Origin of the sequence: Nocardia sp. alder85J (assembly GCF_020176955.2) — a bacterium.
GTDB lineage: Bacteria > Actinomycetota > Actinomycetes > Mycobacteriales > Mycobacteriaceae > Nocardia.
Map to the genome: position 1 here is coordinate 227,102 of NZ_JAIUCZ020000009.1, position 111,969 is coordinate 339,070.

The following is a 111,969-nucleotide window of genomic DNA, read 5'->3' on the forward strand; positions in this document are numbered from 1 at the left end:
GACGGCGGTGATGGTGGGACAGGTGGGCCGGGTGCCGTAGGCGTCGGGCCGGGCGGCGGCCAGATCGACGCCGGGGGTGATCCCGCGCTGCCCGCCGAACAGGTCGGCGACCCGGTCGAAGGTGACGACCACGAAACCGGCCGCGGCGATCTCGCAGGCGTAGCGCCGGTAGGCGTCCTGGCCGACGTTGACCCCGGACAGGAAGATCACCACCGGATACGGGGCCCCGGCCGGGTCGGGTGCGAAGACGCCGGTGAGGCGCTCGGCGTCGGTGCCGGACACCACGGCGGGGTAGTAGACCTTCAGATGGGCGGTGTCGAACGGGGCTTCGCCGTCGGTGCGCGCCGACCACCACAGGGAGCGAACGAGTTCCATGATCAGCCCACCGGCCTCGGGGAGACGCGGTCGCCGCCCCACAGCGCGCGCACCAGGCGCGCGGTGAGCTCGGCTCCGAACATGCGCTCGCCCATGACATTCGCCGGATCGCGTTCGGCGATGTTGCGGCGGATGCGCAGATCCCGCTCCGCCAGCGCGGCCTGTTCCTCCGCGGGAACCGGTTCGGCGGCGTCGACCCAGCCCAGCCAGCGGTCCACGGTCGTGCTCAGCACCTCGCGCACGGTGTCCAGATTGGGCCGGGTGGTGGGGAAGGAGTAGCAGTAGGCGGTGGGGGAGAGGCTGGCCCGGATGAAGCCCGTGCGGCTGGTGAACCAGGTGAAGTCCGGGTGGTCCTGCTTGAAAGTCAGCCAGGGCTCGTCGGTTTCGGCGTAGTAGCGGTCGAAGTAGTCGCCGTCGCCGACCAGGTCGCCGCGCGGCACGCCGTCGACGTAGAACCAGCCCTGCGGCCACAGCAGCAGCGCCGAGCCCAGGTGCGGCACCCGGACCTGCGGGCCCAGCCACGCGGTGAGGTGCATGTTCACGAAACCCGTCCGTGGATCGCCGATCCAGGAGTGCACCAGCCAGTCGATCTCGGGCCCGCTGTAGGCGGCGAGGCTGCCCGACGGGCCGGTGGCCGGATCACCGTAGGTGTCCAGATCGGCGGTGGAGGCGTCGCGGGTGAGTTCGAAGCGGGCGTCGATCCGGCTCTTGAACTCGGCCAGCATCTCCTGCCATTCGCCGAAGATCTCGCTGACATCGGTTCTGGGGTTCTCGTCGACCATCTGCTCGACGTGTTGCAGGGTTTCGCTCATGGCAGCTCCGATTCGGTGGTGGCGGTGGCGGGTTCCCGCGTGAGGGCGGTGAGTGCGGCAGGCGGAATCCCGGCGACCAGATCGGTGCCGCGGGAGACCGTGCGGTTGACCGCTTGGGCCGGGCGGACCGTGCTGAGCAGCCGCGAGGCGCCCGGCGGCGCGGTGACGAGGTCGGGATGACTGATACGGCCGGTGAACGGCCCTTGCCAGGTGGTCCAGAGGGTGAAGTCGGGGCTGAGCGCGCAGACGGTGGCGGTGAGCCCGCCCGCCGCGTCGAGTCCGGCGGCGACGATGTTGAGCCGGTTCTCGGCGGCCCGCTCGGGCAGGCCGAGCCGGATCTCCCAGGGTTCGGCCGGGGTGTGCGGGACGGCGATCACATCGGCGTCCTGGGTCACGGCCAGCCGGAACGACTCCGGGAACAGCGCATCGTCGCCGACCACGAGTGCCAGTCGGCCCCAAGGTAATTCGAACAATTCCAGGCCGGTGCCCGGGGCGGGGTACCGGCCGGTGCGGTGCAGGCGGGGCTGGCGGCCGACGATGCCGTCCGCGCCGATCAGCAGCCCGGTGCCCGTTGCGTCGGTGGTCACCACGTGAGCCGGTGAATCGCCGAGTGCGGCAATGATATCCGGCACTTCGAGAGCCGTTTCCGGCTCCGCCGTCACGATCAGCAGCGCACCCTCGGCGGCCGCGGCCGCGATCTGCGCCGGATCGGGCAGCACCGCCGCGACGGTCAGCGTGTCCGCGCCGGCCGGGGCCGCGCGCACGCCCGACGCGCGCAGCAGCGGGGTGTACAGCCGCGGGCGGCGGGCGGCCAGCACGTCGGTGCCGTCGGGCCGGCGCTTGTCGTCGGCGAGTTCGACGTCGATGTCCGCGACCGCGAGCGCCTCGCCGGTCGCGGGGGCGCGGGCCACCGTGGTGCCGTCGGGGGCGACGATCTGGCTCTCCCCGGCGCCGTACAGCCGGTCGGCCGGGACGCCGAGCCGGACCGAGAGTTCGGGCAGCAGGTCCACCGGCAGCAGCGGGCCGATCTTGTTGGCGGCCACCACCCACACCTTGTTCTCCGCGGCGCGGACCGGGATGTGCAGACCGGCCTCGTCGGTGGCGAAGGAGTTGAGGCTGTTCAACAGGATCTGCGCGCCGCGCACCGCGAGCGAACGGGCCACCTCGGGGATCACCCCCTCCATACACGCGTACAGGCCGAGGCGGCCCAGCGGTGTGTCGATGATCTCCGAATCGGAATCCCCGCGCAGGAGATGATTGTTCTCCGCACCCATCAGGATCTGCTTGTGCGACTGCCCGAGCAGCTCGCCGTCCGGTCCGAACAGCAGGCTCGCGCCGGTCGTGGCGCCGTCGTCGTGGGCCAGCGTCACGCCGATCTTCACATACATGTGGTGCCGGGTGGCCCGTTCGGCCACCGCGGTGAGGAACGGATCACCGAACCGGCACGCCATTCGGTGCGCGTGGGACCGATCCGTGTACCACGATAGGTGGTTACAGAACTCGGGTAGCACCACCAACTCGGCTCCGGCGGTCGCCGCGGCATCGATCTGGCGCAGGCAGGCGTCGAGGTTGGCCGCGACGTCGGTGCCTGCGGCGAGTTGGGCGGCGGCGACTCGCGTCATGAACGCGCACCTCCTGGGTGAGAGCGTTTCGGAGGTCGAAACGCTGTTTCCAATAAGTGCGATTCTGTACCGATGTCGCGGATCTGTCCAGCGGGCGGGTAAATCTCCGACCCGGCGTCCGTCCGGGGTGAAAAATGCCTGTTTCCAGGCTGTTACGTGCGCATTCGCGCTTGACACTCATCCGTGGTCCGGGTTCAATATGGCAACTGCGAAACCGTGTTTCGGTCTGAGAAACACGGGGCTGGAGGTGAGAGATGACGACACCGAGCGCATCCGCCGGAACAGGAGCCACCCCGTCCACCCCGCCGCCGTTCACCGCCGAATCCCCTGGTAGCCGTGGTGGCGCCTGGTTGCCGCTGCTCGCCGCCGCGGCGGCCGGCCCCGCGGCGGGCGTCGGGATCGTGCTGCTGAGCAAGGCCCTCGCGGGCCGGGCGGGACTCCCCGGTGCGGTGGTGGGCTACATCGCCGCGACCGCGGTGGTGCTCGGCGGTGTGGCGATCGTGGTGGCCCGGCGCTGGTTACCGCCGCGCACCGGCCGTGGTATCGGCGTACTAGCGCTGCTCGCAGGCGTGGGAATCGTGGCCGCCGGCGCGATCGCGGTGGTCCCGGCGCTGCTCACCGGGGTACTGCTCGCGGGCGCCCTCGGCGGCCCGCTGATCCAGGCCGCGCGAGTGGTGAACAGGCCCAGAGCTTTCCGGATCGCCATGACGGTCGGTGTGCTGGTGGGGACCGCTCTGGCCGCGGCCGGCACCCGCTACCCGGGGGTGGCGCTGCTGGCCACCGGTACGGTGGCACTGCTCGCGGGACTGGGCCTGGCACTACGCGATCCGGCCCCGAGTGCGCCACCGGATTCCGTGTCCACTCCCGGCTCCGGCGCGACCGCCGAGCCCGGTGTGCTGTCGCCTTCCTCGGGCGATTCGGTGCCTGTCGACGCTGTGGCGCCACCGGATTCCGGTGTTGCCGAACCGGCGGCTGCCACCCCGGCGGCATCCGTCGCGGTGGGGGCAGCGGTCCCGGAGGCGGAACCTGGATGGGCCCGGATCGTCCGGGCCGCGGCCGGATTCGCGGTCGGTGCGACGGTGTTGCCGGCACTGCATCTGCTGCTGTTCCGGTGGACCGTGCTGGATGCCGATCAGCCGCGCTACCTGGCTGTCGCCTTGATTCCCGCGGTGCTGGTCGCGTCGGCGGCCGGTGGCACGCGCCGAGTGGCCGCGGCGCCGCTGCTGGTGCTGGCCGCCGGGGGACCGGTACTGGTCGCCACCGCGCCGGGCGCGTGGCAGGCCACCGTCGGCATTGCGCTGACCGTGACCGCCGCCGTGCGAGCCTGGGCGGTCACCTCGGCGGACCGACTCGATGAACGATCGAACCATCTTCTCCCGCTGTTGATTCCGGCCATCAGTGCCGGAGTCGGTCTTGCCGCTGTGGCCGGGCTGCGGCAGGTGTGGGGTGACGGGGCGGCGCTGACGCTGGCCGCGATGCCCGTGCTGGCCGCCGCCGCGTTCGTCACCCGGCCGGGCGCGGTCTCCCGGGCGGAAACCGCTGCGCCGGTCACCCACACCGGTGACGCGACCCGGCCGGGGACCGTCCCCACCGAACTCTCCCTCGAAGGAGGCGCGTGATGATTCGCGTAATCCGCCGCGGCGCTGTCGCATTCGCCGCCGTCGCACTTGCCGCTGCCACTGCGATCGCCGCCGCACCCGCGGGAGCGGAGCCGCCCGCACCGGCGGTGCTGCACGTCAGCGCCACCACCGGGCTCGCGGACGGGCAGCGGGTCACGGTGAGCGGCAGCGGTTTCCAGCCCGGTCTGGCGGCGGTGGCCGTCGGGCTGTGCCGGCAGGGCTACACCAACGGGCTCAACGACTGTGATCTCAACGGGGGCGCGGGATTCGTGAACATCGCCGCCGACGGTACCTTCAAAACCCTCACGCTGACGCTGCATCCGCAGTTCAAGGCGATCGACTGCCTGAAACAGCAGTGCGAGGTCGCCGCCGCGCCGCTGCCGGGGACCGAACCTGCCGCGGTGATCACCGCCAACACCGCCATCACGCTGATGGCCTTCACCGGCGCCACTTTCGCGCCGCCCACCACTTCGGCCGCCACCGCCGCCGGCACCACCGCGTCCGCCGCCCCCGAGACCCGGGGTCCATCGGTGGCGCTGTGGTCGGTGACAGCGGGCCTGCTCGCCGTCGTCGCCGGAGCCGCCTTCGCCGATCGGCGTCGGCTGTAGTTCCCATCGCAACGTCGCATGTAGTGAAATCCCAAGGAGGAAAACATGTCTCGAATCGGAACTCGGATCGGCCCGCTGCTGGCGGCCGCCGCGGCGTTCGCTCTGCTGGGCAGCGCCACCGCGCAGGCGGCCTCGGTGCAGGCGAGCCAGACCGGCGGGGTCTCCGTCGGGCAGAGCGTCAGTGTCGCGGTCAGCGGCCTGGCGCCCAACCTGTCCCAGGTGGCCGTCGGGCAGTGCACCGCCTCGATCTCCGGCCCGAACGACTGCAACCTGGGCGGTTCGCTGCTCGGTAACGCCGACGGCTCGGGTTATCTGCGGGCCGGCAGCATCACCCTGGTCGGCTCGGTCGGCGGCGTGGACTGCACCGCGTCCGCCGGCGCCTGCACCATCGCCGTCACCAGCCTGACCGATCCCTACAACATCCTGGCCGCGGTTCCGCTCAGCTTCGGCTGATCCGTAGTCGCGGATCTCGTGACGCGGCCACCGACTCGTGCGGTGGCCGCCCCGACTTCGGCCGTATCACCGCGGCCGAAGCGATACGGCCGAGGTGATCACGGCCGGATCAGTCCGCGACCCGCAGCAGCGGTACCAGGAAGCGGCGGGCCAGATCCGCCAGACTCGCGTCGTCGTCGAGATCGATCACCTCGCTGGGGATGGTCAGGAACGACGCGCACAGCCGGACCATGAGCTCGGCGACCACCTGGGTGTCCACGCCGGCGTCGATCTGCCCCGCGCGTTGCTCGCGGCGCAGCCGCCCGGCCACGAACTGCCGCACCGCGGCCACGGTCCGGCCCTGATCGCCGATCAGGGAGATGACCAGCCGGTCCGGTTCGGCCGCGAGCAGTCCGCCGATGAGCGGATTGCCCCGGATCGCTCGCAGCGAGCTGACGAAACCCACGACCACCCGGTCGGACACGGTGTGGGCATCGCGGATGTCCACCAGGAACTGATCGAAATAGCGCCGGAATTCGCGCAGGATAACCTGTTCCACCAGGGCGTCCTTGGTGGTGAAACGCCGATAGACGGTAATCCGGGACAGATTCGCCCGGCGCGCGACGTCCTCCATCGTGGATCGTTGGACACCCATCCGGCAGAACTGTTCGTAGGCCGCGTCCAGCAGCCTGGACCGGATGCCGTCGGTCTCGTCGACCTGCCCCACCGCGTCACTGTAGGCGCGCGCCAGCAACGACCCCGCATCCGAATCCGTCACCGCGTCCGCCATGCTCTCCTCCTGCCGTCGAATTCCTGCTTCCACCAAGGTGACACGGCAACACTTGTGACGACCACCAGGACCCGGCCCGGATGCCGCCGATCCACCGGCCGTTTGCCGGCCGTGGAGCCGATGCGGCGCCGGGAGATCCGCGGCCGCCGCGCGGGTGATCCGGCGCCGGCCGCGGGTTCGATACCCGAACCTACGCGGAAATCCCCGCGGCCGACGATATCGGCGCCGCGGCCGCGGCGGACCCCAGGTCCAACTGGTTGAGCAGATTCTGGACGAGGTTCCAGACGTTCATCGGTCGCTCCTTACTCGTACTTTTCCGGCCATCCGTGCCGGCCGGTCCGGGGCGGCATTTGCCGGGCCGACGCTGCCGCCGTGCCCGCTCGCGCCGCCGACCGGCCCGGTTCCGGGAATCCCGCCGACATCTTGTGATGGCAACCACAGTGTGGTGTCATCATGATACTCAGAAGCAGAGAATGTATCTCTGTATCTGTGACTCGAAGAAGAGGGACAGTGGCATGGACGCATACCGACTCAGCAGACGTGACGCATTCCGGGCCGGCGGCGGCCTCCTGGGAGCTGTCGGTGCACTCGCGGTGATGGCGAAAACCGCACGGGCCGAACCCTGGTCGTGGTCACCGCAGGGTTCGGTGGTCGGCAGCGGCAACGGGGCCGATCCGCTGACCTTGTTCGATCCCGAGGCGGACGCGGTGATCGCCGATGTGATGGACCACGCCGACGTGCCCGCCGTCAATCGGCTGCTGGGGACCTGGACCCGCAACGGGCAGCCGATTCCGGACGGTTTGCCGAACAATCTGCGGGACTTCATGGAATCGGCCCGGCAACTGCCGTCGTGGGCCGATCAGGGCAAATTGGCCGCGTCATTCGATTTCACCCAGAAGCGCGGCACCTATCTCGGCGTGCTGTACGCGTTCGCCAGCGGCATGATGTCCACGGTGATCCCGCACGAGGCGCTCGCGGTGTACTACTCGCGCGGCGGATCGCATCTGAAGGACCGCATCGCCAAGACCGCGAAGCTCGGCTACGACATCGGCACCGTCAATGCCTATGCGCCCGACGGTGAAATGATCGTCACCTGCGTCAAGACCAGGATGATCCACGCGGCGGTGCGGCATCTGCTGCCGCAGTCGCCGCATTGGCCCGCCGACACCACACCGATCAGCCAGAACGATCTGATGGTCACCTGGCACAGCCTGGCCACCACCATCATGCGGACCTTCGACGCGTGGCACGTGGTGATTCCGCCGGCCGAATCCGATGGTTATCTGCACAGCTGGCAATTGGCGGGCCACCTGATCGGCATCCGGGACGAGTACATTCCCGCGTCGTGGGACCAGGCGAATTCCCAGGCGACGCAGGTGCTGGATCCGATCCTGGCGCCGACCGCGGAGGGGGTCGACCTCGCGCACAAACTGCTGGATCTGGGATTCGATCTCGATCTGTCGCTGCTCAGCGCACCCATTCTGGGCGCGTTCACCCGGTTCATCCTCGGGGATCGGGTCGCCGACTGGCTCCAGATTCCGCGGGAGCCGGTCTGGAGCCCGCTGTTGCAGGTCGCCTGGGGACCGTTCGTGGCGGTGAAGGAGGGCGTCCAGGGGGCGATTCCGCCGAGTGCGGACGCCGCCTGGATGTTCGACGAATTCCTGCGGCAATTCGTGTTGTGGTACGTGTCCGAACTGCACATGCCGATCAGTATCGAGATCCCGCTGACCAATCGGTGAGCGCGGATGGGTGAGATGGGTGGCAGCGCCGCCGCCCACCTCACCCGCACCGGAACGGATACGGCGGCTGTCCCGGACCCCGCGCGGTCCGGGACAGCCGCCGCCGGCCGGTGGCTCACCGCCGCCGCGACTCCGGTGGCTCAGCGCCGTGATGCCGATGGCTCGCCGGAATTCGGCAGGCTCGCCGCTGCGCAACCGGGGTAGCGCTACGAGGACTGCGCGGCGGGGTAGGCGCGGGCGGGCAGTCCGGCGCCGCCGGGCCGGAACACTCCCGGCGCATGGGTCACCGTGGTCTGCACGTATTCCCGCAGCCCCTCCTCGGCGTATTCGCGGCCGAAACCGCTGCGCTTGATGCCCCCGAACGGCGCCCGCAGCGACATGCCGGTGCGGTTGTGGGTGTTGACGAAGGTGAATCCGGCCTCCAGCCGGGCGGCGAACCGGAAGGCCCGGTCCTCGTCCGCCGACCACACCGAGGCGCCCAGCCCGAGCACGGAATCGTTGGCCCGGAACACCACTTCGTCCTCGGTGCGATAGGTGAGCAGCGGCACGGAGGGCCCGAACTGCTCGGTGCTCACCAGGGGCGTGTCGTCCGGCGGGGTGCGGACCAGGACCGCGTCCGCGAAGTATCCGTCCCCGCCGGGGCCGCGGGCCAGCGTGACGACCTCGCCGCCGCGCGCGGCCGCGTCCCGCACCAACGCCGAGATGCGTTCCACAGCAACCCGGTTCACCACCGGGCCCATGGTCACGTCGTCCTCGCACGGGTCGCCGATGCGCAGGATCCGCTGGGCCGCGGCCACATACGCGTCGAGGAACTCCTCGGCCCGGTGCTGCGGGACGTACAACCGCTTGGCGGCCATGCAGACCTGGCCGGAGGTGGCGAACGACGCCAGCACCAGCCGCTCGTAATCGTCTGCCGTGAGCGCGAAATCGTCGAGGAACACCGCCGGGTCGTTGCCGCCGAGTTCGAGCACCACCGGGGTCAGCGCCTGCCCGGCCGCCGCGGCGATGCTGCGCCCGGCGGCGTCACCACCGGTGAAGGCGACCTTGCCGACCAGTGGATGGGCGACCAGCGCCTGCACCAGTTCGGCGCCGCCGTGCAGCACCGTGGTCTCCGGCAGCAGCTCCGCGACCGCCGTGACCGTCAGCGGCGCCAGCGGGGAAGGCTTGAGCAGCACGGTGTTTCCCGCCGCCAGCGCCGGGCCGAGCTTCAGCACCGACAGGATCACCGGGGCGTTCCACGGCGTCACGGCCGCGATCACCCCGTAGGGGCGCGGGGTCAGGGTGAGCCGGCCCTCGGCGTCGTCGATCTCGGTGGGGCCGTACACCGCCGCCGCGTGCGCGCACACCCACTCCAGATAGCGTGCGGCGAAACCGATCTCGCCGCGGCAGTCGGCGATCGGTTTGCCGCTCTCGCGGGCCAGCAGCGCCGCCAGTTCGTCGGCGTCCGAGGCCAGTTCGGCGGCCGCGGAACGCAATCGGTTCAGCCGCTGCGGCAACGGCAGCGCGGACCAGCCGCGGGCACGGCCGTGGGCGGCGCGCGCCAGTTCGTCCACGGCCGTCACCGGGGTGACCGGGACCGACCCCACGATCTCGCGCGGGCGGGCCGGATTCTCCCGCTGGATCCTCATGCCGTGGTCTCCAGCGAATCCATCAGGCAGGCCCGGCGCAGATGTGCCCGGGTGGCCACGGGATCGGCTGCCAGCGTGCGCAATTGCTGCCGATAGCGCTCGTCGTGGCCGTGCAGATGCGACCAGTTGGCGCGGCTGGTGCGCTGCACGTGTTCCACCGCGACGGTGTGGCGCTGCCGGGCGGCGTCGTCGAGCACCCGTTCCGGTGCGCCCGCCAGCACGTCGGCCAGCGCGGTGGTGAGGCGGACCGCGTCGTGGATGCCGCTGTTCATGCCGAGCCCGCCGAGCGGATTGTTGACGTGCGCGGCATCGCCCATGAGCAGCACCCGGCCGAGCCGGAAATCCGGGGTGACCCGCTCGTGCACGCGATACAGGGTGGCGTGCGCGATGCGCCAGCGCCGCCCGAGGTCGGCGACCCGCGTCAAACGCTCGGGCAGCCGCCGCAATTCGACATCGTCGGGGGTGTCGCCCGCGGTGGGCAGCAGTACCCGCCAGTGGTCGGGGGTGCGCAGCAGCACCAGCCATTCGTCCGGATCGAAGACGTAGTTGATGGGGGCGATACCGGGCAGCACACCGGTCAGCTCCTCGTCGACCGAGGCGACGAGGAAACGGCCCGGATAGGTGCTGCCGTCGAATCCGGCGCCGATGCCGTGCCGCACCGCCGAATGCGCGCCGTCGGCGCCGATCAGCCAATCACCGCGCACGACACCGTGATTCGTGGACACCGCGACACCGTCCGGCCCCGTCTCGACACCGGTCACCGCGTGATCGAAACGCACCTGCGCGGTCGCGGGCAGCGCGTCGAGCAGGATGGGGGTGAGCTTGCTCTGCTCGCACTGCACCCGGTACGGGAACGCCGTGTCACCGGCGAGCACACCCATGTCCAGGGTGGCGATGGCGTCGCCGCCGCGCTCGCGGTACTGGAAGGTCTCGGCCACCAGGCCCGCCCGCAGCAGCGTGTCCACCACACCGAGTTCGCGCAACATCTCCAGCGTCGGCGGATGGAAGGTGGAGGCGCGCGATTCGGTCGCCAGCCGCGGACCCTGTTCCAGCACGGTGACATCGACGCCGCGCCGGGCCAGCGCCAGGGCCGCGGTGAGTCCCACCGGTCCGGCCCCGGCGATCACGACGGTGCTCATGACGTGTGCAGGGCGAAACGCCCCTCGATGCCGACCACCCGGGCGCCGGTGAAGAACCGCAATGTTTCCGCGGTGCCCTCCTCGCCCAGCCCGGACACGCCCCACGCCGGGCGCGGGGTCATCAGGTGCAGGCTCATGATCGACGACCCGTTCACCTTCACCTCGCCCGCGCGGATGCCCCGGGCCACGGCCAGCGCGAATTCGGTGTCGGCGCCGCACACATAACCCTCCAGGCCGTAGGGGACGGCATCGGCCAGTTGCACGATGTCCTCCGGCCGTTCGTAGGTGACCACTCCGGCGACCGGGCCGAAGATCTCGTCGGCGAGATCGCCCTCGAGCAGGGTGGGAGTGACGTAGTTGCCGGTCTCGGGCACCGTGCCGAAATCGCGGTGCGGTCGCTGCGCCACCGCGGCCCGGATCGCCGCGGCGTGCCGGGAGCGCACCAGCGGCCCGAATTCGGTGTGCTCGTCCAGAGGCGGCCCGACCCGCAGCGCTTCCAGGCGCTTGCCGATCGCCTCGAGCAGTTCGGGTGCGCGGGCCGCGGGCAGGATCAGCCGCCCGAGCGCGCGGCACCACTGACCGTTGAGTGTGGTGAGCAGTTCGGCGGCCACCCGGGCCGCGGTGTCGGTGTCGGCGTCGGGCAGCACCACCAGCGGATTGTTGCCCCCCAATTCCAGCTGGCAGGGCCGGAACAACGGCGCGGAGGCGGTGGCCACCGCCCGGCCACCGGCCACTCCGCCGGTGAAGGACACGGCCTTGATCCGGGGGTCGTCCACCAGCCGCACGCCGGTGGCGACGCCACCGTGCACCAGCTGGAACATGCCCGCGGGCACATGTTCCGCGATCACCCCGGCCAGCAGCGTCGCGCTGTACGGGGTCAACTCGCTGACCTTGAGGATCACCGGGCATCCGGCGGCCAGCGCGTTGGCGACCTTGTGGGCGGCCATCGGCGCGGGCGCGTTCCAGGGCACCAGCGCCAGCGCCGGGCCCAGCGGCAGCCGGTGCACCTCGACCCCGTCGCGGTCCTCGCGCAGCGCCCCCGCGCGCAGCTGGGCGGCCGCCAGCCGGAACGATCCGGCGACGATCACCCCCAGCGGCCGGGTCTGGGTCACCGGCACGCCGGTGGCGAAGGAATCCAGGTCCGCCAGGCGGGCCACCTGGGTGTCGAGGGCGTCGGCGATGGTCTCGAGCAGATCCGCGTCGATGCGCCCGCCGGCGGCGTCCGCGACGGCCAGCGCGCGGTCCACTCGTTCCGGTGCGGTCGCGACGGCCCGGGCCACCGGGGCTCCGGTGGCCGGATCCTCCAGGGCCACACCGAGATCCACGCTCGGCGTCGCCCATTCGCCGTCGACGAGATCGCGGATCTCGGGCAGTTCGACGGTCATCGGGCCGCCTCCTCGGGGGCGGTGGCGAACAGTTCGTTGGCGCGCGACTCGGTGACGATGCGCGCCACCTCGAGCATGCCGCGCTCGGCCGGGAAGGTCATGACCAGGCCCATCGCGAGATCGCGCAAGGATCGCCCGACCACCCCGGACATCGACGCCGCCGAGGTGCCGCCGGCCTTCAGCGCGCCCAGCGCCACCTGGAAACACGCCTCGGTGACCGCGCCCTTGCCCAGGCGCCACTGCGCGAACACCTCGGACTTCGACTTGAACGGCACCTCGGCGGTCTCCACCGCCAGCTGGTACCGCAGCCACAGGTAGGCCGATTGCAGGCTGCGGGTCATCTCACCGAACAGCAGCTGGTGCACGGGGGAGGAGGCGATCGGCTCGCCGGTGTCGGCGAAGGTGCGGGTGGTGGTCGCGGTGAGGATCTCGTCGTAGACCCGTTGTGCGCAACCGGTGTACACCGCCGCGATGGCCAGCTGATTGCCCACGAAGCTGCCGCGGCTCTGGGTGAGCATCTTGGTGAAGGCCCCCGGCACGGCCAGCGCCTCGTCGTCGGCGATGAACACGTCGTCGAGCCGGATGCCGTTGTTGGCGGTGGCCCGCATGCCCAGCCCGTCCCAGGGCGCGCGTACCCCGACCCCGGGCGCGTCCCGCGGCACGAAGAAGGTGGCCAGGCCCTCGGCGGTGTCGTAGCCCTCCAGTTTGGCGGAGGTGAGGTAGTAGTCGGCGACGCCGGTGGCGCAGCCGAAGGACTTCTCCCCGTTGAGGATCCAGCCGCCGTCCACCTTGTGCGCGGTGGTCGCGATGGTGATGTTGGCGCCGGCGGTCTTCACCGATTCGGAGGCGAAGTTGGCCAGCCAGATCCCGTCGGCCATCCGGGTCAGCACCTTCTCGGCGAAGGCGCGGACCGCCGGGATCTCGTTGTCGGCGAACAGCCCCGCGTCGATGGCCTCGAGCGGCAGCAGTCCGCGCGAGGCGCTGGTGCTGTGGAAGAAGAAGGCCAGCGCGGTGGACGGGCACGCGGTGCCCATGGCGAAGGTGGCCGCGGCCAGATCGCGCAGCGTGCCGCCGAGCCCGCCGAACTTCTCCGGCACCACCAGTCCCAGCAGCCCCGCTTCGCGCAGCAGTGCGACGTGCGAGGCGGGGAAGGTGCCGGTGCGGTCGGCCTCCTCGGCACACTCGCGCAGGGTCGGCAACACGGACTCGACGCGTTCGGCGCGTTCGCGCTCCGGCGTGGTCATGTCTTCGACGAGTCGTTCTCCGATCATCGGGCAATCCCCTCGTGGTAGGTGCGATCGTGGTAGATGAGCGGGGCGGCCGGGCGCGGCGTGGCCGCGTCCTGGACCAGCCCGAGCACGATGGTGTGATCGCCGGCGGGGTAGCACGCGGCCACCACGCAGTCGATCCAGGCGACCGCGTCGGTGAGGACGGCGGTGCCGGTGGTCGCGACGTCCCAGTCGCCGAGCGCGAAGCGGTCGTCGGCGGCGGGGCCGGCGAAGCGGCGCCCGATCTCCTCGTGGTCGCTGCCGAGCACGTTGACGGCGAAGACGCCGCTGCTGCGGATCAACCGGCAGGTCGTGCTCTGCGACATCACGCATACCGAGACGAGCGGCGGATCGAGCGCCACACTGGTGAATGAACTGGCGGTCATACCGTGGTGGCCGCCCTCCTCGGTGCACGTGGTGACCACGACGACACCGGAGGCCCATTGCGCCAGCACCGTACGGAGATACCGGGAGTCCATAGCTGCTCCGTTTCGGTAGTGGAAACGCTGTAACGCACAAGGTAACGGTGCCGGGCAGATCGCGCAAGCGGAGCAGCTGATCGCGGGAGCGGACCAGCGGGATGGTGTTTCCCATCGGGAAATCTCCTCCCCTACACTGACCAAGTGCCCGATACCGAAACCGACGGCCAGAGTCGCTCCATCGCGGCCGTCGAACGCGCGATGGACGTGCTGCTGCTCTTCGGTCGCAGCGGCCGTTCCGATCTCGGCGTCACCGAGATCGCCAATGAGCTCGGCCTCACGAAAGCCGCTGTGCACCGCATACTTACGGCGCTGCGCAGCCGCGATCTGATCAGCCTGGAACCCAGCACTCGCCGCTACGCGCTCGGGCACGCGGCGATGGCGCTGGGCCGGGCGTATCTGGCCCGCACCGACCTGCGGGTGATGGCGGGCCCGGAACTGCGCCGGCTGGCCTCGCTGACCGGGGAGACGGCCACCCTGTCCATCCGCCGCGGCGATACCCGCATGTACGTGGACCAGGTGGTGCCCGATCAGGAACTGAAGATGGAACTGGTACTGGGACAACCGTATCCGCTGCACGCCGGCAGTTCCTCGAAGGTGATCCTCGCCTATCTGCGCAAGGATCAGATCGACGAATATCTGGAGCGCAACGAGCTGATCGGGTTCACCGACGCCACCATCACCTCGCAGCGCAAACTGCGCGTCGAGCTGACCGCCGTGCGCAAGCGCGGCTACGCCTGTTCGATGGGGGAGCGCCAGATCGGCGCGGCCTCCATCGCCGCGCCGATCCTCGACCACGACGGTGGCGTGGTGGCCTCGATCAGTGTCTGCGGGCCGCTGCCGCGGTTCGAGCCGCACATGGACGAATACGCGCCGGTGCTGCTCGATGCCGCGAACACGCTGTCCACCCAGCTCGGTTACACCGCTTAGAGATTCGCGCCGGGCTTGAACACCCCGAGCGCGGCCGCGGCGAGCACGCTGCCCCAGATGGCCCACACGTAGGGCAGGCAGCCGTTCACGCTGCGACGCAGCACGGCCTCCAGGTCCGGGCCGGATTCGCCGCCCATCAGGCGGCCGAAGGCGGGACCGAAGGGACGCAGGGTCAGCCGGATGCCCAGTCCGGCGGCGACGGCGGTGCACCAGAGCAGGATCTTGCCGCCGAGCCAGCGTGGATTGGTGGTGACGCCGAACGGGTCGTGCGCGATCAGGGTGTAGAACCCGGCGGCCGCCATCCCCGCGATCGCCGCGATCCGCAGGGCTAGGTCGACGCGGACCACGATCGGGAAACGGCCGTGGGTGCGGTGGGTGACCACCGCCGCCGCCAGCCAGGCCAGCGCGAACACCCAGACCAGCGCCACCAGCCACCAGGGGAACAGCGCGATCCCGAACAGTGTGGCGCCGTGCGGGTCGCAGGCCATCAGCGTCACGCCGCTGGGCAGGAACAGGATCAGGCAGATGCGCGGGGCCAGGTCCAGCCCGCTCATGATGGCCAGCGCGGTGGCGCGGGCCGGCGGCGTGAGCCGCGGATCGATGACGAAGCGGCTCGAGTAGAAGACGCCGAGGTCGCCACCGAGCCAGAAGACGAACAGCACCAGGTGCAGCAGGATCCACCAGCCGTAATGATGCGGGCCCATGATTGTCCTAAGGAGTGCGGCGGAAGGCACTGCGGCACATCGTTGTTCGCAGCCGGTCCGGTAACGGGGAGGGTCAGCGCAGCAGGGTCAGCGCGGTGTCGAGGTCGATCACGTCGGCGTACTTGGCGTCGAGATCGAGCAGGTTCGCCTCGTGCAGCCGCGGGTCGCGGTCGCCGCAGGCGTCGGCCACCACCAGCGGGCGGAAGCCGTGCTGGAGCGCGTCGGTCGCGGTGGCGCGTACACAGCCGCTGGTGGTGAGGCCGGTGATCAGCGTGGTGTCGACGCGCTGCGCGGTCAGGGTGGCGGCCAGCGCGGTGCCGTGGAAACCACTGGCGTAGTGCTTGGACACCACCGTCTCGCCGGCCCGCGGCGCCGGATCGGCCGGGAACTCGGCCAGCGGGTTGCCCTCCTCGAAAGCGTTCAGCGCCGGGACCTTCCTGCGGAACAGGCCGCCGTCGGCGGTGCCCGGCCGGTAGCTGACCCGGGTGAACACCACCGGCACACCGGTTTCCCGGGCGCGGGCCACCAGCCGGGCGGTGGCCGCCACCGCGTCCTCCACCGGCGCGCGCAGCGGCGAGCCGTCGGTGAGGTAGGCGGCGCAGACGTCGATCACCAGCACGGCGAGCCGCTCGCCCGCGCCGAGGCGCGCGGCGAAACCGTGGGTGCGGTAGTCGGCGACCAGGTCGGTTGCGTCTGCCGGGGTCGGGAGGTGCTGTGGCGCTGCGATGTTCGTGGCGGCCGAGTTGCCGGCCGCCGGGTCGTACGGCGTCGGTGGGCGGTTCTCGGTCGGGTTGTCCTCGGGCACGGTGGTTCTCCTCAGACGATGCCGGTGGCGGCGAGGTCGGCGAGCTCGTCCGGGCTCAGGCCCAGGAGTTCGGTGTAGATCTGCGCGGTGTGCTCGCCGAGTTCGGGACCGGTGTGCCGGACGCTGCCCGGGGTTTCGCTGAGTTTGGGGAAGACGTTCTGCATCGGGAAGTCGCCGAGGTCCGGATGTGCCAGGCGGACGATCGCTTCCCGCGCGGCGAAGTGCGGATCGGCGAACATGTCGCGGGCGGTGTAGATGCGCCCGGCGGGAACGCCGTTGCGGTGCAGCAGGTCCAGCAGTTCGTCGGCGGGCAGCGTGGCGGTCCACGCGCCGACCAGGTAGTCCAGTTCGGTCATGTGCTCGCCGCGCGCGGTGTGGGTGGCGAAACGTTCGGTGGTGGCCAGCTCCGGGCGGCCCATCGCCGCGGCCAGCCGGGTGAACACCGTGTCCTGGTTGGCGGCGATGAGGACCAGTTCCCCACCGGCGGTGGGGTAGACGTTGCTCGGGGCGACGTTGGGCAGCACCGCGCCGGTGCGCTCGCGCTGATAGCCGGTGATATCCCATTCCGGCAGCAGTGATTCCATCATCGCCAGTACGGCCTCGTAGATCGCCGAGTCCACGATCTGGCCGCGGCCGGTGCGCTCGCGCCGGTGCACCGCGGCGAGCGTGCCGATGGTGGCGAACACCGCGGCCAGCGAATCGCCCAGGGAGATACCGGCTCTGGCGGGCTGGTGGTCGGGGTCGCCGGTGGTGTACCGGATTCCGCCCATCGCCTCGCCGATGGATCCGAAACCGGCGCGCGCGGCGTACGGGCCGGTCTGGCCGTAGCCGGTGACCCGGGTCAGGATCAGCCCCGGATTCTCCGCGCGCAGCGTCTCGAAGTCCAGGCCCCAGCGCTCGAGAGTGCCGGGTCGGAAGTTCTCGACCACGATGTCGGCGCGCGCGATCAGCCGCCGCGCCAATGCCTGGCCCTCGGCGGTGCGCAGATTGCAGGTCACCGACTTCTTGTTGCGCGCCACCACCGGCCACCACAGCGACCGGCCCTTCGGCTTCTCGCGGCCCCATTCGCGCATCGGATCGCCCTGGCCGGGGGACTCCAGTTTGATCACCTCGGCCCCGAAATCACCGAGCAGCTGGCCGCAGAACGGCCCGGCCAGCAACTGGCCCATCTCGATCACCCGCAGATCGTGTAGCGGGCCCGGCGTGGGCGTGATGGGATCTGCCATGTGGCCGACTCCGTTCTGTCACGAACCGTGGCACAGTTCGTGGCATCGTTGCTGTCACGGTTCCGGCGGCCGGAGCGAGCCACGGCCGCGGCCGGAATGGATACAAGGTATCCCACAGCGAAACGGTCGGCAAGATCGGGGAAACAGGGCTCGGACGCGCGGCCACGCGGGCGAGCGCGCTGCTGGACGGATAAGCGTGCCGCTACGCGGACGAGCGCGGGAAGCGCAGGGTGAGCAGTTGGAAGGGACGCAGGCGGACCCGGATGCCGGTGGGTTCGGAGGTCGCCGCCGGGTCGGGGGCCGGGCGTTCCAGCAGATCGCAGGTGTGACCGCCGGAGGTGTCGAACCGCGGGGTGATCAGGGCGGTGGCGCGGCCGCCACGGGATTCGTACACCCGCAGCACCACATCGCCGGAGCCGTCGTCGGCGAGTTTCACCGCGCTGGTCACCACGGCATCGTCGTCGATCTCGAACAGGGGGCGAACCGGTTGCGCGACACCGGTTTCCGGTGCGGTCAGATTGATCCGGTAGCCCTCACGCACCGCGTCGCCGATCTCGGTGCCCGGGAAGATCGCGTGCCGGAAGCGGTGCACACCCTGGTCGGTGCGGGGATCGGGGAACCGGGGTGCGCGCAGCAGCGAGAACCGCAGCGTCGTGGTGGCGCCCCCGTCGGGGCGGACCGTGCGGGTCACGTCGTGGCCGTAGGTGGAGCCGCTCACCAGCGCGACACCCCAGCCCGGCTCGGCGACGTGGACGAAGCGGTGGTTGCAGGCCTCGAATTTCGCCTGTTCCCAGCTGGTATTGGTGTGCGTGGGCCGGAACAGGTGCCCGAACTGGGTCTCGGCGGCGTACCGTTCGGCGTGGATGTCCAGGGGGAAGGCCAGCTTCAGGAACTTCTCGGTCTCCCGCCAGTCCACCTCGGTGTCGACGGCGAGCCCGGCGTCACCGGCGCGCAGCGTGAGAGTCTGTGTGACGGTGGATGATCCGAAGCGCCGCAGCGCGCGCACGGCGACCGCCCGATCCGAATTCGCCACGATCGCCAGGGAATCCAGGTCGGTCAGGTCGGTGCTGGTATTGCGATAGAAGGCGTCGACGTCCCAGGCGTCCCACGCGTTCGGATAATCGGGGTGCAGTTGCAACAGGTTCGCCACCGCACCCGGGGGCAGGGTTTCGCGCTGATTCGCGAGATCGACCAGCGATGCCACCAGGCCGTGGTGATCGATCTCCACCCGCACCAGCTCGTTGGTGAGAACGTAACCGCCGTCGGCGCATTCGGTCACGGTGCAGGCCGCGGCGCCGGTATCCGCGGGGCCCGCGCCACCGGCCGGAATCGACGACCAGGCGTGCGGGGCCGGGTTGAACAGGTGCGGGCCGGGCGCCTCGCCGCCGAGGGTCCACTGCGCCCGCCGGATCAGTTCCGTCAGCTCCGCGGTGACATCGGCGTAGGTGGCGGCCGCCTCCCGGTGCACCCAGGCGATCGACGAACCGGGCAGGATGTCGTGGAACTGCAACAGCAGCACCGTTTTCCAGATCCGATCCAGCGCCTGGTACGGATAGTCGGCCCCGGCCCGCACCGCCGCCGTGGCCGCCCACAGTTCGGCCTCCCGCAGCAGATGCTCGCCGCGCCGATTGCCCTGCTTCGTCGCGGCCTGGCTGGTGAGCGTGGCCCGATGCAGTTCCAGATACAGCTCGCCGACCCACACCGGCGGATCCTGATACTCGGCCTGCGCCGCGGCGAAGAATTCGGCGGGGGACTGCCACTGCACCGTGGGCGACCCCTCCAGATCGCGTACCCGCGCGGCCTTCGCGATCATCTCGCGGGTCGTCCCGCCGCCCCCGTCACCGAATCCGACCGGCGCCAGCGACCGGGTCGCCCGTCCCTTGTCCTTGAAATTCCGTGCGGCATGCGCCAATTCGCGCCCGGTCAGGGCGGAGTTGTAGGTGTCGACGGGCGGGAAATGGGTGAAGATCCGGGTCCCGTCGATCCCCTCCCACAGGAAGCTGTGGTGCGGGAAGGTATTGGTCCGGCTCCACGAGATCTTCTGGGTCAGCAGCCAATCCGACCCGGCGGCCTTGATGATCTGCGGCAGCCCGGCCGCGAAGCCGAAGGTGTCGGGCAGCCACACCTCCCGGCTGTCGATACCGAACTCCTCCAGGAAGAACCGCTTCCCGAGGACGAACTGCCGCGCCATCGCCTCCGAACCGGGCATATTGGTGTCGGCCTCCACCCACATGCCGCCGGTGGGCACGAACCGGCCCTCGGAGATCGCCTTGCGCACTTCCTCGTAGATCTCCGGCCGCTGCTGCTTCAGCATGTCGTACTGCGCGGCCTGCGACATCGTGAAGACGAATTCGGGTGCGGCGGTGAGCAATGCGGTCATATTGGCCGCGGTCCGGGCCACCTTGCGGACCGTCTCCCGCAGCGGCCACAGCCACGCGGTGTCGATGTGCGCGTGCCCGATCGCCGAGACGCGATGCGCCGACGCCGTGGCGGGCCGCGCCAGCACCTCGGCCAGCCGCGCCCGCGCCGCCGTCGCGGTGCCGTTGACATCGGCCAGGTCGATCGCGTCCAGCGCGCGTCCGACGGCCAGCACGATCTCGTAACGCCGGGCGTCCTCCGGCAATTCGTGCATCAGCTCGCACAACACCTCGAAATCGAGGACCAGCTGCCAGACCTCCTCGTCGAAGATCGCCAGATCCAGCCGGCCCAGCCGATAGTGCGGCCGATCACCGGCGGTGAGCTTGTCGCCCAACTCGTTCGGCTGGAACGGGATCCCCGGATTGGACGCGGCCTCCACATGCAGCAGCACCTGCTCACCACCCACCGCCGGCGCGGCCACCCGCACCCACTGATTGCGCGGATGCAGCCCCTTCACCGGCGACCCGTCCGGCCGGTAGACCAGCCCCTCACACTGGAAACCCGGTGAGCCCCCTTCGAATCCGAGATCGATCAGCGCCTCCACGGTGCGCCCGGCCCACTCCTGCGGTACCGTGCCCTCGACGGTCAGCCAGCTCGTTCCCCAGGGCGCCCCCCACTCGTCGCCCGACGCGATCGGCGTCCGCGGCGCGGCGAGCCCCTCCGCGACCGGGACCGGCTCGTCCGGCGCCACCCAGACCGATGCCCGCAACGGGACCGACTCCGGATAGATCGCGGGAACGATCCGCTCGTGCAGGACACGCGCGAGGCGGTCCTCGATCAACCGGCGATCATCGTGCATGGCGGGCTCCCAACCGTGGCCACAGCGTCGGACGGTGATGCTCCTGCATCCTAGCGCCGGGCAAACGGCCACGGTGGTGCACTGGACCCGGCCACGATGCCGTGGCCGGACGTCTGGAGTGAAAGAAGGTCGTTGACGATGGCCGTAACAGGCAAGTCGGCAGTTCCCGGAAAGATCCTGGCGGGTCTGGCACTCGCCGGCGGTATCGGTGTGCTCGGGGCCCTGACCCCCGCGGTCGCCGCCGCGCAACCGGCCGGCCCCGGCCTGCTGAGCACCTCGTGCAACGCGAACCAGGTGGAAGCGGCGCTGCACGCTCACGCCCCCGACCTCGCCGCCCGCCTCGACGCGCACCCCCTGCTGAAGGCTCACCTCGAGCACCTGCTGAACATGCCCCCGGACCAGCGGGAACAGCGCCTCGGCGAACTGCGCGAGCGGCACCCGGAACTGGGCCAGTGGCGGCGTTCGCACCATCCGGACGTGGATCCGGAGGCGGTGCGCGCCGAGTTGCAGCAGGTCCTCGACACCTGCTCGACCTACTGAGGCGGAAGCCGCTGCGGCGGTGCCGCTTCGGGTTACTGCGGCGGTGCCGCTTCGGGTTACTGCGGCGGTGCCGCTTCGGGTTACTGCGGCGGTGCCGCCGCGGACCGGTCGTCGCGACCCGTTGCGGCGCAGCTCGTTCCGGGATGACGGACGCCCCGGCCCGATCGCCGTCGTCCGTCGCCGCGGCGCGCTCCTCGATCCGCTCGCACCCCGGCCGTCGCCGGGAACGCAGGTATCCTGCTCGAATGTCACTGCCCGCGCCGGCTCATCTGCACACCTTCCTCGTGGTGGCCGAGGAGCTGAACATCACCCGTGCGGCCACCCGGCTGCACCTGGCGCAGCAAGCGGTGTCGGCGCAGATCCGGACGCTGGAACGGACCATCGGAGTCACGCTGCTGGTCCGCACCTCCCGCGGCGTCGAATTGACCAGCGCGGGAACGGAGCTGGCGAAAAGTGGCGCAGAACTGCTCACCGAGTTCACCCGGGTGGTGGAGCGGGTCAGGGCGGCGGCGCACGGACTGTCCGGGCGGCTCCGGCTGGTGTGCAAGCCGCATGCGACCCACGAATTCGCCTTGGCTGTCACCGAGGCGATGGAAACCGAACTGCCGGAGCTCGAGATCGAACTGGTGACCGTATCGACCCTGTCCGAGGAACTGGGCCTGCTGACCTCCGGTGGCGCGGACGCCTGCTTCCTGTGGCTGCCGGTCGGCGCGGACGCTCTGCACAGTGAGCCGGTGCGGCGCGACCGCCGGATGGTGGCGCTGCCGCAGCGCCATCCACTGGCGGATCGCACCGCTGTCACACTGGCCGAGCTGGCCGATGACCCGGTGGTGACCGGGCAGGCGGCGGTGCCCGAGGAGGTCCGCCGGCACTGGCTCGCCGAACCGCGTCCCCACGGCCGCCCGGCCGTCCGCGGGCCCGCGGTGGACCGTATCGAGGATCGAATCCTGTTGGTGGCCAGAGGAAAGGGCGTTTTCTTCGCGCCCGAACCACTGGCCGGATACTTCCCGCCGCAGGGAGTGCGCTGGGTACCGGTCACCGACGCCGAGCCCTCCGTCCTGGCCCTGGTCTGGACCCGCCGCATACCGGCGGAGCTGGTGACTCGCCTGCTGACCGTGGTCCGTTCGATCACCGGGTGGGATCAGAACATGGCCCCGTTGGCCCGCACCGTCTGACCCGAAACCCAGGACGCGTCCGCGCCGACCAGCCAGCCGACCACCGGCGCGATGTCAGCGGGCCGCCCCAGTCGTGCCCGTGGACTGTGCTGTGCGGCGGCCGCCATCGACTCCGGCGTCTCGGCACCCTGATAGAACGAGTCGTCGACGGGGCCCGGTGCCACCGCGTTCACTGTGATCCCGCGCGCGCCGAGCTCCTTGGCCGCTGCCAGCACCATTCGCTCGACGGCCGCCTTCGACCCTGAATAAACTCCGTACGGGCCGGTCATGACCGCGGTCAGTGTGGTCGACAACACCACGTACCGGCCGTCGTCGGCCAGCCGCCGCGCCGCCGCCCGCAAGGTATAGAAGGCGCTGCGGGTGTTGCGATCGACCAGATGCTCGAAATCCTCGTCGGTGATCTCCGCGATCGGTTTCTTGATCACCGCCCCCGGCACATGCACCACCACATCCAGCCGGCCGTGCCGGGCCACGACACCGTCGAACAGCGCCGTCACCTCCGCCGACCGGGTCGCGTCCGACCGGACCGCCTCGGCGGCCACCCGATGGGTCTCCAACTGCCGCAACGTCTTCGCCGCCATGGCGTCGTCGCTGGAATAGCTGATCACCACGGTCGCCCCACGCTTCGCCACCTCCTCGGCGATCGCCGCGCCCATGTTCCGGCTGCCGCCGACGACCAGCGCCACCCTGCCTTCGAGATCCCGTGTTGTCATGTTCCGATCGTCGCCCGGAACCGAACATCGTGGAAACAGCGGTTACCGGTGCCTGCCACCGGATCCGGTTGTGCCACCAAGAAGTCCGGCGCAGCGGACAACTGTCCGCTGCGCCGGACCTACAGGTTTCTACATCGGGATCTCCAATGTCGGTGGATACCGGAGCCGGTCGTGATCCGGCAACAGTGCTATCGGTGAATTCCGGCGTGGACTTTCACATCCGGCCGACCCTCAGAGGGGATAACCGATCTTCTCCACCATCTTTTTCGGGTCGACTCCGAGCTTCTGGAGCATTTCGCCGTGGTGTTCGTGATCGACATGATCGGGCAGCATTTGTGCCGCCTTCGTGGCCACGTCGGGTCCGTTCTCGGATCGGATGTGGTCCACCACTTCCTGACGATTGAACTGCATCACTCACCTCCAGAGATCGCGGTACGTGCTCCGAATGGTGCGTTTGATACGCCACAATGCTACTTCGGGCATTTTGTCCGAATAGCCGCTCTCGGGGGGCTGTTCCGACGCGCTGAAGCCCCGGTCGGACCGATGATCGTGCCCGTCGAAGCGCCTGCCGGGAGCTCGTCGGGGCGATGCGAAGGTGTTGTAAACCGATCGGTCGACAGCGGTTGTGCCGCACCGCGACAGCGCACGATCGCCCTCCTCGCCCCGGCGGTGCACACCTTCGGTTGATTCATGGTGCCGGGCAAGCGATCTCGGCCGCCGGTGGCCGAACTCCCGCGTGCCGTCCCGAGAACCGAATCAGGTCCGATCGGACATTGAGCAATATCGACATGGTGACATATGCATCTAACTATTAGTGCCGGTCAGGTCGCGGTGCCGGGCGAGGTGTTCCGGCACGGTATGTATCTCACCGATGGCAGGGAGCGGGCCGCGCCCCAGCGGGGCGGCTGTGGCCGCGATCCAGCGAAACAGCCTGCGCCATCCAACTCCTGGCGCGGCATCACCGCGGTACGTGGTAGATTCGGTGGCGGCTCGCCTGCCCGCTTCTTCTCGGGCTGACCATCTCGGCGGCCGAATCCAGGATCACCGATCGCGGAATGCCGCGATCACCCGGCACCCGTTCCTTCGGGCGAGCCGATTCCGAACCACCACCGGCAGATCGGTCTGTCCGGCGTGTGCCGGACCGGCCGCGGAAGGACTTTCCATGACCCCGATCACCCGCACCACCGGTACCGAGCGAGAACTGCTCGAATCCGCACTCGATCAGGCACGCGCCGACCTCGTCGGGACCGTGCGCGGACTGTCCGAAACCGATGCCCGGCGCCGGCTGGTGCCCTCGCTGACAACGCCGATCGCCTTGATCAAACATGCCACGTTCGCCGAGCGAATGTGGTTCCAGCGCACGCTCGGACGGCTCGCCGACGCCGACTGCGACGGGCCGCTGTGGCCGCACGGCGGGTTCCGGGTGGGTGAGGAGGAGACCGTCGCCGGGGTGATCGCGGAATTCGAACGCGCCGGTGCCCGAGCCAGATCCGTCGCGGCGGGGTTCGGTCTGGAGGAGACCCGCGAGCATCCCCGCAGGGGAGTCGTCAGCCTGCGCTGGATGTACCTGTTCATGACCGCGGAATTCGCCCGGCACGCCGGGCACGGGGACATCCTGCGCGAGCAGATCGAGGCCGGTCGCGACAGCTCCGCGACCTGATCGTACGGGCCCGTAAGGCGATGATCGGGATATGCACTGCGGGAAAGCGAGTCGTGGTGACGGCACGGAGAGGTGTGGTGGCGCGACGCTTTCTCAGCGGAGGGCGGGCAGGGTGACGGTGACCGACAGGCCGCCGTCGGGGCGGGCGGTGGCTGTCACCGTGCCGCCGTGCGCCCCGGCCACCGAGCGGACGATCGACAGGCCCAATCCGGCTCCGCGGCGGCCGGTTCCGTGCTCGGGGCGGTCGCCGTTGAGGCGGCGGAAGGGTTCGAAGAGGCTGTCGACGTCGAAGGCGGGGACGGTGGGGCCGGTGTTCTCGACGGTCAGGTGGACCGTGTTGCCGGTGGTCGTGGTGGTGACCGTGACCCAGCCCGCCTCGGGGCGGTTGTAGCGGACGGCGTTGTCGATGAGGTTGTGCGCCAGGCGTTCCAGCAGGATCGGGTCGCCGGCGACGGGGGTGGGGGACAGGTCGGCGCGCACATCCACCGGGCCCGCGGGGACGGCGGCGACGGCTCGCGCGGCCAGTTCCGCCAGATCGGTGTGGCGGACCTCGGTGAGGTGTTGCTCGCTGCCCGCCAGGACCAGCAGGCCGTCGATGAGGCGTTCGTGGCGTTGGTTGACCTCCAGCAGAGTGTTGCCGAGCTGGCGCAACTCCGGTGGGGCCTGGGGGTCGTCGAGGGCCACCTCGAGGAGGGTTCGGTTGATCGCCAGGGGGGTGCGCAACTCGTGGGAGGCGTTGGCGACGAAGCGACGCTGGCTGTCGAAGGCGCGGTCCAGGCGTTCCAGCATGGCGTCGAAGGTGTCGGCGAGGTCCTTGATCTCGTCGGGGGGACCGGCCAGGGCGATGCGTTCGTGCAGGTTGCGGTCGGCGACGCGGCGGGCGGTGGCGGTGATGTGCTGCAACGGGTGCAGGACCCGGCCGGCCAGCATCCAGCCGAAGCCGGCCGCGGCCACGCCGACGGCGGCGAGGGCGGCCAGGGACCAGCCGAGCATGTTGTGCAGGGTGTCCCGGCGTTGGCGTTCGGCCTGGTCGAGCAGAGCGGCGTAGATGTTCTCCGAGGCCAGGGGGTGGCCGTGGGCCGGTTCGACGAGGTTCTCCATCAGGATCCGGCGCAGGGCGGGGCCGGGGCGGCGTTCCAGCCATTGGTCCAGGGAGAAGTACATCAGGACCACCAGGATCGCGCCGGCCAGCAGGAAGGCCCCGGCGTACAGCAGGGTCAGGCGCATGCGGAGGGTCGAGCGTCTCATCGGATGCGGTATCCCACACCGGGTTCGGTCTCGATCAGCGCCGGATCGCCGAGTTTCCGGCGCAGCATCATGATCGTGTAGCGGACGACGCCGGTGAACGGGTCGATGTGCTCGTCCCAGGCCTTCTCCAGCAGGTGTTCCGCCGATACCGGACCGCCCGCGGCGCGCAGCAGTTCGGCCAGGACCGCGAACTCCTTGCGCGACAACGTGACCGGCTCGCCATCGCGGGTCACGGCGCGTTGCTGGGGGTCCAGGCGCAGGCCGGCGCGTTCCAGGATCGGCGGGGTCGCGGGGCCGCAGCGGCGGCCCAGGGCGTGGATGCGGGCGGTCAGCTCGGCGAAGGCGAAGGGTTTGGTGAGGTAATCGTCGGCGCCGAGGCCCAGGCCCGCGACCCGCTCGGCGACCGCGCCGGCGGCGGTCAGCATGAGGATGCGCGACGGCGAGCCGGATTCCAGCAGGGTGCGGCAGACGTCGTCACCGGAGGTCACCGGCAGTTGGCGATCGAGGACGACCACGTCGTACCCGTTCACCGTCGCGCGCTCGAGGGCCGCGCCGCCGTCGTAGACCACGTCGACCGCCATCGCCTGCCGCCGCAGGCCGGTCGCGATCGCGTCGGCGAGCAGACGCTCGTCCTCGACCACCAGAACTCGCATGCGCGACATCATGCCCATCGAAGCCGTGCGCGAGCTGAGCGGGCCGGGTCTCGCGGGAACACCGCGTCCGGACGCGGCCGTGGCGGACACGCGATCACCCCGCCACTCGACGATGCCGGGTGGCGGGGTGATCGATCGGTGCGCAGTAGTGCGAGAGAGCGGGTCCGCAGCGTTGCGAGAGAGTCCGTCTCCGCAGTCGAGCTGGGCCCCGCGAGTCCTACGGGCCGGAGCCGAGGATCAGCCGACCGTTGCCGTGCTGCGTAGCCCCAGCAGATCGGCGGTGTTGTCGCGCAACACCTTCCGGGCCACCGCCGGGTCGCAGCCCTCGAGGCGGACCAGGTAGTCGCGGGGTTCGCGCAGGCCCTCCGGGTGCGGCCAATCGGAGCCGAACAGCACGTGCTCGGTGCCGAGGGCGTCCATCAGGTCGTGCACGTCGTCCTCGGGGAAGGGGCAGACCCAGAGGTGTTCGGCCAGCGCCTCGCTGGGCTTCGCGGGCAGCTTGCCGCCGATCATCGGGCCGCGGCGGCCCAGGGCGGCGGCCTTGTCGACCATCTTGAACAGCGGTCGCAGCCAGGACGAGCCGTTCTCGATGGAGACGATCTTCACCTTGGGGTGGCGGCCGAACAGGTTGTGCAGGGTCAGCGCGATCAGCGTGTCGACCAGCGGGCGTTCGGTATTGCACAGCGCCCACTGGAGCGGGGACTGCTGATGCGACGGGTTGTCCGGATTCTCCGACCACTGGGTGCCGTAGAAGTGCTGGTATCCGCTGTTGGAGACGTGGAAGACCACGGGGATACCGGCTTCGGCGACCGTCGACCAGAAGGGGTCGAAGATCGGGTCGGCGGGGGAGCGGCCGGCGATCGGGCCGGGGCACAGGTGCACCATGCGGGCGCCCGCGGCGATGACCCGGTTCAGTTCGACCACCGCCTTGTCGATGTCGAGCAGCGACAGCATCGGGACCGCGAAGACGCGGCCGTCGTCGCCGTATCCCCAGTCGTCCTCCAGCCAGCGGTTGTAGGCCGCGAGGCTGGCGTAGGTGAGATCGACGTCGTCGCGCATGTCGTATTCGACGGATACGCCGAGGGTCGGCAGCATGATCGTCGCTTCGACGCCCTGCTGATCGAGCAGCTTCACCCGTGCGGTCTTCTCGATGAACTCGGGGTACTCCTTGGCGGTGACCACCTCGCGGTGGGTCATGCCCTCGGCCACCCCGCCCACGAACAGACCCTGCAACGCGCCGGGCGCCGAGGCGTAGTCGCCCGGCATCACGCTCATGAAAGTGCGCTTGCCACGCAGGAATACGCGGCCGAGACCGTCACCGCGGGCACGGTCGACGCGGATGGTGTCGTCGGCGAATCGCGACTCGATGTGGCGGGTGAAGCAGTCGTCTGTCTCGTAATAGTGCCCATCGGCATCGACCAACCGATAATCCATCACCGGATACCTCCGCTACGGTCCATCGACCGGGAACACGACCATGCTCAGTAAGTGAGCGCCTAGTTACTAACTCTGCCCGGCGGCCCGATTGCTGTCAAGGCGGCCCGGTATCGGTCGCCGATTGCTGACGTGAGGCCCGGGATATGCCTAATATAAGTGAGTCCTCGCTCGCTAAGGCGGAGGTCTGCGAGCGGCCGTACACCCGTCCTTCGATACGTCGGACCTGGTCACCAGGGGTTTGCAGTGAGAACAGTCGTAGCCTACGAGGTCGGCCGGCCACTCGTGGTCGAAGAGCTTCCGGTACCGGCGGTGGGGCCGCGCGACGTGCTGGTGCGGGTGACGGCCAGCGGCATCTGCCACACCGATCTCACGGTGATCAACGGACTCTCACCGCTGCCGCTGCCGATCGTGCCCGGCCACGAGGGCTGCGGCATCGTCGAGGAGGTCGGTTCGGAGGTGCGGCGGGTGCGCGTCGGCGACCGGGTGCTGGCCTCGGTCTCCCCGGCCTGCGGGCACTGCTGGTGGTGTGTCAACGGCATGTCCAACCACTGCGAACTCAATCCGGGTGTGAAGGCGAAGAAGCGGTTCACCGTCGCCGACGGGCGTGAGGCCGCGGCCGTGTGCGGCTGCGGGACCTTCGCCGAGGCGATGGTGGTGGACGAGGCCTCGGTGGTCGCGGTGCAGACCGACCTGCCCGACGAGCAACTGGCGCTGCTCGGCTGCGGCGTCACCACCGGGCTCGGCGCGGTATTGAACACGGCCGAGGTCGTTCCCGGATCGAGCGTCGCGGTCATCGGCTGCGGCGGAGTCGGGCAGTCGGTGATCCAGGGGGCCCGGATCGCCGGCGCCGCAACGATCATCGCGGTCGACACGATGGCGAACCGGCGCGAGGCCGCGGTGAGCGCGGGCGCGACCCACACCGTGAATCCCGCCGACGGTGACTCGGTGCAGCAGGTGCGGGCGCTGACCTCCGGCCGCGGCGCCGACTACACCTTCGAGGTGGTCGGGCGGCCCGAATTGATCACGCAGGCCATCGATATGGCCCGGACCTCCGGCGCCGTCACCCTGGTCGGTATGCCCGCCGCCGGTGACGTGCTCACGCTTCCCGCCATCTCGACCATCTTCTCCGGCAAGCGGATCCGCGGTTCGGTGGTCGGTGGTTCGCAGATCCTGCGGGACTTCCCCCGATACATCCGGCTGGCCGAGGCGGGCCGGCTGGACCTGGGTTCGATGATCACGCACCGGATCAAGCTCGACGAGATCAACCAGGGCTTCGACCTGCTCACCCGCGGTGAGGGCGTCCGCACCGTGGTGCTGTAGTCACCACCACGCGAATTCGAGGACTGCACGCATGACTTCCGATCAGTTGCCGGTGGCGCTGCGCCGGTTCGATCTGACCGGACGGGTGGCGCTCGTGACCGGCGCCTCCTCCGGGCTGGGCGAAACCCTCGCCGAGACACTGGCCGCCGCGGGCGCGCGGGTCGCGCTGGTGGCCCGTCGCTACGACCGGCTGGTGAAACTGGCCGACCGGATCGACGGGCTCGCGATCGAGGCCGATCTGCTGGATCCGGCGGCCGTGGACGCGGTGGCGCCGCAGGTCGCCGATCGGCTCGGGCCGCCGGAGATCCTGATCAACGCCGCGGGCACCCTGTTCGGCCACGAACGGGCCGAGGACGAGCCGCTCGAGATGATCCGTCGCACCATGGATCTCAACCTGATCGCCCCGTTCCGGCTGGCGCAGGCCGTCTTTGCGCACATGGTGGCCGTGGGCCGGGGTTCGGTGATCAACGTGTCCTCGATCAGCGGGCACGTCGGGGTGCCGGGCATCCCGCAGGCCTCCTATGCCGCAACGAAACTCGGCCTGTCCGGGCTGACCGCGGAGCTGGCCGTGCAGTGGGCGCGGCATCACATCCGCGTGAACACGGTGGCGCCGGGCTTCTTCCGCAGCGAGATCACCGACAGCCTCTTCGACGAGGAGCGCTCCGCGGCGTGGCTGCGGCGCAACACCCCGCTGCCGATCGAGGCCGGGCCGGAGGACATCGCCGGTGCGGTGCTGTGGTTGTGCGGTGACGCCGCGCGCTACGTGACCGGCCAGACCATCGTCGTCGACGGCGGGTGGACGGCCCGCTAGCCGGGCGAGAACGGAGTATGACAGTGGACTTCCGAATGGGTTCGGCCGCCGCCGGACTGCGGGACGAGTTGCGGCAGTTGGTCGCCGACGAGGTGCCGCCCGACTTCCTCGGCGCCTTCACCGACGATCCCGCGGATCTCGAGATCGCGCAACGGTTCTGCCGCACCCTCGCCGATCGGGGCCTGCTGTGCCTGGCCTGGCCGGAGGAGTTCGGCGGCGCCGGCGCCTCGGTCTGGGAGCAGACCGTGGTGCGCGAGGAGATGTGGGCGCATCACGAGCCGCGCGGCGCCCAGTACATGGGTGTGAACTGGGTCGGCCCGACGATCATGCGGCACGGCACCGAGGAGCAGCGGCGCAAGCACCTGCCGCCGATCGCGGCCGGCGAGGTGATCTGGTGCCAGGGTTTCAGCGAGCCCGACGCGGGTTCGGATCTGGCGTCGCTGCGGACCAGCGCGCGACGCGACGGCGACGGCCGGCTGGTGTCTGGCCAGAAGATCTGGACCTCGTACGCGACCATGGCGCAGTGGTGTTTCCTGCTGGCGCGCACCGCGCGCGGCGAGAAGAAGCAGCAGGGGCTGACGATCTTCCTGGTGCCGATGTCGGCGCCCGGGATCGAAGTCCGGCCCATCCGTAGCATTCTCGGCCCGCATCACCTCAACGAGGTGTTCTTCGACGAGGTCCGGGTCACCGAGGCCGACGTGCTCGGCACCGTCGGCGACGGCTGGCGGGTGGTGCAGGAGGTGCTGGCCTTCGAGCGCGTCGGCATCGCCCGGTACGCCCGCTGCGAGAAGCTGCTGAAGGCCGCCCCCGAGGTGCTCGGCGATCAGTGGGAGCGACTGCCCGCGCAGCTGCGCGCGGGCTGGGCCCGAATGCTGGTGCACGCCAGGCGCGCCCGGCTGCTGGCCTATCGGGTGCTGGCGGTGCAGAGCACCGGTGTGGTGCGGCCCGGTGACGCCGCCGCCTACCGGATCGCGGTCACCAAACTCGATCAGGACAGCGCCGCGGTGCTGACCGAGATCGCCTCCTGCGCGGTGGCCGACGACGACCGGACCCGGCGCTTCCGCCGGGCCGTGGAAGACCACTGGCGGTACACCAACGCCTCCACCGTTGCCTCGGGAAGTATTGAAATGCAACGTATCCTGCTGGCCCGCTCCCTGGTGGCGGCCTCGTGAACATCGAACTGGCCGACGAGGCACTGGAATACGGAACCCAGGTCCGCCGCGCTCTGGAGGCGGCCGGCGGCGACGAACTGGTCCGCAAGGCCGAAGCGCAACCGGCCGAACGCGAGACGATCGCCCGGGTGCTCGGCGAACTCGGCGCCTGGGAGCTGTCGCCCCGGCAGGACGCGGTCGAACTGGAGGCCGCGGCCGCCCTGTGCCGCAGCGCCGGATACTGGGCGGCGCCCTATCCGGTGGCCGAACGACTGGCCCGCCCGGCCGATCTCGATGTCGACGGTCTCGTGGTGGTCGCCGACGCCACTCCGATGGCGGCGGTGGCCGGGATCGAGCTGCGCTGGGCCGCGGTCGATTTCGACGGCCGCCGCAGTCTCGTCACGGCCGCGCAGCCGGATGTGCCGCCGCGCAACTCGGCCTTCGTGACCCCGCTGCGATGCACTCCGGTCGACACCGGCGGCGCGGGAGACATCGCGCTCGCGCTGGTGCTGCCGTGCTGGACCCTGCTCGGAATGCTGGACCGGGCCATCGATCTCGCCCGGGACCACGTCGTGGTGCGGCAGCAGTTCGGGCAGGCGCTGGCCCGGTTCCAGTCGGTGCAGTTCCAGCTCACCGATGCCGAGGTCGAGCGCGCGGGCGTGGAAATGCTTGCCCGCTATGCCCTCTGGAGCATCCAGGCGGGCAACGAGCAGGCCCTCGACGACGCGCTGGCGCTGCGGCTGGCCGCGATCGAGGCCGCCGATGTGGTGCTGCGGGTGTCGCATCAGCTGCACGGCGCACTCGGCTTCTGCGACGAGGCGACGCTGTCCTGGCTTTCGCGCTACAGCTGGCCGGTCCGCCGCTTGCCGCTCGGCCGCTCGGCCACCGAGGATCTGCTGACCCGCCGGATCGCGCGGCACGGCTTGCCGGGCCTGTTCTCCGAACCCCGGGGAGTGTGACGGTGCTGGAGTATGACCTGCCGAAGGTGGGCGGGCCGTGGTGGCGGTGGATGCCGTGACGGGAGACAGAACGCGGCACGGTGGCGTCCACGTGCCGGCGTCGGCGGGTGCTCCGGTGGCGCGGCGGGGAGTCTGTCCCGATACCGGATGGCGGGAAGGAGCGCGGCTATGAGCAGCCCGGTGCTCGAGGATTTCCGTGTGGGGGTGCGGGATTGGTGTCGTGTGCATGTTCCGGTGGGGTGGCGGGTGGGGCAGACGGGTGTGTCGGATGCGGAGTTCGTGGGGTTTCAGCGGGAGTGGTTTCAGACGTTGCGGTCGGGTGGGTTCGCGGTGCCGCATTGGCCGAGGGAGTTCGGTGGGGGGCTGACTGTTGCGGAGCAGGTGGTGTTGTATCAGGAGTTGGCGGCGGCGGATGCGCCGCGTCTGGTGCTGGCGTTCGTGGCGGTGCATCATGCGGCGTCGACGTTGCTGGCGGCGGGGAGCGAGGCGCAGCGGGTGCGGCATCTTCCGGCGATTCTGGAGGGTGAGGTGTGGTGTCAGGGGTTTTCGGAGCCGGGGGCGGGGTCGGATCTGGCGTCGTTGCGGACGGTGGCGCGGCGTGAGGGCGATGATTTCGTGGTGTCGGGGCAGAAGGTGTGGGCCAGTGGTGCGCAGTATGCGGATTGGTGCCTGTTGCTGGCGCGTACCGATCCGGTTGCGCCGAAGCGGAAGGGGATTTCGTATTTGTTGATGGATATGCGGTCGCGGGGGATTGATGTGCGGCCGATCCGGCAGGCGACGGGGGAGTCGCATTTTTGTGAGTTGTTTCTGGATGAGGTGCGGATTCCGGTGTCGCAGTTGGTGGGTGCGGAGAACGCGGGCTGGCAGGTGGCGCAGTCCACGTTGGGGGCCGAGCGTGGTTTGACGATGCTGGAGTTGGCGGAGCGGTTGGGTAATGCGGGGTTGCGGTGGCTGGTGGAGGAGTGTGCGCGGCCGGGTCCGGATGGGAGTCGTCCGGTCGATGATGCGGTGATCGCGGATCGGCTGGCGCAGTTCGAGACGGAGATCGAGGGTTTGCGGGTGTTGTGCCGGGATGTGGTGCAGCGGTATGAGGCGGGGAGGGTGGGTGCGGCGGATGCGTCGGTGGTGAAGTTGTTCTACAGCGAGTTGTTGCAGCGGTTGACCGGTTTCGGTGCGGAGGTGGGTGGTTTGTCGGCGCAGTCGGTGTTGCGGAAGCCTTCTTCGGGTGGGTGGGAGTCGGGGGCGTGGGTGCTGGATTTCGTGGGGTCGTGGGAGTGGACGATTCCGGGGGGTAGTAGTGAGATCCAGCGGACGATCATCGGGGAACGCGGGCTGGGGCTCCCCCGGGAACCCCAGTGATCTCCAAGGGTTTCGGATCGCGGGGGATCACGATGGTGCTGCCACCGCAGATCCCGGTATCGGGTACGCCCCCGAGACGGGGTGACCGGATCATGGCCCGGCCCTACGTCTTACGGCGAGCAGAGTGCACCGCCGCTGGGCCGACGAGGAAGTGCACGGAGACCCGATCGCCCGACCGGCCGGTCGAACATGTCCGGCGGGGATGCGCGGCAGGCATCGAACACAGTGAGGATCGGGTTCGGCGGCAGCCGGCCGGTCGGTGGAGGCAGAGTTCATGAGCAGCGAAACAGCGGCGGCGGCAGAGGATCTCGAGGAGATCCGGGAGGAGCTACGCGCGGTCGCTCGCGCGGTGCTGGCGAAAGCCGGTGCCGCTGGGCCGGATCGGCGGGCGCTGTCCGCGCACGGCTGGTCCGGGCTGGAGGTTGCGGAGGATCTCGGTGGTGCGGGTGTGACCTTCGCCGAGACCGCGGTGGTGCTGGAGGAGTTGGGCCGGGCCGCGGCCGCGAGTGGATACCTCGGGACCGTGCTGGGTGTCGCCGCGTTGACGGCCTCGACCGGCCCGCGCCGGGACGAACTGCTGGCGGCGGTGGCCGCGGGTGAGTCCTCGGTGGCTGTAGCGCTGTGCGGTGCGGACGCCGAGTACACCACCAGGTTCCGGCTGCGCCCCAGCGGTGCGGGCTGGATCCTGTCCGGTCGTGCGGAATTCGTGCCCGACGCGGCCACCGCGGATCGGCTGCTGGTGATCGCGGCGGACCCGTCGGACACCCCGGTGGTCGTGTGCGTCGCGCCTGCGACCGGGCTCGCGGCGGTCCCGGCCCCGGTGGTCGCGCCCTCGACCGGGGTCGCGGTGACCGCGGCCTCGGCGGTCGAGCCCACGGCCGGGCTGGTCGTGACCGCGACCCCGGTCGTCGACGAGTCACGCACGCTGGGCACGGTCGTCGCCGGCGATCTCAGCGTCACCGGCGACGACCTGCTGTGGTTCTCCGGTGACCCGCTCGCCGCCGCCCGGGGTCTGCACGATCGTGCCGCGCTGGCGGTTGCGTGTGACAGTCTCGGTGTCGCGGAGGCGATGCTCACCGCGACGGTGGAGTACGCGAAGGTGCGGGAGCAGTTCGGTCGGCCGATCGGTTCGTTCCAGGCGGTCAAGCACGCGTGTGCGGACATGTTCGTGCAGGCCACCGTCGCCCGCAAGCTGGTCGGTGTGGCGCTCGACGGTGACGGGACCGCGGTGGCGATGGCGAAGTCCTATACCGGTACGGCGGCGGTCGAGGTGGCCGGTGCGGCCATGCAGTTGCACGGCGGTATCGGTTACACGTGGGAGAGCGGTATCCACCGCTACCTCAAGCGCGCGACGTTGAACCGCGTCCTGTTCGGCACCCCCACCGCCCACCGCCGCAGACTGTCCCAGCGCTACCGGTGAGGTGAGCACCGGGAGCCGGTCTGCGGTAGGCACGAATACGGTCGGGAGCTTCTCGGGACCGGCGCCCGCTCGGCGATCCGACCGCGACAGCGATTCGAACAGTTCGGGTGAATGCCGGAAGACCATGGCAAACGAACCGGTTCGTTAGAGTCGCGGACGTGGCATACGACTCGGCGGCGACCAGGGAACGCATACTCACCGCGGCGGCAGCGGAATTCGCCGGACACGGTGTCGCCGGGGCCCGGGTGGATCGCATCGCGGCCGCCGCCGAGGCGAACAAGCGGGCCATCTACGACTACTTCGGCGACAAACAGTCGCTGTTCGCCGCCGTGCTGGAGCGGTTGATGACCGATCTGGCCGAAGCGGTCCCACCCGGCGACGACCCGGACCTCGGCGTCTACGCCGGAGACCTGTTCGACTACCACCGCGCCCACCCCGCGGCGCTGCGGCTGCTGCTGTGGGAAGCGCTGGAGCTGGGTGAGGAACCGGTGCCGGACGAGCCGGCCCGCACCCGGCACTACCTCGGCAAGGTCGAGGCCACTCGCGCGGCGGCGACCGGCGGCCGGGATCCGCGCGCGCTGCTGTTCTTCACCCTCGGCCTGGTCGGCTGGAGCTTCGCCGTGCCGCAGGTCCGCCGCATGATCCTCGGCCCCGGCCAGACGCCGGAACAGCTGCGCGCGGCCGTGATCACCGCAGCCCGAGCGCTCGCCGCCGCGCCGTCGGAATGAGACCGGTCCCGGCGATCAGCCGACCGGCCCAGCGCGGCGACCCCTTCTTCACCGTTCCTGCGGTCAGCGGCCGGTCGAGTGCGGCCGCCGCTTCCCCATCGGCCCGGTCAGCGGCCGGTCCAGTTCGGCTGCCGCTTCTCGGCGAAAGCGCGTGGCCCCTCCTGCGCGTCGGCACTGGTGTAGCAGTACTCGGCGGCGTGCCGAGCGGCCTGCAATGCCGCGGACCGGCCCATTTCCGTTGCGAGCATGACGGTTTCGCGAGCCGCGCGTACCGACAGCGGCGCCCCGGCGAGGACGTCGGTGGCCAGTTCCAATGCGGCGGGCAGCAATTCGTCGGGTTCGGTGACCCGGTTGACCAGGCCGATCTCGTACGCGCGGCGGGCCGTGACCGGCTTGCCGGTCAGCAGGATCTCCATCATGATGCGCTGCGGGATCATGTGGATCAGCGGGGAAGCCCACGGCGAACTGCGGCCCACCTTCACCTCGGTGATCGCGAAACGCGCTGTGCTGCTGGCGACACAGAGATCGCACGCCTGCGCGATCATCCAGCCGCCGGCGAAGGCGACGCCGTTCACCGCGGCGATGGTGGGCTTGGACAGTTCGAGGGTGTCGTAGGGGAGCGGGAACATGTCGCGCGGCGGTACCCGCATCCCCGTCTCCACCATCTCCTTCAGGTCGCCGCCGGCGCAGAACGCCTTGTCCCCGGCGCCGGTGAGGATCGCCACCCGCAACTCCGGGTCGCGTTCGAACCGGTCCCACGCCTCGAACAGGCCCTCGCGCACATCCTTCGACAGGCAGTTGCGGGTTTCGGGGCGGTTCAGGGTGATCACGGCGATGCCGTCGGGGCGCGCGTCGAAGACAACGGCGTCGCTCATCAGAAACCTCTCTGCCGGATCAGGTGGGCGGCACGGTCCAGATCTTCCCGGAAGTCCGGGTGCGCGATGGCGATCAGGCGGCGGGTGCGCTCGGCCAGGGACCGGCCGCGCAATTCGGCGGCGCCGAATTCGGTGACGACGATGTCGACATCGCTGCGGGCCGTGGTCACCGGGCCCGACAGCGTGGCGGTGATGCGGCTGATCGTGCCGCCCTTCGCCGTCGCGGGCAGCGCGATGATGGCATGGCCACCAACGGAATTGGCGCCGGCACGGACGAAGTCGACCTGACCGCCGGTGCCGCCGAGGTAGGACGAACCGCTCTGCTCGGCGTTCACCTGCCCGGTGAGGTCGACCTCCATCGCGGAGTTGAGGGTCACCAGATTGTCCAACTGGGCCAGCACCGCCGGATTGTGCGTGTAATCAGTGGTGCACATGCGGATCTCGGGATTGAGATGGGCGAAGTCGTACAGGCGGCGGGTGCCGATCAGGGCCCCGGTGATCGAGACGCCGGGGTCGATGCGCTTGCGCGCGTTGGTCACCACCCCGGCCTCGGCCAGTTCGACCAGGCCGTCGCCGATCATGCCGGAATGCACACCCAGGTCCCGGCGGTCGCGCAACTGCCGCAGCAGCGCGTCCGGCACCGCGCCGACGCCGGTCTGCACCACCGCGCCGTCCTCGATGTAGGCGGCGGCGTATTTCGCGATGGCCGTGTCGGTCTCGCCGATCCGCGCGGCCGGCACCTCCACCGGCGGCCGTGAAACCCGCACCGCGTAGTCGATCTTCGCGGCGGGCAGCCGCTCGCCCAGGGTGTAGGGCACCTGGTCGTTGATCTCCGCGACCACCACCCGGGCCGAATCGACGGCCGCGAGGACGTGATCGCTGATCAGGCCCAGGCTGTGGTTGCCCTCCGCGTCGGCGGGGCTCACCTGCACGAAAGCCACGTCGCAGCCGAGGATTCCGGCCTCGATCATAGGACCGACCCGGCTCACGTGGCAGGGCACCACCGCGAGCCGGTGCTCCTTCGCCACCGCGCGCAGGGTGCCGATCGCCCCCATGCTCGACAGTGCGAAACTGTCGGTGGCGGCGGGGGTGAACACCCCGGAGAAGCTGGTCGCCACGAAGACCGACAGGTCACCGATATCGCGGCCCTGCGCGATCAGCGCCTCCAGCAGTGTGGTCGGCTCACCGCACGCCTGGCCGACCACGATGCGATCGCCGGGACGGATGAAATCCGCCAGCTCCCAGCCGGTTTCGGGTAACAGGGTCGGTGCGCTCATCGCGGCTCCCAGCCGTCGGCGATCTCCGCGGTGTGCTCGCCGAGCCGTGGCGCGGGCCCGGCGACCCGGCCCGGAGTGCGGGAGAACCAGGTCGGCGGGCCCGGGAACCGGACCGGTCCCTGTGGGCTGTCGACGGTCTGGAAGAAGCCCACGGCGTTCAGGTGCGGATCCTCGAACAGATCGTCCAGGCTGCGCACCGGCGCGGCCGGAATGTCCAGTGAGCGCAGCAGGTCCAGCCACTGCTGGGTGGTGCGCTCGGCGAACGTCTCGCCCAGCAGCGCGTAGACGGTGTCGATCTGCCGGGCCCGCTGTTCCAGGGTCGCGAACTGCGGTCCGGCCCAGGCGGGTTTCACCGCCTCGACGAACGCGGTCCACTGCTTGTCGTTGTAGACCAGCGCCGAGATGTGACCGTCCTTGGTGGCGTACGGTTTCCGGTTCGGCGCCAGCGCGCGCGGATAGCCGGCGGGCGCCAGCGGCGGGCTGAACATGGCCCCGTTGGCGTGCTCGACCAGCATGAACGAGGCCATGGTCTCGAACATGGCGATCTCGACCTCCTGGCCTTCGCCGGTGCGTTCGCGGTGGAACAACGCCATCGTGGTGGCGTACAGGGCGGTCAGCCCGGCCACCTTGTCGGCCATGATGGTGCCGACATAGCTGGTCTGCCCGGTCAATTGGCCCTGCACGTACGGCAGGCCGCTCTCGGCCTGGATGGTGTCGTCGTAGGCGGTGCGGTTCGCGTCCGGGCCGCGCCGGCCGTAGCCGTAGCAATTGGTGTAGACGACAGCGGGATTGATCGCCGACACCGCCGGATAGTCGAAGCCCAGATCGGCGATCGCCTTGGCGCGCATGGAGTGGATGAAGACATCCGCGCCGGCGATCAGCGCGCGCAACGCCTGCTTGCCCGCCTCGGACCGCAGATCGAGCACCGCGCTGCGCTTGCCCCGGTTCACGTTGACGAAGACGCCGCCGAGCCCGGGTTCCGGCCCGACGGAGATGTAGCGGGTGTTGTCGCCGGCCGGCGGCTCGATCTTGATCACGTCCGCACCCATGTCGGCCATGATCTGTGTGCAGTACGGGCCCATCACCATGGCGGTGAGATCGACCACCCGTACCCCGGACAGTGGCCCCTGTGTCATTCGCGCCAGCCCCTCGTCACACCGACCTCCTATCCAATGAATCTTTGCAAGGATAGATCAAAAGAGTGAATCTTTGTAAGGATAGTGATATCAAGGTTGCCGTGGAGAGCTTCACCGATCCGGGCGACCCCGGCCAGGCCATCACCCTCCCCCCATCGATCGCCGCCGTCCTGGACACCGCGCTCGCGCGACGCCCCGACGCCCCGGCGATCGAGGCGGCCTCCGGGATCTGGACCTACGCCCAGCTGGACGAACAGGCCGGCCGCGCGGCGGGCGTGCTGTGGGCGCTGGGTGTCCGGCCCGGCGACCGGGTGGCGGCCTGCCTGCCCAACGATCTGGACATCGTCGCCGCGTTCCACGGCACGCAGCGCATCGGCGCGGTGTGGGCCGGGATCGGCGAGGCGCTGTCGGTGGCCGAACAGCAGCAGTTGCACGACACCATCGAGCCGGCCGTGGTCCTGGGCGGCCCGCGCTGCCTGCTGACCGGGCCCGCGGTGGTCGGGCTCGACCGCTGGACCGCCCTGCTGGAGGCCGCGCCGCCCGCGCCCGCGGTGGTCACCGATCTCGACGCGCCTGCCGGAATCGCCTTCACCAGTGGCACGTCCGGCGCCCCGAAGGCCGTCGTGCACAGCCAGCGCAACATGCTGCTGCCGGGCGCGGTGCTGGTGGCGACCCGGGGCTGGGGCCCGGAACTGCGCAAGGGCGACAGCTTCCCGCTCACCATCCTCAACCTGATCGTGCTGTCCACCCTGCTGACCGCGCAGGCGTGCGGCTGTGCGGTGATCATGAACCGCCGGGACGTGGACGGTGTCGCCGAATGGCTCACCGGCCGCCGGGTCACGGTGTGGAACGGCGCCCCAGCCCAGGTCTACGACCTCGCGCAACGACCACAGCTGGACCTGGGCACCCTGCGCGAGGTGTGGAGCGGCGGCGCGGACACCTCCGACGCGCTGCGCCGGGCCTTCGCCGACGCGCACGGGCTGGTGCCACGATCGACCTACGGGCTGACCGAGGCGCCGACGGTCGTCGCGATCGATCCGCCGGGGGAGATCTGGCATCCGGGCACCAGCGGACAGGTGCTGCCGCAGTTCGACGTCGCCGCCCACGACGACGAGGGTAATCGGCTCGCGCCGGGTGAACTCGGCGAATTGTGGATCACCGCAGCGACTTCCGGGCCCTACGCGAACCTGTGGCGGCCGCTGCTCGGCTACTGGGCCGACGGTGGCGTGCGGCCCGCCGAGCCCGGCCCGACCAAGACCGGCGACATCGGCACGGTCGACGCCGACGGCTGGCTGTCGGTGCTGGACCGCAAGAAGCTGGTCATCATCCGCGGCGGCGCGAACGTGTATCCGCTGGAGGTGGAACGGATCATCGCCGGCCATCCGGACGTGAGCAAGGTGGCCGTGTACGGGACCCCGGACGACCGGCTCGGTCAGCGTGTCGCGGCGGTCGTCGAAAGTACCTCGCCCACTGTCGATTTCGAGGCACTCGCCGACCTGTGCCGCCGCGAACTGGCCGGATACAAGGTGCCGGACCACTGGTCGCGGGTCGACGCGCTGCCGGTGAACGCGATGGGGAAGGTGGTGCGTCCCGGCCTGCCCGAATTCGTGGCCGCCCACGGCATCACCGAAACCACTGGAGGACACCGATGACCGACACCGCCGCGCGCCTGTTCGGCCTCCAGAGCCGGGTGGCGATCGTGACCGGCGCTTCCTCGGGCCTGGGCGCCGCGACCGCCGCGACACTCGCGGGTCTCGGCGCTCGGGTCGCGGTCGTGGCCCGGCGCAAGGAACGCCTGATGGAACTGGCTGCTCGGATCGACGGCCTCGCCGTCGCGTGCGATCTGTCGAACCTCGACAGCGTGGCCACGGTCGTGGCGGAAGTCGCCGAAACCCTCGGCCCTCCGGAGATTCTCGTCAACGCCGCCGGAAACCGCTTCTCCGACGAGCGCGCCGAATCCGAGCGCCTCGAGGACATCCAGGCCACCATCGACCTGAACCTGCTGGCCCCGTTCCGCCTGGCGCAGGCGGCCTTTCCGCACATGCGCGACCTCGGCCGCGGCAGCATCGTGAACGTATCGTCGATCAGCGGCCACGTCGGCGTCCCCGGTATCCCGCAAGCCTCTTATGCCGCAAGCAAATTGGGCCTGTCCGGCCTGACCGCGGAGCTGGCCGTGCAATGGGCCCGGCACGGCGTCCGGGTGAACACCGTCGCCCCGGGCTTCTTCCGCAGCGAGATCACCGGCGACTTCTACGACAGCGAACGCGGCGGCGACTGGCTACGCCGCAACACCCCGCTGCCGATCGAGGGGACCGCCGACGACATCACCGGCGCGATCGCCTGGCTGGCCGGTGACGCCGCCCGCTATGTGACGGGGCAGACCATCGTGGTGGACGGCGGGTGGACCGCCCGCTGAGCCGGCTCGAGCTTCGGACTGTGCGCGTCGCGCCGGTCTGTCGGCCGCCCAGGGAGGTTCGACCTCCGGCTCGATCGGGGATTCGGCAGACTGGTCGGCGATGAAACTGCCCGAACTTCCCGACCTCCCGGTGCGTCCGGTCCTCGGCGATGTCGCCGCGGCGCTGACCGCCGCGGGCACGGCGGTGCTGGTCGCGCCACCTGGAACCGGCAAGACGACGCTGGTGCCGCTGGCGCTGGCCGCGCAGACCGGCGGCAAGGTCGTGGTGGCGGAGCCCCGGCGACTGGCCGCCCGTGCGGCCGCCGCGCGGATGGCCGCGTTGCTGGGGGAGCAGGTGGGGGAGACGGTCGGCTACTCGGTGCGCGGTGATCGCCGGGCCGGGCCGCGGACCCGCATCGAGGTGGTCACCTCGGGCCTGCTGGTCCGGCGGTTGCAGGGTGATCCGGAACTGGCCGGGGTGGACGTGGTGATGCTCGACGAATGCCACGAGCGGCACCTGGACGCGGACCTGTTGCTGGCGCTGTTGCTCGACGCCCGCGACGGGCTGCGGCCGGACCTGCGCGTGCTGGCGACCTCCGCGACCGTCGCGGCGGACCGGCTCGCGACCCTGCTCGGCGACCCGGCCCCGGTGATCGAGGCCCACGGCCGCACCTACCCGGTGCAGATCGCCTACACCCCGGCCCTGCCCCGCGAGCGATTCGAGGCCCAGGTCGCGCGGGCCACCCGGGCCGCCCTCGCGGAATCGGCGGGCGACGTGCTGGTGTTCCTGCCGGGTGCGGCCGAGATCCGCAGAGTCACAGCACAATTGGCCGGAATCGGCGAGGTGGACATATTCCCCCTGCACGGCCGGCTGTCCACCGCCGCCCAGGACACCGCTCTGCGCGCCGGATCACGCCGGCGAGTGGTGCTGTCGACCGCCGTCGCCGAATCCAGCCTCACCGTGCCCGGAGTACGGGCCGTCGTGGACGGCGGCCTCGCCCGCGTCCCCCGGATCGACCACCGCCGCGGCCTCGGCGGCCTCGCCACCGTCCGCGTCTCGGCCGCCGTCGCCGAACAACGCGCCGGCCGCGCCGGACGCGAAGGACCGGGCCGGGCCTGGCGCTGCTGGCCGGAGAACGAACACGCCACCCTCCCCGCCTATCCCGAACCGGAGATCCGCACCGCCGACCTCACCCGCCTGGCCCTGGAACTGGCCTGCTGGGGCACCCCCGACGGCAGCGCCCTGTCCTGGTGGGACCCGCCACCACCCGGCGCCCTCGCCGCCGGCCGCGCGGTCCTCACCGCCCTCGGTGCCCTGCACGACGGCGAGGTCACCACCCGAGGCCGCCGCATGGCCACCCTCGGCCTGCACCCCCGCCACGCCCGCGCCCTCCTCGACGGCGCCGCCGAGATCGGCCCGCGCGCCGCCGCCGAAGTGGTCGCCGTCCTGGACGACGACACCCTCCTCCCCGGCATCGACCTGATCACCGGCCTGCGCACCCTCCGCACCGACCGCCCCGACCGCTGGCGCCGTGAGGTCCAGCGCCTCACCCGCCTGCTCGACGACCGCCCCGCCCGCGGCCGTCGCGGCGATGCACAGGCCGGAGTGCCGGATTCATCGGTCGAGCAGTCGTCGGGAGCGGCGAATTCGGCGAGCACGCCGAGCAATTCGCTCGGCACGCGGACCGGTGGCATGGCGCGCTCGAATCCCGAAGCAGTGCAACCCGGCCCATCCGGCGGACGACCGGCGTCCGATGGTCCTGGTGGCGGAGATCCCGCGCTGATCGTGGCGCTGGCCCACCCCGAGCGGCTGGCCCGCAGGCGTACACCCGGCTCGGCGAGTTATCTCATGGCCGGAGGTACCGCTGTCACCCTGCCGCCGGGATCCGGCCTCGGCGACGCGGAGTGGCTCGCGGTGGCGGTGGCCGACCGGGATCCGGGCATGGCGGAGGGGCGAATCCGGCTTGCCGCCGTCGCCGACGAGCAGCTGGCCCGCCGTGCCGCGGCGGCGCTGCTCGTCACCGGCGACGAGATCGAGTGGGCCGACGGTGACGTGATGGCCCGGCGCATCACGCGACTTGGTGCGATCACGTTGTCCGACAAGCTATTACGGGCGCCAGATATCGGCGCGGTGGCGGCGGCCGTGCGCCGCGGACTGCGCGCCGAAGGACTCGGTGTGCTGCGCTGGAGCGAGGACGCGACCACACTGCGTCACCGCCTGGACTTCCTGCACCGCACCCTGGGCGACCCCTGGCCCGCGGTGGACGACGAGTCGCTGCTCACCGACGAGACCTGGCTCGCACCGGAACTCGCGACCGCCCGCCGCCGCGCCGACCTGCGACGCATCGACGCCGGCCAGGCACTACGCCGCCTACTGCCCTGGCCGGCGGCGGCCCGCCTGGACGAACTCGCGCCCGAACGCCTGGAAGTGCCCTCCGGCAGCCGAATCCGCCTCGACTACACCACCGACCCGCCGGTCCTCGCGGTCAAGGTCCAGGAGATCTTCGGCTGGACCGAAACACCCCGCCTCGCCGAAGGCCGCATCACCCCGGTCCTGCACCTGCTCTCCCCGGCCCGACGCCCGGTCGCGGTCACCGCCGACCTCCCGTCCTTCTGGCGCACCGGCTGGCCCCAGGTCCGCGCCGACCTCCGCGGCCGCTACCCGAAACACGCCTGGCCGGAGGACCCCACCACCGTCCCCGCCCATCGAGGCACTGCTCGCAACGCCCGGTGACGAACGCCGAGTGGTCGGTGAGTGCAGCCGGAATCAGCCCGGTCAGCCCATGACCTCCGCCCCGGTCGGGATGCGGACGCCGTGATGTCGTACTCGATCACGTACGGGACAGTGCTATCCTGGTCGAAGTTCGACTGGGAGGTCATCACCATGCGCGCAATGCACGCCAGCGAGGCCCGTGCCAACTTTGCTGCTGTTCTGGATGCGGCCACCGAGGACAGTGATGAGGTGATCATCACTCGCAGTGGTGGCAAGGAAGCGGCAGTGGTCGTCAGCCTGCGTGAGTGGGAGGCGATGAAGGAGACCGCCTACCTGCTGTCTCATCCCGCAAACGCGGCTTGGCTGGCCAGAGGGATTGCCGAGGCCGAGGCGGGGCGGGTACAGCCCCGCGAACTCGTCGATGTCGATGACGAGGGCACCGAAGAGTGACACGCAAACTCACGTTCACCGATACCGGCTGGACGGACTATGCGGGGTGGCAGCAGGACCGTCAGATGCTGAAGAAGCTGAACCGTTTGATCGACGACATCCGGCGTCATGGCAATGCGGAGGGCATTGGAAAGCCGGAGCCATTGCGTCAGAACTTGACCGGGTGGTGGTCGAGACGTCTCGATAGTGAACATCGCATCGTCTATCGTGCCGATGACGAGAGTGTCGTCATCATCGCTTGCCGGGGACACTACGAAAATTGAGTCCACTACCCCTGCGCAGTCGAGTTCCAGCGCAGGGGTAGCGAGGCTCTGCCGGTAGCCTGGGGCGCCGGTCAGCCCATGACCTCCGCCCCGGTCGGTGGTGGGGTCAGCTCGCCGAGTTCGGCGTCGGTGAGCAGGCGGGAGCGGATCAGGAAGCGGACGCCCTCGGGGGCTTCCAGGGAGAATCCGCTGCCGCGGCCGGGGACCACGTCGACGGTGAGGTGGGTGTGTTTCCAGTATTCGAACTGGTCGGCACTCATCCAGAACGGGGTGTCCGAACTCACCGTGCCCAGCAGGACGTCCGCTGCTCCTACCCGGAATTCGTTGCGCGGGTAGCACATCGGAGCGCTGCCGTCGCAGCAGCCGCCGGACTGGTGGAACATGACCGGGCCGTGTTGCCCGATCAGGGTGCGCACCAGGGCATCCGCGGCCTCGGTGAGCTCGACCCGGGTGGGCATCAGAAGAACCCGAGCTTTCGCGGCGAATAGCTCACCAGCAGGTTCTTGGTCTGCTGGTAGTGGTCGAGCATCATCTTGTGGTTCTCGCGGCCGATGCCGGACTTCTTGTAGCCGCCGAAGGCGGCGTGGGCCGGATAGGCGTGGTAGCAGTTGGTCCACACCCGGCCCGCCTTGATGCCGCGGCCGAGGCGGTAGGCGGTGTTGGCGTCGCGGGTCCACACGCCGGCGCCGAGGCCGTAGAGGGTCTCGTTGGCGATCTTCAGGGCCTCGTCCACCGAGTCGAAGGTGGCCACCGACACCACCGGGCCGAAGATCTCCTCCTGGAAGACCCGCATGTCGTTGCTGCCCTTGAAGATCGTGGGCTCGATGTAGAAGCCGTTGGGGTAGCGGTCCACCTTGCGGGTGCCGCCGCCGGCGAGCACCTCGGCGCCCTCCTTCCGGCCGATGTCGAGGTAGGACAGGATCTTCTCGTACTGGTCGTTGCTGGCCTGCGCGCCGATCATGGTGGCCTCGTCCAGCGGGTCACCGCCGACGATCGCCTTGGTGCGGGCGATGCAGCGTTCGATGAACTCGTCGTAGATCGAGGAGTGGATCAGCGCGCGCGACGGGCAGGTGCACACCTCGCCCTGGTTCAGCGCGAACATCACGAAGCCCTCGACGGCCTTGTCCAGGAAGTCGTCGTCGGCCGCGGTCACGTCGGGCAGGAAGATGTTGGGGCTCTTGCCACCCAGCTCCAGCGACACCGGGATGATGTTCTCGCTGGCGTACTGCATGATCAGCCGACCGGTGGTGGTCTCACCGGTGAACGCGACCTTCGCCACCTTCGGGCTGGACGCCAGCGGCTTCCCGGCCTCGACGCCGAAACCGTTGACCACGTTGAGAACTCCCGGCGGCAGCAGATCCGCGATCAGCTCCACCACCTGCAGGATGGAGGCCGGGGTCTGCTCGGCGGGCTTGAGCACCACCGCATTTCCGGCGGCCAGCGCCGGCGCCAGCTTCCAGGCGGCCATCAGGATCGGGAAGTTCCACGGAATGATCTGTCCCACCACGCCGAGCGGCTCGTGGAAGTGGTAAGCGATGGTGTCCGTGTCGATTTCGGCGATGCTGCCCTCCTGGGCGCGGATGGCACCGGCGAAGTAGCGGAAATGGTCCACCGTCAGCGGCAGATCCGCCGCCTTGGTCTCCCGGACCGGTTTGCCGTTCTCCCAGGTCTCCGCGACGGCCAGCGCCTCGAGATTCGCCTCGATCCGATCGGCGATCTTGTTCAGGATGTTGGCGCGGTCGGTGGTGGAGGTCGCGCCCCAGCTGTCGGCGGCGCGATGCGCGGCGTCCAGGGCCAGCTCGACATCGGCGGCCGACGACCGCGCCACCTCGCAGATCGTCTCCCCGTCGACCGGGGACGGATTGTCGAAGTAGCGGCCCTCGACCGGTGCGGTCCACTCGCCCCCGATGAAATTCTCGTATCGGGCCGGGTAATCGACGATGCTGCCGTCCGCGCCGGGCTTGGCGTAGATCATGGCTGTGCTCCTCGCTGAGTCGAGACGGTCAGTGATGTGGATCACTATGCTCAGCTCGGGTTGGCGGAAGGTTGACGACACGGCGATGCGGTGGCGGCATTTCGCTGCGCGGCGCCGGCGGCCGCTCAGCGGCGCAGCGCGGTGTGCAGCCGGGCCACCGCGACCGCCCGCCGGGCATCGTCGGCGGGCAGCAGCCGCAGCGCGTGCTCGTGCACGGCGATGTCGTCGGGTACCCGGTCGCCGTAGTGCAGCGCGTGCGCCGGGTCGGGATCGGCGAGTACCGCGGCGCGCACCCCGACCGCGAGATGATCCCGCCACTCCACGATGCCGGGCGTGTCGGAGCCCGGCAGCAGTGGTCCGCGATACAGCCGGACCGCGGTGTCGGTGTCCCCGGCCGACAGCGCGCCCACCAGGTCGGCCGCATCGCAGGACAGCGGTGTGGTCAGCTGGTACACCCGGGTGGCGATCTCGCCGCCGGTGGCCCGCCGCAGGTGTGAGACATCGGCCTTCAGCGTGCTGGAACCGGCCGGGCGGTCGCCGTAGATGGCGTGGTGCAACCGTTCTCGGGTGAATCCGCCGGGCTCCAGCGCGAGCAGCGCGAGGATCTCCAACTGCCGCGGCCGCACCCGGACCGGCCGGCCGTCGCGGGTGAGCCCGGCCGCGCCGAGGCAGCTGAGCCGGATACCGGTGTCGGTGCCCGGCGCCGCGGCGGTGTCGGCGCGCAACTGGGTTTCGATGGCGCTGACCAGGGTTCGCACGGTCGACATGGCGAGCGGATTGGAGCGATCCCAGGAGGCCGACAGATCCAGGACGCCGAGGCGCCGCCCGTCGGCGGCGTGGATCGGCGCGCAGTAACACACCCAGCCGTGCAGCGCGGCCACCAGGTGTTCGGCGGAGAACACCGTGCTCGGTGCGCCGGTGCGCAGCGCCAGCGACAGCGCGTTGGTGCCCATGTGCGCCTCGTCCCAGCGACCGCCCGGCGCGAAGTTCACCTGTTCGGCACGGCGGCGCATGGCCGTTCCGCCATAGGACCACAGGATGGTGCCGTCGGCGTCGGTGACCGCCGCGATGTATCCGGCGTCGTGCGCGATGCTGTGCAACTGCCCGGTGAGCGCGGTGACCGGCCCGCGCAGCGGCGAGGCCGCCCAGCGCGATCCGATGTCGGCGGAATCGTCCGGGGCGCAGGTGGTTTCGGGATCGACGGTGCGCATCGAGCGCAGCCAGGACTGGGCGACCTCACGGCGCACCCCGGACTCGGCGGCGCGATCGGGGGCCGGTGGGGCCGGCGCGGCGGAGGCGGGAACCCAACGGGTCCATTCCCGTTCCAGCGCGGCCCGCCGCCGCGACAGGCTGCTGCGCTGCGTCATCGGCAGTCCTTCGCACGACATTCTCGCGAACCATCATGCCTCACCCGTGCACCAGGTGACGGCGACTTCGGTCGTCAGTCCGCGGCGCCCGCGTGGAATTCGTCGACGAACCGTTCGTAGCCGTCCAGCAGCCTTGCCAGGCAGAACTCGAAATCGGCGTCCTCCCAGTCGACATCGTCGTCCTCGAAGGCGCGCGAGGTCAGCGCCCGAACCAGCGCCGGGAACCGCGCGGGGTCGAGTACCCGGGCGAGGACCTGCGCGTAGGCGCTGTCGTCCGTACCGGCCGCGGTATCGCGCTGGAACCTGGCCCGCCCCATCACGTAGAGCGAAAGGTTCAGCACCATTTGCAGTTTCAACGGCTCGGGGATGCCCGAGCCGTTGAATGCGGCGAGCCCGGCGTTCAGCCACGCCATGTTGTTGGGGCCCATCGGCGGTGTGGAGACCGGGATGTCGAGCCACCACGAATGCGCGCTCATCGCCTCGAACTCCGCCCGCGCCCAGTCGTGCAGCGCGGTGCGCCAGGGGGTTCCGGGCGGGAGGTGTGGCGGGCTGCCGATCACCCGGTCGGAGACCAGCTCGATCAGGGTGTCCTTGCTGTCGACGTAGCGGTACAGCGAACCCGACGCGGTACGCCGCCTGATCGGTGTCACCGGTCAGTACGCCGCGGTCGACGAGGTGCTCACCGCCACCGAGAATCTGCGCCTGGTCGGCGATCTGCTGCACCTGCGCGGCGCCGAGGCCGCCCGCCGCGCCGACGCCCTGCTGAAGCGTTTCGACCTGCTCGCCGCGGCGGGCAAACGGGCCGGAACGCTGTCCGGCGGCACCCGCCGCCGGCTGGATCTGGCCATGAGCCTGATGGGCGATCCGCGCATCGTCTTCCTGGACGAGCCCACCACCGGGCTCGATCCGCGCAGCCGCCGGGAGCTGTGGGCGGTGATCCGGGATCTGGTCGCCACCGGGGTGACGATCTTCCTCACCACGCAATACCTGGACGAGGCCGATCAGCTGGCCGACCGGATCGCGGTGCTCGACGGTGGCGCGATCGTCGCCGAGGGCACCCCGGCGGAATTGAAGCGGCTCGTGCCCGGCGGCCACATCCGGCTGACCTTCACCGATGCCGACGGCCTCGCCGCGGCCGCCCGCGCGGTTCCCGCCGCCGAGGTGGACCCCGCGCAACTGGCGCTGCGGGTGCCCTCGGACGGCAGCGCGGGCCGATTGAAGGCGCTGCTGGACCATTTCGACGATCACGCCGTGACGATCGGCGAACTCGCCATCCACACACCGGATCTCGACGACGTGTTCTTCGCACTCACCGGGTCGGCGGCCGGAAAGGACCCGCGATGAGCAACGACACCACCATGATCCGGCCGCCGCTGGCGATCCGGGCGGTCCGCGAGGTGCGGACGATGACCGGGCGCAACCTGCGCCACACGCTGCGCAGCCCCGACACCGTGATCATGACGGTGGCCGTGCCGATCATGATCCTGCTGCTGTTCGTGTACGTGTTCGGCGGGGCGATGCGCGTCGACGGCCACTACGTCGACTACGTGGTCCCCGGAATCATCCTGCTGTGCGCGGGTTTCGGCTCCGGGACGACCGCGGTCGGGGTGTGCACCGACATGCGCAACGGCATCGTGGACCGGATCCGGGCGCTGGCGGTGTCGCGCTCGTCGATGCTGACCGGGCACGTGGTCGACAGCGTGGTGCGCAACCTGATCACCACCACGCTGGTGGTCCTGGTGGCCGTCGCGATCGGCTTCCGGCCCACCACCGATCCGCTGCGCTGGCTCGGGGTGGTGGGCCTGGTGGCGCTGTTCGTGCTGGCATTGTCCTGGCTCGCCGCCGCATTGGGCCTGCTGGCGGCGAATCCGGAGGCCGCCAACGGATTCACCTTCGCCTACATGTTCCTGCCCTATGTCAGTAGCGCTTTCGTGCCGCCGGACACCATGCCGGGGTGGCTGCGCTGGTTCGCCGAGAACCAGCCGATCACGCCGATCATCGAGACCGTCCGCGGTCTGCTGATCGGCACGCCGACCTGGCATCACGCCGGTCTCGCGATCGGCTGGTGCGTCGCGATCGCGCTCGCCGGGTACCTGCTCGCCGGTATTCTCATGCGCCGCCGCACCCGGGATTGACCCCGGGCTTGCTCGCCGAATGGCCTTCGGGTACAGACAGGTTCCATGAGAATGCGAATGTCGGTGGCCGGTATCGGGGCGTTGTGCCTTCTGCTCACCTCCTGCCGTCTGCACGGACATCCGGTGCCGGTGGCCGACGCCCCGCCCGCGGCGGCCCCCACGAGCACGGCGGCGGCCGCGTCGCCGGGCACCTCGCTGCCGGAGCTGACGGCCTGGGTGCAGGCCGGTCAGTCGGCCGACCGCGGTGGTTTCCACACCGTCACCCGCGACGGCGCGAGTACGGACCTCGGCGACGACGTGGCATTCACCAGTCCGTCGCAGAAGATCAAGTGCATGACCACCGGGAAGTCGTCCCCGTACGGCGAGGGCCTCAGCTGCCTGGTGCAACTGGTGGACGCGCCCGCCCGCCCGTCGTCGGTCCCCGGCGATTCCAACTGGGTCGGCGGCTGGCTGGACTATCCGGGCGACGCGCTGAACGTCGGTGCGCAGCACGGTGATCCGGCCCAGTTCGTGAACGGCTACGGCGCGGTGCTGAACTACGGCAGCCGGCTCACCTTCGGCGACTACGACTGCCGGATGGACACCAGCGGGCTCACCTGTGTCGACCGCAGCGCCGGATCCGGGGTGCGGATCAACGATTCCGGCGTGCAGCCCGCCGGCTGCCTGGAGAAGACCGATCCCGGTGTGCACGCACTGGCCTACTCCTGCAACGCCTCCGACTCGTCGTCGCCGGACACCGGCACCACCACCACCGCACCCACGCCGTCCGCCTCGGCGACCCCGACCCGGTAGCCCGGGGCGGGGCCGCCGTCAGACCGGCCCGTCCCCGGGCCGGTCGTCGGCGAAACCGAAGGCGCAGAAGGTCCAAACCTCCTCGGCGTTGATCGGGCGGCCGGGGAAATCGTCGTTGCTGCCGATGGATTGGGCCAGGAACAGCACCATCTGCGTCATCAGGATGGCGGTCCGCTCGGCGTCCACCTCGGTGCGCAGACGATGTGCGGCGCCGACCTTCTCGATCAGCTCGGTGAACAGCGCCACCAGCGGGGTGTGCGCGAGCTGGACCTCGGTGGGATGGGTCACCAGCAGTTGCGTGGCGAACTCGGTGAGCAGCGGGCGGATCGGGGCCGCATCGGGCCGGGACAGCTCGAACAGCTCGTGACAGGCCGCCCGCAGCCGTTGCACCGGATCGGTGTGCGCGCCGGCCGCGTCGTGGATCTGATCGGCCAACTGCGCGAGCGCGTCCTCGTAGAGGGCGAGCAGCAATTCGTGTTTACCGCTGAATTGCAGGTAGAACGTGCGCAGCGACTGCCCGGAGCGATCCACCACCTCCTGCACGGTGAAATCGGTGTTGCCCTTCTCCACGATCAGGGCGCGGGCGGCCTCCAGGCATTCCTGAACTCGTTGCTCCGCACGGAGTTTCGCGGTCCGGATGGATCGCTCCACCGCGCGTTGCTTCCATACCGGCTCTTTCCTGAAGGTGCCCACCGTGTGATCGGCCTTTCGCCAGCGTAGGAGAGCAAGCTTACACTCCGACTATCTACCAATTCTCGAATAGGAGAATAGCATTCTCGCATAGCATGTATGCGGAAGTTGACAGTCATTCGCCGGTCGAATTCGGTGAGCGCCGGGTTCGGGCTACCAGCTGCTGCCGGATCCACTGCCCGTCGGCGGGCGGTAGTAGCCCGGTCCCTGCCACACCGGCGGTTCGTCGTTCCAGATCCGCGGCTGGTGGAACCGCCAGTCGCCGTGGTGGCCCCGGTGGTGGCCCCAGATCTCGTCACCCTGCTGGACGGCCGGCGGGTTGGCCAGTGCCGCCGCGGCGGTGAGCCCCACCGGCGCCACGGCCACGGCCGCGATCACCACGATGCGGGCCGCTGTTCTTGTCAGTGCTGTGTTGTGGAACATCGGATCTCCTGAGTTCGGACGGCCGGTGTATCCGGACCAGCCGTTCACAATGATGCCGATATCCAATGTACCGTTATATATCGGTGAGATCCACTTTCGCGGAGACTTTTCTGATATCGCAGCTAGATGTGTGGATCTCGACCCGGATGGAGGTCCGGTCGAGTGGTCGACAGATGACGTGCCGTCACTTGGCGGCATATTCAAGATCCAGGCGGCCGCGGCCGGTGTGGTCGATCTATCGGTTGATTAGATCACATGATAGAGATTCGGCGCGGTCCGCGGCCCCCGCGTGACTAGAATGCGCCTGGTGACCAGTGCGAACGGGAGTGAATTGCGGGTGAGCGAAGCCGAACTCGCGATGCCCACCGAACGCCGGCTGGTGCTGGCGGCGGAACGGCTGTTCGCCGAACGCGGCATCGACGGCGTCTCGCTGCGCGCGGTGATGGCCGCCGCGGGCACCAACGTGGCCTCCGTGCACTACCACTTCGGTTCCAAGGACGCGCTGGTCGAGGTGCTGATCCGGCAGCGCAGCGACGAGGTCGCGGGCCGGCGCGGCACGCTGCTGGACGAGATGGAACAGCGCGGCCCGGTGACCGTCCGGCAACTGGCCGAGGCATTCGCGCTGCCGGTCTGGGAGATGGCCACCGGCGACGGCGCCGCCTGGGTCAAATTCATCGCCGGGATCATCGGCAGCGGACATCCGGCGCTGGCGCTGGTCGCGGAGGGCTTCACCGAGCAGGCCGTGCGGTTCATGGCGCTGCTCACCGCCGCCCTCCCCGAATTGCCCGGTCCCACCGCGCGATTCCGCCTCGCGCAGGCGATGACGCTGACCTTTCAGGTGCTCGGCGACGTGCACCGCACCCAGGACCTGATGGCCATCTCGGGCCTGCGGCTGAGCCCGGACCAGGTCTACGCCGAACTGGTCGACGTGGTGACCGCGATGCTGTCCGGGCCCCCGCCCCACTCAGTGTCCTAGAGTTCGCTCCGCTGAGTGTCCGAGAGTTCGCTCCGCTCAGTGCCCGAGAGTTCGCTCCGCTGAGTGCCCGAGAGTTCGCTCCGCTCAGTGCCCGAGTAGCTCCTGCGCCAGCACCCGGATCGCCTTCTTGTCCGGCTTGCCCAGCACGGTCAGCGGCAGCGCCTCCACCGGCAGCACGTGCTTCGGCGACTGCACCGGGCCCTTGCGCTGTTTCACCGCCGCCTGGATCTCCGCGGTGACGGTCGCGACGCTGCCCTGGTCGCGCGCTTCGGGTTTCAGCACCACCACCGCGGTGACCGCCTCACCCCACTGCGGATCGGCGACACCCACCACGGCGACCTCGAGCACCTGCGGATGTTCGGAGACGACATCCTCCACCTCGCGCGGGAACACGTTGAAACCGCCGGTGACCACCATGTCCTTGCTGCGGCCGACGATGTGCAGGAAACCCTCGCCGTCCTCGCGGGCCAGATCGCCGGTGCGCAGCCAGCCGTTGCGGAACGTCTCCGCGGTCACCTCCGGCAGATTCCGGTAGCCGTTGGCCAGCAGCGGTCCGGAGACACAGATCTCGCCGACCTCGCCCGCGCCGACGGCGTGGTCCTCGTTGTCCAGCAGGGCGACCCGCAGCGCGGCGGCCGGGCGGCCGCAGGAGGTCAGCCGCTGCTTGTCGTGCTCGTCCTTGGCCAGATAGCTGATCACCATCGGCGCCTCGGACTGGCCGTAGTACTGCGCGAAGATCGGGCCGAACCGGTCCATGGCCTCGATCAGGCGGTTCGGGTCGATCGCGGAGGCGCCGTAGTACACCGTCTCCAGCGACGACAGGTCACGGGTGCGGCTGTCCGGATGATCGAGCAGCGCGTAGATCATCGACGGCACCAGCATGGTCGCGGTGATCCGGTATTCCTCGATGGCGCGCAACACTTCTCCCGCGTCGAAGCGCGGCAGCACGAAGCACTGCCCGCCGAGCAGCACGGTCGGCAGGAAGAACGCCGCCCCGGCGTGGGACAGCGGGGTGCACAACAGGAAGCGTGGCCGCCGCGGCCATTCCCATTCCTGCAACTGGATCGCCGTCATCGTCGCCATCCCGCCAGCGGTGCCGACCACACCCTTCGGCTTGCCGGTGGTGCCGCCGGTGTAGGTGATCGAGATGACGTGGTCCGGTGCGAGTTCGGTGGCCGCGATGCCCGGCTCCGGTTCGTACTTCGCCACCTCCTCGAGCAGGTTCACCCCGACCTCGGCCAGCGCGTCCGGAACCGGGCCCAGCACCAGCACTTTCGTCAGTTCGGGCACCCGGTCCACCAGATCGCGAGCGCGTTGCACGAACGGCGGCAACGGATCCAGGATCAGCGTGGTGATGCCCGCGTCGGCCAGCACGTAGGCGTGGTCGTCCAGGCCGCCCATGGGATGCAGTGCGGTGCGGCGATGTCCGCGCACCTGGCCCGCGCCGAGGATGAACAGCACCTCGGTGCGGTTGAGCGCCAGCAGCGCCGACGGGGTGCCGGTGTCGACGCCGTGCGCCGCGAAAGCCTGGATGTACCGGCTGATCTCGGCGATCACGTCGGCGCCGGTGAGCACGGTGTCACCGAGGGTCATCACCGGCGAGGTGCGGTGCCGCCGCAGCCCGGCCAGCAGCGAATGGCCGTTGTGCACCGGAAGTCGCAGCCGCGTATCGGGATCGATGGTCGTCATGGAGTCAGCTCCGATCGGTTGCCGTCAGTTCGGTGCCGCGCCGGCGGGCGCGGCGTAGGCGGTGACCATGCAGGCACCGCCGAGGCCGAGGTTGTGCGCCAGGCCGATTCGCGCGCCCGGCACCTGGCGGTCCCCGGCCAGCCCGCGCAACTGCCAGCACAGCTCCGCGGCCTGTGCCAGTCCGGTGGCCCCCAGCGGGTGGCCCTTGGAGATCAGCCCGCCGGACGGATTCACCACCCAGCGGCCGCCGTAGCCGGTGGCCCCGGATTCCACCAGCGCGCCGGATTCGCCGGGCGCGCACAGGCCCAGCGCCTCATAGGTGATCAGCTCGTTGATCGAGAAGCAGTCGTGCAACTCGACGACGTCGATATCGTCGACGCCGATTCCCGCGCTGTCGAACACCTTTCGCGCCGCGGCGCGGGTCATCGGCGCGCCGACGGCGTCGATCATCGAACCGCCGGCGAACGCCGAGGCGTCGTCGGTGACCAGTTCCTGGGCCAGGATCTCCACCGCGTGGCTCTCGAGGCCGTGGGCGGCCACGAAACCCTCGCTCGCGATCACCGCGGCGGCGGCGCCGTCGGACATGGGGGAGCACTGCGAGCGGGTCAGCGGCCCGTGCACCGGCCGGTCGCCGAGCACCTGCTCCAGGGTGTACGGATCACGGAACTGCGCCAGCGGATTCCGGGTCGAATGCTCGTGGTTCTTCACCGCCACCGCGGCGAGCTGTTCGACGGTGGTGCCGTAGCGGCGCATGTGCTCGATCGCGGCGTTGCCGAAGAACTGGGTCGTCATCGGCGCGCTGCCGAATTCGAACTGCCCGGCCATCACGCGCAGCTGCGCATCGATGGTGGTGACCTTCGGGGCCGCGCCCGACCCGGCCATCGCCTCCTTGGTCATCTGCTCGAAGCCGACGGCCAGCGTCACGTCGGCCAGCCCGCCGCCGACCCATTCCCGGGCCAGCATCAGCGCGGTCGAGCCGGTGGCGCAGTTGTTGTTGACGTTCACGATCGGGATGCCGGTCAGGCCGACGTCGTAGAGGGTGCGCTGGCCCGCCGCCGACGGCTGGAACACGTACCCCACCGCGGCCCGCTGGATCCGGTCGTAGCCGATGCCCGCGTCGTCCAGCGCGGCCCGCACCGCCTCGCCCACCATCTCCGGATAGGTCCACTCCCGGGATCCGATCTTGACGAACGGTGTCATGCCGACACCGACGACGAACACCCGTCGCATCCTGACCCTCCTCACTGCTCCCCGAGCATGTACCGCCCGCGTCCTACTGTCCGGTGAATCTCGGTTCCCGCTGCTCCAGAAAGGCTTTCCGGCCCTCGCGCGCGTCGGCGGAGGTGATCACCTCACGCACGAAGCGGGCCTCGATCGCGCGCGCGTCCGCGTCGGGCAGCCAGCCGCTGGCGAGCATCGCGGCCTTGGCGTGCCGGACCGCCAGCGGCGAATTGCGGGCCACCCGGTCGGCGAGTTCGTGCGCGCGCTCGAGTGCCGTGCCCGCCGGGACCACATGCCCGATCAGGCCGAACTCGTACGCCTCCCCGGCGGTGAGCGGATCGCCGGTGAGGATCATCTCCATCGCCTTGGTGTACGGGATCTGCCGCTTCAATCGCACCGTCGACCCGGCGCCCGGGATCAGCCCGCGCCGCACCTCCGGCAGCCCGAACACCGCGTTCTCGGCGGCGACGCGAATATCGGTCTGCTGCAACATCTCCAGGCCGCCACCGAGGCAGGCGCCGTTGACCGCCGCGATCAGCGGCTTGCCCAGCGGCCGGGTCAGCAGCAGGCCGCGGCCGAGCACGCCGGGATCGAGCTCTGCGCGCCGCCGCCCGTCGGTCATCCAGCCGTCTCCGAGATCGCCACCGACGCAATAGCTCTCGCCCGCGCCGGTGAGGATCGCCACCCGGATCGCGGGGTCGGCGTCGATCTCCGCCCAGGTGTCCGCGAGCAACTCGATCATCGGCAGGTTCAGCGCATTGCGGCGCTCCGGCCGGTTCATGGTGACCACCACGACCGCCCCGGTGCGCTCGACGAGCACGGGTTCGGCCGTCATGCGTCCGGCCGTTCGCTGCCGACCACCCAGAGCGCGTGGAACTGGGAGGCGCCGCCCATCGCATGGCCGATCGCCCGCCGGGCATCGGGCACCTGGCGGTCGCCCGCGAGGCCGCGCACCTGGAGGGCCGCCTCCAGGAAGCGCACCAGACCGGTTGCGCCGGTGGGGTTTCCGGACAGCACGCCACCGGACGGGTTGATCGGCAGCCGGCCCTCGAACCGGGTGACGCCCGCGTCCACCAGCCGCCAGCCCTCGTGCAGCGGGGCCAGGCCGATGTTCTCCAGCCACATCGGCTCGTGCCAGCTGTAGGGGATGTAGAGCTCGGCGACGTCGATCTCGCTGGCGGGGTCGGTGATTCCGGCCTGCCGGTAGGCGTCGGCGGCGCATTCGGTTCCGGCGCGCGGGTTCACCTCGTCCCGGCCCGCGAAATGGCCGGTCTCGGTGCGCCACGACATGCCGTGGATCCAGGCCGGTGGCCGCTGCGGGCTGCCGACGTCGGCGGCCCCGGTGAGCACGATCGCGGCGGCGCCGTCGGAGGAGGGGCACGATTCCAGGTAGCGGATCGGATCCCACAGCACCGGTGAGTCCCGGACCTTCTCGACGGTGATGTCCGGCATGTGGATGTGCGCGTACGGATTACGCAGCGCGTTGCGCCGATGGTCCACTGCCACCTGCCAGCCGATGTGCTCGGGGGCGTTCGCGCGGCGGATGTACTCCCGGATCACCGGCGCGAAATGCCCGCCGGCCCCGGCGCCGAGCGCGGCACTGAACGGCAGTGGCCGCGACAGCGCCCAGGTGAAATTGCCTTCGGACTCCTTGGAATACGCGGCCACCAGCACCCGCCGGGCCAGGCCCGCCTGGATCAGGTGCGCGCCGTAGATCGCCGCGTGCCCGCCCACGCTGCCGCCGGTGAACACCCGGGTCACCGGTAATCCGCGCGCGCCCAGCGCATCCGCGAGATACAGCTCCGGATTCATCACACCGTCGAACAGATCGGGGGTCTTCGACAGCACCACCGCGTCGACCTCGCCGAGCTCCAGGCCGGCGTCGGCGAGCGCGGCGGCGACGGCCTCACGCACCAGCATGCCGATCGTCACCTCCCGGCGCTTGGCCTGTTTGCCCTGGCCCACCCCGATCACGGCGATCGGTTCATTCATGGCTGCCGCCCCTTCACGATCCGTCACCGGCCAGCAGGCAGACCAGATTCTGTTGCAGCGCTTGACCGTTGGTCGCGTGCGCCAGTGCCCGTCCGGCGCGGCCGGTCCGGATCGCCGCGGCGGCCTCGGCGATGCGCAGCAGCCCGGTGGCCGTGGTGGGCCGCCCGGCCAGCGGCCCGCCGGAAGGATTGAGCACCGTCGACGCGGTGAGGCCGAATTCGCGGACCAGCAGCGGCTCCTGGGCCGAGTACTCGGTGTGCAGTTCGGCGACGTCGACCGCGGCGGCCTCGAATCCGGCGCTCGCCGCGGCCTGGCCGGCGGCCAGCCGCGCCGACGGGGCCCGGGTCAGATCGCGGGCGCCCGGATAGTGGCCGTCCATGCGGTGGTCGATCCCGCGCACCCAGGCGGGCCGGTCGCACAGTTCGCGCGCGGTGTCGCCGGCGGCGAGCACCACCACCGCGGCCGCGTCGCCGACCGGCGAGATGTCGTGCGCGCGCAGGGGACTGGCCACGTACGGGGCCGCGAGCAACGTTTCGACCGCCACCTCGCCGGATACCTGGGCGTACGGATTGTCCTGCGCGGCAGCGAGATTGCGGGCGACGATCCGGGCCATCTCCGGCTCGGTGGTGACCCCGGCCTGGAGTAGCGCGTGGGCCTGGATCCCGGCGATCGCGTCGCGATGCGGTCGCAGCGGGGTCAGATAGTAGGGGTCCAGCTGGGTGGGCACGATCTGATCGAGATCGGCGGGCAGTGAGCCGCGCCCGATCCCGTACACCAGCGCGACGTCGCCGTGCCCGAGTTGCAGCCAGGTCCACGCCTCGTGGAAGGCCCAGGCCGCGTCCATCTCCACGTGCGATTCGGAGATCGGCGGCCAGGCGCCCACCGCGTCGAGCGATTCGATGTAGGCGAAGGTACGGCCCTCGTGGAAATCGTGACTGCCGGAACACACGAAATCGACGCGCTCCCGGTCCAATCCGAGGCCGCCCAGCGCGGCCCGCAGCACCGGCAGCAGGATGCCCGCCATGTCGTCGCGCCGGTTCGCGGCCAGGCACGGCGATTGCGCGCTGCCGACGACGGCCACCTCACGCATCGCCGTCACCTGCCCGGTCGCCGCCGGAGTCCGGCGAAACCCGCTGCGGCACCGGCCGATAGTGCCGGATGCTGGTCCACGACGCGGCCGGTTCGCCGCCGGCCCACACCGGCTCCACCTCCATGCCGATCCGCACGTCGGCGATCTCGATCTCGCGGATCAGGTGCATCAGCCGGGTGTCGGCGCCGTGCGGGCGGATGTGCGCCACCACGTAGGGCGGTTCGATCTGCTGGCCGGGGAACGGGAAACTCACGACGCAGAAGGTGGAAACCGTACCGCGCCCGTCGAGTTCGGTGGTCGCGCCGAGTTCGACCAGGCAGCGCGCGCAGAACTCCGGCGCCGGCAGGTACACCCGGCGGCAGGACGGGCAGGCGCGCGCGAGCAGCCGCCGATGCGCCAGCCCGCGCAGGAAACTCGATCGCCCGGCGCCCGCCACGAAGGTGTAGTCCATCCGCAGCGGGGTGGGCATCACCCGGACCGGTTCCGGCAGTGGCCGATTCACGGCCGCTCCAGCGGCTCGAAGCACACCAGGTCGCGCAGCTCCCCGCGCGGCTGTTCGGCCCAGCGTGCCCGCACCCGCAAGCCGCGCCGCAGCCGGTCCGGATCGCCGCCGGTGTCGACCGCGTGGAAGAAGCTGCCCTCGGTACCGTCCACGGCGACCAGCGCCCAGGCGAAGGGATGCGGCACCGGATCGCCGGCGCGCGGCGGCACCCAGGTCCACGCTCGCACGCTGCCCTCCGGTTCCAGATCCACCAACTCGCTCAGCGGCTCCCCGGTCACCGGGTCGAATTCCGCCGGCGGGCACAGCACGGTGCCCCGGCCGGTGCGCACGCCGAGCAGTCGCCGTTCCCGCAGGCCGCCGAGGAAGGTGCCGACCATCGTGCCGGTCGTGCGTTCGAACGGGAACGCGATCTCGTATCCCGCGCACAGGCTCTCGCCCCCGGCCCCGTCCTCGTCGACCATCGCGCGCTCCTTCCTCCGAGCCCGGAGTCTGCCTCAATCAAGTGATTAAATCAAGTGCTTGAACGCCGTGAGCGGCAGCGGGTGACGCCGGGGTGGCGGTAATTCGACGCGCGAATCACGATTCGCTTGGAATCAGATGTGAGTTCGCTGGGGATCTGCGGTATTTCATTGAAAGTGCCGCGAGAATGGCGTGAAGTGTTAGCGGTCCCCATGACCGGCAGCAAACCGGAAGAGGTAATGGTTGTGAAATCGAAACTATTGGCGCCACTGTTCATCGCGCTGGCCGCGGGTGTGATGACGGTGCCCGCGATCGGGGCGGCGAGCGCGAGCCCGGTCGATCTGCCCGGACTGGTGCACCAGCAGCCGCCGGGGCCCTGGGATCGCGATCACGACGGCGATCACGACGGCTGGGGCGGCTTCGAGCGGCCCGGCTTCTTCGATCCGCGCGATCCGTTCCACAACGACTGGCACTGCGACCGGCGCGGCCGGTGGCACGACGACGAGCACGACCGCTGGGGTCACGATGATTTCGGGCGCTGCCACGTCTGGTGACCACAGTTCTCGGCACGGCCGCGGCACCGCCTGACGGGCGGGTCGCGGCCGTATTCGTCGAACGGCGCCGAGCTGTGTGCGAGTGCTGAGTATGCTTACGGTTAGCTGATTTCTCTGGAGCTTTCACCCGGCATGCACTGTACTGATTTCGGTCCCCGCGATTCCCAGGAAAAAGAAAGGGATTTCGACGTGAAGCGAAAACTGATCGGTACTTTGTTCGTGGCCGCCGCATCCGGTGCGCTGCTGGCCGGCCCCGTGGCCGGCTCGGCACTGGCGGACCCGCCCGGGGGGTGGGTGCACCAGCAGCCGCCGGGCCCGGGCGATCAAGGCCCGGACTGGGGTGGTTTCAACCGGCCCGGCTGGGCGGACCCCGCCGATCCGTTCCACAACGACTGGCACTGCGACCGGCACGGCCGCTGGCACGATGACGAGCACGACCGCTGGGGTCACGACGACGGGCGTTGCCACGTCTGGTGATGCTCCCGGCTGACACCTGACTTCGACGCGCGCGACGGTCCGATCCGGACCGTCGCGCGTACCGTGTCCGGGGAACGATCACCCGAGCCCGAGGAGCGCGCATGGCCGTCGAAGCCGTCCGGATCGAGGCGGTGCAGCCGTATGCGGACCCGCGGTACGAGATGGTCCGGGGCACCGCCGGATTCGCCGTCGATCCCGCGCATCCGGCGAATGCGCGGATCATCGATCTGGCGCTGGCGCCGCGCGGCGGCGACGGGCTGGTCCGGTTCGACTCCGACTTGCGGATCCTGCGGCCCACCGGAACCGGCAGCCGCAACCTGCTGCTCCTGGTGCCCAACCGGGGGATGATCGGCGGTCTGCCGTTCAGCACCGGCCTCACTCCCGACTACACCGATTTCGAGAAGGTCTCACCCGGCGACGGATTCCTGCTGGACCGGGGCTGGACGGTGGTGTGGTGCGGCTGGCAGTGGGACATCCTGCGCGGCCCCGGTCAGCTCGGGCTGACCGCGCCGGAGGCGGCGGTCGAGCCCGGCGCGATGCGGCTGGAATGGCGTGGTGACATCGCCGAGAAGGAACATCCGCTGGCCGATTCCATGCCCGGCCTGGGCGGGCTGTTCCGCTTCGCCGAGTACCCGACCGCGGATGTCGCGGATCCGGCGGCGGTGCTGACGGTGCGCACCGCACCCGATGCCGAGCCGGTCGAAATCCCGCGCAGCGCCTGGCGATTCACCGATCCCACCCACATCGCGCTGGACGGCGGCTTCGAGCCGTTCCGCTGGTATCGCCTGGTGTACCGCACCTCCCGGGCTCCGGTGGCCGGGTGCGGGCTGCTGGCGATCCGGGATCTGGTCGCCCATCTGCGGGCCGGCGGATTCGAGCACACCTTCGCCTACGGCATCTCGCAGTCCGGCCGCTTCCTGCGGCAATTCCTCTGGGAGGGAATGAATCTCGACGAGTCCGGGCGGCAGGTGTTCGACGGCGTGTTCGCCGACCGGGCCGGGGCGCACCGGGGCGAATTCAACCACCGCTACGCTCAGCCGTCGGTGACCCAGGTCGACGGCTTCGGCACGCTGCCGCCGTTCGACAGCGCGAGCCTGCTGGCCCGGCAGCGCGCCCTCGGCGGGATGCCGAAGATCGTGCAGGTCAACACCGCGGCCGAATACTGGCGTGGCGACACCGCGCTGGCGCACATCGACGCCGATACCGGCGCGGACCTCCCGGAGGACCCGGACGTGCGGATGTACGCGGTCGCCGGGACCGACCATCTGCCGCCGATGGGCGCGATGAAGGGCATCTTCCCCGCCGCGAATCCACCGCACGATCTGGATATGACGCCGGTGCTGCGCGCGCTGCTGGTGGCGCTGGAGCAGTGGGTGCGCGGCCGGTCCGGTCCACCGGACAGCCGGGTACCCCGCGTCGGTGACGGGACGGCGGTCCCACGCGCCACGGCGCTGGGCCGTTTCGCCCACGCGCACCGGCCCGATCCGGGGGCGCTGGCCGTGCCGCGCCACCTCGACCTCGGCCCCGAGGCCGACCGCGGCATCGGCCGCTGGCCCGCCCGGCTCGGCGCACCGTATCCCGCACTGGTGTCGTCGGTCGACGAGGACGGCAACGAGATCGCCGGGATCCACCTGCCCGCCGTGGCGGCCCCGCTGGCGGTCTACACCGGCTGGAACCCGCGCCGCCCGACCCCCGGACTACCCGACGTGGTGTACGAAAGGCTCGGCAGCAGGGTCGATTTCCCGCCCGGCCGGCCCTCGGCCGCCGAACGCTGGCCGACCGTGGCGGCCTACCGCACGGCCGTCGCGGCCGCCGCCGACCGGCTGGTGGCCGCCCGGCTGCTGCTGCCTCAGGATCGCACGGCGGTGGTGGCGGCCGCGGTGGCCGAATTCCGTTCCGCCGTCGGGTGATCGAGCGTGCGTAGCCGGGTCGCGTCCACGCTGCCGGGCTCCGCGTAGTAGACGACGAGTTTCTGCTCGGGCGCCTCGTCGGCGTGGAGAACCGTGTGCGTCAACGTCATCCGGCCCGCGCGCGGGTGATCGATCAGTTTGACGCCGCTGGTCCGGCCGCGCACGTCGTGGCGGGGCCACCACGCGTGGAACTCCGGCGACCGCCGGCGCAGGGTTTCGATCAGGTCGACGAAGCGCGGATCCTCGAGGTGCCGGGCCGACGCGGTACGGAACCGCGCCAGCAGCGCCTGGGCCTCCTTCTCCCATTCGACCAGTCGCCGCCGCGCCTCGGCCTCGGTGAACACCCACAGCAGCAGGTTGCGCTGTTCCGGCGGCCGGGCGAACCAGTCGGTGAACAGCGCGCGAGCGGGCAGGTTGGCGGCCAGCACATCCCAGCGCCGGCCGGTCACATAGGCCGGATTGGGGGTGAGCAGCGGCAGCATCGCGGCGACGGCCGGATCGACGGTCTCGACCGGCGGGGTACGCAACGGCGGCTGCTCGCCACGCGCCAGCAGGAACAGGTGGGTCCGCTCGCTGGGATCCAATCGCAATGCGGTACACAGGGATTCGAGCACCTGCGGCGAAGCCTGGACGTCGCGGCCCTGTTCCAGGAAGGTGTACCAGGCCGGTGAGACACGATAGGCGCCGGCCGGATGGTCGAGGCGATCGGCGGGCGCTGGGTGCGGACCGGTCACGAGGTCACCATCGGCGCCCGCGATCCGGAGCGGGCCCGCGAGGTCGCGGCACGGATCGGCGCGCGGGGCGGGGCGGGGCTGCGGGAGGCGGTGGCGACCGCGGACGTGGTGCTGTTCGGGGTGTCGCGGGCCGGGATCGTGACGGCGCTGGAGCAGGCGGGCGGGCCCGCCGGCGCGCTGGCCGGCAAGGTGGTGATCGACTGCGGTAACGCCGTCGACACCAGCGACTTCTCGCTGGTCACCTGGGAGGGTGCGTCACTGGCCGAACAGGCCGAGCACATCGCCGTCGGCAGCCGCGTGGTGAAGGCGTTCAACCTGGCGGCCCACACCGTGTGGCAGCTGGATCCGCCGAGTTACGACGGGCGGCCGCTGGCCGTCCCGTACTGCGGCGAGGACGATGCGAAGAAGGTGGTCGAACCGCTGATCACCGATCTCGGCGCGACCGCACTGGACATCGGCGACCTGCGCCAGGCCCGGCATCTGGAGGCCATGGGTGTGGTGATCGTGAAGCTGCTGTTCTCCGGCCACGGCCTCGACAGCGTGTTCCAGTTCATCGAGGCGGCGCCGCAGGATCCGCCCGTCCCGCACTGACGGGTCAGCCGCTCGCGCCGCCACGCAACGCGTGGTCGGCGAGGGCGGTCCAGTCGGTCAGCACCTGCTTGCGGCGGGCCCGGTCCCGGCCGACCATGTCGTCGAGGGTGGCGCCGCGCACCACGTTGATGGTGACCCAGAAGGCGGACTCCAGGCGTTCCCGGGGGATCGCCGGATCCAGCAGTCTCGCACAGACATCGAGCAGTTCCACCGTGAGATCGTGCTGTACGGCCAGCATTTCGCGGCGCAGCGGCTTCTCATTGGCGATGCCGACGTACAGCTCCACCGCCGCCCGGCCCAGCTTCCCGGCGAAGGTCGCGGTCACCAGCTCCACCAGGACGCCGCCGGCGGTGGCGCGCTCGCCGAGGGCGCGCGCCCGGCGCAGCATGGCCTCGCGCTGGCGCTGGGTCAGATGGCCGATGGTCTGGGCGAACAGTTCGGCGCGGGTGTGGAAGTGATGCAACTGCGCGCCGCGGGTGACGCCCGCGCGAGCGGTGATGTCGGCGATGGACGCGCTGCCGTACCCGACCTCCGCCAGCGAGTCGATCGCCGCGTCCAGCAGCAGCGCCCGGGTCCGCAGGCTCTTCTCCTGATGTTTGTTGGGTGGCAGGGACGAGGTCATCGGCCCAGTGTAACCGGGGGAAATTGCGTGCTGTGTTGCATGTAATCAGGTGCTGTACGTACTGTGATGGCAACGACGTCGAGCGCGGTGAGGAGAGGGACGACATGCCGGTGGACCGCCTGCTGCCCACCCCGGAGGCCCGGGACCTGCTGGAACTGACCCGGGAGATCGCCGAGAAGGTGCTCGAACCCGAGGTCGTCCCGGCCGAGAAGGACGAGCGCTATCCGGCGGAGGCGTTCCGCGCGCTCGGCGCCGCCGGGTTGCTGAGCCTGCCGTATCCGGAGGAGTTCGGCGGCGGCGGGCAGCCGTACGAGGTGTACCTCCAGGTGCTCGAGGAGATCGGGTACCGCTGGGCGGCGGTCGCGGTCGCGGTGAGCGTACACAGCCTGTCCTGCCATCCGCTGTTCGCCTACGGCACCGCCGAGCAGAAGCAGCAGTGGTTGCCGGAGATGTTGTCGGGCAACCTGATCGGCGCCTACAGCCTGTCCGAACCGCAGGCCGGATCCGATGCGGCGGCGCTGCGCTGCCGGGCCGCCGAGGTGTCCGGCGGCTACCGCCTCACCGGCTCGAAGGCGTGGATCACCAACGGCGGCAAGGCCGATTACTACACGCTGTTCGCCCGCACCGGTGAGGGCTCGCGCGGCATCTCCTGCTTCCTGGTGCCCGCGGGCACCGAGGGCCTGTCCTTCGGCAAGCCGGAGGAGAAGATGGGCCTGCGCGCGGTGCCCACCACCACCGCGGCCTACGACGACGCGTTCGTCCCTGCCGAACGCCTGATCGGCCAACCGGGCCAAGGGCTTTCCATCGCCTTCAGCGCCCTCGATTCCGGCCGCCTCGGCATCGCCGCCGTCGCCACCGGCCTCGCGCAGCGCGCCCTGGACGACGCGGTCGCCTACGCGAAGCAGCGAGAGGCGTTCGGCCGCAGGATCATCGACCATCAGGGCTTGGGCTTCGTGCTGGCCGACATGGCCGCCGCCGTCGACACCGCGCGCGCCGCCTATCTGGACGCCGCCCGCCGCCGCGACGCGGGCGTGCCGTACTCCCGCCAGGCCAGCGTCGCGAAACTGGCCGCCACCGACGCCGCCATGAAGGTCACCACCGACGCGGTCCAGGTCTTCGGCGGCTATGGCTACACCCAGGACTTCCCGGTCGAACGCTACATGCGCGAGGCGAAGGTGATGCAGATCTTCGAGGGCACCAACCAGATCCAGCGCCTGGTCATCGCCCGGCACCTGGCCGGATAGCGCCGCGTCCGCGCCGCCGGATCAGGCGCGACGGCATACCAGCGGTAGATACACGCCGTCGACGATCTCGACGAGCACGTCCTCGGGTGCGGTGGGTACGTCGCGCACGACGAACTCGTTGCGCAGCAACACCATTGCCACGGCCGCGACCGGTATCGGAGGCCGGACGTCCGTGCGCGGCTGCCGGTGGCGAGTGCGAGCCGGTTCGGCCGGCGCCGGTTCCAGGGCGGCGCCCGCCGCCCGCCTTCGCCACCCTCTCCGAGATCCACGCGCGTGGCCCGAGGCCGCGAATCGGCCGATTCGGCTAGGTTGGTTGGCCGGTACACGATCAGCGAACGAGGAGGGCACGATGGATTTGTTCAAGGTGCTGGCACCCGCGGTGCACGGCATGAACGCGGGCGTCGTCGCCCTGACCAAGGCGCCCTGGATCGGGCCGAAGGTGAGCCGCACCATCACCGAGATCACCTATGTGGGAAGGAAATCCGGCCGGACCATCACCCTGCCGGTCGGCTACTCCCGCTCCGGCGACGAGGTCACCATCGGGGTGAGCATGGCCGACAAGAAGTCCTGGTGGCGCAACTTCCTCGGCGAGGGCGGGCCGATCGCCATCCGGCTCGACGGGGTCGAGCGGACCGGGCACGCGGTCACCCGGCGCGACGACCGCGGCGGCGTGGCCGTGCACATCCGGCTCGATCCGGTGTCGGCTCAGCGCTGACCGGATCCGCTCGGCGAGTCCGGCCCGACCGCGCCGATCAGGTCTGCCGATCGGTGTCGGCGCGGGCCGATCAGGTCTGGCGCGGCAGCAGTTCCGCGGCGAACCGATCGGCGAACTCGTCGAACGGCTGCTTACCGGTCGGCGTGACGACGAATTTGGTCAGCCCGGCCTCGAGATAGCCGTCGAGCAGGCGATGCAGTGCGGGCCAGTCGGCGGCGATGAGGTCACGCGGGTCGACCTCGGGCCGGCGGCGGCGGATCGCCGCCGCCAGGTCCGCCGGTAGTTCACCGTCGGCCAGCGTCAGATTGATCCCGAAATGATCCGGCTCGATCTCCCGGCCCGCCGCCGCGGCCGCCTCGTGGATGGCCCGCACCCCGGCCGCGGCCTCGGCCGGCGTCACGAAACTGCCCAGCCAGCCGTCGCCGTAGCGGCCGATCCGCCGGAACGCCCCCGGTGCGGTGCCGCCGAGCCAGATGTCCAGCGGCCGAGCGGAACTCGGACGCAACGCCACCTCTGGCACGTCGAAGAACTCGCCGACGAACGGGCCCGGACCACCGTCGAGCGCCGCGCGCAGCAACCGCAGCGACTCGTCGAACACCGCACCGCGCTTACCCTCCGGCACCGGGAACAGCGCCCGCTCCCCGGGCCGGGCCGGCTGCAACCCGAACACCGGCAGCACCCGCTTCGGCGCCAGCGCCGCCAGCGAGGCCAGCTGCTTGGCGACCAGCACGGGATTACGTCCCGGCAGGATCGCCACCGAGGTGCCCACCTTCAGCCGCGTGGTCCGCGACAGCGCGAACGCCATCCCCACGATCGGCTCGACCGCCTCGGAGTACACGATCTCGGACAGCCACAGCGAGTCGATCCCGGCCGCCTCCAGCCGGTCCACGATGCCGGGCAGCTCCTCGGCCGCCGTCTGTGCCCCCGACCCCACGCCGAATCGAACCTTCATGCGCCGCACCTCCTCGTAGCGGCAACCCACCCGCCGGCCGATCCATTCCCGGCTGTTCCGGACGGCCGGGGAAGGTGGCGGCGGGCGCTCAGCGCTGGACCACCAGGGCCGTCGGGTTGAGTACGGCCCACTCCCGGTTCGACCAGGTGTCGGATCCGTCGATGGCGTCGTAGCCGCGCAGGGCGCCGTACTGGCCGATATCGGCCAGTGTCAGTTCCTTGTCCAGCAGGGCGGTGTAGCGCGCCTCCTCCTCGGCCGTGCGGTTCGCCGCACCGCGCAGGTCGCGTAGTTCCCGGCCGACCTGAGTGAGGGTCCGGCTGCGTTCGGAGTGGAGTGTACGAAGCGTGACCGTCCTGGCGTCGGGGCGCAGCGCCATCCGCAACACCCGGGCCTGCCGGGTGGAAAGATCATGGTTGCGAGCGGGATCGGTGTACTCGAGCGCGACATTTTCGAGTGGCGAGGCGTACGTCCCGGAACCGGTGGTACCGCCGCCCGGACGTACCGGGCCCCTGACGAAGGCATCGACGTAGCGATCCTCATCGAACCCGCGGAACAACTCCTGCCCGCCGGCCCCGATCGCCGCGTCCACCTCGTCCCGGGTGGCGACGGTGACCGGACCGTCGAACCCCTGCAACCGCTGGATCCGCTCGAAGATCCGCGAGGTCCCCCGCGCCGGGACACCGGTCGCCTGCCGCAGAGCGCTGTAGTCCACCGAGTCGATCAGATCGTGACCGGGAACATAGGCGGAAGCCCGTGCCGTGGCGGCGATCCCGCCGGACGCCTCGGCGGCGTCGGCTACCACGGCCGGTGCCCGGACCGCCTCGGCTTCCACGACCTCCGCGACGAACTCGGTGGCACCGCGGGCGACGCGAGTGGGTGCGGCGGCGGCCGCGGCACCGGCGTCCTCGGCCACCGTGCCGAGCATCTCCAGCACGGATTTCCACACCGCGTCCAGATCGTCAGCCACGACTGCGATTCTGCCGCAACATTTTCTGTGCCCCCGGCGGAAGGTTCCCGCCGAGGGCGATCATCGTGCCGACGATGCCGTGGCCCGCTCGTGCCCTCGGCGGTTCAGCGCCGCCGCCCCCGCAGGTAGTCGGAGACCACGGCGGCGCCGAGTCCGTCCAGGTCCGGGGACACCACGCGGCCGCCGCTGCGGCGGGCGACCAGGTCGACGAAGGCGGCCAGGCGGGGGTCCTCGCCGAGCATGAACACCGTGACCGACGCGCCCAGTTTCGCCAGGGCGTCGACCTGGGCCATGGTCACCGACAGGGTGCGGTGATCCGGGGGCCAGTTGAAGTAGGTGTCGCCGTTGGGTTCCAGGTGGGCGGTGGGTTCACCGTCGGTGACGACCAGCACCACCGGGACCGCGTCGGGATGCCGGCGCAGGTGGCGGGCGGCCAGCAGCAGGGCGTGGTGCAGGTTGGTGCCCTGTTCCCAGACCGCCTCCAGGGCGGTCAGCTCGCCGATGTCGACGATGCCGGCGTAGCGGCCGAAGGTGATCAGTTCCAGTGCGTCGGAACGGAATCGGGTGCCGATCAGGTGGTGCAGCGCGAGCGAGGTGCGCTTCATCGGCAGCCATCGCCCGTCCTGCACCATCGACCACGAGGTATCGACGCACAGGGCGACCGCGGCGCGGGAACGCTGCTCGGTCTCCATGATCTCGACGTCCGAGACGTCCATCTTCACCGAGCGGTGGCCCGCGGACGCGGATCGCAGCACCGCGTTGCGGACCGTGCGCGAGACGTCCCACGGCTCGGTGTCGCCGAACTGCCAGGGCCGGGAGCCGCCGGTCGGCTCGCCCGCGGCCCCGGCCCGCGCGGTGTCGCGCTGGCCGCGGCGGGATCGCAACTTGCCCACGACATCTCGCAGCGCCACCTCGCCGAGGCGGCGTAATGCCTTGGGCGTCAGGCGAAGCGAGCCGTCGGCGGCCCGCTCGAACAGGCCCTGGCGGCGCAGTTCCCGTTCCAGTTCGGCCAGTCGCCGCGCGTCCACGCTCGCATCCTCGCCGAGCTGGCGGGCCAGCGCGTCGAGATCGATATCCTCCAGTCGCGCACCGGGATACGACTGCGCGAGCTGTTCGGCGAGAGCGTCGAGTTCGGCCAGATCCTGGAGCGCCTGCGCGCCCTCGCCGAGGCCGAGCGGATCCTGACCGCGGAAACGCTGCGACGACTCCCAGTCCTCACCGGGCCGCAGCGCGCGCAGGTTGGCGTCCAGCGCCGCGACCTGCCCGGCGATCCGCGGATCGCCGAACGCCTGGTTGATCAGCTCCGACAGTTCGGAGCGCTGCTCCTCGGACATCGAGTTGAGCATGCGCTGCGCGGCGGCGGCGCGGGCGGCGAGTGCGTCGATCAATTCGTCGGTGTTGCGCGGATTCTCGGGGAAGAACTCGCCGTGCCGATTCATGAATTCGGCGAACTGCTCGCCGGTGTCGTCGCCGCGGGCGTGCGATGCGAGCAGATCGTTGAGGTCCGACAACATCGCCCGGATCCGCTCCACGTCTTCGGGCGTGGTGCCCTGCAACGCCTGCTTCATGCCCTGGAAGCGGGATTCCATCAGCTCCTGGCCGAGCATGTCGCGGATCTTGCGGTAGTTCTCGCGACCGGTCTCGGATTTCCACTGATATTCGGACAGTTCGTTGACCGCGGCCGCGGTGCTCGACGGCAGCGCGTCGAGCTGGGCCTCGGCGAAGCGGGCGTCGTCGGACGGATCGGGGAACAGGGCCCCGCGCTCGGCCTCCACCGCCTCGTCGAGCAGCCGCCGCACCTCTTGCAGGGTGCCGTCGAGCCGGTTGCGCCGGGTGATCTCGGCGCGGCGCTGCCACAGCCGGCGGGTCAGCTCCTCCAGGCCGCTCATGGTGCGGGTGCCGCGGCGCAGCAGCTCCTGCAACGCGGTGCGCGGCGAACTGCCCTCCATGACCTCGCGCCCGACCTGGTCGAGCGCCTCGCGCAGATCCAGCGGGGGCGCCAGCGGATCCGGGCCGTCGTGGTACGGCCCGTAGGAGTAGCGGCCGGGGCCGGTCATCGCCCGTACACCGCCATGCCGTCGTCGGAGTCCTTGGCGATCTGGCGGGCCAGATACAGGGCCTCCAAGCCGAATTCGACGGCCGCGGCGATCCGGGTCGGCGGATCGGCGGCCTCGGCGCCGAGGCGGCGGGCCACCTCGTGCAGCACCGGCAGTTCCGGCAGCGCGGCCAGCACCTCGCTGCCCGCCACCCGCTCACCGGTGGTGACCAGGTGGCCGTCGCCGACCGCCTCGGCCAGCGGCCGCAGGTCCAGGCCGCCGAGGCGGCCGCGCGCGGTCTCGGCGAACGAACGGCGCAGCAGATGCGTGAGATGCTCCTGCTCGCGACCCTCCTCCCCGGACTCGAATTCCAGCTTGCCGCGCAGCACCGCGGGCACCGCGTCGAGGTCGACCGGCCGGGCCACGGCGGGCTGCTCACCGATCAGCGCGGAGCGGCGCAGCGCGGCGGCGGCCACCGTCTCGGCGGCGGCCACGGCGAACCGCGCGGAGACGCCGGAGCGCTGATCGATCGCCGTCGATTCGCGCAACTGCCGGACGAACCGGGCCAGCACCTCGATCAGCGGATCGCCGACCTCGGCCACCAGCTCCGCCTCCTGCCGGATCAGGGCCATCTCGGCCTCGACCGTCAGCGGGTAGTGGGTGCGGATCTCCGCGCCGAAGCGGTCCTTCAGCGGGGTGATGATCCGGCCGCGGTTGGTGTAGTCCTCCGGATTGGCGGTGGCGACGAGCAGCACGTCCAGCGGCAGCCGCAGCGTGTAGCCGCGGACCTGGATGTCGCGCTCCTCCATCACGTTCAGCAGCGCCACCTGGATGCGCTCGGCCAGGTCGGGCAGCTCGTTGATCGCGACGATGCCGCGATGCGCGCGCGGCACCAGGCCGAAGTGGATGGTCTCCGGGTCGCCGAGGCTGCGGCCCTCGGCCACCTTGACCGGGTCGACGTCGCCGATCAGGTCGCCGACGGAGGTGTCGGGGGTTGCGAGCTTCTCGGCGTAGCGCTCGGAGCGGTGCCGCCAGGCCACGGGCAGGTCGTCGCCGAGTTCGGCGGCGAGCCGCTTACCGGCCGGGCTCACGGGGTCGAGCGGGTGCTCGCCGAGTTCGGCGCCGGCGATCACGGGGGTCCACTCGTCCAGCAGGCCGATCATCGTGCGCAGCAGACGGGTCTTGCCCTGGCCGCGTTCGCCCAGCAGCACCACGTCGTGCCCGGCCAGCAGCGCGCGCTCCAACTGCGGCAGCACGGTCCGGTCGAAGCCGACGATGCCGGGCCACGGATTCTCGCCCGCGGCCAGCTTGGCCAGCAGGTTCTCCCGGAGCTCGGTCTTGATCGAGCGTGCCTGGTAGCCGGCCGAGCGCAGCTCGCCTGCGGTGGTGGGCAGGTGTTCGGGAACTGTCACACTTCGACGCTACGTCGATCGGGCGGCGGCGTCGATATTCCGGTGAGCGCGGAAACCTGCCGGAAATACAGTTGACAACCTCGCGGGCAACGGTATTCGGTGTGCTGGGCGGTAATGCCGTTCCGGTGCCCCGGGTCTCGGCCGGTGGTCGCGACGGCACCGGTGACCTGCGCGGATGGCACTCCCGATGTGGTCGGGAGCATCGCTATTGTCCGGTCAAGTGAAATCGCCGGATACGTGTCATATTGTGATGTAAATCACCATTCGCGAGCGCGGCGGTGAGTTGCGCTGGTGCGCAACGAGTTCCCCTGTGTCAACGCGGCAAATTCATCGCAAATTAACTTTTCGCTCGCCGTGAAGAAAATTCCGGGGATGCGCCGACGAATTCCGGCACCCTACGATCCGTAGTGATCGCAGTTCGATTGCGATGGCTGAAAATCCGAGGCAGACGGATTGAAGGCAACTCCCTACGCAGGAAGAAACTGAAAACAAGATGAGGAAAATCACCACTATCGCCGCGCTCGCAACCGTGGCGATCGGGGTCACCGGCGGCGTCTCTTACGCCGATCAGGCATCCCAACCGCAATCCGTTCAGGTGCACACTCTGGAACAGCGTCAGGACGCCGGGCAGACGGTCGACGCCAACGGCGTGCACTACACCCTCGAGCGCGACGGCGACTCGATCGTGCTGACCGCCGCCGACGGCAGCTTCGACACCGTCGACGGCACGCTGCTCGTCCACGACGCCGCGGGCAACGCGGTCGACGCGCTGCCGCTGAGCTACCGCAAGGACGACGTCGCCTACGGCATCGACGCGAGCCTCGACGCCGGCACCGTGCGGCTGACCCCGGCCACCGCCGGCGGCGCTCCGGTCGAGCACCCGATCACCGCGCAGGACATCGCGCAGGCGCAGCACATCGAGTCGTTCACACCGCGCGATCAGCAGGAACTGGGCGCGTTCTCGCAGCGGGCCAGCATCGCCAGCACCGTGGGCGCCGTCATCGGCGCGATCGTCGGTGGCGGCCTGGGCTGTGTCGCGGGCGCCATCGTCGGCTCGGTGTCCACGGCCATCACCACGCTGCTGGCCGGTGTGCTGCCGGGTGCCGTCGTCGGCTGCATCGCCGGTGTCGCGGCCATCGGAGCGGTCGGCACCCTGGCGGGTGCGGCTCTGGTCGCCGGGCCGGTCGTGCTGTGGTCGGCCTACCAGTACTTCACCACCATCACCGCGCCGTGCACCGGTCCGGGCGCCTACTGCGTCGACCCGGCGGCTCCGAAGCCGGCCGACGCCAAGTGAGGCCGATCCGGGTGCGATGACATCGCCGCCCCCGGATCAGTGGACCGCGCCGGGGTGGCATGGTTCGCAATGACAACTACACACCGGTCGGTACGGGTGCGCTGCGGAATCGCTGCGCACCCGTACCACCTTCCCTACCTGCACCGTCGCACTGCGGGTTCGGGTTCGCTGGCAGTCAATCGCCTTCCGCCACTATCATTCTCGCGATAGGAACCGGGTAAAGACCAACGACTGCGAAATGAGCTCGCCATGATCATCGCGGCCCTGCACGACACCCTTCTCGCTCAGGTCGGCAATCCCACTCCCGAGACTCCACCGGCGGCCGACAAGCTGATGAAGCTGGTCCGGTATTTCACCTGGTTCGTCCTCCTGTCCGGCATCCTGGCGATCACTTACGCCGGTGGGCATTTCGCGTGGGAGAAGTGGACCGGTGGCGGCTCGCAATCACCGAAGATGGTGGCGGGAGCCATGATCGGCGGGATCGTCGCCACCAGCGCGGGCACCATCATGAACGCCGTCATCGGCTGATCCGCCGGCCGCACCGGGATTCGGCTGCCGGGCGCGATCGCGTTATCGGCGGCCGTGCCGACGCCGGTCAACGGCCTGCGGCCGGGACCGGCCGATGCGTGGCTCACCCCGGATCCGGCCGGTCGGTGGACCTGGCAGCAGGAGTTGCTGCGGCGGAATCGTTTCCGTGACCGCTCGGTCAGCGCAGGGGAATCCATTCCGTGCCCGTGGTGGCCTCCGCCAGCGCCTCGGGCAGGGGAGTGAGTCCGAGACCGGGGCCGTCGGGGACGGCGATGTAGCCGGCGTTCATGCGGATCGGTTCGGTGATGTCGCGGTCGAAGTAGCGGCTCGAGGGTGCGATGTCCGCGGGCAGGGTGCAGCCGGGCAGGGCCGCCACCGCCAGGTTGGCGGCCTGGCCGAGGCCGGTCTCGATCATGCCGCCACACCAGGCGGGGATGCCTGCCCTCACACAGACATCGTGGACGCGAAGGGATTCCAGCAGACCGCCGACCCGGCCGGGCTTGATGTTCACCACCGCGCAGGCGCCCAGGTCGATCGCCTCGGTGGCGGCGCGGGCCGAGACGATCGACTCGTCGAGGCAGATCGGGGTGCTCAGGCGGCGGGCCAGTACCGCGTGATCGCGGATCTCCTCCTCGGCGAAGGGCTGTTCCAGCATGGTGAGCCCGAATTCGTCCAGTACGGCCAGGCGGTCGGCGTCGGCCAGGGTGTAGGCGGCATTGGCGTCGACCTGGAGCACGATGTCGTCGCCGAAGCGTTCCCGGACCGCGAGGACCGGCTCGACGTCCCAGCCCGGTTCGATCTTCAATTTGATTCGCTGGTAGCCCTCGTCCACGTATCCGGCGACGGCATCCAGCAGGGCCGGGATCGTGTCCATGATGCCGACCGACACGCCCGCCGCGACGTAGCTCCGGGTGCCGCCGAGATAGGTTGCGCAGGAACGGTTCCGGGTGCGCAGCCAGGCGTCCAGCAGGGCCATCTCGACGGTGGCCTTGGCCATCCGGTGGCCGCGGACCCGGGCCAGCACCGGCGCGATGTCCGCGGGTTCCGGGTCGCCGTGCGCGGCCAGCGCCGGAAGCAGGAAGCGGCGGATGACATCGGCCGCGCCGTCGAGATATTCGGCGGAATAGCCGGGATCGGGCAGCGCGACGCATTCGCCCCAGCCCTCGGCATCCGGGGTCACCACCCGCAGCAGCAGGATCCAGCGGCGTAGCTCGAGCCCCATGGAGGTCCGGAACGGTTGGCGCAGTGGCAGTTCCAGCCACCGGAGTTCGACACCTTCGAGCCTCATCCACCCAGCTTGACACAGGGCGGGTCCGGAACCCGGATCGAAGTCACCGGTGCGCAATCCGGTCGAATGGGACAGCGGGCCGGCGCCGTGGGCGCGTTCGAAGGCGGTGCCGAAGGCGAATGCGTCCCGGCAACCCGTCCGGCGGGCCGCCGTAGCGATCGGTCAGGCCGGTCCCGGCATCGGCAGTCCCGCGTAGTTCTCGGCGAGTTCCGTTGCAGCGGAACGAGATCCGACGACGCGGCGGAGCTGGTCCAGTTGCAGGCGGGCGTCGAAGTCGTCGCCGTGACGGTGCAGCATGGTGGTCATCCACCAGGAGAAGTGGGTGCAGCGCCAGACGCGTTGCAGGGCGGTGTCGGAATACGCTGCGGCAGGCGCGGTGTCGCCGTCGCGCAGCCAGCCGGTGAGCGCCTGCGACAGCAGGGCGACGTCGGCGATGGCCAGGTTCAGGCCCTTGGCGCCGGTGGGCGGCACGATGTGGCCGGCGTCGCCGGCCAGGAACAGGCGGCCGTGCCGCAGCGGGGTGGTGACGAAGCTGCGCATCGGCAGCACGCTCTTCTCGGTGATGACACCGGTTTTCAGCGTCCAGCCGTCGAGCGCGAAGCGGGTGGCGAGGTTGTCCCAGATCCGGTCGTCGCTCCAGTCGGCGATGTCCTCGTCCGGGGTGACCTGGAGATAGAAGCGGCTGACCGCATGGGAACGCATGCTGTGCAAGGCGAAACCGTCGGGGTGCCAGGCGTAGATCAGTTCGTCGGTGGACGGCTCCACATCGGCGAGCACGCCCAGCCAGGCGAACGGGTAGTTGCGTTCCCAGGTGTGCCGCAACGCCTCCGGGACGGCCTGCTTGCTCGGGCCGTGGTACCCGTCGCAGCCCACCACGATCTCGGCGTCGACGCGCTGTGGCCGCCCGGTGGCGTCGGTGAAGGTGACATGCGGTCGCTCGCCGTCGATCTCGTGCGGGGTCGTGTCCGAGACCTCGTAGAACGCCGCCTGACCCGCCGCCTCGCGGGCGGCCATCAGATCCTTGGTGACCTCGGTCTGCCCGTACACCCACACCGAGCGCCCGATCAGGTCCACGAAATCCAGCTGGTGCCGCTCGTTCGGCCACTGGAGGTGAATTCCGCGATGCTCCATGCCTTCCCGGTCCAGCCGGGCGCCGAGTCCGGCCCGGCGCAGCAGGTCGACGCTGCCCGATTCCAGGATTCCGGCGCGGATGCGCGCGGCGACGTGGTCCGCGCTCTGCCGCTCGATCAAGACCGACTCGATGCCCGCGGCATCGAGCAGGTGGGCCAGCAGCAGCCCGGCCGGGCCGGCGCCGATGATCGCCACACGGGTTCGCATGGGTGACTCCTCGTCGAATCGGGAACAGGGGCGGCCGGAATCCGGCGGCTCTGGTTCCCGAGCATGCGTTACCCGGATCACAGCGCACCACAGCTGTTCCATTGAATGGGTTGATTTCGCCGTTTCTGCTGGTAGAACTGTGTGTATGGCGAGGTCGACGAGCGGCGAATCGGTGCTGGAACGCGTCGTGCGTCTCTTCGAGGCGTTCGATTCCGATACCCCGGCGATCACCGTCACCGAACTGGCCCGCCGCGCCGCGCTGCCGCCGGCGACCGCGTCCCGCCTGATCGGGGAGTTGGTGGGGTACGGCTGGCTGCGCCGCGATGCCGACCGCCGGGTGCGGATCGGGGTGCGGATGTGGGAGCTGGCGGTGCGGGCGTCCCCGACGCTCGGGCTGCGCGAGGCGGCCATGCCGTTCATGGAGGATCTGCACGCGGTGGTCGGCCATCACGTGCAACTCGGGGTGCTGCAACACCGCGAGGTGCTGTATGTCGATCGGCTGTCGGCGCCGGGCGCGGTCCGCAACGTCAGCCGATTCGGCGGGCGGATGCCGTTGCACGCCACCTCGCCGGGCCTGGTGCTGCTCGCGCACAGCCCGGCCGACTTCCAGGAGTCGATCCTGGCCGGGCCGCTGCGGGCGTTCACCGAGCGCACGCCCAGCGATCCGCGCACGCTGCGGGTGCTGCTCGGCGAGATCCGCCGGATCGGCTACGCCTACTGCGACGGTTTCATCGACGATCTCGCCACCGCCGTCGCCGCCCCGCTGCGGGGTTCCGGTGATCAGGTGGTGGCGGCGCTGTCGGTGATCGTGCCCCGCGACGGCTCGGCCCGGTCGATCCTCCCGGCCGTACTCGCCGCGGCCCGGGGCATCTCCCGGGCGCTGCAATCACCGTCGGTCCCGGCCCCTGCCTGATTCGGGAAATTTCCGTCCATTGAATGGAACAGCGGTGGTGTCCCGGGTCACACACCCGGCATGCTCGCCGACAGAGTACAGTTCGGCGCCCCGAGGACCGTGGCCTGCTGCTGCCCGTGGGGATCGGTTCGGCCCGCGGGCGCTCGTGCTGCGAGCAGAGCAGATTCGAGGAAGTGTCATGAGCGTCATCCGTGAGCTGCTGATCGGCGGCAAGGAAACCCCCGCGCGATCCGGCCGGACCGTCGATGTGGTGAACCCGCACACGGGAAATCGGTTCGTCACGGTCGCCGCCGCGGCCGCAGCGGATGTGACGGCCGCCGTCGACGCGGCGGCCGCGGAGTTCGAAACCTGGTCGGCGCTGGGCCCGTTCGAGCGGCGCGCGATCTTCCTCACCGCCGCGGATCTGCTGGAGCAGCGGATCGAGGAGGCTGCCGACACCATGGCCGGTGAGGTCGCCGCCGCCCGGGGCTGGGCGTATTTCAATGTCGGCCTGGCGGCCAACGTGTTCCGCGAGGCGGCCGCCGCGATCACCGCACCGCGCGGCGAGGTGCTGACCGCTGCGCAGCCGGGTGTGCTCGGCCTGGCGGTGCGCGAGCCGATCGGCGTGGTCGCCGCCATCGCGCCCTGGAACGCGCCGCTGATCCTGTCCGCACGGGCGGTCGCCGCGCCGCTGGCGGCCGGAAATACGGTGGTGCTCAAGCCGAGTGAGGCGGCCCCGCTGTCCAGTGGCCTGTTCGTCGCCGATGTGCTGCGCGAGGCCGGACTGCCCGCCGGGGTGCTGAACGTCGTCACCAACGATCCCGCCGACGGCCCCGCGGTGGTGGCGGCGCTGATCGCCGACGAGCGGGTGCGGGCGGTGAACTTCACCGGTTCCACCGAGGTCGGCCGGATCGTGGGAACCCTTGCCGCACAACATCTCAAGCCTGCCGTGCTGGAGCTGGGCGGGAAGAACTCGGTGCTGGTCCTCGCCGACGCCGACGTCGGCTACGCGGTCCGGGCCGCGGTTTTCGCGACCTTCGCCAACTCCGGCCAGATCTGTATGTCGGCCGACCGCATCCTGGTGCACGAATCGCTGGCCGCGCAGTTCACCGCCGAACTGGCCGCGGTGGTGTCGAATCTGCCCACCGGCGGCCCCGAGGACCCCGCGACCGTGGTCGGCCCGCTGGTGAACACCGCTGCCGCCCAGCGGGTCTCGGCGCTGGTGGCCGACGCCGTCGGTAAGGGCGCGACCGTGGTCGCCGGTGGCGGCGAGCCGACCGGCGCCCTGCACCCCGCCACCGTGCTCACGAATGTGCCTGCCACCGCGGAGATCTTCCGCGCCGAGATCTTCGGCCCGGTGTCGGTGGTCGAGACCTTCGCCACCGACGAGGAGGCGATCGCGATGGCCAACGACACCGAGAACGGCCTGTCCGCGGGCGTCATCACCGAGAACGGCACGCACGGGCTGAAGGTGGCCCGCAGGCTGCGCACCGGCATCGTCCACATCAACGACCAGTCCGTGGGCGACGAACCCCAGGCTCCCTTCGGGGGTTTCAAGGGCTCCGGCTACGGCCGCTTCGGCGGCCGCTGGGGCATCGAGGCGTTCTCCAACACCCGCTGGGTCACCCTCGCCACCGAACAGGCTCGGTTCCCCGGCTGATCCACCCGCCCGGCCGCGTCCACCCGGCGCGGCCGGGCGCCTTCCGGATCTGCTCGAGCGCAACCCTGCTCGCGCCGCCGATGTTCGGCTACCGTCGCGGCCATGACGAGTGTGCCCACCGACCTGCACCCCACCGTGCTCGAAGTGGACTGGGACCATCCCGACGCGGTCGTGCTGCGCGACGAGATGGCCGTCGAGGTGAGCCCCCGCTACCGCAGCCTGATGCGGGAACTGCCGATCAACCCCAACCACGTCGACCCCGAGACCGTGGTCCGCACCTACGTCGCCTACGCCGGCGGCCCCGCCGGTCACGCCGCCGTCCGCTGGAATGCCGGCGATCTGGAGCTCAAGCGCATGTTCGTGCGCCCGCAGTACCGCGGCTCCCGCGCCGCCACCGCCCTGCTGGAAGCCGCCGAGGCCACCGCCCGCACCCTCGCCCTGCCCCGCCTGATCCTGCAAACCGGCCACCTCCAGCCCGAGGCCGTCCGCTTCTACGAACGCAACGGCTACCAGCACATTCCCCACTTCCCGCCCTACGAGGTCCTGCCGCTGTCGCACTGCTTCGAGAAGCGGTTCGGCTGAGACGCGTACCACCGGAAACGGCACCGGCCGGATCAGGGACCAGGGTGCGTCAGGGTATGACGTAATGATCACGTCATAGTATTATCGATGGATGCTCTTCCCGATGCCCGCGCTGACAGCGGCCGACGACCGTGTGCTGTCCGAAGTGGACCGTATGCGCGATGACCTGCGTCATCAATTGCAGGGCAGGCCCGCCAAGTGGGCGGGCGGGCTGCGCAAGTTCCTGACGGCGGACGCGGTCGCGGCCTCCAATTCGATCGAGGGATTCAAGGTCTCCACCGTCGATGTCGAGGATTTGATGTCGGGTGAGCGTGATGTCGACGTCTCGGACGAGGACCGCGCGGAGACGCTGGCCTATCAGCAGATGATGACCTACATCCAAACCCTGCACGCCGTCGCCGATTTCGACTACGGCAAGGCGCTGCTGAACGCCCTGCACTGGATGTTGCAGGGGCATCGGCACACCGAGCGCACACCGGCGGGCCGCTGGCGGCCCGGCCCCGTCTACGTCACCGACGCTCGTGACCCGAGTATCGCGGCGTACACCGCCCCCGACGTGGAGTCCGTACCGGACCTGATGGCCGAGCTGGTCGAGTGGCTCAACACCGACGACGGCTCCCATCCGCTGATCCGGGCAGCGATGGCCCACCTGCATCTGGTGTCGATCCATCCGTGGGCAGACGGCAACGGCCGGATGTCCCGCTCGTTGCAGACGCTGATGATCGCCCGGGAAGGTGTTCTTGCACCGGAGTTCTCGTCCATCGAGGCATGGCTCGGCCGGCCCGGTAACACCTGGGAGTACTACCAGGTGCTCGGTCGGCGAGGTCCCCGCTACCGGCCGGATCAGGATGTCTCGGACTGGATTCGGTTCAATCTGATCGCCTATCACCAGCAGGCGCAGACCGTGCACGCGCGCTTCGTGCGGTCGGGCCGGGTGTGGAACGCGCTGGGTGCGTTCGTGTTCGGTGCCGGGCTCGACGAACGGTTGGTTTCGGCGCTACACGATGTGGCGATGTCCGGGCGGGTGCGGCGCAGCCGGTACGAGCAGAGTGAGGCGCTGAGTCTGCAACAGGCGCAACGTGATCTGCGTGAGCTGACCGCGCGGGGGGTGCTGGGGCCGGTCGGGCGGACACGGGCCCGGTTCTATGTGGCGGGTCCTCGTTTTCCGGAGGAGGTGCTGGAGATCGCGCGGACACCGGTGACGCTCGAGGATCCGTACGGGGAGTGAGGGTCAGGCGGCGGCCAGGGTTTTCAGGGTGTGGTCGACGTCGGCGGTGGTGTTGTAGAGGTGGAAGGAGAAGCGCAGATTGCCGTTTCGTGCGGTGGCGACGATGCCCGCGGGCGCGAGGGCGGGGGCCAGGTGAGCGGCACCGGGGACGGTGACGATGGGCGAACCGGGGGCGGGGATCGGAGGGAGGCCCAGGTCGGTCAGGCCGGTGCGGAAGCGGTCGGCCAGGGTCAGGTCGTGGGCACGGATGGTGTCGACGGTGAGGTGGTCCACCAGTTCCAGGCCGGCCAGGGTGGCGGCGACGCCGAGCCAGTCGGGGGTGTCGTCGAAGCGCCGCGTGGTGGGGGCGAGGCGTTGGGGGGCATACATTTCCGACCATCTGTCGGCGGCGGCGTACCAGCCGGGGGCGAGCGGGTGCAGGGCTGCTGCGGCCGCGGGGGCGGCGGCGAAGAAGGTGACGCTGCGGGCGCCGAGCAGCCATTTGAAGGTGGCGCAGACCCAGTAGTCGGCGTCGTCGAAGTTCAAGGGTAGCCAGCCCGCGGCCTGGCTGGCATCCAGCAGCAGGCGGGTGTGGTGAGCTGTTGTCGCCGTGCGCAATTCGGCGAGGTCCAGGATGCGGCCGTCGGCCGATTGGACCAGGCTCGCCGCCACGAGCGCGGTCTCCGAGCGTACCGATGCGGCGAGGTCGTCCAGGGGGACCGTGCGGACGTTCAGGTCGCGGCGGTGGTGGAACGGGCCGGTCACCGACGCGAAATCGCCTGTGGGGACCAGGACTTCGGCGCCGGTCGGCAGGGCTGCGGCGACCGGTCCGATCAGGGCGGCCACGGTGCTGCCGATCGCCACGTCGTCGGGAGTCGCGCCGGTCAGCAGGCGGGCGAAGGCCGCGCGTGCCGAATCCACCAGGTCGTCGTGGGCGTTCGGGGCCGCGCGCCCGGCCGCCCAGTCGTCGGTGATCGCGCGCACCGCGGCCAGGCCCCGGGCAGGTGGCAGACCGTAACTGGCGGTGTTGAGATACAGGGCGTCGGTGGCGAATTCGCCGGGGGCGAGGGGCTGCATGAATTCAGTGTCGAGGCGGCCGGGACCGAGCGTCCAGGGCCACTGCCGGATCGGTGGACCTCGAACTCTGCGCGGTTCGTTCACCCCGGGCTGGTCCGGATCATTCTCGGGTCGGGCGTGGGCCGTTCGCCGCCTCGGCCGTTCACTCCTGGACCGGACGCAGGCCGTTCACCGCGACCGACAGCAGGCGGGGGGCCACGTCGGGGGCCGTTTCGCAGGCGGTGGCGATGCCGTGGCCGAGGCGGATCAGGTCGTGGGGTTCCAGGTCGGCGCGGACCAGGCCGGCTTGCTGGGCCGGGGTCAGCAGGGCGGCCGCGGCGTCGGTCATCATGGTGCGGCACATGGTGAAGGTTTCCGAGGTCTGGTCCATCGAGGACTTCAGGGTCAGCGCCAGGCTGTGCTCGGACAGCACGTAGGCGACCTGATCGCGCAGCCATTGTTCCAGGGCCGCCATGGGTTCCATGGTCTCGGCCAGTTCGTAGGCGAGGCCGGCCAGGTGCTCGATGCGGGCGCGGTAGACGGCCTCGATGAGTGCGTCGCGATTGGGGAAGTGGCGGTAGAGGGTTCCGGCGCCGACGCAGGCGCGGCGCGCGATGTCGTCCAGCGGCGCGTCGGGGCCGTGCTCGGTGAATGCCTGGCGGGCGCATTCGATGATGCGCTCGTAATTTCGGCGCGCGTCGGCACGCATCGGCCGTACTGGAGACGGTGCGTCCACGAACCCTCCACTGGAAACGGACAGAGTCTCCGCTTAGACTTGCGTAAGCGGAGGCTTTCTCCTTATGCTATCTCCATCGGAAGCGGAGAGTCTCTCCGCTTAGTTCCTCGCCGATGGAGCATCCTTGTCTACTACCACTACTGTGTCCAACGACGCGCCGGTTCGGGCCAGATTCGGGCAAATCCGGCCGGGTGTCGTACTGACCACGCTGCTCAGCGGTCAGCTGATGATCATGCTCGACATCACCGTCATGAACGTGGCCCTGCCGCGTATCCGGTCCGACATGCACTTCAGTGCGACGGGCCTGTCCTGGGTGATGAACTCCTACACGCTGGCCTTCGGCGGGCTGCTGTTGCTCGGCGGCCGGGCCGGTGATCTGTTCGGCCGGCGACGATTGTTCCTGATCGGCATCGCCCTGTTCACACTGGCCTCGCTCGGTGGCGGCCTCGCGCCGTCGGCGGCCTGGCTGCTGGTCGCCCGGGTGGTGCAGGGCATCGGCGGGGCCCTCGCCGGGCCGAACACACTGGCCATCCTGACCACCACCTTCAGCGAGCCGAAGGCCCGAATCCGGGCGCTGGCATGGTTTTCCACGATCGGCAGCGCCGGATTCGCGATCGGCCTGATCGTGGGCGGCCTGCTCACCCAATGGTTCGGCTGGCGATCCGTCCTGTTCATCAACGTGCCGATCGGTGTGGCGGTGCTGATGTCGGGGCTGCGCTACCTGCCGGACACCGCGCGGCACCCCGCCCGGCTGGATCTGCCCGGCGCCGTCACCGCCACCGCCGGCGTCGCAGCGCTGGTCTACGGATTCATCGGCGCCGCCGCGCACGGCTGGTCGGCGGCGGTCACCGACATCTCGCTGGCCGCCGGTGCGGTGCTGATCGCCGCGTTCGTGGCGATCGAATTCCGTACGCCGCAACCGTTGCTGCCGCTGCACCTGTTCGCCGACCGCAACCGCGCGGCCGCCTACACCAATTTCTTCCTCGGGCCGATGGCGGGCATGTCGATGTTCTTCTTCCTCACCCAGTACCTCCAGGAGGTACGTGGAATGAACTCGCTGACAACCGGTTTCGCGTTCCTGCCGACCGCGGTCACGATGTTCGCGATGGTGCGGCTGATCCCGCGGCTGCTGCCCCGGCTGGGGCCGAAGGTGATGACCATGACCGGTACCGTCCTGATGACCGCCGCGTTGGTGCTGCTGACCTTCCTCGGCACCGGCACCGCTTATTTCCCACTGATATTCGTGGCGACGACGGTCATCGGCATCGGAATCGGCACGGCCTTCGCACCGCTGAACGTGATCATCATGTCGAATGTGCCGCCCGCCGAGGCCGGTGCGGCCGGCGGTGCGTTGCAGACATTGCAGCAGACCGGTTCCGCGCTCGGCTTGGCCATCCTGGTCACCGTGTTCGGTACCGCGGCCCGGCACGCGACCGGCTCGGCGCAGCATGTGCTGACCGTCGGCGTCACCACGGCCTTCATCGGCTCGGCGGTGGTCGGGGCGCTCACCCTGGTGATCGCGACCACCTTCCGGCGGACGCTGACCTGATCACCTGAATCCACCCGCGCGAACCCGCCGTGCCCGGCGGGTTCGCGCGGTGTGAATCGACTCACCGTGAATCAAAGGGGGCCGACCGTAACCCGGTGGGCCTACTATCCGGAAGGGTGACCGCCCGCTTGCCGTTGATCGATATCTCGCGATTCCGGGGGCCCGCCGCCGACCGGGCGGTCTTCCTCGCCGACCTGCGGCACGCCGCGCACGAGGTCGGCTTCTTCTATGTCGTGGGCCACGGCGTGTCCGAGGAGCTGACCAGCGGGATCTTCGACGTGGCGCGGCAGTTCTTCGCGCTGCCGGCGGCACGGCGGCGGGAGATCGAGAACATCCACTCGCCACAGTTCCGCGGGTACACCAGCACCGGGCACGAATACACCGCCGGCGCGCCGGACCGCCGGGAACAGATCGATATCGGGCCCGAACGCGACGTGGTGGCCCCGGTCCCGGGCGCGCCGGCCTGGACCCGGCTGATCGGTCCCAACCAGTGGCCCGCGCAGCTGCCCCGGCTGCGGGAGACGACCCTGGCCTGGCAGGCGGAGGCGCTGCGGGTGAGCCGGGAGGTGCTGCGCGCCCTGTCCGTCGCACTCGGCCAGGACGAGGGCTATTTCGACGAATGGTTCGACGCGGAGGCGTCGACCCACGTGAAGATCATCCACTATCCCGGCCGCGAATCCGATGAGGCCGATCAGGGTGTGGGCGCGCACAAGGACTACGGCTATCTGGCGCTGCTGCAACAGGACGAGGTCGGCGGCCTCCAGGTGCAGGGTCCGGACGGCTGGATCGACGCGGTGCCGGTCCCCGGCAGTTTCGTGTTCAACATCGGCGAGATGCTGGAGATCGCCACCGGCGGTTATCTGATCGCGACCCGGCACCGGGTGGTCAGCCCGCCGCCGGGCGTGGATCGCTACTCGGTGCCGTTCTTCCTCGGCCCGCGGCTGGACGCGATCGTCGAACCACTCACGCTCCCACCGGAACTGGCGGCCCGCAGCCGCGGTGTCAGCGACGAGGCCGGCAATCCACTGCTGGCCCGTTACGGGGAGAACGCGCTGATCGGCTGGCTGCGTTCGCATCCGGCGGTGGCGCGGCGCTGGTGGTCCGATGTGCTGGAGACCCAGGGGTGACCGAGGACTGGTCCTTCGAGACGCGGCAGATCCACAGTGGGGCACAACCTGATCCGGTGACGGGTGCGCGCGCGACGCCCGTCTACCAGACCACCTCGTACGTCTTCCACGACGCCGACCACGCGGCGCGGACCTTCGCTCTGCGTGACCTGGAAACCCATGCCTACACACGGGTGTCGAACCCGACCACCGCCGTCGCGGAGGCGCGGCTGGCGGCGCTGGAGGGCGGCGCGGGCGCGGTGGCGGTGGCCAGCGGGCAGGCGGCGGTGTCGCTGGCGCTGCTGACCATCGCGCGGGCCGGTGACCACCTCGTCGCGGCCGCCACCCTGTACGGCGGCACCTACAACCTGCTCGCCTACACCTTCGCCGATCTCGGCATCACCGTCGACTTCGTCGGCGATCCGGACGATCTCGCGCAGTGGCGGGCGGCGATCCGCCCGAACACCAAGGCGCTGTTCGCCGAAACCGTGGGCAATCCGCTCGGCAACGTCCTCGACCTGGCCGCGGTCGGGGATGTCGCGCACGCGGCCGGAATTCCGCTGGTGGTCGACAACACCGTTCCCACACCGTATCTGCTGCGGCCGCTGGAGCACGGCGCCGACATCGTCGTGCACTCGACCACGAAATTCCTGTCCGGGCACGGCACCGCCATCGGTGGCGCCGTGATCGACGGCGGCGGTTTCGATTTCCGCGCCGAACCGCAGCGCTGGCCGCAGCTGAACACCCCCGACCCCAGCTATCACGGCCTGGTGTTCGCCGAGGATTTCGGCGCGCTCGGCTATCTGACCCGGTTGCGTACCAAGCTGGTTCGCGATCTGGGCCCGGCGGTGTCGCCGTTCAACAGTTTCCTGCTGCTGCACGGGCTGGAGACGCTGTCGCTGCGGGTGGCCCGGCACAGTGCGAACGCACAGGCGATCGCCGAATGGCTGGCCGCGCGGCCGGAGGTGGCACAGGTGCACTACGCCGGGCTGCCGTCGAGCCGCTGGCACGACGCCGCGAAACGCTATCTGCCGCACGGCGCCGGCGGGGTGCTGGCCTTCGAGCTGGCCGGCGGACTGGACGCGGGCCGGGCGCTGGTGGACCGGTTGCGGCTGTTCAGCCACCTCGCCAACATCGGTGACGTGCGCAGCCTGGTGATCCATCCGGCGTCGACCACGCACGCGCAACTGGATGCGCGGCAGCAGCTCGACAGCGGGGTGACCCCCGGCCTGGTGCGACTGTCGGTGGGCCTGGAAGGCGTGGACGATTTGATCGCGGATCTGGAAGAGGGACTGGGTGGCTGAATTCGCGGGCGTGGCCGGAACGATCCACTACGAACGGTGGGTGCCACCGCGACCACGGGCCCTGGTGGTGTTCTTCCACGGGCTCGGCGAACACATCGGCAGTTACGAGCCGTTCGCGGCGGCGTTGCAGCAGGCCGGAATCGCCGTCTGGGCCGCCGATCACGCCGGGCACGGGCACAGCGCCGGCGAGCGGGTATTGATCACCTCGGTCGACGACCTGATCGCCGACGCGGCCACCCTGGTCGGGCTGGCACGCGCGGCGCATCCGGAGCTGCCGCTGGTGGTGGCCGGGCACTCGCTGGGTGCGCTGGTGTCGACGCTGCTGGTCGCCGAGCACGGTGTTCCCGCAACGGCGCTGGTGCTGGCCGGTTCGTCGCTGATCGCCGCGGGCGACAGCTGGGTGCTGAAAGTCCTGTCCGAGGGCACCGATCCCTGGGAGCTGCGCCGCGATCCGAGCGAGATGGTGCGAAATCCGGTCTACGCGCGGCAACTTCGCGAGGATCCGCTGACCTGGCAGGGCGGACTGCGCTGGGAGACGCTCGGCGCGCTGGGGGCGGCGGCGCCGCGCATCCCGGCGGCGCTGGAGCGGCTCACGCTGCCGGTGCTGTTCGTGCACGGCGAGGACGACGACATGGCGCCGGTCGCCGGGGTCCGGCAGGCGGTGGCGGCGCTACCGGATGCCCGCGCCGCGATCTTCCCGGAGGATCGGCACAACATCCTCAACGAAATCGACCGCGACGAGGTCTACCGCACCGTGGTGGCCTTCATCGACGAGCACCTGTAAAGGATCCACAATGACACGCGCACACCGGATTCCGGTGCTGGTGGCTGCCCTCGCGCTGCTCGCCGCCGGGACGCTCGCCGCCTGCGGTACCGGCGGCGACACCGGCCCCGGCGCCACCGCGTCGGCCACCCAGGCGGCGACCCCGCCGGACGACAAGCTCGACACCGCCGCCACGGTGAACATCCGGCTGACCCTGGAACCGACCAGCCTCGACATCTTCGGCACCGCCGGGACCGCTGTGGAACAGTTGTTGCTGGACAACGTGTATCAGAGCCTGCTGAGCATCGACACCGCCGCGAAGGACAAGATCGTGCCCGCGCTGGCGAGTTCGTGGGACGAGTCGCCGGACGGCCTGACCTACACCCTCCACCTGGCGCCGGGCGCGAAGTTCCACGACGGCTCCGCGCTGACCGCCGCCGACGCGGTGTGGTCGCTGCGGCAGCAGCTCGCACCGGGCTCGAAGTCGGTGCGCGCGGCCAACTTCACCTCGGTCGCCGACGTCACCGATCCTGATCCGGCGACCGTCCGGATCACCCTGAAACAGCGCGACACCCAGCTGCTGTGGACGCTGGCCGGGCGCGGCGGCATCGTCTACAAGCAGGGCACCGACTTCGCCACCCTGGACGGGACGGAGAACGGATCCGGGCCGTTCCGGCTCACCCAGTGGAACCGTGGCTCGTCGATCACGCTGGAGCGCAACGACGCCTACGCCGGGGTGAAGCCGAAGGTCGCCAAGGTGGTGTTCCACTACATCAAGGATCCCAACGCGGCGAACAACGCCGAGTCGACCGGCCAGACCGATATCCAGGTGGCCGCCGATCCCACCCTGCTGCAACCGTTCACCGGCAACGGCAAGTTCACGGTGTTGCAGGGCACCACCACCGACAAGTTCGTGCTGGCGTTCAACGGGAACCAGGCGCCGTTCACCAATCCCGATGTCCGGCATGCGATCCGGCAGGCCATCGACAAGAAGGCGGCGGTCTCGACCTACGGCGCCGGCACCGTCATCGGCAGTGATGTGCCGCCACAGGACCCCTGGTACGAGGACCTCACCGCGATCGACGCCTACAACCCGGACAACGCCAAGAAGCTGCTGGCGGCGGCGGGTTTCGGCAACGGGCTGCCCCTGACCCTGGACGTGCCCGACATCTACCCGCCGTCGATCACCGACCTGCTGGTGTCGGACCTGAAGAAGGTGGGGGTGACCCTGACCGTGCGGCAGGTGGAGTTCCAGACCTGGTTGCAGAAGGTGTACACCAACAAGGACTTCCAGCTCAGCCTGGTCGATCACGCCGAGGCGCACGACATCGACAACTACACCAAGCCCACCTACTACTTCGGCTACGACAACAAGCAGGTGCAGCAGTGGTACGCCCAGGCCCGCACGGCCGGCTCCGACGCCGAGCGCGACACCCTGCTGAAGAACGTGGCACGGCAGATCTCCCAGGACGCCGCCACCGACTGGCTGCTGCTGGTGCAGACCACCACCGTGGTGCGCACCGGCGTCTACGGGGTGCCGCAGGCCGAGACCAGCAACCGGTACAACCTGAGCGGGCTCGCGGTCGGCCGGTGAGCGTTGGAAACTGACGACGGAGAGGCGATACTGCCGCGGTGACCCTGTTCCTCCTGCGCCGCACCGGGCTGCTGGTGGTGTCGCTGGCGGTGGCCAGCATCGTGGTGTTCGCGTTGCTGCGGCTGCTGCCCGGCGATGTGGCCACCACGATCGGCGGCATCAACTACACCCCGGCCCAACTGGCCGCGCTGCGGGCACAACTGGGGCTGGATCGGCCGCTGCCGGTGCAGTACCTGTCCTGGATCGGTGGTGTGCTGCACGGCGATTTCGGGCACTCGCAACTCAACGGCGCCTCCGTGAGCGCCGAACTCGGCCGCAAACTCCAGGTTTCCGGGCCGCTGGTGATCGGCGCGATCACGATCTCGCTGAGTCTGGCGCTGCCGCTGGGGACCTGGGCGGCGGTGCGCAGCCGCACCGTCGCGGGCGGCGCGCTGTCGGCGCTGTCGCAGCTGGGTATCGCCGTTCCCGGTCTGTGGCTGGCCCTGCTGCTGATCACGGTGTTCGCGGTCGAGCTGAAATGGCTTCCCGCACAGGGCTTTCCGGTGGACGGCTGGGACCAGCCGGGCCAGGCGGTCCGCAGTCTGGTGCTGCCCTGCCTGGCGCTGGGCCTCACCGAGGGTGCGGTGCTGCTGCGGTTCGTGCGCTCGGCCGTCCTCGGCGTCCTGCACGCCGATTTCCTGCGCACCGCCCGCGCCAAGGGGCTGACGCGCGGACAGGCGTTGCTGCGGCACGGTTTCCGAAACGCGGCCCTGCCGGTGGTCTCGATCCTCGGTATCCAGATCGCGACGCTGCTGGTCGGGGGAGTGGTGGTGGAGACCGTGTTCACCCTCCCCGGCATCGGCAACATGCTGGTCACCGATGTCGGCAATCGCGATCTGGTGAAGGTACAGGGTGAGATGCTGCTGCTGGTCGCGGCCATCCTGGCGATCGGATTCCTGGTCGACATCGCACACCGGCTGATCGACCCGCGCACGGCGGGTGCTCGATGAGCCGCGCCGCATTCCGGCCGCATCGATCGGCGTGGCGGCGGCGCGGCCGCGCGGTGCGCACGGTGCTGCGCGCGCTGCTGCGCCGACCGGCCGGGGTGTTCGGGCTGGCGGTGGTGGTCGTTCTCGTGCTGGCCGCGCTGATCGCCGTGTGGTGGACGCCGTTCGACCCGCAGACCACCGACCCACATGCCGCCTGGCTGTTGCCCTTTCAGCGTGGCCACGTCCTCGGCACCGACCGGGTGGGCCGCGACCAGTTCAGCGAACTGCTGGCCGGCAGCCGCGAAACCCTGGTCGTGGCAGTGGGTTCGGCGGTGATCGCGGCAGTGGTCGGGGTGCTGCTGGGTACCGCGGCCGTGCTGGCGCCACGTCGGCTCGGTGCGGTGGTGGTACAGGCCATCGATCTGATGATCGCCTTCCCGGCCCTGCTGCTGGCCATGGTGCTGGCCGCGGTCTACGGGGCCTCGCTCGGCACGGTGCTGGCCGCGATCGGGATCAGCGCCGGTGTCGCGGTGGCACGGGTGTCGCGCGGTGAGATCGCCCGGGTACTGGCGGCGGACTTCGTGCTGGCGGCACGCGCGGCCGGTGCGTCGACCCCGCGAATCGTGCGAAAACATGTGCTGCCCAATATCGCTCCGACTCTCATCGTCCAGCTGTCGCTGGTGATGGCGGTATCGGTACTCACCGAGGCCGCGCTCACCTATCTCGGCTACGGCAGCTCCCCGTCGACGCCGTCCTGGGGCGGGCTGCTGCACGAACAACAGGCGTACATCTCGGCCCGCCCGCTACTCGTGGTGTGGCCGGGCCTGGCCGTCGCGCTGACCGTCCTGGGCCTCAACCTGCTCGGCGACGCCCTGCGCGACGCCACCGATCCTCGGCTGCGACAGGGGATCACGGTGGTGCCGCGCGACGGTGGCGTGGCGGCCAACGGCATCAGGGGGACCGCATGACGCTGCTCGAGGTCGCGGACCTGACCGTCCGCATCGGTGGCCGCGCGGTGGTCGACGGGGTCGGATTCGAACTCGACGCCGGGCAGCGCCTGGGTCTGATCGGCGAGTCCGGATCGGGAAAGACGTTGACGGCCTTGGCTGTTGCGGGTCTGCTGCCGGACGGGGCCGAGGTGTCCGGCAGTGTTCGTCTCGACGGCGGCGAACTGCTCGGCCGTAGCGATCGGGAGTTGTCGAAGATTCGGGGGAACCGGATCGCGATGGTGTTCCAGGAACCGTTGTCGGCGCTGAATCCCCTGATGCGGGTGGGTAAGCAGATCGCCGAGCCGCTGCGGCTGCATCGCGGCCTGTCCCGCAAACAGGCGCTGGCCGAGGCGGTTTCGCTGGCGGGCAAGGTCGGGCTACCCGATCCGGAGCTGCTGGTGCACGCCTATCCACACCAGCTGTCCGGCGGTCAACGCCAGCGGGTGGGGATCGCGATGGCCGTCGCCTCTCGGCCCGCGCTCCTGCTGGCAGACGAGCCGACCACCGCACTGGATGTGACCGTGCAGGCCGAGATCCTGGCACTGCTGGCCGATCTCGTCGCCGAGCAGGGCACGGCGCTGCTGTTCGTCACCCACGATCTCGCCGTGCTGGCCCAGGTGGTGCAGCGGGTCCTGGTGCTGGGCAACGGCCGTGTGCTGGAAGACGGCCGCCTGGAAGAGATCCTGCACAACCCGCGCCATCCGTACACCCGCACCCTGCTGGACCTGGCCCGCGCCGCCTCCTTCCGCCACCCGGCCCCGCCCGCTCGGCTCGACGCGGATCCCGCCGCCACCCAGGCCACTACCACCGAACGGGTTCCGCCGCCCGACGTCGCCGGGTCGGACGCGGCTCCGCCGGATGCCGATGACTCGGACGGGACCGGCCGGCCGGCGCCGAGCAGTGGGGAGGACCACGATGGCGAGTGAGACGGATGTGGCCCCCGTGCTGGCGGCGGCCGGGCTGACCCGCAGCTATCGGCTGCCGCGCCGGACGTTACGAGAACGTCCGCCGGTGCGGCACGCGGTGCGGGACGTCGATCTGGTGCTGCGGGACGGTGGCCGGTTGGGCATCGTCGGCGAATCCGGTTCCGGGAAGTCGACATTGCTGCGACTGCTGCTGGCGCTGGAGGCCGCCGACGCGGGGACGGTCCGCTACCGGGGGCGGACCGTGGCCGGTCGCGATCTGCGCTGGTTCCGCCGGGACGTGCAGGTGGTCCTCCAGGACCCGCTCGATTCGCTGGATCCGCGCAGCACCGTGCGCGATTCGATCGCCGAACCCCTGGAATGTCTGCGCATCCCAGGAGACCACGACGCCCGGGTCGCCGAACTGCTCATCGCTGTCGGCCTGGAAGTCGATGCGGCGCAACGGTATCCGCACGAGTTCTCCGGGGGCCAGCGGCAGCGGATCGCGATCGCCCGCGCGCTGGCCCCGCAGCCCCGGATTCTCGTCGGCGACGAACCCTTCTCGGCGCTGGACGCCTCGGTGCGGGCCCAGATCATCGACCTGGTCCGCGATCTGGCGGCCCGGTTCGGTCTGTCCCTGATCCTGGTGTCGCACGATATCGGTGTCGTCCAGCAGTTGTGCGACGAGTTGCTGGTGCTGAAGGACGGCGCGGTCGTCGAATCCGGTTCGACGGCACACGTTCTCGACGATCCACAGCACCCGTACACCCGAACCCTGCTGCACGCGGTGCCGACCTTGCCGCTGTGAACAGGCGCTCCCTGCCGCCGTATCGAACTCGAATCTCGAGAAAGAGGAGGTAGACCGGTGACGATCGAGATCCGCACTCTCACCGACCCCGCCGAGGTGCGCTCCGCCGCAGCGATATTCCGGACCGCGATGGTCGGGTTGCCGCCGATATCGGCGGACGTGGCGGACGGGCTCGTCGAACCCGGGCGCACGCTCGGCGCGTGGCTCGACGGTGAGCTGGTGGGCGGGGCCGATTCGTACACCAGCCGAATGGTGGCGCCCGGCGGGCAATGGCTGCCGCACGCCGCGGTCACCCACGTCGGGGTGCTGCCGACGCATACCCGGCGCGGAGTGGTCAGCGCGTTGCTGCGGCATCAGCTCGCCGAGGTCGCCGCGCGCGGGGAGATCGTGGCGAGTCTGCGGGCCACGCAGGGCGGCATCTACGAACGGTTCGGGTACGGGGTGGCCAGCGTGTCCGCGACCGTCGAATTGGACCGGCGGCGGGCCCGATTGCGTGACACCGTGCCGCCCGGCGGTCCGGTCCGCTACCTCGATGCCGGGGCGCGCTGGGACGCGCTGCCGAAAATCTATGCCACCGGGGGATTCTCGTGGACGGGAGCGATCGACCGGCCCGAGTACTGGTGGCGGCTACAGGAACTGGTCGCCGCAGGTGGCGGCTGGACCGTGGTGCACGGTGAGCCGGGAGCCGAGGACGGTTTCCTGCGGTACCGGCCCGCCGATGCCGACGGCTGGCCCAGGCAGCCGCAACGCACGGTGGTGGTGGACGATTTCGTCGCCACCACACCGGCCGCCTATCGCGGGCTGCTGCGGCATCTGCTGGCCCACGACATCGTCGATCGGATCGTGTTCACCTTCATGCCCGTCGACAGCCCGCTGCGATACCTGTTCACCGACGAGCGCGCGGTGACCGTCACCGGGGTCGCGGACGAGACCTGGCTGCGGCTGGTCGACGTGCCCGCCGCCCTCGAACGCCGCGGCTACCGCGCGGCGCCACCGGTGGTCGTGGCGGTCACCGACCCGATCCTGCCCGCCAACACCGGCCATTACCGGATCACCGGCGAAGGGGCCATCCGCACCGGCGATCCGGCCGACCTCGGCATCGACGTGGCGAGCCTGGCCGCCGTCTACCTCGGCGGTACGGGCTGGCGGCAACTGGCACTCGCGGGCCGGGCCACCGAGCTTCGGCCGGGCGCACTCGACGCCGCCGAAGACCTGTTCGCCACTGTCGCACGGCCGTTCGGCGGCACGTTCTTCTGAACTGTCCCGACGCCGGCGGCAGCGGGACAGCAGTGCGGTGCAAGGTGGCCGGTATCCCGTGCCCGCTGCCTGGGTCCGCGCGCGGTGGGTGGCCCGCGTGCGTCGCGACAGCATGCCGGTAGTGATCCGGACTACCGCCGATGGTCGGCGGTCCCCGGCGCCTCGCGCGGCCGGGCCGCCTTGTCCCGGTACATCGCCGAATCCACGGTGTGCATCAGGGCGTCCACGTCCTGCGGGCGCTGGTCGACCAGCGTGGTGCCGACGCTGGCGCCGATCGAAACCAGTTGTCCCGCAACCACTACGGGCTGGGCCACGGCGGTCAGCAGGCGGTCGGTGACGGCGGCGAGCTGGTCGCGGCCGGTGCAGTTCTCGATCAGCACGATGAATTCGTCGCCGCCGATGCGCGCGGCCAGCCCGTCCGGGGCGGCGGCGGTGCGCAGCCGTTCGGCGACCGTGCGCAGCACCCGGTCGCCGACGGTGTGGCCGTGGGCGTCGTTGATCGCCTTGAACCGATCCAGGTCCAGGTAGCACAGGCCGAGGGGGCCGGTGGCGTGGGCGAGCCGATCGAAGAACAGCACCCGGTTGGCCAGGCCGGTCAGATTGTCGTGATGGGCGTCGTGCCAGAGCCGGTCGGCCAGCGCCTTGCGTTCGGTGATGTCGACCGCGACGCCGATCAGGAACCGCACCCGGCCGTCGGCGTCGCGGACCACCGACATGGACAGGTCGATATCGGTGTGGCTGCCGTCGGGCCGGGTGGTGCGGGTCTCGATCCGGAAGCGGTCGACCTGCCCGAGCAGCAGTAGCCGGAAGCGGTCGTAGGCGGGGCCGATGTTGTCGGCGCCGAGCACCTCCAGCACGGTCCGGCCGGGGATGCGTTCCTGTGGTACGCCGAGCATCTCGGCGAAGGCGGCGTTCACGTCGAGCACCCGGCCGGTGTCGGCATCGATGGTCCCGATGCCGATCGACGCCCCGGCGAACACGGCCGCGAACCGCGCCTCCGACAACTGGCGCTGCGCCTGCGCCTCCCGCACCGCGGCCAGCGCCGCCACCAGGGTGCTCTCCTGTTCGGCCAGCGCCGTGGAGCGCAGCGTCGCGGTGAAACCGGCGGCGAATTCACCCGCCACCTCGATCGCGCGCTGCCGCACCCGCTCGTATTCCGGCTCGGCCCGGTCCGGGCACACGGCATCCACCATGTCGCGGCAGATCATCGACACCGACCGGCTCACCGCGGCCGAGTCGCGATAGTTGGCGGCCACCAGCGAGGACGCCGCGATCCGGGCGACGCTCACCTCCGCGGCGCCACGCAGCGCGGCCAGCAACTGTTCGCTCAAACCGGCCAGCAGCGCTTCGATCTGGGTTCGGTTGAGGGTCGGCGCGACGACGCCGTCGAGCGCGTCGGCCCAACGCACCCCCAACTCGTGCGAACCCACCCTGTGCACCCCTGCCGTATCCCTAGTGATCGAACTTCCGGTGTTGCTGCCGCCGCGGCGGATGTCCCGGCGCCCCCGCGCCCGCCGAAACGATCAGATCTTGCGCCCCACCCCCGCCAGCCCGAGCGAGCGGCCGGGGGCCTCGTGCAGGTCGCGATCGGATTCCGGTCGCCATTGCGGCAATTCCACCACACCGGGTTCGAGCACGTCCCACCCGTCGAACATCGCCTCGATCGCGGCCCGGTCCCGGAAGCGGATGCCGACGTGACTCGTGTTGGCGGAGTGGTCACCCAGCAGCGCGGCGGCGTCGGGGCGCAGCGCGGAGGTGAGATGCGAGATGGCCACATGGCTGCCGACCGGCAGCGCGGTCCGCAGCGCCGCCACCCGCTGGGCCGGCTGCTCGTCGTCCTGCAACAGGTGCAGCACCGCGATCAGCAGCAGGCCGATCGGTTCGTCGATATCGATCAGTCCGGTGCCGGCGGCCGTGGCCAGCAACTCCTCCGGCTTGCGCAGATCGCCCTGGATGGCATCGGCCCCCGGCACATTCGCCAGGATGGTGCGGGAGTGGGTGACCGCGACCGGATCGATGTCGACGTAGAGCACCCGGATCTCCGGGTCGATCGATTGCAGGATCTCGTGCACGTTGCCGGCGGTCGGAATGCCGGAGCCGATGTCGAGGAACTGCCGAATGCCGGATTCGGCGAGGAACCGGACCACCCGGCGCAGGAAGGCCCGGTTGCTCAGTGCCAGCCGCGGCAGGTCCGGCACCAGCTTCTTGGCCTGCTCGGCGACCAGTCGATCGATCTCGAAATTGTGCGAGCCACCCAGTAGCGCGTCGTACATCCGGGCCGGGCTGGCCCGCGTCATGTCCACGCCGTCGGGTGCCCATGCCGGTCTGTCCACGCGAAAACCCCTCTTGCCCTTGTACTCCCGAACCGCCGCCGGGGCGGCCTGCCCGTGTTCGCCGAGGTCGGCGGCACAGGTATACCAGCGGATCGTAGTCCGATCCGAGCCGGACGTCGATCTTGTCTGCTTTCCGGAAAACCGCCATAACCAGCACGCATGAACGTCATCACGGATGGGTATGAAGCATGGTGGCCCGGCGGTGGCCCCGATCCGCCGTTGACGCGATGAAACAAATTGTCTTACATTGTTTCACATGGGGACGGACCGGGACGATGTGGACGAACGCATCATGGACGCGGCCCTGGAACGGATCCTGCAAGTGGGTATCCGCCGGGCGAGCCTGGACGACATCGCCCGCCGGGCTGGTCTGAACCGGATCACCATCTACCGCCGCTTCGCGGGCAAGGACAACCTGGTCGACGCCACGCTGGCGCGGGAGACCCGCCGGATGCTCGCCGAGGTCACCGCGGTGGTCACCACCACCGCGGGGGTCGACGCCCAGATCGAGGCGGCCGTGCTCTACGTCCTGCACACCACCCGCAATCATCCGCTGGTGACCCAGTTGCTCAACGTGGCGCCCGACGAGGCGATGAGCTTCTACACCGTCCGCGGTGAGGAGATGGTCCGGCAGGGCATCGAATACATCGTCGCGGTTCTCGAACTGACCCGGCAACGTGGCCTCATCGACGCCTACGATCCCCGTCCGGTCGCGGAACTGCTTGCGCGGATGGCACATTCACTACTGCTCACGCCCGCGGGCGGAGTGAACTTCAAAGATCCGGATCGCGCACGGGATTTCGTGCGCACCGCCGTCGTGCCGCTGGTGAAACACGGCATCGGCCCGAAGGAGACCACCGATGAATTCCCCCGTCCCGCATCGTCATCCCGCGACACCCCGTAAGGTCCCGGGCCTGCGGGCCTTCGCCGTACTGCTGGGCATCGGCAACCCGTCCCCGCAGCAGTGGCAGGCACTGGGCGAGGCGCTGCTCGTCGGCGACGAGCCGATGGACCGGCTGGTCGACTGGATGTCCGAGACCGGGATGGCGACCACCCGGCCGCTGTTCGAACAGGCGCTGCGCGAAGGGATCTCGTCGATCCCGGGTGCGCCGGAACCGTTGCGCGAATTCTTCGGCGTGTACGAGACGGTGCCCGAGTGGGTGGACTGGTCGGCCATCCGCCGCGCCGAGCGGGTGTTCCGAATGGGCGGCACCGACGGGTTGTACATCGCCCGGGACGTGGCGCTGCTCGGCGGCTACCTGGCCTCCGGGTTCAACAAGACGCTGATCCGCACCGGCGCCCTGGAGAAGGGGCCGGCCAAGCGGTTCGCGGAGACCTTGCAGTGGGCCCTGGACGTCACCTCCGACGACGGCATGCGGCCGCTGGGCCGCGGCTATCGGGCGACGATGCAGGTGCGCCTGATCCACGCGCTGGTCCGGCGGCACCTGGCGGCGCAACCGGATTGGGACGCCGCCGAATGGGGGCTGCCGATCAACCAGACCGATATGGCCGCCACCCTGGTCGGCGCGCTGATCTCGCCGTTCCTCGGCGCGATGCCGATGGGCATCCTGCCGGCCCGCGGCGAGCTGGACGCCGCCGCCCATCTGACCCGCTACGTCGGCTGGCTGATCGGGGTCCGGGACGAATGGCTGCCGGACGGTTTCCGCGATTCGGTGCGGATTCTCTACCACTGCATGACCGCCATCACCAATCCCGACGAGACCAGCGCGCAGCTGGCCATGCCGATGGCCGACGATCCGCTGCGCTGGCACTACCGCAATCTGTCCGGGCTGCGGGGGCGGATCGCGCGGGCCCAGCATCTCTCGATCGCGAGCACGTTCCTCGGCCCGTCGTCGATGCGGCAGCTGGGCCTGCCCGCGACCATGCCGCCGTGGTACCCGCTGGCCCGCGTTCCGGTCAATCTGGTCCGCAGCGCGCTGATCCGGGTGCTGCCCGGCGGGACCGAGCGCGCCGCCGCACAGGGCCGCCGCCGCCAGGAACTGTTCCTGCGCACGCTGATCGGCGACCGCCCGGCGGTGATCGGCGAATCGGCCCGGACCGCCGCCTGATCGGCGCCGGATCCGGACCGCCGCCGGCGCCGAGCGCCTGATTGCCGACGGCGCCGAGCGCCTGATTGCCGACGGCGCCGAACTCCGGCCGGTCGATGTTGCCCGGCGGATGCGGGATTGTTCTCGGCTCGTGTCCGTCGGGGCCGCCGGTTCGGGCAACCCGCTGCCGAACGCGGGCCGAGCGCCTACGATGCAGGTGGCCGGTTTCGTTCGCGGTCGCGCAGGTAAGTGATCGGTCCCGTTCGGGGTGATCGGCCGAAATGTTCAGTAGCTCAATATTTGCCAGCATGCGAATAGTGGGCCGTGGCGACCTGCCGATGTGGACTTGTCGGTGACATGGGGCATGCTCTTGGCACGCAGACCGTCTACGAGCCCGTCCGGAGTACCCCATGTCGTCCCGTCGAACAAAGCCACAACCGCTGTCCGACACCGAGATCCGGCAGATCGCCGCGGAGATCGCCGACGGCAGTCCGCCGATGGTGTGGTTCACCGCGGAGGCTGTCGGTGTGCCGGAAGGCCGTTCCGGCAAGGTGGTCGCCCTCGGAGATCCCACCGAGGGCGACTTCCTGCAGGTTCGGCCCACCGGCTCCAAAGATGTGCTGTCGTTCTCGCCCACCGAAGTGACGTTGACCAAACCGGCCCGGCGCACCGCGCCCGCGGCCCCAGCGACCAGGAAGGAACCCGCAGTGACGACCCCGTCCACCGTGACCCTGCCGTCGACGCCGAATCAGGAGCCGGCCAACCCCGTTGCCGCCGAGCCGGATCCGACGCCGGCCGCGCCGGGTGCGGAGGCGGCCCGGCCCGGGGCGCCGAAGCCCGCCGGCGCCGCGCGGCCGCCGCGCGAGAAGGCGCCCGTCGCCCCGAAGAAAGCGAAGACGCCGGAGGTCACCGTGACGCTGTCCGGTACCGCCGACGGCGAATGGACCGTCGACGTGGTCAACGGCAAGAAGCGCACCGTGCGCGGGTTGTCGGTGGCCGGCGCGGCCGTCGCGCAGGCGGCCAAGCTGCTGCATCCGGAGGTCGCCGAGGTCGTCGATTCGGTGCTGGAATCGGTGCGCACCAGCCAGCGGGCCAAGGTCGAGCAGTTGCAGGCCGAACTGGAGAACGCCCGCCGCCTGCTCGACGAGCTGACGTAGTCCCGCGGCGGGAGGCTATACCGCGGTCTCCCGCCGCCAGTTCCGCCGGCTGCTCGCCGCGTGGCCCAGATTCCGGATGTCGTCGTAGAACACGTACCCCAGCGAATACTCCTTCGCGTGGTACATCGCCGAATCCGCCTCGCGGAGCAGGTCGTACACGGTGTCGTCCGCGTCGCGCGGGGCATCGCAGGCGATTCCGATGCTGGGGGCCACCGACACCGGGCCGGCGGTGAGCTCGAACGGCTGCTGGAAGGCCGCGAGCAACCGCTCGGCCAGCACCGCGGACTCCTGGCGGTTCGCGCAGCCCAGCACCACGAATTCGTCGCCGCCGTACCGGGCCGCCAGATCGTCGCGGCCGATGACGTGGCGGATCCGATCCGCGGCGCCGGCGATCAACTCGTCACCGACGGCATGGCCGTGGGTGTCGTTGATGGCCTTGAACCCGTCGAGATCCAGGAACAGCAGGCACAGCGGCCGCCCGGCCCAACGGTCCTGGTACACCACCGGTGCGCGCAGCAGCGCGGCCCGGTTCGCCAGACCGGTCAGCAGGTCGTGCTCGGCCTGGTATTGCGCGCGGCGCTCACTGCGCAGGCTGCGCACCACCGCGCGTTCGCTGCGGGCCAGCACGCCGACGAGCAGCACCGCCAGCAATGCCGACACCACCGCGCGGTCGAGCGTGTCGAGGTTGGACCCGACGACCGGCCCCAGCGAGGCGACCACCAGCAGCACCGCGATGAAGCTGGCGCGTTGCCGGGACCGGTGCGGGTGGATGTTGCGCGGCTGGCCGACGGTCACCATCGTCGGATGCAGTGCGGCCAGGCCCACCAGCAGGAAGGCCAGCAGCTGCGGGACGAGCAGTACGTCCGGCCCGAGGTCGACGTATCCGGCGGCGTCCAGGTTGTAGCCCAGATCGCTGCCCAGCACGGTCAGCAGGCACAGATGTACCAGGCGCAGTGAGGTTTCCGAGCGCCCGGCGGTGACCATCGAATGGGTCACCACCGTCAGCAGCAGCGCGTCGACCACCGGATAGGTGACCCGGATCAGGGTGGGCCCGTCGAAAACCCGCGCCGCGTGCAGGACCGGTGAGATGAGGAAGGTCCAGGAGGCCAGCAGCGCGCCGAGCCCGATCAGCCAGGAGTCCAGGATCAGGTCGATGTGGAAGGTGCGCCGCGGCACCAGCCACAGCACCGCCGCCGCACCGACGCCCACGTACCCGCCGAGGGTGAACAGATCGTCCAGTGGCGGGATGTGCCACTCCAGGAAGTCGCGCAGCGTGGTGCCGACGCAGAACAGCACCGAGGACGCGGCGAGCAGCAGCCACGCCACCGGCACCGGCGGCCGGTGCCGGTGCACACCCGCGCAGATCATCGCCAGCGTCGCCGCCACCACCACGAGCATGGCGACCAGCGCCACCGGCCGGCCCGCCAGCGGCACCGTGATCACCGCCAGGACCACGACGGGAATCGTTGCCCGCCATGGTGATCCGTTGCCGCACACCCAGGTGCGGCCGGTACGTCGTCCGTCGGCTGCCATCAGCCCCCCTTGTCCACGTCGTCCCCTGTGAACCGTGCCGCGTAGTAGGTTTGCGTGTCCTCCACCGCGACGTCCGCGTCCGCGTGCTCATCGAGCGCTGCCCGAAGCGCGTCCGCGAACGAATACCGAGAATTGTTGTACGAGCAGATGTCCCAGCCGACGACCGCACGCTCTGCCGCCAGAATCCGGACAATCGATGCGATCATGGCATGAAATGCCGTGCCCTGTCGCGCAGTTGGGTCGACCAGAGTGAACCCGGCATAGTAGATCGCATCACGCGCCGCGTGTAACGGGAAACGTGCTGCGAAGTAGTCCGGGCTGATCCACGGCACCGTCTCCAGGCGCCGGGTCAGCGTGCTCAGGCCCACCGGGATGCCGTCGGGGGTGCGGGCCACGTGCTTCTGCACCCTCGGGTCGGTCATCTCGTCGTGGAACTCGTTGCGATGCAACACTTGCCGGGCAATTGCCCGGGTGCGCAACGCGCCGAAGGCGGCCTCGTACAGCTGGTGGAAGCCATCGATTTCGGAATCGGGGATCGTGTCCTCGATGCTGACATGGATCGCCGTGCCGTCCGCGAGTGAGCACTCGCCGCCCGCGATCACGGCCTGCCCCGGCCGGGACCCGCCGACCACCGGCCGGTGGTGTCGACGCAGGCCGCCTCGCCCCGGACGGGCGTGTCGGCCCGGCCGGTGGTGGCCTCGCCCCAGCCCGCGGTGGCGTACGCGGCCAGCACCAGCGCGCAGACCGGCCGCCGGTCCGCGCGCGCCTCGACCGTGCAGGTGCGCACCGGGCCGAAGTGCTGTGGCCGGCCCGCGGTCATGTCCGCGAGGCTGGCGTGGATGAGATCGTCCACCTCCCTGGCGGTTTCGCCTTCGTGCTCGACGAACAGCCCGGCGCCGGACCCGTCGGTCTGTACCGTCCAGCCCAGCCCGGCCGCCGCCCGCGCGCCGGGCTCGAGGGCGTATCCTGCGGCGTAGACGCAGTACAACCGATCACCCCACACGATCGGCTTGCGCACTCGGCGGGTGCGTTCGATGGTTGCCTGCGGTGGGATCACCGACGACAGCCGGATCAGATTGGCATCGCCCACCCCGAGATCGCGCAGCGCCGCGTCGAAGGCGGCGACGGCGGTCGCGGCGGTGCCGATCGCCGCACCGACCTCGATGGCCGGCGCGGCGGGCCGATTCGTTTGGCGCACTTCGTCACTGAGCACCCCGTAACTGTGATGTCCGTAGGTCGCGATCATGAGCGTCCTTCCCCTGCCGTCCCAGTGTCGCATTTAAAAGGTTGATGTTGCGGCAAATTGGCTCGGCGCGTCCGGGGGGTCGCGGCGTCGCAGGTGCGAGGTCCGCGGCGGCATGTTCAGGGCTGTTGACGCGGCGGTTCGGTGATAGCGAGGCCGAATGGGCATGTCGGGCGAATCCGGTGGCGCACTGTGGCGATCGATTGGCGTGCCATTGCCCATCGGCCCTGTTTACATCGTGCCATCGTCTGTGTAACTTGGCTGCAATCTGGGGTTCATCTGGTTCTCGAGTTAGTGGTGCGGAGATGTCGTCACGCGTCCGGGAAGTCCGTATCGAGGCCCTGCCGGGCCGTCCTGCCGAGTGGTACGCGGAATTGCACAGTCCGCGAATGGTGTGGCGACGATGCCGGGCCTGGGCGTCCGCCACCCGTGCCCGCCGGGTCACTGTCCGGTTGCTGGTTGCTCCGCTGGTGCTGCTGGCGCTGTGGCTGATCGGGGGATCGATCGCTGACGCGAACAACGGCGCATTGTCCGGCGGCAGTATGTCCGCGATCGACGGATTGTCGTGGACCGATGTCCGCGACACGTCCGGGGTGCCGCTGTCGAGCTATATGTTCGCGACCAATTCGGGCAGTCTGCTGCACCCCGGGACCACCGCGCTGGCACTGGTGCTCGGCGTCGAATTCACCGTCTTCATGGTGGTGGTCATCAGCGCGGTCTGGGTAACCGGGTATGTGTTGAGCTTTCACTGGCTGGACTGGCTCGGCAAACCGCTGACCGCGATCGGGGACGGACTGACCCACCAGATCGCGACCCCGATCGTGCTGGCCGTCGCGGCGACCGCGGGCGCGTTCTGCGTGGGCTGGTTCGTGTTGCGCGGATACCACGCCAAGGCCGCGATCCAGGTCGCGGCGATGCTGGCGGTCGCGGTGCTGGGCGCCACCTACCTGGCGCATCCGCTGGCCGATGTGCTGTCCTCCGACGGACTGCTCGCACAGGGCCGCAATGTCGGCATCACGATCGCGGCCGGGGTCGCCGGACAGGACACCCCGCGGCCGGAGGCGATCCTGACCGGATTGCAGGGCAGCCTGTCCGACAACTTCGCCCGGCATCCGTTGCAGGTGTGGAACTTCGGGCATGTGGTCGACGATTCGCCCGCCTGCCGCGCGGCCTGGTCGGCGGGCGTGCGGGCCGGCAGCGAGGGCCAGATCGCCGGTGAGATGTCCGCCTGCGGAGATTCCTACGCGCATGCCAAGATCGAGAATCCCAGTGTCGGGCAGATCGGTACCGGGCTGGTGCTGATCGTCTTCGCCACGATCCTGCTGTTGTTCCTGGCGTATCTGGCGATCAAGATCTTCCTGGCCGCGCTGTCGTCGGTGTACCACGGCGTGCTGGCCATCTTCGGCTTCGCCGCAGGCGGTTTCGTGTACGGGCCGACCCAGACGTTCCTGATCCGGAATCTGGTCGACATCTTCACCGACGCGATGGCCATGATCGTCTACACGGTCTTCCTCGGCGTGTACGCGCTGCTGCTCGACTCGGTGTTCCGGGCCGCGCCCGGCAGCGGGATGGCGGTGATCTTCGTCGGGGCGATGGTGCTGGTCGCCGGGTTCGCGTTGTTCCGGCGCCTGGACCTGAGCCTGGTCGGTGGTCAGGTGCGGGTGGTCGAGCAGATCCGGGCGGCGCTGGCCGGGCGGCCGGCCGGCGCCGGGGCCGCCTCGCCGGCCGAGATGAGCGCTGCCACACTGCGTTACAGCCTGTCGCCGGGGCATCTGGCGGGCCGGGCCATGGCCGGATTCAACGAGATCGGTGCGATCAACGCGAATCCGGTCACCTCGTGGGCGTTCCGGCGGCCCAATCCGCTCGGGTACTGGTCGAAGAAGTCGCAGCACATGAACGACCTGAACTACCGGCTGCTGCTCGGCGAGATCCCGCCCGAGGCGACCGGCGGCTGGATGGCCCGGCTGACCGCGGGCAAGAACGCGCACGACGGGGCGGCCCGGGCGGCGGTGCAGATATTCGGCGGGCGCAACGCCCGCGCCGCCGCCGCGGGGGTCACCAACGTGCTGGAACTCGGCGGCGACGGCGCCGACGCGCAGGGCGCCCTGCTGGCTGCGCACTTCTCGCCGATCATGGCCGAGCACGCGGTCCGGGTGCATCGCCACATGCTGGACGAAGCCGCCACCAGCGGTGTCGGTTACGCGCCGCTGAGCGAGGCCGCCGCCGCGCTGCGGCTGGCGTCGCGCACCCGCAATTACACCCCCGAACGGCGCGCGGCGTACACGGCGCAGGCCGCGGAGGCGGCCGGTCTGTTCGAACGCGGGGCCACCCGGCCGCTGTGGGACGACGAACACGATGTCGACCACAACTTCGTCGCCCGCGCACTGCGTCTGGTGGACAACCATGCCGATCTCCCGGAGATCGAGCAGCAGATGCCGCTCGCGCAGTGGCGGGCCGTCACCGACGACACCCGCCGGAAGGTGGGCATCGAGATCGCGCAGCGACTGAAGGAGGCCACCAACACCTTCCACCTGGACCCGACCGACACCAACCATGTCGCGGCGATGGAGATCGCCCGCAGCGCCATGCGCATCGATCATCTCCTCACCGCCGGCGAGGCCAGCCTCAGCCTGTGGACCAAGTAGTACCAGCGCGGATTCGCCATCGATGAAGGAACCGACATGTCAACGCCGCATACCCCGACCCCGCCGATATCGCCGGGGCAGATAGTCCGAAGCCTGGTCCCCGCCCGGATGGACCGGCTGCCGTGGACCCGTTTCCACTGGCTCATCGTCGTGGGCCTCGGTGTGTCCTGGGTGCTCGACGGGCTCGAGATCCAGATCGTCAGCAGTATGGGCGGGCCGCTCGGCGACATCCGCACGCTGCACCTGAGCAGCGGCCAGGTCGGCGCCACCGCATCCTGGTACCTGGCCGGACAGGTGGTCGGCGCGCTGGTCTTCGGCCGGCTCACCGACCGGCTCGGCCGCAAGAAGCTGTTCATCCTGACGCTGGCGATCTATCTGCTCGGCAGCGGGCTGGCCGGATTCGCCTGGAACGCCTGGTCGTTGTTTCTGCTGCGGTTCCTGGCCGGGACCGGCATCGGCGGTGAGTACACCGCGATCAACTCCGCCATCGACGAGATCATCCCGTCCCGGTACCGCGGCCGGGTCGACATCGCGGTGAACGGAACCTATTGGGCGGGTGCGGCATTGGGTGCGGCGGCCAGTCTGGTCCTGTACAACGAGAACTACGTGCCGGTGCACTGGGGCTGGCGGATCGGCTTCTTCATCGGTCCGGTGCTCGGGTTGTTCATCATCTTCTTGCGGCGGGGGATTCCGGAGAGTCCGCGCTGGCTGCTCACCCACGGCCGCGCCGTCGAGGCCGAACGCACCGTCGACGAGATCGAGCAACGGTTGCACGAGTACGGGCTGGAACTACCGCCGGTGGACGAGAGCAAGATGCTGGCGCTGACCGCGACCGATCGGCTCACCTATCCGCAGATGGCCCGGATCTTCTTCGGCCGCTACCCGGCTCGCTCGTTCCTGGGCTTCTCGATGATGGCCACCCAGGCATTCCTCTACAACGCGATCTTCTTCACCGAGGGGCTGGTGCTGATCCACTTCTACCATGTGCCCTCGGACCACACCGGGTACTACTTCTTCCCGTTCGCGGTCGGCAACCTGCTCGGGCCGCTCGTGCTCGGGCCGCTGTTCGACAGTGTGGGCCGGCGGGTCATGATCAGCGGCACCTATCTGGTCTCGGGTGTGCTGTTGCTGGGGTCGGCCTGGGCATTCCACGACGGCATCCTCGACGCCACCGGGCAGACCGTATTCTGGTGCGTGATCTTCTTTTTCGCCTCCGCGGGCGCGTCGTCGGCGTATCTGACCGTCAGCGAGATCTTTCCGCTGGAACTGCGCGGCCAGGCCATCTCCTTCTTCTTCGCGATCGCGCAGGGCACCGGCGGTGTGGTGGCGCCGTATCTGTTCGGGCATCTGATCGGTGGCTCCGACAATCCGAATCCGGATCGGGTGCCCCTGACCTGGGGGTATGTCATCGGCGCCGGGACGATGATCGTCGGTGGGGTCATCGCCTGGTATTTCGGGGTGAATGCCGAGGGGAAGTCGCTGGAGGACATCGCCGATCCGCTGTCGAAGGCCGCGGTACCGGAACCGGCCGCACCGGGGGAGCCGGTGGCCTGAGCGGTGCGCGTCCGGTTCAGCCGACAGCGGCCTGAACACCCCCACCGGTCTCCAGCGGCTCGACGAGTTCCGGGTTCTCGCCCAGGTAGGCGCGGCGTACGACATCGCTGTGCCGGATGTCCGAGGGGGTACCTTCGGCGATCACGCGTCCGAATTCCAGGACGACCACCCGGTCGCTGTTGTCCAGCACCAGTTTGACGTCGTGCTCGATCAACAGCACGCCGATGCCCCAGTCGTCGGCCAGCCGCCGGATGAGACGGCCGAGTTCGGCGCTCTCGTATTCGTCGAGGCCTGCCGCGGGTTCATCCAGCAGCAGTACCGAGGGGCGGGCCGCGATGGCCCGCGCGATCGCGACCAGTCGCCGGCGCGCGTACGACAATTCCTCCGGCCGCTGGTGCAGCACATCGGTGAGTTCGAGTTCCTCGACGGCGGTGGACACGGTGTCGGTCAGCCGGGGAGTCCCCGCATGGAACAGGCCGGTGAGATAGGCCAGAAGATCTTGTTTCTCCGACGAGGCCAGCAGGTTCTCGCGCACGGTGAGATCGTCGAACAGCTCGAGGGACTGGAACGAACGGACCAGGCCGGCGCGAGCCCGGCGATGCGGCGGCCAGGCCGTGATGTCCTGCTGATCCAGGATGATCGCACCCGAATCCGGCCGGTTGTAGCCGGTGATCACATCGATGAGCGTCGTCTTGCCCGCACCGTTGGGGCCGAGCACCCCGACGACCTGTCCGGGCGCGATGGTCACGCTCACCTCCGTCAGCGCGGTGAAGGTACCGAAGGTCTGGGTCACCCCACGCACCTCCAGCGACTTGGCCGCCACCGCGGACCGTGGGCCCGGCGCGACCGTGAATCGTTGCTCGCCTGCCCACCGGGATCCGAGTCGGCGCAGTGGTTGCCACAGTTGGTCGACGAGGCCGTTCTGGTTGGCGATCAGCATGACTACCAGCACGATTCCGGTGAGCAGCGGCACGAACCTCGCGAAGCCGTCGTCCGTGGTGCTCGCGGCCGAGGAGGTGTCGAACAGCAGGACCGCGATACCTCCCGGCACCAGCAGTGCGCCGAGGACCGGGCCCCCGAGATATCCGACGCCGCCGATCACCGTGATGACGAGCACCGTGATCGACCGGTCCGGGACGAACAACTGCTGGTAGAGAACGGTGGGGTAGCTGAAGCCGAAGAGGACTCCGCCCACGCCGGCGATACCCGCCGACAGCACGAAGGCGTACAGCTTGTTCTGGAGAACGCTCACCCCGATCGCCGCGGCGGCACGCTCGTTGGTGCGGACGGCCAGCAGCCGGCGGCCGACTCGTCCGCGTCTGACTGTCGCGACCACCAGTGCGAGAACGATGAACCAGACCGCACACAGCAGGCTGTAGTTGTCCGCGTGCGAGATCGGGTCGACGTCGACGCCGAAGAAATGCAGGGAGGACGGCTTCGTCTGAAACTCGCCACCGGTGTAATCGCTGTTGCTGAACAGGATCTGGTGCAGCGCGAACCCGAGACCGAAGGTCACCACCGCGAGGTTGACACCCCGGGTGCGCAACGCGGGCAGACCGAAGAGCAGGCCGAGCACCATGGCGCCGACCACCCCGGCGAGCAGCGCCAGTTCGAACGGCCAGCCCCGCGCGGCGGCCAAGCGGCCGGCCACGTATGCCCCCGCACCGCCCAGCGCGAACTGCGCGAGCGACAGCTGCCCGGCATAGCCGGTGAGCACGACTGCCGACAGGCCGATGACGGCGAAGCAGATCGAGACGATCAGGGCGGGATACCAGTCGCCGGGCGTCGCGAATCGCAGCAGCGCGATGGCCGCCACCGCGATCGGAACGACCACGGCGGGATGCGCCCGGCCGGTCCCGACCCGGGGCAGGCGGTCGGCGGCGGTACCACGAACCGGCAGTCCCTTGCCGCGCACCACCAGGACGACGACGATGACCAGGAAGGGGACGGCGTCGGCGACGCCGGTCTGGTCGACATACCGGGTGGTGAGCGCCTGGATGATGCCGATCGCCAGCCCGCCGGCGAGGGCGAGGTAGTAGGAACGGAATTGCGCGAGCAGCGCGGTCGCCAGTCCGCCGACGATCAGGACGCTCATCTGCGCGATCGAGATGAAACCCGTGGACGTGGCCGGGAACAGGGCGCCCGCCAGCCCGGCCAGTGCTCCGCCCAGGCCCCAGGTCAGTGCGGCGAGCAGGTTCGGTGACCACCCCAGTGCCGCGGCGGCCCGCGAATTCTCGGCGGAGGCGGTCAGGGCGTTGCCGATTCGGGTCCGGAAGGTGGTGACCGACAACGCGACCACCACGACCACCGCGATGGCGACCAGGTAGAAGTTCTGCTTTCCGACGACCACATCGGAGGCGATCCGGACCGGTCCGGACGGCACGGGCAGCGGGACGGTCCGCTGTTCGGCACCGTATTCGAGCAGGACGCCCTGGATGAGGACGGTGAGCACGCCGAGGGTCGCGATCACGCGGGCCAGCGGGCTCGCCGTACGCAACGGCCGCATGACCAGCGCCTGCACGAGCAGTCCGGCGACGGCGGTCGCGATCACCGCCGCGCCCAGTGCCAGCGGCCAGGACATGTCGTGCTGGGTGCGCAGGTCCATCACGATGAAGGCCCCGAGCAGAGCGAACCCGCCGTGGGCGAAGTTGATGACGCCCGAGCCCCGGTAGATCAGCACGAGCCCCGCGGCCAGGAGGACGTTGATCGCGCCGGTGCCGAGACCGATGAGGGCGAAGGTCGATACGTCCATGTCAGGTCTCCTTGGAGATGTAGTGAGCGGCGATCTCGTCGGCGCGCGTCCGGAGTTCGGCGCCGGATCCGAACATCGCGACGCGGCCGCGATTGAGCACGTAGGCTCGGTCGGCGATCCCCAGCGCTTGGTGGACATGCTGTTCCACGAGCACGACAGCGGCGCCGCGGTCGGCAGCCGACCGCAGGACCGACAGCAGTTTCCGCACCACGATCGGCGCCAGGCCCAGCGAGAGTTCGTCGGCCAGGATCAGTTGTGGTTCGCCGGCCAGAATCCGGCCCAGGGCGAGCATCTGCTGCTGGCCACCGGACAGCAGTCCGGCTCGTTTGCCCAGGTGCGGTTCGAGTTCGGGGAAGAACTCGAGCGCGCGGGCCGGGGTACCTCGTCCGAGTCGCAGATTGTCCCAGCCGGTCAGTTCCATGAAGACGCACCGGCCCTCGGTCAGGTACCCCAGGCCGCGCCGGGCGCGGTAGTCGAGGCGGTGGCGGCGGCCCAGGCCGAGCACCTCGACCGACCCACCCATCGGCGCCAGCTCACCGGCCAGCGTGAGCAGGGTGGTCGATTTGCCCGCGCCGTTGGCGCCGAGCAGGGCGACGACCTCGCCCGCGTGGACGGTCAGGTCGATGTCCTGGACCGCGGGTGTTCCGGCGTATCCGGAGGTGAGACCGATCGCGCGAACCACGGGTTCGCCGAGGGGGATCGCCGGTGATGACGTCGCACTCATCTGAGTCTTCCTTGCGAAACGGTGGGGCTCGGAAGCTGTGCCGCACCGAATCCCGGTGCGGCACAGTCTTGATCAGCCCGCGAACAGAGCGGTGAGGTTCTCGAATCCACCGTCCTGGACGACCGCGCCGCCCTGCGCCTTCACGAAGACGATGTTCGGGTTGAACACCCGGTTGAGACCGGGTACCGGGAATTCCTTGGTGAAGTCGATCGGTGCCGTCACACCACCGGCGGTCGCGTTGGTGGTCTTGTCGAGGGCCGCGGTGACCGACGCCGCCGAGATATCGGTGGCGCCTGCGAGTGCCTGGGTCAGTACCTGATAAGAGGCCCAGGTGTTCTGGTTGTACGGGTAGGTCCAGTCGACCTTCTTCGACGCGGCCTTGGCCGCGTTCCACGCCGGATCGGTCGCGACCACGAAGTTCACCGCGGAGGTGGCGCCGTCGAGCGCGTCCCGGGCCCCGCTGAGGACCTGGTTGTTGAGGGCCCCCTGGAGTGCGTAGTACCGGGTCTTCTCACCGAGCGTCCGCGCGGCGGTCGCGAGCGCGACCACCTGGTCGTTGGGCAGACCGACGATGGCGCAGTCGGAATTGCCCGCCGACTTCGCGACGCTGCTGAAGTCGGTGGTGGTCGTGGGGACCTTGATGTGGCCGGCCGGCTGGCCCTTGGCACTGGCGATACCGAGGTTGATCAGTTGCGCGGCCTTTTCCGAGCTCGGCACGTCGTACAGCACCATCGAGATCGAAGCGCAGCCGTCCCGGCCGGCGCGGGCGCCGATGCCCGCGAACGCGGCCGCACCGGACACCAGCGGGTACGACACCTTGCTGGAGAGTTCTTCGGCAGAGAAGGCGGGGTCGCCGATCCACGGAATTCCGGCCTTCTCCAGAATCGGAACGATCGTGGAGCCGTTGGTGGTGAATCCGCCCAACACCGCGACCGCCTTGGCGCTGACCGCCTGACGTGCGCAGTCACCGGCCTGGTTGGCGTCGTTTCCGTCGTTGCACGCAATGAGTTTCACCTCGTGGCCACCGAGCCCGCCGGCGGCGTTGATGGTGTCGACGGCCGCCTCCGCGGCGGTGACGATCTCGGGGGTGTTCATCGCCGCGGACTTGACCGGCGCGATCGTCATGACGGTGACGGGGGCTCCGGTGAAGTTCTTCCCACCTCCCGCGCCTCCGTCGTGGGAGGTGCCGCCGCATCCGGCCAGTGCGAGAAGCAAGGTCGTTCCGGCCGCGAGATACCGCGGCCTGAAGATGGTCGAGGGCATGGTGTGTCGAACTCCTGTCACGCGTAGCGGAACGGCACTGACGTGACCTGAACCACCGGTAGATTGAGTGGCGTCAGACTAAAGTCTGTAGATAGTAAATCACAAGGCTTTAGATAAAAATCCCAAGAAAGTGGCGCTCAACAGGCGGTATGCGACGGCAGCTAGATCACCGAGATAATCTAGATTCTTCGAATACCCCACTCGGACCCGCGTGGCAACATCCGAGTTCATATAGCTGTCAGCTATATACGAGGCCATCGAATTCGTCGGAGCGCCGACCCGTGTCGATCCCACGACGGCCTCGCGGTCA

General features: G+C 70.0%; 104 protein-coding genes and 1 pseudogene (1 of these 105 running past the window's edge). 53 read left to right on the plus strand and 52 right to left on the minus strand.

Features of this window, described 5'->3' with window-relative positions:
• The 3 genes in view from LBW94_RS31345 to LBW94_RS31355 are tightly spaced (at most 2 nt apart) and all read right to left on the minus strand, a layout consistent with a single transcriptional unit that may run on beyond the window.
• A protein-coding gene (locus tag LBW94_RS31345) for an alpha/beta hydrolase family protein (RefSeq protein WP_225061993.1) crosses the window boundary here: on the minus strand, positions 1 to 375 show its start. It extends 573 nt beyond the left edge of the window; the window shows 375 of its 948 coding nt (coding positions 1-375); its start codon is at positions 373 to 375; its stop codon lies off the left edge, out of view.
• Positions 376 to 377: 2 nt separating this feature from the next.
• Positions 378 to 1,187 carry an oxidoreductase gene (locus LBW94_RS31350; protein ID WP_225061992.1) on the minus strand — a complete coding sequence of 270 codons (810 nt, stop codon included), beginning with the start codon at positions 1,185 to 1,187 and terminating at the stop codon, positions 378 to 380.
• Positions 1,184 to 2,809: a nitrilase-related carbon-nitrogen hydrolase gene (locus LBW94_RS31355; RefSeq protein WP_225061991.1), complete on the minus strand. Its 1,626-nt coding sequence runs from the start codon at positions 2,807 to 2,809 to the stop codon at positions 1,184 to 1,186. The genes LBW94_RS31350 and LBW94_RS31355 overlap by 4 nt, the downstream gene beginning before the upstream one ends.
• A gap of 254 nt (positions 2,810 to 3,063) precedes the next feature.
• On the opposite strand from LBW94_RS31355, the gene LBW94_RS31360 reads away from it, so the two are divergent.
• From LBW94_RS31360 to LBW94_RS31370, 3 genes are read left to right on the plus strand one after another with little or no spacing between them, the layout of a single operon-like run.
• Entirely contained in the window at positions 3,064 to 4,428 is a 1,365-nt protein-coding gene (locus LBW94_RS31360; RefSeq protein ID WP_225061990.1) for a hypothetical protein, read from the plus strand.
• The gene (locus LBW94_RS31365; protein WP_225062009.1) at positions 4,428 to 5,036 is read left to right on the plus strand and encodes a neocarzinostatin apoprotein domain-containing protein; all 609 of its coding nucleotides are present in this window, start codon (positions 4,428 to 4,430) and stop codon (positions 5,034 to 5,036) included. The genes LBW94_RS31360 and LBW94_RS31365 overlap by 1 nt, the downstream gene beginning before the upstream one ends.
• 45 nt (positions 5,037 to 5,081) lie before the next feature.
• A complete protein-coding gene (locus LBW94_RS31370; RefSeq protein WP_225061989.1) occupies positions 5,082 to 5,489 on the plus strand; it encodes a neocarzinostatin apoprotein domain-containing protein in 408 nt (135 codons plus the stop codon).
• 109 nt (positions 5,490 to 5,598) lie between these two features.
• Here the strand turns inward: LBW94_RS31370 and LBW94_RS31375 are convergent, their stop codons facing one another.
• Positions 5,599 to 6,258 carry a TetR/AcrR family transcriptional regulator gene (locus tag LBW94_RS31375; RefSeq protein WP_225061988.1) on the minus strand — a complete coding sequence of 220 codons (660 nt, stop codon included), beginning with the start codon at positions 6,256 to 6,258 and terminating at the stop codon, positions 5,599 to 5,601.
• Positions 6,259 to 6,773: 515 nt separating this feature from the next.
• On the opposite strand from LBW94_RS31375, the gene LBW94_RS31380 reads away from it, so the two are divergent.
• Positions 6,774 to 7,997 carry an oxygenase MpaB family protein gene (locus LBW94_RS31380; protein ID WP_225061987.1) on the plus strand — a complete coding sequence of 408 codons (1,224 nt, stop codon included), beginning with the start codon at positions 6,774 to 6,776 and terminating at the stop codon, positions 7,995 to 7,997.
• 6 nt (positions 7,998 to 8,003) lie between these two features.
• Positions 8,004 to 8,201: a hypothetical protein gene (locus LBW94_RS31385; protein WP_266272603.1), complete on the plus strand. Its 198-nt coding sequence runs from the start codon at positions 8,004 to 8,006 to the stop codon at positions 8,199 to 8,201.
• A 2-nt stretch (positions 8,202 to 8,203) separates the two neighbouring features.
• Here LBW94_RS31385 and LBW94_RS31390 read toward each other — a convergent pair whose 3' ends face one another.
• From LBW94_RS31390 to LBW94_RS31410, 5 genes are read right to left on the minus strand one after another with little or no spacing between them, the layout of a single operon-like run.
• On the minus strand, positions 8,204 to 9,625 hold the full coding sequence (locus tag LBW94_RS31390; RefSeq protein WP_225061986.1) for an aldehyde dehydrogenase family protein: 1,422 nt from the start codon (positions 9,623 to 9,625) through the stop codon (positions 8,204 to 8,206).
• Positions 9,622 to 10,764 (minus strand): FAD-dependent oxidoreductase, encoded by a 1,143-nt coding sequence (locus LBW94_RS31395; protein WP_225061985.1) that lies wholly within the window; start codon positions 10,762 to 10,764, stop codon positions 9,622 to 9,624. The genes LBW94_RS31390 and LBW94_RS31395 overlap by 4 nt, the downstream gene beginning before the upstream one ends.
• Complete coding sequence (locus LBW94_RS31400) at positions 10,761 to 12,149, minus strand: aldehyde dehydrogenase family protein (protein WP_225061984.1); 1,389 nt, start codon at positions 12,147 to 12,149, stop codon at positions 10,761 to 10,763. Before LBW94_RS31400 ends, LBW94_RS31395 begins: the two co-directional genes overlap by 4 nt.
• Complete coding sequence (locus LBW94_RS31405) at positions 12,146 to 13,420, minus strand: acyl-CoA dehydrogenase family protein (protein ID WP_225061983.1); 1,275 nt, start codon at positions 13,418 to 13,420, stop codon at positions 12,146 to 12,148. Before LBW94_RS31405 ends, LBW94_RS31400 begins: the two co-directional genes overlap by 4 nt.
• Positions 13,417 to 13,896 carry a flavin reductase family protein gene (locus tag LBW94_RS31410; RefSeq protein WP_225061982.1) on the minus strand — a complete coding sequence of 160 codons (480 nt, stop codon included), beginning with the start codon at positions 13,894 to 13,896 and terminating at the stop codon, positions 13,417 to 13,419. The genes LBW94_RS31405 and LBW94_RS31410 overlap by 4 nt, the downstream gene beginning before the upstream one ends.
• 144 nt (positions 13,897 to 14,040) lie before the next feature.
• Between LBW94_RS31410 and LBW94_RS31415 the strand changes: the two genes are divergently transcribed.
• Positions 14,041 to 14,826, plus strand: a complete 786-nt coding sequence (locus tag LBW94_RS31415) for an IclR family transcriptional regulator (protein ID WP_225061981.1) — start codon at positions 14,041 to 14,043, stop codon at positions 14,824 to 14,826.
• Here LBW94_RS31415 and LBW94_RS31420 read toward each other — a convergent pair.
• The 4 genes from LBW94_RS31420 to LBW94_RS31435 form a co-directional block, all read right to left on the minus strand.
• Positions 14,823 to 15,530: a hypothetical protein gene (locus LBW94_RS31420; RefSeq protein ID WP_225061980.1), complete on the minus strand. Its 708-nt coding sequence runs from the start codon at positions 15,528 to 15,530 to the stop codon at positions 14,823 to 14,825. The genes LBW94_RS31415 and LBW94_RS31420 overlap by 4 nt on opposite strands.
• Positions 15,531 to 15,603: 73 nt before the next feature.
• Positions 15,604 to 16,335 (minus strand): isochorismatase family protein, encoded by a 732-nt coding sequence (locus LBW94_RS31425; protein WP_225061979.1) that lies wholly within the window; start codon positions 16,333 to 16,335, stop codon positions 15,604 to 15,606.
• An 11-nt stretch (positions 16,336 to 16,346) separates the two neighbouring features.
• Positions 16,347 to 17,561, minus strand: a complete 1,215-nt coding sequence (locus LBW94_RS31430) for a CaiB/BaiF CoA transferase family protein (protein WP_225061978.1) — start codon at positions 17,559 to 17,561, stop codon at positions 16,347 to 16,349.
• 202 nt (positions 17,562 to 17,763) lie between these two features.
• The gene (locus LBW94_RS31435) at positions 17,764 to 20,778 is read right to left on the minus strand and encodes an alpha-mannosidase (protein WP_225061977.1); all 3,015 of its coding nucleotides are present in this window, start codon (positions 20,776 to 20,778) and stop codon (positions 17,764 to 17,766) included.
• A 138-nt stretch (positions 20,779 to 20,916) separates the two neighbouring features.
• On the opposite strand from LBW94_RS31435, the gene LBW94_RS31440 reads away from it, so the two are divergent.
• Together LBW94_RS31440 and LBW94_RS31445 are read left to right on the plus strand one after the other, a co-directional pair.
• Positions 20,917 to 21,318 carry a hemophore-related protein gene (locus LBW94_RS31440; RefSeq protein ID WP_225061976.1) on the plus strand — a complete coding sequence of 134 codons (402 nt, stop codon included), beginning with the start codon at positions 20,917 to 20,919 and terminating at the stop codon, positions 21,316 to 21,318.
• Between the two features lie 245 nt (positions 21,319 to 21,563).
• Positions 21,564 to 22,493, plus strand: coding sequence for a LysR family transcriptional regulator (locus LBW94_RS31445; protein ID WP_225061975.1), 930 nt, complete (start codon positions 21,564 to 21,566; stop codon positions 22,491 to 22,493).
• On the opposite strand, the gene LBW94_RS31450 is transcribed toward LBW94_RS31445, so the two are convergent.
• Together LBW94_RS31450 and LBW94_RS31455 are read right to left on the minus strand one after the other, a co-directional pair.
• On the minus strand, positions 22,460 to 23,206 hold the full coding sequence (locus LBW94_RS31450; RefSeq protein WP_225061974.1) for an SDR family oxidoreductase: 747 nt from the start codon (positions 23,204 to 23,206) through the stop codon (positions 22,460 to 22,462). The genes LBW94_RS31445 and LBW94_RS31450 overlap by 34 nt on opposite strands.
• A gap of 231 nt (positions 23,207 to 23,437) precedes the next feature.
• Complete coding sequence (locus tag LBW94_RS31455) at positions 23,438 to 23,617, minus strand: hypothetical protein (RefSeq protein ID WP_225061973.1); 180 nt, start codon at positions 23,615 to 23,617, stop codon at positions 23,438 to 23,440.
• A gap of 751 nt (positions 23,618 to 24,368) precedes the next feature.
• Here LBW94_RS31455 and LBW94_RS31460 point away from each other — a divergent pair.
• On the plus strand, positions 24,369 to 24,866 hold the full coding sequence (locus tag LBW94_RS31460; protein WP_225061972.1) for a DinB family protein: 498 nt from the start codon (positions 24,369 to 24,371) through the stop codon (positions 24,864 to 24,866).
• A gap of 93 nt (positions 24,867 to 24,959) precedes the next feature.
• On the opposite strand, the gene LBW94_RS31465 is transcribed toward LBW94_RS31460, so the two are convergent.
• The 3 genes from LBW94_RS31465 to LBW94_RS31475 all read right to left on the minus strand — a co-directional run bounded on the left by LBW94_RS31465 (position 24,960) and on the right by LBW94_RS31475 (position 28,201).
• Positions 24,960 to 26,114 carry a sensor histidine kinase gene (locus LBW94_RS31465; protein ID WP_225061971.1) on the minus strand — a complete coding sequence of 385 codons (1,155 nt, stop codon included), beginning with the start codon at positions 26,112 to 26,114 and terminating at the stop codon, positions 24,960 to 24,962.
• Complete coding sequence (locus LBW94_RS31470) at positions 26,111 to 26,767, minus strand: response regulator transcription factor (RefSeq protein WP_225061970.1); 657 nt, start codon at positions 26,765 to 26,767, stop codon at positions 26,111 to 26,113. Before LBW94_RS31470 ends, LBW94_RS31465 begins: the two co-directional genes overlap by 4 nt.
• A 237-nt stretch (positions 26,768 to 27,004) precedes the next feature.
• On the minus strand, positions 27,005 to 28,201 hold the full coding sequence (locus LBW94_RS31475) for an amidohydrolase family protein (RefSeq protein ID WP_225061969.1): 1,197 nt from the start codon (positions 28,199 to 28,201) through the stop codon (positions 27,005 to 27,007).
• A gap of 246 nt (positions 28,202 to 28,447) precedes the next feature.
• On the opposite strand from LBW94_RS31475, the gene LBW94_RS31480 reads away from it, so the two are divergent.
• From LBW94_RS31480 to LBW94_RS31510, 7 genes are all read left to right on the plus strand, one after another.
• Positions 28,448 to 29,524, plus strand: a complete 1,077-nt coding sequence (locus LBW94_RS31480; RefSeq protein ID WP_225061968.1) for a Zn-dependent alcohol dehydrogenase — start codon at positions 28,448 to 28,450, stop codon at positions 29,522 to 29,524.
• A gap of 31 nt (positions 29,525 to 29,555) precedes the next feature.
• On the plus strand, positions 29,556 to 30,335 hold the full coding sequence (locus LBW94_RS31485; protein ID WP_225061967.1) for an SDR family NAD(P)-dependent oxidoreductase: 780 nt from the start codon (positions 29,556 to 29,558) through the stop codon (positions 30,333 to 30,335).
• Positions 30,336 to 30,352: 17 nt separating this feature from the next.
• Complete coding sequence (locus LBW94_RS31490; RefSeq protein ID WP_225061966.1) at positions 30,353 to 31,507, plus strand: acyl-CoA dehydrogenase family protein; 1,155 nt, start codon at positions 30,353 to 30,355, stop codon at positions 31,505 to 31,507.
• Positions 31,504 to 32,445 (plus strand): acyl-CoA dehydrogenase family protein, encoded by a 942-nt coding sequence (locus tag LBW94_RS31495; protein ID WP_225061965.1) that lies wholly within the window; start codon positions 31,504 to 31,506, stop codon positions 32,443 to 32,445. Before LBW94_RS31490 ends, LBW94_RS31495 begins: the two co-directional genes overlap by 4 nt.
• Positions 32,446 to 32,613: 168 nt before the next feature.
• The gene (locus LBW94_RS31500) at positions 32,614 to 33,804 is read left to right on the plus strand and encodes an acyl-CoA dehydrogenase family protein (protein ID WP_266272612.1); all 1,191 of its coding nucleotides are present in this window, start codon (positions 32,614 to 32,616) and stop codon (positions 33,802 to 33,804) included.
• A gap of 274 nt (positions 33,805 to 34,078) precedes the next feature.
• Positions 34,079 to 35,224 carry an acyl-CoA dehydrogenase family protein gene (locus tag LBW94_RS31505; protein WP_266272614.1) on the plus strand — a complete coding sequence of 382 codons (1,146 nt, stop codon included), beginning with the start codon at positions 34,079 to 34,081 and terminating at the stop codon, positions 35,222 to 35,224.
• Between the two features lie 158 nt (positions 35,225 to 35,382).
• Positions 35,383 to 35,952, plus strand: a complete 570-nt coding sequence (locus LBW94_RS31510; protein WP_225059259.1) for a TetR/AcrR family transcriptional regulator — start codon at positions 35,383 to 35,385, stop codon at positions 35,950 to 35,952.
• 107 nt (positions 35,953 to 36,059) lie between these two features.
• Here the strand turns inward: LBW94_RS31510 and LBW94_RS31515 are convergent, their stop codons facing one another.
• The 3 genes from LBW94_RS31515 to LBW94_RS31525 are packed head-to-tail and all read right to left on the minus strand — an operon-like array spanning position 36,060 to position 39,240.
• A complete protein-coding gene (locus LBW94_RS31515; RefSeq protein WP_225059260.1) occupies positions 36,060 to 36,827 on the minus strand; it encodes an enoyl-CoA hydratase/isomerase family protein in 768 nt (255 codons plus the stop codon).
• Complete coding sequence (locus LBW94_RS31520; RefSeq protein WP_225059261.1) at positions 36,827 to 38,104, minus strand: acetyl-CoA hydrolase/transferase family protein; 1,278 nt, start codon at positions 38,102 to 38,104, stop codon at positions 36,827 to 36,829. Before LBW94_RS31520 ends, LBW94_RS31515 begins: the two co-directional genes overlap by 1 nt.
• On the minus strand, positions 38,101 to 39,240 hold the full coding sequence (locus LBW94_RS31525) for a CaiB/BaiF CoA transferase family protein (RefSeq protein WP_225059262.1): 1,140 nt from the start codon (positions 39,238 to 39,240) through the stop codon (positions 38,101 to 38,103). Before LBW94_RS31525 ends, LBW94_RS31520 begins: the two co-directional genes overlap by 4 nt.
• A gap of 101 nt (positions 39,241 to 39,341) precedes the next feature.
• Between LBW94_RS31525 and LBW94_RS31530 the strand changes: the two genes are divergently transcribed.
• The 5 genes from LBW94_RS31530 (at position 39,342) to LBW94_RS31550 (ending at position 45,061) form a co-directional block, all read left to right on the plus strand.
• Positions 39,342 to 40,892 (plus strand): class I adenylate-forming enzyme family protein, encoded by a 1,551-nt coding sequence (locus tag LBW94_RS31530; protein ID WP_225059263.1) that lies wholly within the window; start codon positions 39,342 to 39,344, stop codon positions 40,890 to 40,892.
• Positions 40,889 to 41,656: an SDR family NAD(P)-dependent oxidoreductase gene (locus tag LBW94_RS31535; protein WP_225059264.1), complete on the plus strand. Its 768-nt coding sequence runs from the start codon at positions 40,889 to 40,891 to the stop codon at positions 41,654 to 41,656. Before LBW94_RS31530 ends, LBW94_RS31535 begins: the two co-directional genes overlap by 4 nt.
• 100 nt (positions 41,657 to 41,756) lie before the next feature.
• Positions 41,757 to 44,369: an ATP-dependent RNA helicase gene (locus tag LBW94_RS31540; RefSeq protein ID WP_225059265.1), complete on the plus strand. Its 2,613-nt coding sequence runs from the start codon at positions 41,757 to 41,759 to the stop codon at positions 44,367 to 44,369.
• A gap of 84 nt (positions 44,370 to 44,453) precedes the next feature.
• Entirely contained in the window at positions 44,454 to 44,798 is a 345-nt protein-coding gene (locus LBW94_RS31545; protein ID WP_225059266.1) for a type II toxin-antitoxin system Phd/YefM family antitoxin, read from the plus strand.
• Positions 44,795 to 45,061 carry a Txe/YoeB family addiction module toxin gene (locus tag LBW94_RS31550; RefSeq protein ID WP_225059267.1) on the plus strand — a complete coding sequence of 89 codons (267 nt, stop codon included), beginning with the start codon at positions 44,795 to 44,797 and terminating at the stop codon, positions 45,059 to 45,061. The genes LBW94_RS31545 and LBW94_RS31550 overlap by 4 nt, the downstream gene beginning before the upstream one ends.
• A 71-nt stretch (positions 45,062 to 45,132) precedes the next feature.
• Here the strand turns inward: LBW94_RS31550 and LBW94_RS31555 are convergent, their stop codons facing one another.
• The 4 genes from LBW94_RS31555 to LBW94_RS31570 form a co-directional block, all read right to left on the minus strand.
• On the minus strand, positions 45,133 to 45,519 hold the full coding sequence (locus LBW94_RS31555) for a DUF779 domain-containing protein (RefSeq protein WP_225059268.1): 387 nt from the start codon (positions 45,517 to 45,519) through the stop codon (positions 45,133 to 45,135).
• Positions 45,519 to 47,036 (minus strand): aldehyde dehydrogenase, encoded by a 1,518-nt coding sequence (gene adh / locus LBW94_RS31560; RefSeq protein WP_225059269.1) that lies wholly within the window; start codon positions 47,034 to 47,036, stop codon positions 45,519 to 45,521. The genes LBW94_RS31555 and adh overlap by 1 nt, the downstream gene beginning before the upstream one ends.
• A gap of 125 nt (positions 47,037 to 47,161) precedes the next feature.
• Positions 47,162 to 48,403 (minus strand): transcriptional regulator, encoded by a 1,242-nt coding sequence (locus LBW94_RS31565; RefSeq protein WP_225059270.1) that lies wholly within the window; start codon positions 48,401 to 48,403, stop codon positions 47,162 to 47,164.
• Between the two features lie 74 nt (positions 48,404 to 48,477).
• The gene (locus LBW94_RS31570) at positions 48,478 to 49,053 is read right to left on the minus strand and encodes a TetR/AcrR family transcriptional regulator C-terminal domain-containing protein (protein ID WP_323137969.1); all 576 of its coding nucleotides are present in this window, start codon (positions 49,051 to 49,053) and stop codon (positions 48,478 to 48,480) included.
• Here LBW94_RS31570 and LBW94_RS31575 point away from each other — a divergent pair.
• From LBW94_RS31575 to LBW94_RS31585, 3 genes and pseudogenes are all read left to right on the plus strand, one after another.
• Positions 49,019 to 49,747: pseudogene (locus tag LBW94_RS31575) on the plus strand (ATP-binding cassette domain-containing protein); the annotation flags it as partial. The gene LBW94_RS31570 and the pseudogene LBW94_RS31575 sit on opposite strands and share 35 nt — an antisense overlap.
• A 14-nt stretch (positions 49,748 to 49,761) precedes the next feature.
• Positions 49,762 to 50,538 (plus strand): ABC transporter permease, encoded by a 777-nt coding sequence (locus LBW94_RS31580; RefSeq protein ID WP_225059364.1) that lies wholly within the window; start codon positions 49,762 to 49,764, stop codon positions 50,536 to 50,538.
• A gap of 45 nt (positions 50,539 to 50,583) precedes the next feature.
• Positions 50,584 to 51,330: a hypothetical protein gene (locus LBW94_RS31585; protein WP_225059271.1), complete on the plus strand. Its 747-nt coding sequence runs from the start codon at positions 50,584 to 50,586 to the stop codon at positions 51,328 to 51,330.
• A gap of 18 nt (positions 51,331 to 51,348) precedes the next feature.
• Here the strand turns inward: LBW94_RS31585 and LBW94_RS31590 are convergent, their stop codons facing one another.
• Positions 51,349 to 52,023, minus strand: a complete 675-nt coding sequence (locus LBW94_RS31590; protein WP_266272621.1) for a TetR/AcrR family transcriptional regulator — start codon at positions 52,021 to 52,023, stop codon at positions 51,349 to 51,351.
• Between the two features lie 150 nt (positions 52,024 to 52,173).
• A complete protein-coding gene (locus tag LBW94_RS31595; protein WP_225059273.1) occupies positions 52,174 to 52,443 on the minus strand; it encodes a hypothetical protein in 270 nt (89 codons plus the stop codon).
• Between LBW94_RS31595 and LBW94_RS31600 the strand changes: the two genes are divergently transcribed.
• Together LBW94_RS31600 and LBW94_RS31605 are read left to right on the plus strand one after the other, a co-directional pair.
• Positions 52,430 to 52,693: a hypothetical protein gene (locus LBW94_RS31600; protein WP_225059274.1), complete on the plus strand. Its 264-nt coding sequence runs from the start codon at positions 52,430 to 52,432 to the stop codon at positions 52,691 to 52,693. The genes LBW94_RS31595 and LBW94_RS31600 overlap by 14 nt on opposite strands.
• A 48-nt stretch (positions 52,694 to 52,741) precedes the next feature.
• Entirely contained in the window at positions 52,742 to 53,419 is a 678-nt protein-coding gene (locus LBW94_RS31605; RefSeq protein ID WP_225059365.1) for a TetR/AcrR family transcriptional regulator, read from the plus strand.
• A gap of 84 nt (positions 53,420 to 53,503) precedes the next feature.
• On the opposite strand, the gene fadD8 is transcribed toward LBW94_RS31605, so the two are convergent.
• Genes fadD8 through LBW94_RS31640 form a run of 7 tightly spaced genes read right to left on the minus strand, consistent with a single transcriptional unit; the run spans position 53,504 to position 60,374 of the window.
• Complete coding sequence (gene fadD8, locus LBW94_RS31610) at positions 53,504 to 55,108, minus strand: fatty-acid--CoA ligase FadD8 (protein ID WP_225059275.1); 1,605 nt, start codon at positions 55,106 to 55,108, stop codon at positions 53,504 to 53,506.
• Positions 55,109 to 55,132: 24 nt separating this feature from the next.
• The gene (locus tag LBW94_RS31615) at positions 55,133 to 56,338 is read right to left on the minus strand and encodes a thiolase C-terminal domain-containing protein (RefSeq protein WP_225059276.1); all 1,206 of its coding nucleotides are present in this window, start codon (positions 56,336 to 56,338) and stop codon (positions 55,133 to 55,135) included.
• A 43-nt stretch (positions 56,339 to 56,381) separates the two neighbouring features.
• Positions 56,382 to 57,164 carry an enoyl-CoA hydratase-related protein gene (locus LBW94_RS31620; RefSeq protein ID WP_225059277.1) on the minus strand — a complete coding sequence of 261 codons (783 nt, stop codon included), beginning with the start codon at positions 57,162 to 57,164 and terminating at the stop codon, positions 56,382 to 56,384.
• The gene (locus tag LBW94_RS31625; RefSeq protein ID WP_225059278.1) at positions 57,161 to 58,321 is read right to left on the minus strand and encodes a thiolase domain-containing protein; all 1,161 of its coding nucleotides are present in this window, start codon (positions 58,319 to 58,321) and stop codon (positions 57,161 to 57,163) included. The genes LBW94_RS31620 and LBW94_RS31625 overlap by 4 nt, the downstream gene beginning before the upstream one ends.
• 13 nt (positions 58,322 to 58,334) lie before the next feature.
• Positions 58,335 to 59,411, minus strand: a complete 1,077-nt coding sequence (locus LBW94_RS31630) for a lipid-transfer protein (protein ID WP_225059279.1) — start codon at positions 59,409 to 59,411, stop codon at positions 58,335 to 58,337.
• The gene (locus LBW94_RS31635; RefSeq protein WP_255634583.1) at positions 59,404 to 59,880 is read right to left on the minus strand and encodes a Zn-ribbon domain-containing OB-fold protein; all 477 of its coding nucleotides are present in this window, start codon (positions 59,878 to 59,880) and stop codon (positions 59,404 to 59,406) included. The genes LBW94_RS31630 and LBW94_RS31635 overlap by 8 nt, the downstream gene beginning before the upstream one ends.
• A gap of 29 nt (positions 59,881 to 59,909) precedes the next feature.
• Entirely contained in the window at positions 59,910 to 60,374 is a 465-nt protein-coding gene (locus LBW94_RS31640) for a Zn-ribbon domain-containing OB-fold protein (RefSeq protein ID WP_225059281.1), read from the minus strand.
• A 237-nt stretch (positions 60,375 to 60,611) separates the two neighbouring features.
• On the opposite strand from LBW94_RS31640, the gene LBW94_RS31645 reads away from it, so the two are divergent.
• The 3 genes from LBW94_RS31645 (at position 60,612) to LBW94_RS31655 (ending at position 63,313) form a co-directional block, all read left to right on the plus strand.
• Positions 60,612 to 60,926 carry a hypothetical protein gene (locus LBW94_RS31645; RefSeq protein WP_225059282.1) on the plus strand — a complete coding sequence of 105 codons (315 nt, stop codon included), beginning with the start codon at positions 60,612 to 60,614 and terminating at the stop codon, positions 60,924 to 60,926.
• A gap of 189 nt (positions 60,927 to 61,115) precedes the next feature.
• A complete protein-coding gene (locus LBW94_RS31650) occupies positions 61,116 to 61,403 on the plus strand; it encodes a hypothetical protein (protein WP_225059283.1) in 288 nt (95 codons plus the stop codon).
• Positions 61,404 to 61,504: 101 nt separating this feature from the next.
• Positions 61,505 to 63,313 (plus strand): alpha/beta hydrolase domain-containing protein, encoded by a 1,809-nt coding sequence (locus tag LBW94_RS31655; RefSeq protein WP_225059284.1) that lies wholly within the window; start codon positions 61,505 to 61,507, stop codon positions 63,311 to 63,313.
• Here the strand turns inward: LBW94_RS31655 and LBW94_RS31660 are convergent.
• Positions 63,253 to 64,047, minus strand: coding sequence for a helix-turn-helix transcriptional regulator (locus LBW94_RS31660; RefSeq protein WP_225059285.1), 795 nt, complete (start codon positions 64,045 to 64,047; stop codon positions 63,253 to 63,255). The two genes, LBW94_RS31655 and LBW94_RS31660, sit on opposite strands and share 61 nt — an antisense overlap.
• On the opposite strand from LBW94_RS31660, the gene LBW94_RS31665 reads away from it, so the two are divergent.
• Positions 64,006 to 64,638 (plus strand): NADPH-dependent F420 reductase, encoded by a 633-nt coding sequence (locus tag LBW94_RS31665; RefSeq protein ID WP_225059286.1) that lies wholly within the window; start codon positions 64,006 to 64,008, stop codon positions 64,636 to 64,638. The genes LBW94_RS31660 and LBW94_RS31665 overlap by 42 nt on opposite strands.
• 4 nt (positions 64,639 to 64,642) lie before the next feature.
• Here the strand turns inward: LBW94_RS31665 and LBW94_RS31670 are convergent, their stop codons facing one another.
• Complete coding sequence (locus tag LBW94_RS31670; protein ID WP_225059287.1) at positions 64,643 to 65,260, minus strand: TetR/AcrR family transcriptional regulator; 618 nt, start codon at positions 65,258 to 65,260, stop codon at positions 64,643 to 64,645.
• A gap of 104 nt (positions 65,261 to 65,364) precedes the next feature.
• On the opposite strand from LBW94_RS31670, the gene LBW94_RS31675 reads away from it, so the two are divergent.
• Complete coding sequence (locus LBW94_RS31675; RefSeq protein ID WP_225059288.1) at positions 65,365 to 66,504, plus strand: acyl-CoA dehydrogenase family protein; 1,140 nt, start codon at positions 65,365 to 65,367, stop codon at positions 66,502 to 66,504.
• 349 nt (positions 66,505 to 66,853) lie between these two features.
• On the plus strand, positions 66,854 to 67,219 hold the full coding sequence (locus tag LBW94_RS31680) for a hypothetical protein (RefSeq protein ID WP_225059289.1): 366 nt from the start codon (positions 66,854 to 66,856) through the stop codon (positions 67,217 to 67,219).
• 70 nt (positions 67,220 to 67,289) lie between these two features.
• Here the strand turns inward: LBW94_RS31680 and LBW94_RS31685 are convergent, their stop codons facing one another.
• The 4 genes from LBW94_RS31685 to LBW94_RS31700 all read right to left on the minus strand — a co-directional run bounded on the left by LBW94_RS31685 (position 67,290) and on the right by LBW94_RS31700 (position 72,586).
• The gene (locus LBW94_RS31685; protein ID WP_225059290.1) at positions 67,290 to 68,171 is read right to left on the minus strand and encodes a TIGR03854 family LLM class F420-dependent oxidoreductase; all 882 of its coding nucleotides are present in this window, start codon (positions 68,169 to 68,171) and stop codon (positions 67,290 to 67,292) included.
• An 88-nt stretch (positions 68,172 to 68,259) separates the two neighbouring features.
• Positions 68,260 to 69,138 (minus strand): hypothetical protein, encoded by an 879-nt coding sequence (locus tag LBW94_RS31690; protein ID WP_225059291.1) that lies wholly within the window; start codon positions 69,136 to 69,138, stop codon positions 68,260 to 68,262.
• Positions 69,139 to 69,242: 104 nt separating this feature from the next.
• Positions 69,243 to 71,195: a vWA domain-containing protein gene (locus LBW94_RS31695; RefSeq protein WP_225059292.1), complete on the minus strand. Its 1,953-nt coding sequence runs from the start codon at positions 71,193 to 71,195 to the stop codon at positions 69,243 to 69,245.
• Complete coding sequence (locus tag LBW94_RS31700; protein ID WP_225059293.1) at positions 71,192 to 72,586, minus strand: ATP-binding protein; 1,395 nt, start codon at positions 72,584 to 72,586, stop codon at positions 71,192 to 71,194. The genes LBW94_RS31695 and LBW94_RS31700 overlap by 4 nt, the downstream gene beginning before the upstream one ends.
• 493 nt (positions 72,587 to 73,079) lie before the next feature.
• Here LBW94_RS31700 and LBW94_RS31705 point away from each other — a divergent pair, with 493 nt between their 5' ends.
• Together LBW94_RS31705 and LBW94_RS31710 are read left to right on the plus strand one after the other, a co-directional pair.
• Positions 73,080 to 73,880 carry a hypothetical protein gene (locus tag LBW94_RS31705; protein ID WP_225059294.1) on the plus strand — a complete coding sequence of 267 codons (801 nt, stop codon included), beginning with the start codon at positions 73,080 to 73,082 and terminating at the stop codon, positions 73,878 to 73,880.
• Between the two features lie 249 nt (positions 73,881 to 74,129).
• Positions 74,130 to 74,408, plus strand: a complete 279-nt coding sequence (locus LBW94_RS31710) for a hypothetical protein (RefSeq protein WP_225059295.1) — start codon at positions 74,130 to 74,132, stop codon at positions 74,406 to 74,408.
• A 178-nt stretch (positions 74,409 to 74,586) separates the two neighbouring features.
• Here the strand turns inward: LBW94_RS31710 and menC are convergent, their stop codons facing one another.
• Both menC and LBW94_RS31720 read right to left on the minus strand, forming a co-directional pair.
• Positions 74,587 to 75,696 (minus strand): o-succinylbenzoate synthase, encoded by a 1,110-nt coding sequence (gene menC, locus LBW94_RS31715; RefSeq protein WP_225059296.1) that lies wholly within the window; start codon positions 75,694 to 75,696, stop codon positions 74,587 to 74,589.
• 162 nt (positions 75,697 to 75,858) lie between these two features.
• Positions 75,859 to 77,034, minus strand: a complete 1,176-nt coding sequence (locus LBW94_RS31720) for a 4-hydroxybenzoate 3-monooxygenase (protein ID WP_225059297.1) — start codon at positions 77,032 to 77,034, stop codon at positions 75,859 to 75,861.
• 145 nt (positions 77,035 to 77,179) lie between these two features.
• Between LBW94_RS31720 and LBW94_RS31725 the strand changes: the two genes are divergently transcribed.
• From LBW94_RS31725 to LBW94_RS31740, 4 genes are all read left to right on the plus strand, one after another.
• Positions 77,180 to 77,947 carry an IclR family transcriptional regulator gene (locus tag LBW94_RS31725; RefSeq protein WP_225059298.1) on the plus strand — a complete coding sequence of 256 codons (768 nt, stop codon included), beginning with the start codon at positions 77,180 to 77,182 and terminating at the stop codon, positions 77,945 to 77,947.
• A 178-nt stretch (positions 77,948 to 78,125) separates the two neighbouring features.
• The gene (locus LBW94_RS31730) at positions 78,126 to 79,586 is read left to right on the plus strand and encodes an aldehyde dehydrogenase family protein (protein ID WP_225059299.1); all 1,461 of its coding nucleotides are present in this window, start codon (positions 78,126 to 78,128) and stop codon (positions 79,584 to 79,586) included.
• Between the two features lie 102 nt (positions 79,587 to 79,688).
• On the plus strand, positions 79,689 to 80,168 hold the full coding sequence (locus LBW94_RS31735) for a GNAT family N-acetyltransferase (RefSeq protein WP_225059300.1): 480 nt from the start codon (positions 79,689 to 79,691) through the stop codon (positions 80,166 to 80,168).
• Between the two features lie 91 nt (positions 80,169 to 80,259).
• Positions 80,260 to 81,396: a Fic family protein gene (locus LBW94_RS31740; RefSeq protein ID WP_225059301.1), complete on the plus strand. Its 1,137-nt coding sequence runs from the start codon at positions 80,260 to 80,262 to the stop codon at positions 81,394 to 81,396.
• A 3-nt stretch (positions 81,397 to 81,399) separates the two neighbouring features.
• Here LBW94_RS31740 and LBW94_RS31745 read toward each other — a convergent pair whose 3' ends face one another.
• Together LBW94_RS31745 and LBW94_RS31750 are read right to left on the minus strand one after the other, a co-directional pair.
• On the minus strand, positions 81,400 to 82,452 hold the full coding sequence (locus LBW94_RS31745; protein ID WP_225059302.1) for an aminotransferase class V-fold PLP-dependent enzyme: 1,053 nt from the start codon (positions 82,450 to 82,452) through the stop codon (positions 81,400 to 81,402).
• A 142-nt stretch (positions 82,453 to 82,594) separates the two neighbouring features.
• Positions 82,595 to 83,140, minus strand: a complete 546-nt coding sequence (locus tag LBW94_RS31750; protein ID WP_225059303.1) for a TetR/AcrR family transcriptional regulator — start codon at positions 83,138 to 83,140, stop codon at positions 82,595 to 82,597.
• A 151-nt stretch (positions 83,141 to 83,291) separates the two neighbouring features.
• Between LBW94_RS31750 and LBW94_RS31755 the strand changes: the two genes are divergently transcribed.
• The 10 genes from LBW94_RS31755 to LBW94_RS31800 all read left to right on the plus strand — a co-directional run bounded on the left by LBW94_RS31755 (position 83,292) and on the right by LBW94_RS31800 (position 94,407).
• Positions 83,292 to 84,716, plus strand: a complete 1,425-nt coding sequence (locus tag LBW94_RS31755) for an MFS transporter (RefSeq protein WP_225059304.1) — start codon at positions 83,292 to 83,294, stop codon at positions 84,714 to 84,716.
• 116 nt (positions 84,717 to 84,832) lie between these two features.
• Positions 84,833 to 85,843, plus strand: a complete 1,011-nt coding sequence (locus LBW94_RS31760; protein WP_225059305.1) for an isopenicillin N synthase family dioxygenase — start codon at positions 84,833 to 84,835, stop codon at positions 85,841 to 85,843.
• A complete protein-coding gene (locus LBW94_RS31765; RefSeq protein WP_225059306.1) occupies positions 85,840 to 87,126 on the plus strand; it encodes an O-acetylhomoserine aminocarboxypropyltransferase/cysteine synthase family protein in 1,287 nt (428 codons plus the stop codon). Before LBW94_RS31760 ends, LBW94_RS31765 begins: the two co-directional genes overlap by 4 nt.
• A complete protein-coding gene (locus LBW94_RS31770) occupies positions 87,119 to 87,910 on the plus strand; it encodes an alpha/beta fold hydrolase (RefSeq protein WP_225059307.1) in 792 nt (263 codons plus the stop codon). The genes LBW94_RS31765 and LBW94_RS31770 overlap by 8 nt, the downstream gene beginning before the upstream one ends.
• A gap of 10 nt (positions 87,911 to 87,920) precedes the next feature.
• Positions 87,921 to 89,483, plus strand: coding sequence for an ABC transporter substrate-binding protein (locus LBW94_RS31775; RefSeq protein ID WP_225059308.1), 1,563 nt, complete (start codon positions 87,921 to 87,923; stop codon positions 89,481 to 89,483).
• A 38-nt stretch (positions 89,484 to 89,521) separates the two neighbouring features.
• The gene (locus LBW94_RS31780) at positions 89,522 to 90,472 is read left to right on the plus strand and encodes an ABC transporter permease (protein WP_225059309.1); all 951 of its coding nucleotides are present in this window, start codon (positions 89,522 to 89,524) and stop codon (positions 90,470 to 90,472) included.
• Positions 90,469 to 91,419 carry an ABC transporter permease gene (locus tag LBW94_RS31785; protein WP_225059310.1) on the plus strand — a complete coding sequence of 317 codons (951 nt, stop codon included), beginning with the start codon at positions 90,469 to 90,471 and terminating at the stop codon, positions 91,417 to 91,419. The genes LBW94_RS31780 and LBW94_RS31785 overlap by 4 nt, the downstream gene beginning before the upstream one ends.
• A complete protein-coding gene (locus LBW94_RS31790; protein ID WP_225059311.1) occupies positions 91,416 to 92,366 on the plus strand; it encodes an ATP-binding cassette domain-containing protein in 951 nt (316 codons plus the stop codon). The genes LBW94_RS31785 and LBW94_RS31790 overlap by 4 nt, the downstream gene beginning before the upstream one ends.
• Complete coding sequence (locus LBW94_RS31795; RefSeq protein WP_225059312.1) at positions 92,356 to 93,150, plus strand: ATP-binding cassette domain-containing protein; 795 nt, start codon at positions 92,356 to 92,358, stop codon at positions 93,148 to 93,150. Before LBW94_RS31790 ends, LBW94_RS31795 begins: the two co-directional genes overlap by 11 nt.
• Before the next feature lie 57 nt (positions 93,151 to 93,207).
• On the plus strand, positions 93,208 to 94,407 hold the full coding sequence (locus tag LBW94_RS31800) for a GNAT family N-acetyltransferase (RefSeq protein WP_225059313.1): 1,200 nt from the start codon (positions 93,208 to 93,210) through the stop codon (positions 94,405 to 94,407).
• Positions 94,408 to 94,538: 131 nt separating this feature from the next.
• Here the strand turns inward: LBW94_RS31800 and LBW94_RS31805 are convergent, their stop codons facing one another.
• Complete coding sequence (locus LBW94_RS31805) at positions 94,539 to 95,837, minus strand: sensor domain-containing diguanylate cyclase (RefSeq protein ID WP_225059314.1); 1,299 nt, start codon at positions 95,835 to 95,837, stop codon at positions 94,539 to 94,541.
• Between the two features lie 93 nt (positions 95,838 to 95,930).
• Positions 95,931 to 96,740 (minus strand): SAM-dependent methyltransferase, encoded by an 810-nt coding sequence (locus LBW94_RS31810; RefSeq protein WP_225059315.1) that lies wholly within the window; start codon positions 96,738 to 96,740, stop codon positions 95,931 to 95,933.
• A gap of 256 nt (positions 96,741 to 96,996) precedes the next feature.
• Between LBW94_RS31810 and LBW94_RS31815 the strand changes: the two genes are divergently transcribed.
• From LBW94_RS31815 to LBW94_RS31825, 3 genes are all read left to right on the plus strand, one after another.
• Positions 96,997 to 97,644: a TetR/AcrR family transcriptional regulator gene (locus LBW94_RS31815; RefSeq protein ID WP_225059316.1), complete on the plus strand. Its 648-nt coding sequence runs from the start codon at positions 96,997 to 96,999 to the stop codon at positions 97,642 to 97,644.
• Positions 97,601 to 98,809, plus strand: coding sequence for an oxygenase MpaB family protein (locus tag LBW94_RS31820; RefSeq protein ID WP_225059317.1), 1,209 nt, complete (start codon positions 97,601 to 97,603; stop codon positions 98,807 to 98,809). Before LBW94_RS31815 ends, LBW94_RS31820 begins: the two co-directional genes overlap by 44 nt.
• A 389-nt stretch (positions 98,810 to 99,198) precedes the next feature.
• Positions 99,199 to 99,945, plus strand: coding sequence for a DUF6319 family protein (locus LBW94_RS31825; protein WP_225059318.1), 747 nt, complete (start codon positions 99,199 to 99,201; stop codon positions 99,943 to 99,945).
• 15 nt (positions 99,946 to 99,960) lie between these two features.
• Here the strand turns inward: LBW94_RS31825 and LBW94_RS31830 are convergent, their stop codons facing one another.
• Genes LBW94_RS31830 through LBW94_RS31840 form a run of 3 tightly spaced genes read right to left on the minus strand, consistent with a single transcriptional unit; the run spans position 99,961 to position 102,724 of the window.
• Positions 99,961 to 101,478, minus strand: a complete 1,518-nt coding sequence (locus LBW94_RS31830; RefSeq protein WP_225059319.1) for a GGDEF domain-containing protein — start codon at positions 101,476 to 101,478, stop codon at positions 99,961 to 99,963.
• Complete coding sequence (locus LBW94_RS31835; protein WP_225059320.1) at positions 101,478 to 102,080, minus strand: hypothetical protein; 603 nt, start codon at positions 102,078 to 102,080, stop codon at positions 101,478 to 101,480. The genes LBW94_RS31830 and LBW94_RS31835 overlap by 1 nt, the downstream gene beginning before the upstream one ends.
• Complete coding sequence (locus tag LBW94_RS31840; RefSeq protein ID WP_225059321.1) at positions 102,077 to 102,724, minus strand: pyruvoyl-dependent arginine decarboxylase; 648 nt, start codon at positions 102,722 to 102,724, stop codon at positions 102,077 to 102,079. The genes LBW94_RS31835 and LBW94_RS31840 overlap by 4 nt, the downstream gene beginning before the upstream one ends.
• Before the next feature lie 386 nt (positions 102,725 to 103,110).
• On the opposite strand from LBW94_RS31840, the gene LBW94_RS31845 reads away from it, so the two are divergent.
• Positions 103,111 to 105,366, plus strand: a complete 2,256-nt coding sequence (locus tag LBW94_RS31845; RefSeq protein ID WP_225059322.1) for a hypothetical protein — start codon at positions 103,111 to 103,113, stop codon at positions 105,364 to 105,366.
• Between the two features lie 36 nt (positions 105,367 to 105,402).
• Positions 105,403 to 106,920, plus strand: a complete 1,518-nt coding sequence (locus tag LBW94_RS31850; RefSeq protein ID WP_225059323.1) for an MFS transporter — start codon at positions 105,403 to 105,405, stop codon at positions 106,918 to 106,920.
• A gap of 16 nt (positions 106,921 to 106,936) precedes the next feature.
• Here LBW94_RS31850 and LBW94_RS31855 read toward each other — a convergent pair whose 3' ends face one another.
• The 3 genes from LBW94_RS31855 to LBW94_RS31865 form a co-directional block, all read right to left on the minus strand.
• Positions 106,937 to 109,672, minus strand: coding sequence for a branched-chain amino acid ABC transporter permease/ATP-binding protein (locus LBW94_RS31855; protein WP_225059324.1), 2,736 nt, complete (start codon positions 109,670 to 109,672; stop codon positions 106,937 to 106,939).
• A 1-nt stretch (position 109,673) separates the two neighbouring features.
• On the minus strand, positions 109,674 to 110,396 hold the full coding sequence (locus LBW94_RS31860) for an ABC transporter ATP-binding protein (protein WP_225059325.1): 723 nt from the start codon (positions 110,394 to 110,396) through the stop codon (positions 109,674 to 109,676).
• Positions 110,397 to 110,468: 72 nt separating this feature from the next.
• A complete protein-coding gene (locus tag LBW94_RS31865; RefSeq protein WP_225059326.1) occupies positions 110,469 to 111,659 on the minus strand; it encodes an ABC transporter substrate-binding protein in 1,191 nt (396 codons plus the stop codon).
• Positions 111,660 to 111,969 lie beyond the last annotated feature (310 nt).

What these genes read in the sequence shown, in the direction of transcription:
- LBW94_RS31375 (WP_225061988.1), bottom strand. Translation starts at nt 6,258, where the DNA reads ATGGCGGACGCGGTGACGGATTCGGATGCGGGGTCGTTGCTGGCGCGC.
- LBW94_RS31795 (WP_225059312.1), top strand. Translation starts at nt 92,356, where the DNA reads ATGGCGAGTGAGACGGATGTGGCCCCCGTGCTGGCGGCGGCCGGGCTG.
- LBW94_RS31815 (WP_225059316.1), top strand. Translation starts at nt 96,997, where the DNA reads ATGGGGACGGACCGGGACGATGTGGACGAACGCATCATGGACGCGGCC.
- LBW94_RS31745 (WP_225059302.1), bottom strand. Translation starts at nt 82,452, where the DNA reads ATGCAGCCCCTCGCCCCCGGCGAATTCGCCACCGACGCCCTGTATCTC.
- LBW94_RS31490 (WP_225061966.1), top strand. Translation starts at nt 30,353, where the DNA reads ATGACAGTGGACTTCCGAATGGGTTCGGCCGCCGCCGGACTGCGGGAC.
- LBW94_RS31445 (WP_225061975.1), top strand. Translation starts at nt 21,564, where the DNA reads ATGTCACTGCCCGCGCCGGCTCATCTGCACACCTTCCTCGTGGTGGCC.
- LBW94_RS31845 (WP_225059322.1), top strand. Translation starts at nt 103,111, where the DNA reads ATGGTGTGGCGACGATGCCGGGCCTGGGCGTCCGCCACCCGTGCCCGC.
- LBW94_RS31710 (WP_225059295.1), top strand. Translation starts at nt 74,130, where the DNA reads ATGATCATCGCGGCCCTGCACGACACCCTTCTCGCTCAGGTCGGCAAT.
- LBW94_RS31585 (WP_225059271.1), top strand. Translation starts at nt 50,584, where the DNA reads ATGAGAATGCGAATGTCGGTGGCCGGTATCGGGGCGTTGTGCCTTCTG.
- LBW94_RS31430 (WP_225061978.1), bottom strand. Translation starts at nt 17,561, where the DNA reads ATGGCAGATCCCATCACGCCCACGCCGGGCCCGCTACACGATCTGCGG.
- LBW94_RS31420 (WP_225061980.1), bottom strand. Translation starts at nt 15,530, where the DNA reads ATGGGCCCGCATCATTACGGCTGGTGGATCCTGCTGCACCTGGTGCTG.
- LBW94_RS31620 (WP_225059277.1), bottom strand. Translation starts at nt 57,164, where the DNA reads ATGACGGCCGAACCCGTGCTCGTCGAGCGCACCGGGGCGGTCGTGGTG.
- LBW94_RS31615 (WP_225059276.1), bottom strand. Translation starts at nt 56,338, where the DNA reads ATGCGACGGGTGTTCGTCGTCGGTGTCGGCATGACACCGTTCGTCAAG.
- LBW94_RS31500 (WP_266272612.1), top strand. Translation starts at nt 32,614, where the DNA reads ATGAGCAGCCCGGTGCTCGAGGATTTCCGTGTGGGGGTGCGGGATTGG.
- LBW94_RS31655 (WP_225059284.1), top strand. Translation starts at nt 61,505, where the DNA reads ATGGCCGTCGAAGCCGTCCGGATCGAGGCGGTGCAGCCGTATGCGGAC.
- LBW94_RS31625 (WP_225059278.1), bottom strand. Translation starts at nt 58,321, where the DNA reads ATGAATGAACCGATCGCCGTGATCGGGGTGGGCCAGGGCAAACAGGCC.
- LBW94_RS31680 (WP_225059289.1), top strand. Translation starts at nt 66,854, where the DNA reads ATGGATTTGTTCAAGGTGCTGGCACCCGCGGTGCACGGCATGAACGCG.
- LBW94_RS31775 (WP_225059308.1), top strand. Translation starts at nt 87,921, where the DNA reads ATGACACGCGCACACCGGATTCCGGTGCTGGTGGCTGCCCTCGCGCTG.
- LBW94_RS31525 (WP_225059262.1), bottom strand. Translation starts at nt 39,240, where the DNA reads ATGACACAGGGGCCACTGTCCGGGGTACGGGTGGTCGATCTCACCGCC.
- LBW94_RS31785 (WP_225059310.1), top strand. Translation starts at nt 90,469, where the DNA reads ATGAGCCGCGCCGCATTCCGGCCGCATCGATCGGCGTGGCGGCGGCGC.
- LBW94_RS31685 (WP_225059290.1), bottom strand. Translation starts at nt 68,171, where the DNA reads ATGAAGGTTCGATTCGGCGTGGGGTCGGGGGCACAGACGGCGGCCGAG.
- LBW94_RS31535 (WP_225059264.1), top strand. Translation starts at nt 40,889, where the DNA reads ATGACCGACACCGCCGCGCGCCTGTTCGGCCTCCAGAGCCGGGTGGCG.
- LBW94_RS31705 (WP_225059294.1), top strand. Translation starts at nt 73,080, where the DNA reads ATGAGGAAAATCACCACTATCGCCGCGCTCGCAACCGTGGCGATCGGG.
- LBW94_RS31395 (WP_225061985.1), bottom strand. Translation starts at nt 10,764, where the DNA reads ATGAGCACCGTCGTGATCGCCGGGGCCGGACCGGTGGGACTCACCGCG.
- LBW94_RS31740 (WP_225059301.1), top strand. Translation starts at nt 80,260, where the DNA reads ATGCTCTTCCCGATGCCCGCGCTGACAGCGGCCGACGACCGTGTGCTG.
- LBW94_RS31455 (WP_225061973.1), bottom strand. Translation starts at nt 23,617, where the DNA reads ATGCAGTTCAATCGTCAGGAAGTGGTGGACCACATCCGATCCGAGAAC.
- LBW94_RS31665 (WP_225059286.1), top strand. Translation starts at nt 64,006, where the DNA reads ATGGTCGAGGCGATCGGCGGGCGCTGGGTGCGGACCGGTCACGAGGTC.
- LBW94_RS31720 (WP_225059297.1), bottom strand. Translation starts at nt 77,034, where the DNA reads ATGCGAACCCGTGTGGCGATCATCGGCGCCGGCCCGGCCGGGCTGCTG.
- LBW94_RS31855 (WP_225059324.1), bottom strand. Translation starts at nt 109,672, where the DNA reads ATGGACGTATCGACCTTCGCCCTCATCGGTCTCGGCACCGGCGCGATC.
- LBW94_RS31595 (WP_225059273.1), bottom strand. Translation starts at nt 52,443, where the DNA reads ATGTTCCACAACACAGCACTGACAAGAACAGCGGCCCGCATCGTGGTG.
- LBW94_RS31850 (WP_225059323.1), top strand. Translation starts at nt 105,403, where the DNA reads ATGTCAACGCCGCATACCCCGACCCCGCCGATATCGCCGGGGCAGATA.
- LBW94_RS31365 (WP_225062009.1), top strand. Translation starts at nt 4,428, where the DNA reads ATGATTCGCGTAATCCGCCGCGGCGCTGTCGCATTCGCCGCCGTCGCA.
- LBW94_RS31390 (WP_225061986.1), bottom strand. Translation starts at nt 9,625, where the DNA reads ATGAGGATCCAGCGGGAGAATCCGGCCCGCCCGCGCGAGATCGTGGGG.
- LBW94_RS31695 (WP_225059292.1), bottom strand. Translation starts at nt 71,195, where the DNA reads ATGACCGGCCCCGGCCGCTACTCCTACGGGCCGTACCACGACGGCCCG.
- LBW94_RS31545 (WP_225059266.1), top strand. Translation starts at nt 44,454, where the DNA reads ATGTCGTACTCGATCACGTACGGGACAGTGCTATCCTGGTCGAAGTTC.
- LBW94_RS31380 (WP_225061987.1), top strand. Translation starts at nt 6,774, where the DNA reads ATGGACGCATACCGACTCAGCAGACGTGACGCATTCCGGGCCGGCGGC.
- LBW94_RS31725 (WP_225059298.1), top strand. Translation starts at nt 77,180, where the DNA reads ATGGCGAGGTCGACGAGCGGCGAATCGGTGCTGGAACGCGTCGTGCGT.
- LBW94_RS31350 (WP_225061992.1), bottom strand. Translation starts at nt 1,187, where the DNA reads ATGAGCGAAACCCTGCAACACGTCGAGCAGATGGTCGACGAGAACCCC.
- LBW94_RS31645 (WP_225059282.1), top strand. Translation starts at nt 60,612, where the DNA reads ATGGTTGTGAAATCGAAACTATTGGCGCCACTGTTCATCGCGCTGGCC.
- adh (WP_225059269.1), bottom strand. Translation starts at nt 47,036, where the DNA reads ATGATCTACGCCAAGCCCGGCGCGGACGGCAGCATCGTCGATTACCCG.
- LBW94_RS31450 (WP_225061974.1), bottom strand. Translation starts at nt 23,206, where the DNA reads ATGACAACACGGGATCTCGAAGGCAGGGTGGCGCTGGTCGTCGGCGGC.
- LBW94_RS31385 (WP_266272603.1), top strand. Translation starts at nt 8,004, where the DNA reads ATGGGTGAGATGGGTGGCAGCGCCGCCGCCCACCTCACCCGCACCGGA.
- LBW94_RS31820 (WP_225059317.1), top strand. Translation starts at nt 97,601, where the DNA reads ATGAATTCCCCCGTCCCGCATCGTCATCCCGCGACACCCCGTAAGGTC.
- LBW94_RS31435 (WP_225061977.1), bottom strand. Translation starts at nt 20,778, where the DNA reads ATGCACGATGATCGCCGGTTGATCGAGGACCGCCTCGCGCGTGTCCTG.
- LBW94_RS31565 (WP_225059270.1), bottom strand. Translation starts at nt 48,403, where the DNA reads ATGACGCAGCGCAGCAGCCTGTCGCGGCGGCGGGCCGCGCTGGAACGG.
- LBW94_RS31475 (WP_225061969.1), bottom strand. Translation starts at nt 28,201, where the DNA reads ATGGATTATCGGTTGGTCGATGCCGATGGGCACTATTACGAGACAGAC.
- LBW94_RS31675 (WP_225059288.1), top strand. Translation starts at nt 65,365, where the DNA reads ATGCCGGTGGACCGCCTGCTGCCCACCCCGGAGGCCCGGGACCTGCTG.
- LBW94_RS31640 (WP_225059281.1), bottom strand. Translation starts at nt 60,374, where the DNA reads ATGGTCGACGAGGACGGGGCCGGGGGCGAGAGCCTGTGCGCGGGATAC.
- LBW94_RS31460 (WP_225061972.1), top strand. Translation starts at nt 24,369, where the DNA reads ATGACCCCGATCACCCGCACCACCGGTACCGAGCGAGAACTGCTCGAA.
- LBW94_RS31735 (WP_225059300.1), top strand. Translation starts at nt 79,689, where the DNA reads ATGACGAGTGTGCCCACCGACCTGCACCCCACCGTGCTCGAAGTGGAC.
- LBW94_RS31410 (WP_225061982.1), bottom strand. Translation starts at nt 13,896, where the DNA reads ATGGACTCCCGGTATCTCCGTACGGTGCTGGCGCAATGGGCCTCCGGT.
- LBW94_RS31370 (WP_225061989.1), top strand. Translation starts at nt 5,082, where the DNA reads ATGTCTCGAATCGGAACTCGGATCGGCCCGCTGCTGGCGGCCGCCGCG.
- LBW94_RS31825 (WP_225059318.1), top strand. Translation starts at nt 99,199, where the DNA reads ATGTCGTCCCGTCGAACAAAGCCACAACCGCTGTCCGACACCGAGATC.
- LBW94_RS31790 (WP_225059311.1), top strand. Translation starts at nt 91,416, where the DNA reads ATGACGCTGCTCGAGGTCGCGGACCTGACCGTCCGCATCGGTGGCCGC.
- LBW94_RS31440 (WP_225061976.1), top strand. Translation starts at nt 20,917, where the DNA reads ATGGCCGTAACAGGCAAGTCGGCAGTTCCCGGAAAGATCCTGGCGGGT.
- LBW94_RS31355 (WP_225061991.1), bottom strand. Translation starts at nt 2,809, where the DNA reads ATGACGCGAGTCGCCGCCGCCCAACTCGCCGCAGGCACCGACGTCGCG.
- LBW94_RS31730 (WP_225059299.1), top strand. Translation starts at nt 78,126, where the DNA reads ATGAGCGTCATCCGTGAGCTGCTGATCGGCGGCAAGGAAACCCCCGCG.
- LBW94_RS31670 (WP_225059287.1), bottom strand. Translation starts at nt 65,260, where the DNA reads ATGACCTCGTCCCTGCCACCCAACAAACATCAGGAGAAGAGCCTGCGG.
- LBW94_RS31405 (WP_225061983.1), bottom strand. Translation starts at nt 13,420, where the DNA reads ATGATCGGAGAACGACTCGTCGAAGACATGACCACGCCGGAGCGCGAA.
- LBW94_RS31515 (WP_225059260.1), bottom strand. Translation starts at nt 36,827, where the DNA reads ATGAGCGACGCCGTTGTCTTCGACGCGCGCCCCGACGGCATCGCCGTG.
- LBW94_RS31750 (WP_225059303.1), bottom strand. Translation starts at nt 83,140, where the DNA reads ATGCGTGCCGACGCGCGCCGAAATTACGAGCGCATCATCGAATGCGCC.
- LBW94_RS31840 (WP_225059321.1), bottom strand. Translation starts at nt 102,724, where the DNA reads ATGATCGCGACCTACGGACATCACAGTTACGGGGTGCTCAGTGACGAA.
- LBW94_RS31555 (WP_225059268.1), bottom strand. Translation starts at nt 45,519, where the DNA reads ATGCCCACCCGGGTCGAGCTCACCGAGGCCGCGGATGCCCTGGTGCGC.
- LBW94_RS31540 (WP_225059265.1), top strand. Translation starts at nt 41,757, where the DNA reads ATGAAACTGCCCGAACTTCCCGACCTCCCGGTGCGTCCGGTCCTCGGC.
- LBW94_RS31605 (WP_225059365.1), top strand. Translation starts at nt 52,742, where the DNA reads ATGCGCCTGGTGACCAGTGCGAACGGGAGTGAATTGCGGGTGAGCGAA.
- LBW94_RS31470 (WP_225061970.1), bottom strand. Translation starts at nt 26,767, where the DNA reads ATGCGAGTTCTGGTGGTCGAGGACGAGCGTCTGCTCGCCGACGCGATC.
- LBW94_RS31360 (WP_225061990.1), top strand. Translation starts at nt 3,064, where the DNA reads ATGACGACACCGAGCGCATCCGCCGGAACAGGAGCCACCCCGTCCACC.
- LBW94_RS31635 (WP_255634583.1), bottom strand. Translation starts at nt 59,880, where the DNA reads ATGCCCACCCCGCTGCGGATGGACTACACCTTCGTGGCGGGCGCCGGG.
- LBW94_RS31505 (WP_266272614.1), top strand. Translation starts at nt 34,079, where the DNA reads ATGAGCAGCGAAACAGCGGCGGCGGCAGAGGATCTCGAGGAGATCCGG.
- LBW94_RS31860 (WP_225059325.1), bottom strand. Translation starts at nt 110,396, where the DNA reads ATGAGTGCGACGTCATCACCGGCGATCCCCCTCGGCGAACCCGTGGTT.
- LBW94_RS31580 (WP_225059364.1), top strand. Translation starts at nt 49,762, where the DNA reads ATGATCCGGCCGCCGCTGGCGATCCGGGCGGTCCGCGAGGTGCGGACG.
- LBW94_RS31465 (WP_225061971.1), bottom strand. Translation starts at nt 26,114, where the DNA reads ATGAGACGCTCGACCCTCCGCATGCGCCTGACCCTGCTGTACGCCGGG.
- LBW94_RS31630 (WP_225059279.1), bottom strand. Translation starts at nt 59,411, where the DNA reads ATGCGTGAGGTGGCCGTCGTCGGCAGCGCGCAATCGCCGTGCCTGGCC.
- LBW94_RS31865 (WP_225059326.1), bottom strand. Translation starts at nt 111,659, where the DNA reads ATGCCCTCGACCATCTTCAGGCCGCGGTATCTCGCGGCCGGAACGACC.
- fadD8 (WP_225059275.1), bottom strand. Translation starts at nt 55,108, where the DNA reads ATGACGACCATCGATCCCGATACGCGGCTGCGACTTCCGGTGCACAAC.
- LBW94_RS31400 (WP_225061984.1), bottom strand. Translation starts at nt 12,149, where the DNA reads ATGACCGTCGAACTGCCCGAGATCCGCGATCTCGTCGACGGCGAATGG.
- LBW94_RS31520 (WP_225059261.1), bottom strand. Translation starts at nt 38,104, where the DNA reads ATGAGCGCACCGACCCTGTTACCCGAAACCGGCTGGGAGCTGGCGGAT.
- LBW94_RS31485 (WP_225061967.1), top strand. Translation starts at nt 29,556, where the DNA reads ATGACTTCCGATCAGTTGCCGGTGGCGCTGCGCCGGTTCGATCTGACC.
- LBW94_RS31830 (WP_225059319.1), bottom strand. Translation starts at nt 101,478, where the DNA reads ATGGCAGCCGACGGACGACGTACCGGCCGCACCTGGGTGTGCGGCAAC.
- menC (WP_225059296.1), bottom strand. Translation starts at nt 75,696, where the DNA reads ATGAGGCTCGAAGGTGTCGAACTCCGGTGGCTGGAACTGCCACTGCGC.